The organism is Halanaerobium saccharolyticum, from assembly GCF_004362045.1.
Lineage (GTDB): Bacteria > Bacillota > Halanaerobiia > Halanaerobiales > Halanaerobiaceae > Halanaerobium > Halanaerobium saccharolyticum_C.
Map to the genome: position 1 here is coordinate 115343 of NZ_SNWX01000002.1, position 115343 is coordinate 230685.

Genomic DNA, 115343 nt, shown 5'->3' on the forward strand with positions numbered 1-115343 from the left:
TGAAGGAAATTCTAATTATGGCGTACCATTCACAGCAAATGCCAATACAGTTTTATATAATAAAGATAAATTTAAAGAATTGGGTTTAGATATTCCAAAAACCTGGGATGAATTTATAACAACTGCAAAAACTATCCAGGAAAATGGTGGAACTCCCTTTTATTTAACATTTAAGGATGCCTGGACTATTATGGTTCCCTGGAATTCATTAGCTGCAAATCTGCAGGGCGAAAATTTTATTAAGCAGAGACTGGCCAATGAAACAACTTTTCAGGCTCGTTATCAAAAAGTAGCAGAAAGAATTTATAAGTTACTGGATTATGGACAGGATGATGTTTTTGGTTATGGTTACAGCCAGGGTAATCAGGCTTTTGCCAATGGTGAATCATTTATGTATATTCAGGGTGTCTGGGCAATCAATCCAATTTTAGAAGCAAACCCCGATATTAATTTAGGCGCTTTTGCTCTGCCAGCAGTTAATGACGCAGATGAGAACATGTTAGTTTCAGGAGTAGATACTGTTCTAACAATAAGCAAAAATACTGATCATCCAGAAGCTGCAGAGAAATTTATTAAATTCTTACTTAAAAAAGAAAATGCGCAATTTTACATTGATCAGCAGATGACTTTTTCTGCAGTAGAAAATGTATTTCAAAATGACCCTACTGTTGTTGATTTAAAAGAATATTTTGAGAGTGGAAAAATAGCACCCTTTCCTGATCACTATTATCCATCTGGAATGCAGGTTCCAAATTTAATTCAGGGATTCTTACACCGGGGTAATGTAGAAGAATTTTTAGAAAAACTTGATTCTGAATGGAATAAAGTACAGTCTCGTTAAGAGATATTTATTTGAATAAAGTAGGAGTTCTTCTCATTATTGAGAGGAACTCTTTAATTTCAGATGGGAGGAAATAGTAATGAAAAAAACTTCGTCGGTATTTTACTGGATGACAATTCCGGCTTTTATATTATTTTTCGCTTTTCATACTCTTCCAGCTTTACAGGGTATATTTTATAGTTTTACTAATTATATAGGATTTGGTGATTATAGTTTTGTTGGTTTTAAAAATTATATAAACTTATTAAATGATGGTAGAGCATTTGATGCTTATATTTTTACATTTAAATTTGCTATTGTTACAACAATCATTGTTAATATTTTAAGTTTACTTGTTGCCTTAGGACTCAATTCTAAAATAAGATTTAAAAATACTTTTAGAGCAGTATATTTTGTGCCTTATATGCTGAGTATTTTAGTTGTTGGTTATATATTTAATCATATTTTTACTTTTATTATTCCTCAATTAGGAAGTCAATTAGGAATAGGGATCTTAAGCAAAAATATTTTAGGAAATATGGATTTAGCCTGGATTGGGGTAGTAATACTTGCTGTCTGGAATTCCAGTGGTTTTAATATTCTGCTTTATTTATCCGGTCTGCAGACTGTTCCAGATGAATTATATGAAGTTGCTAAAATAGATGGTGCAGACAAATGGAATCAATTTAAACATATTACTTTTCCCTTAATTGCACCATTTCTTACGATTAATATTGTTATTTCAATGCGCGGTTTTTTGATGGTTTTTGACCACATAATGGCTTTAACTCAGGGTGGACCCGGTCAGGCAACTGAGTCAATTACTCTGCTTATTTATAATGGTGGTTTTATGGGTGGAGAATTTGCATATCAGACTGCTAATGCTGTAGTTTTCTTATTTGTTGTATTAGCTATTTCTTTCTTCCAGTTAAAAATACTGCAAAAACGTGAGGTGGATTATTAATGAAGGAAAAAACAAATTGGTGGGCTACTGGCTTATTACTCCTGGGTTCATTTATTATAATTATCCCTTTATATATGGCACTCATTGTTTCTCTAAAAAATCCTCAGCAGTTAGCTGAATCAATTTTAGCCGTACCAGATTCATTTCAATTTTCTAATTACATTAAAGCAATAAAAATGACTAATTATTTTCAGAGTTTAAAAAACAGTGCTTATGTTACTTTTCCAACAGTAGCGGTGGTACTGGTAGTTAATTCAATGGTCTCCTATGCAATAGCCAGAAATATGAATAAAAAATATTTTAAATTTCTTTATTATTACTTTATTAGTGCGATGTTTATTCCTTTTCCCTTAATTATGCTGCCAATTGTTAAAGAAATGGCAATGTTAAGCCTTGATAATCTTAATGGACTTGTATTATTATATATAGTATATGCCCTCCCGTTAAATGTTTTTATCTATGTAGGGTACATAAAATCTTTACCCCGGAGTATAGAAGAAGCTGCAATAATAGATGGGGCTAATGTCTGGCAGATTTTCTGGAAAATTATTTTCCCGGTTTTAAAACCGATTAATGCAACAGTTGCGATTTTGACAGCTCTAAAAGCCTGGAATGACTTTTTATTACCATTATTATTGATTAGTGATCGTTCCAGTATGACATTACCCTTAGTTCAGCATGTTTTTCAATCACAATTTAGTACCAACTATAGTTTAGCATTTGCTTCCTATATACTTGCTTTACTTCCGATGCTCTTAGTTTATATTATTGCTCAGAAGAAAATTATAAGTGGAGTAATGAGGGGATCAGTGAAAGGATAATTAATAGTTATGGCAAAAGATAAAGTTAATATTTATGATGTGGCAGAAAAAGCTGGTGTTGGGATTGGAACTGTATCCAGGGTTTTAAATAACAGCAGCAAAGTTAAGGATGAAACCAGAGATAAGGTTCTCAAGGTCATGAAAGAATTAAATTACAGGCCCAATAAAGTTGCCCAAAATCTGGCCAGTCAGAAAGCAAATGCAGTTGGGGTTATTGTGCCGACATTTATTGATCACTTTTTTGTGGAAGTCTTAAAAGGTATTCAGGATGCTCTGGAAGAGGAAAGAATAGATCTAATATTATATAAAATAGACAAAGACCAGCAGATGATGGATAAAATACTGGATATTGTTCACAGCAAAAAGGTTGATGGAATTGCAGCAGTGACAATGGATGTTTGTGAACACGACTTCCAGTCTTTATTGAATGAAGAGATTCCGATAGTTTTGGCCGACGAAAATAGTAATGATTTTCATTCTATTCATCTAGATGATGTTAAGGGAGCAGAAATGGCTGTTGATTATTTAATTAAACAGGGTCATCAAGATATTTCTTTTGTTAATGGTATTCAGGATAGTCAGCATGGAATCAAACGTTTAAAAGGTGTAAAGAATGTATTAGCGAAAAATAATCTCAGTTTAAATCCAGATCTGCTTAAATTTGGAGATTTTCATACAGAAGATGGTTATCAATCAATGCAGGAAATATTAGCACTGCCTGAACAGAAATGGCCTTCAGCTGTTTTTGCTGCTTCTGATAATCAGGCAATTGGAGTCCTGCAGGCCATGGAAGAAAAAGGTCTGACTGCTCCCGATGATATAGCGGTAATTGGCTATGATAATATAGAACTTGCTAAATATTTAAAGTTAACAACTATCTGGCAGCCGATGTATCAGCTCGGCCACCTGGCGATTGAAGTTTTATTAAAAGCAATTAATGAGGAATTAAATGGGGTTTACCAGCAAGAACTAGAGTTAAAATTAATTAAAAGAGAGACTGCTTAAGCAAAAGAACTTAATTTGATTTGATATTTTCAAAAAAATTGAAGCAGAAAAAAGGTGTAATTATGAATAAACAAAAAAAGAAATATTTATTGATTGCGTTAATTTATATTGCTTTTATTTCCCTGGGGCTGCCTGATGGACTGCTGGGTGTTGCCTGGCCGGAAATGAGAAGTAGTTTTTCTCTGCCGCTTGATGCCCTGGGAATTATCTTGATTGGCTCAACTTCAGGTTATTTGCTTTCCAGTTTTTTTAATGGCTTTTTTATCAAGAAGATCGGAGTGGCAGTTCTGCTGTCCCTAAGCTGTCTGGCAACCGGACTGGCTCTGATTGGATATACGCTGGCTCCATTCTGGTGGCTTTTGCCTCTGCTGGCTGTTCTCGCTGGTATGGGAGCAGGAGCAATTGATGCCGGCTTAAATACTTATGTTGAAAAACACTTTAACGAAGGTTTAATGCAGTGGCTTCATGCCAGTTTTGGGGTAGGAATTACAATGGGTCCGATTATTATGGCCAATGGTATTAAATATTCCAATAGCTGGCGAACAGGTTATGTAATTGTCGGTATAGCCCAGATTATACTAGCTTTAATCTTTGTTTTGACTCTTTCTTTATGGAAGGATCCGAAAAATAAAAAGACTGCCGGGACTAATAAAAATAAAGAGCAGGAGCAGGAAATGAAGTTGATCCAGACTTTAACCCATTTACCTGCCTTAATGAGTATTCTCCTGTTTTTTATTTATACAGGAATAGAAATGGCAATTGGCCACTGGACCTACACTTTATTTACAGAATCCAGAGGTATCAGTACAGCTCTGGCCGGGTTCTGGGTCAGTACTTACTGGGGCTCCTTTACAGTAGGCAGGATCTTAGCTGGATTTTTAGCCTACAAATTTTTGAGTCGAAAAATTGCTAAATATGCAGCTGCTCTGGGTTTACTGGGAAGTATCTTAGTTGCTGTCAATTTATCACAGTGGCTGTCACTGCTCGGGATTGCGATAACTGGAATTGCCATTGCCCCGATTTTTCCGGCTTTAATTTCCAGTACTTCCTATCGTGTTGGGAAGGAACATACAACAAATACAATTGGAATGCAGATTTCAGCTGCAGGACTGGGTGGGGCATTGCTTCCCGGACTGGCAGGGGTGCTGGCCCGTAATATTTCTCTGGAGATAATTCCAATTTTTATAACGATTTTATTTATTTTATTTTTAACTATAAATAATTTGATTAAAAAAGTAACAGATAATGATGTAAAAAAAGCGGCTTAAATAATTATAAATGGAGGTTTAAAGATGAATAAAAAATGGTGGAAAGAAGCTGTGGTTTATCAGATTTATCCCCGCAGTTTTAAGGACAGCAACAATGATGGAATTGGAGACTTAAGAGGTATTATTGAAAAAATAGATCATTTAGATCAGCTGGGAGTAGATGCAGTCTGGTTAAATCCAGTCTATAAATCTCCCAATGATGACAATGGTTATGACATCAGTGACTATCAGGCCATAATGGATGAGTTTGGAACTATGGAAGATTTAGAAGAGCTGATGGAGCTTCTGCATCAGCGAAATATTAAATTAATTATGGATTTAGTTTTAAATCACAGCTCAGATGAGCATCAGTGGTTTAAAGAGTCTCGTCAGAGTAAGGATAATCCTTATCGAGATTATTATATCTGGAGAGACGGCAAAAATGGGGGTCCACCAAACAACTGGAAGGCATTTTTCGGTGGTTCTGCCTGGAAATATGATCAGAAAACAGACCAATACTATCTCCACTTATTCTCACCAAAACAGCCTGATTTAAATTGGGAAAATTCTAAAGTCAGGCAAGAAATTTATGCAATGATTAACTGGTGGCTGGAAAAAGGGGTGGATGGTTTTAGACTTGATGTAATTAATCTGATTTCTAAAGATCAGCGTTTCCCTGATGGGGAAAAAGAAGGACTTGCCGGGCATGAATATTTTGCAAATGGTCCCAGGGTCCATGAGTTTATCAAAGAAATGGCTGCTAATACTTTTAATAAATATGAGGCAATGACAGTTGGAGAAACTCCTTTTGTTGATAAGGAAGAAGCGATAAAATTTGTGAAAGAAGAAAGAGAAGAATTTTCGATGGTTATTCCCTTTGAACATCTGGAATTTGACCGCAAAGAAGGATGGGATAAAATTACAGACTGGGATCTGACAGAACTTAAAGATTTAATGAGTGAGTGGCAGTATAAACTGCAGGAAAATAACGGCTGGACCAGTCTCTACTTCTGCAATCATGACCAGCCGAGAATTGTTTCTCGTTATGGTGATGATGGTAAATATCGAAAAGAGTCAGCCAAGATGCTGGGAACAATGCTTCATACTTTAAGAGGAACACCCTTTATTTATCAGGGCGAAGAAATTGGGATGACCAATATTAGCTTTGATTCCCTGACTGATTTTGATGATATTGAAACCAGAGGTTATATCAAAGAACTGCAGGAAAAGAATCAGCTGAGTCAAAAGGAAATATTGGAGATCGCCAATTATAGAACCAGAGATAATGCCCGCACTCCTATGCACTGGGATGACAGTAAATATGCTGGTTTTTCTGAATCCGAACCCTGGTTAAAGATGAACAGCAATTATCCGGAGATTAATGTAGAAAAAGATCTAAGTTCAGATGATTCGGTATTTAAATATTATCAAAAAATGATTTCTCTGCGCAAAAAATATCCTGTTTTTGCTTATGGTAAATATGAGATTTTATTAGAAGCTGATCAAAATATTTATGCCTATCTGCGTCAGGGAGAGCAAAATAATCTGCTTGTACTTTTAAATTTCAGCGAAAATGAGGCTGCCTATGATTTAAATGACCAGCTGGAGATTAAGCAGGCAGAATTAATTTTAAATAACTATCAACAAGAAGCAGATTTTGAGCTTGATGGTAGTTTAAGACCCTATGAAGCTAGAGTGTATCTTTATTAAGATTTAGACCAAATAATCTGCTGAAAAAATATAAAAATTAAAGTTTAATCTGCTTGACAAAAATCGTAAATATGGATATCATTAATGTAAGAATTGTCGCACAACTCCGAGTGCTTTTAAGCTAAAACTTTTAAGTAATGCTTACTGCACCGATAGGGTCTAAAGGGAAACGTTTAGGCCTCCCGGAATGGAAAGGAGTGATTAAATGGATTGCATTAGTGTTAATCCGCCCTAAAACTTCCGGTTTGCTGCCGGAAGTTTATTTTTTTGCGCCCACTTTTTATCAGATCTGACTTAAAATTTATTTAATCAAAAAACAGAAAGCAGGTCTAGGTCATATAAACTAGGGGGGTTACTATGTCAATTAAAAAGATTATTTTTACAATATTTATTTTTGCGCTGATTTTCAGTTCAGCTGCAGCCGGCCAGGAAGTTCTAACAATGGCCACCACAACCAGTACTGAGAACTCAGGTTTACTGGAAGAACTGCTGCCGCCTTTTGAAGAAAAATTTGAGGTGAGGGTAGATGTTGTAGCAGTCGGAACCGGGGCGGCTATAGAGCTGGGGCGGAATGGGGATGCAGATATAATTTTTGTTCATGCCAGAGAGGCAGAAAATGAATTTGTAGCCAATGGCTATGGAGTGAACAGAAGAGATGTGATGTATAATGATTTTGTTATTTTAGGACCACCATCTGATCCAGCCGGGATTAAAGAAACAGAGACTGCTGTAGAAGCTTTCCAGAAGATTGAATCAGAGGGAGCAGAGTTTATTTCCCGGGGTGATGATTCAGGTACTAATAAAAAAGAATTATCTCTCTGGGATAATGCCGGAATTACACCTGATGGAAGCTGGTATTTAGAAAGTGGTCAGGGAATGGGGCCCAGTATAAATATGGCAAATGAACGTCAGGCCTATATACTGGCTGATCGGGGAACATATTTAGCCTATAGTGGAGATATTGAACTGGAAATAGTTAATAGTGGAGATCCGGTTCTGTTTAATCCTTATGGGATTATCCCAATTAATCCGGCCTATCACAGGCATGTTAACTATCAGCTGGCCATGGCTTTAACCGGATATCTAACTTCTCAGCAGGGTCAAAACATAATTAATAACTATCAGCGTTATGATGAGCAGCTCTTTTACCCATCTGCAATAGAAGCAGAGAATCTGGAAGAATAAACTTTAATAAATAGATACGCATATTAATAGTTGGCTGCAGGGGCAAGTTCTTTCTGCAGCTGACTGTTTAAATCTTATTTTACAGGAGGAAAAATGTGGACTATTATACTGATGCGATATTTAGGGCTCTGGAGTTAATCATAACTTTAGATTCCGAAGTTATTCAGATTGTAACAACTTCTCTTAAAATTTCTATTTCTTCAACTTTTATTGCTTCAATTATTTCTATTCCTCTGGCAATAGTGATTGCCCGCAATAAATTTAAAACAAAAAAGTTTATTAATATAATTTTAAATACACTCTTAAGCCTGCCCACAGTTGTAGTCGGGATTTTTGTATATTCACTTATTTCCAGGCGGGGAATTATGGGAGAGTTAGATCTGCTTTTTACTCCCACAGGAATTATATTTGGCCAGGTGCTTTTAATCATCCCCTTAATTACCGCTTTGATCAGAAATGTTATTTTTTCAATGGACGAAAAACTGTATAAAACAGCTGTCTCAATGGGTGCCAGCCGCAGACAAAAATTTAAACTTTTAATTTCAGAAGCCAGATATGGGATTATAGGTGCAGTAATTGCAGGTTTTGGCAGAGTCCTGGGTGAGATTGGTGTTTCAATGATGCTGGGTGGTAATATTAAGGGAGTTACCCGGACTATTACCACAGCAATGTCACTGGAAACAAACAAAGGCCGCTTTGCTTTTGCTTTAGCTTTAGGTATCATACTCCTGTCATTATCATTTTTAATAAATTTAATTACTTATTATCTGCAGGAGGGAAAAAATTATGCAAGAAGATAAAATTATTGAATTAAAAAATATAGAAAAAATATGTGGAGATAGGAAAATTTTAAATATTGATAATTTTGCTGTCTTAAAAAATAAATTTAATTTTATTATTGGAGGTAATGGAAGTGGTAAAACCTCTCTCTTAAATATTCTATGTCTGGTTGATCAGGATTATCAGGGTCATCTGTATTATAAAGGTCAAAAGATAAATAAAGAGCAGCAAAATTTGGAATTGAGACGCAAATTTTCTGTGATCTGGCAGGATCCATATCTCTACCGGGGTGATGTCTTTTATAATATTGCTCTACCGTTAAAACTGAGAAATATTAATCAAAATTTGATCAATAAAAAAGTAAAAGAAATAGCTGCCAGACTGGAGATTCAGAATTTATTAGAACAATCTGCCCACACTCTTTCGGGAGGGGAAAGACAGAAAACTTCAATTGCCCGGGCTTTAATTACAGAGCCGGAGATTTTATTTGTAGATGAAGCGACAACAAATCTGGATGAGGAAAGTATTCAATTTTTTAATTCACATTTTGCTGATTTAGTAACAGATGAGATGACTGTTGTTATGGTCAGCCATGATCGAAGGCAGATAAAACAGCTGGCAGATCAGATAACTTTACTTAAAAATGGGGAAATAAAAACAACTAAAAAGCTTAATAATTTCAATTTTGAACTATTTGGTGCAGGAATTGAAAGCCCCATAGTAGAAATAGTTTAATATAGAGGTGAAACAAAATGAAAAAAATACTATTGAAAAATGCAAAATTAGTTGATGATATAGGTGTCAGAAAATCTGATCTGTTAATTGAAGGAGAAAAAATAGCGGCAGAAGAAAAAAGAGGTTTCTTTGCAGAAGAGGAGTCGAAAAATCAATTTAAAGTTATTGATCTGAAAGGAAAATATATATTTCCGGGGATTATTGATGCTCATACTCATTATCTGCTCCATTCTCGCGGTACTGTAACTGCAGATGATTTTTATCAGGGAAGTATTGCAGCTGCAGCCGGTGGAGTGACCACAGTAATTGATTATATTGATTTTCCCGTAGATGGAGATTTTAAGCGCTCTGTTGCTGAGCGTAAAAAAGAGGCCAGTGATTCCATAATTGATTATAATTTTCATCAGGTTGTCCAGGATTTTAATGAAAACATTTCCAAAAACTTAGCTGATTTAAAAGATTTAGGGCTGGCAAGCATCAAACTTTTTACAACTTATAAAGATGTTGGTTATATGATAGAGCGGGATCAGTGGTCTGAGCTATTTAAGCGGCTGAAAGAAATTGAAATCCTGCCGCAGGTTCATGCAGAAGATGACGCTCTGATTCAGGATTTGAAAGAAGTTTACAGCAGACGAAACTTAACAGCTCCAGAGTTCCATCCAGCTATTAGACCGGGAATTACAGAAGCTTTAGCTGTTAAAGAGATGGGAGAAGAAGCCCTGCAGGCAGATATGCCGCTGTATATAGTCCATTTATCATCGGCAGAAGGTTTAGAAGCAGTTAGAGATTTAAGATCTAGAAAGGCACAAATCTATGCCGAAACTGCTCCTCATTATTTACTGCTTGACAGTTCGTATTTAAAAAGAGAAGAGGCCCAGCTTTATTTAATGACTCCACCATTGAGAAGTAAATATGACAATCAAAAATTATGGCAGGGAGTCAGCACAGGTGAGTTTCAGGTAGTGGCAACTGATCACTGTGCTTTTAATAAAGAGCAAAAAATGCAGTCTAACTCCAGTCTGGAAATCCTGCCGGGAATTCCAGGAACCGAAACAATGCTGCCTCTGCTTTATAGTTCAGGAGTTAGAAATAATAGGATAACAATTAGAGAAATGGTAGAGATGCTCTCAGTCAATCCTGCTAAAATATTTGGACTTTATCCAGAAAAAGGCTCCCTGGAAGTGGGAACCGATGCTGATCTGACAGTTTTTGATCCAAATCTAGAAAAAAAATTAACTGCAGAAAATTTACATTCTGCAGCCGGATACAGTCCTTATAATGATTTTACAGTTAAAGGTTATCCTGTCATGACATTTAGACGGGGAGAGTTAATTTTTGCTGATAAGCTGAGAGCAGAAAAAGGAAGTGGCAAATTTATTTTTGCTCACAGTTCAAGTCTTCTGCAGACTCAGAATTATTAATCCGAATTTGATTCATCTTAACTGATAATTTACAGAGACCTTCATTAATTAATTGTTCCTCCAGTAAAACATCATCGGGCACCTGTAAAGGGACTTCTGTAAAATCCCAGATTGCTTTAATTCCGGCCGCTACCAGGCGGTCGGTTATTTTTTGTGCAGCCCCCCCGGGTACTGTTAAAGCTGCTACATTAATCTTGTTATTTTCCATAAATTCTTCCAGATTATTAATACTCCGAATTTCTATATCATTGATTACCAGGCCAATTAATTTGGGATTTTTATCAAAAATTGAAATCAGTTGATATCCTCGTTCTCTATAGCCTTTATTGTAAGCTAATGCCTGGCCTAAATGACCCGCACCAATGATGATGATTTTTTTCTTATAATTAAAGCCCATAATAATACTTAACTGCTGAAAAAGACAGAAAACGTCATAACCATAACTTTTGCGGCCAAAAGTGCCAAAATAGCTTAAATCTTTGCGAATCAAAGAACTGCTGAAACCTGTTAGTTCTGCCAGTTCTTCCGATGATATATACTCTTTAGTTGAATCCTGCAGTCTTTTTAGATATTGATAATATACCGGCAGCCGACTAATTATTATGTCCGGAATAGAATTTATTTCTTTCCCCATTTTTTAACCTCCAGTGATATTGTTAAAAAAATAACATACTCTATTTTCATTTTATATTAATTAGCAAATGTTTTCAACTATTATTATTATTTTTTCCTGTTCTAAATTATTAAGCAGTATAATTGCAGGCAGGAAATATTTACTTTTTGTCGAAAGATATATAGTAAGAGAGAAATCAGAATTTTCTGGGATAATAGAGTTCAAATTCAATAATTGAGAGAAAAAGGAGTGTGTAAAATGGAAGACTATAAAATTAATATTTCTAATTTAGATTACAATTTTGAGGAAAAAGAACTGGATTTTAACACAACAGAAGAACTTTCGGCAATTGATGAAGAAATAATCGGTCAGAATAGAGCCGCTGATTCTCTTGATTTTGGAATGAGAGTAAGCAAAAAAGGATATAATATTTTTATGGCAGGAGAATCAGGAACTGGAAAATCAACTTATGCTGAAAATATGACAGAAGAAAAAGCGGCAGAGATGGAACAGCCGAAAGATATATTATATGTTTTTAATTTTTCTGAGCCGGAAGAACCTCGAGTAATGCGGGTGCCGGCTGGAATGGGTAAAGACTTAAAAGATGATATGAAAAAAATTATAGAGGAACTGCAGGAAGAGATTCCCCGGGCATTTGAAGGGGAAGAATATGAGAAGGAAAGAAAAGAAATTTTAAACCAGTATCAACCTAAATCAAATAAGGTGATGCAGGAATTTGAAGAATCTGCCCGGGAAAGAGGGTTTATGCTTCAAAACACTTCTCAGGGTATGGTACCAGTGCCAATTGATGAAAATGGTGAACCGATCTCACGCGAAGATTTTCAGGATATGGATGAGGAAAAGAAGAAAAAGATTCGCAGTGAGAGCCAGGAAATACAGAATGAAATTTCGCAGGTTATGAGGAAGATCCGTTCTATTAAAGAGGAAGCTCAGGATGAACTGGCAGCTCTGGAAAAAAAGATAGGAATTTCTGTAGTTCAGCCCATAATCTGTCATCTGCAGGATAAATATGAGGACAGCGAGAAAATAGTTGACTATTTAGAAGAGGTTCAGGAAGATATTGTAGATAATATTGATAAATTCCGGAATGATGATCAGAAACCGCAGAATCCTTTAATGGCTATGCAGAAGCAGGATGATGGGGATTTCTTTATCCGTTATCAAATAAATCTTTTCGTAAATAATAGTAAAACTGAAGGTGCACCTGTGATTTATGAAAAAAATCCAACTTATTATAATCTTTTTGGTAAGATAGAAGGTAAGAGCCAGTTTGGGACAATCACTACCAATTTTACAATGATTAAAAGTGGTTCCCTGCATAAAGCAGATGGTGGATTTTTAATAGTCCAGGCCAAAGATGTGCTGACCAATCCATTCTGCTGGGACACTTTAAAAAGGGCTCTGATTAATCAGGAGATTACAGTTGAAAATATAGGTGAGCAGTACAGAAGAGTACCAATAATCACTCTTAAACCAGAAGAAGTTGAACTTGATCTGAAGGTGATTATGATTGGTTCTCCTTATATTTATTATTTACTCTATAATTTTGATGATGAATTTTCAGAGTTATTTAAGATTAAAGCAGATTTTGATACAGAAATGGAAAGAAATAAAGAAAATATAAAGAAGTTTGCTGATTTTATTTCTTCAGTAATTAATCGAGAAGAGTTAAAAGAGTTTAGTGCCGGAGCGGTAGCAGCAATGATTGATTTCAGCTCCCGGCTGACACAGGACCGCGAAAAGCTTTCAACTAAATTTAACGAAATTATAGAAATTTTAATTGAATCAGATGTCTGGTCTGAGAGTTTTGATGAAGATGTGGTCAGTGCCAGTTCAGTTAAAAAAGCAATTGACGAAAAAGAAAGGCGCTCCAATTTACTGGAAGAAAAAATTCAGGAACAGATTGACCGTGATCACCTATTACTTGATGTTAGTGGTGAGGAAGTTGGTCAAATTAATGGTCTTTCTGTTTATCAGGCAGGAAATTATACATTTGGGCGTCCGGCCAGAATCACGGCCCGCAGTTATTTAGGTAAGGAAGGCGTAATCAATATTGAGCGTGAGGCCAAGATGAGCGGCCGGATTCACAGTAAGGGTGTTATGATTTTAACCGGTTATTTAGGTGGTAAATATGCCCACGATGCTCCCTTAAGTTTAACAGCTTCTATTGCCTTTGAGCAGAGTTATGGTGGGGTTGATGGAGATAGTGCTACCTGTGCTGAAGTAGTAGCTTTACTTTCTTCACTGTCTGAGATTCCAGTTCGTCAGGATGTTGCAATCACAGGCTCGATGAATCAAAAAGGTGTTGTCCAGCCAATTGGTGGAGTCAATGAAAAGATAGAAGGATTCTTTAAGGTCTGTCAGGCCAAAGGTCTTACCGGAGAACAGGGTGTGATTATACCCCGCCGCAACTTAGATAATTTAATGCTGGATCAGGAAGTTCTTGATGCAGTAGATGAGGGCAAATTTAATCTTTACAGCATTGATGAAATTGATCAGGCCTTAGAAATTATGTTAAAACAGGATGCAGAAGAAGTTCATTCTGCAGTTAAAGAAAAATTAGAAGAATATGCTGAACTGGAATCCGAAAATTATGCAGAGCTTAATGAGGAAGAAGCGGAATCGGATACAAAAACTGATGAAGATGAAGAATAAATAAGCCAAATATAATTTATCTCAAGCAGGAGAAAATGTAATTAATTTTCTTTAAGTTCAGCCTCAATTAAGATAAATTATAAGCAGAGGTGAAAAAAATGAAGAAATTAATAAAAAATGCAAATATAATTCTTGAAAATAAGGTTATAAATAATGGCTCTTTAGTTTTTAACGAAGAAAGTTCAAAAATAGAAAAGATTGCTTCCTATAAGCTGGAAGCTGAAACAGAAATGGAAGTAATTGATGCTGAAGGTGGTTATCTGGCTCCAGGAATGATTGATACTCACATCCATGGTGGTGGTGGTTTTGATACCATGGATTCTTCACCTGAAGCCCTAAATAAAATTAGTGAGATTTTAGCTGACCATGGAGTGACCTCTTTTCTGCCAACTACAATGACCATGGCTGAAGCTGATATTCAGGCTGCTTTAAAAAATATAAGGCAGGCTAAGAAAAATGGTACCAGTGGCGCCCGGGTTTTAGGAACCCATGTAGAAGGACCTTTTATTAGTCCTGAATACATTGGAGCCCAAAATAGTGAGGAATTAGCCAAACCTGAGCCTGAGCTTTTAAGAGATTATTATGATGTGGTAGAAATTGTAACTCTGGCCCCTGAGGTAGAGGGAGCAGTTGAGCTAATTAAAGAGCTGCATCAGAATAATATTACAGCTTCGGCCGGCCATTCAGCAGCAAGTTATGAAGATTTTCAGCAGGCCTATCAGGCTGGAATGGATCATTTTACCCATTTATATAACGCGATGACTGGCCTGCATCACAGGGAGCCTGGGCTTGTTGGGGCTGCTTTTGATTCTGAAGCTACAGTTGAATTGATAGTCGATTTAATTCATCATCATCAGGCTGTTGATCGTTTTACCATTCAGGCTAAAGGTATTGATAAGGTAATTTTAGTTTCAGATGGAATGGAGGCAACCGGACTTGAGGAAGGCGAATATGAGCTGGGCGGCCAGAAAGTTATAGTTAAAGATGGAGCTGCCAGACTGGAGTCAGGTGTACTTGCAGGTAGTGTTTTAACCCTGGATCAAGCGGTTAGAAATTTAATGGAAGTTACAGAATTATCACTGCCAGAAATATTTAAGCTGGTTACTTTAAATCCAGCCCGTAAGCTGAATTTAGATCATAAATTGGGCAGAATCAAGCCCGGTTATCAGGCAGATCTGGTTCTTTTTGACCGCAGTTTTAAAGTGCAAAAGACATTTGTCCAGGGCAGAGAAATCGCTCGAAAAAATAAGAATTAACGAGCTTTAATGAGCTAATTTAAAATATAAAACATTATAAAGTCAGGGCCTTCATTTTAGGTTTTTGACCTTCTCTGACTTTGGTCTTATAATATAAGTAGAAAGTGATGAAGACTAAAGTTTAAAAAAATTCGGAGGTGGTTTTATGTTTGATTTAGTACCATTTAGAAACCGCAGTCGGAGAGATGTCGCTGAAAGAGATGAGGATCCATTTAATAATCTGGTTTCCGATTTCTTTGGTGATGTGATGGATTTTGCCGGACGCAGTTTCAGAGCTGACATTAAGGAAAGTGATGAGGAATATACCATTGAAGCTGAAATGCCTGGCATGAAGAAGGAAGATATTAATCTTGAGATTAATGATGATTATCTAACAATTTCTGCCGAGCACCAGGAAGAAAAAGAAGAAAAGAACGAAGACTATATACGTCGTGAGAGAAGACAGGGTAGATATGCCCGCAGTTTCTATTTTGAAAATGTAAACCAAGATGATATTAAGGCAGAATATAATGATGGAGTTTTAAAAGTTCATCTTCCCAAAGAAGAAAAAACTCCTGTTAAAAAGCGTACAATCGATATTGATTAAATTTAATAGTTTTTACTTCCCGACCACCAGGTCGGGTTATTTTTTTTGGAGGAAAAGTCAGTTAATTGAAGAATTAATAATAGTAGAGTATAATATAGTTATAGTTTAGAAATAAATTGGAGAAAAATCTTGAGTTAGATTTTTAGATAGCTTAAAATTAGAACTTTTTCAATAATTTGTTGGGTTTAATAAACTGATTAGGAGGATCAAAATTGAATTATCCACAGCTTGATATTTATCTCAACCGAATAAAGGAAAATGCCAGTAAATTAAGGCAGGAGCTTGATGGTAAAAATATTAAATTAACAGCGGTAGTTAAAGGTTTTGCCGGGAATTTAAATGTTTTTAAAGCCTATCAAGAGGCAGCAATAAAAAGTATAGCTGATTCCCGGATTGAAAATATAAAAAAATTTAGAGAAGCCGGATATCAGGACGAGATATTGATGCTTAGAATTCCAATGCCTTCAGAAATTAAAGAGATTGTCCCCTATATCGATGCTTCTTTAGTCACTGAAGCAAAAACTGCAGAGCTGATTTCTAAAGCAGCAGAAGCGGCTGCTAAAATAATTGATTTAATAATTATGGTTGATATTGGTGATCGGCGGGAAGGAATTTTAGCTCAAAATTTGGCGGAGCTGGCAGAAAAAATAGAGGCTCTGCCCGGAGTTAAACTCAAAGGAATAGGGACCAACTTAGGCTGTTTTGCCGGAATAATTCCTGATCAGAAAAATACTTTTCACCTTATAAATTTAAAGAGGGAATTGGAAAATAAGCTGGGGCGTGAACTTGAAATTCTATCTGCCGGTAATACTGCAACTATCAGGCTCTTAAAAGAACAAGAGCTGGCCCGGGAGGTTAGTAATTTAAGAGTTGGTGAGGCAATTTTACTGGGAACTGATATTATCAATCAAAGTCTAATAAATGGGTATCATCATTACAATTTTCGTCTGCAGGCAGAGATTGTTGAGCTCAAAGAAAAGCCTTCAAATCCGGAAGGAGAAATGGCTTTTGGTGGTCAGGGTAGAGGTCAGATTATTGAAGATAAAGGTCTGCGGAGGCGGGCGATTCTGGCAGTTGGAAAACAGGATATAGACTATCACGGACTTTATCCAGAACTTGAGGGAGTGGATGTCCTGGGTGCCAGCAGTGATCATTTGATAACTGATGTTACAGATGCAGCTCAGGATCTGGGAGTTGGAGATATTTTGACTTTTAAAATTAATTATAGTGCTATGCTGAGAGCAATGACTTCTCAATATGTCAGCAAAAATTATATAGAATAGTTCTGGAGGGATACTTTTGGACTTTTATTTAATAATTTTCTTTTTATTTGCAGGAATCTTACTGGGTTTTAAGCTGGATCAAGAAAATAATTTTGTTAAGTTTGCAGATTTAATTACAAAAGTGGGACTGGTGATTTTGCTGCTGGTAATGGGAGCCAACCTGGGCAGCAATAATCAGATTGTGCTTCAGCTGGGAGAAATTGGTTTTCAGGCTTTTGCTTTTGCAGCTGCCAGTATTATTTTTAGTCTGCTGGCTGTAATAATTTTTGTAAAGATCTTCAATTTAAATAATCTGCTTCTGGGTGCTGGCCCGGAAACGGAGGCAGAAATTAAAAATCAAAATCCAGAGAAGACTCAGAAAGCTGATAATAAGATGAGTATTTTAATTTTTGCTTCAGTTGTAAGCGGTATTTTAGTAGGTTATTTTCTGCTTAACGGAAGCGATTTAGTCTGGCTGGATTCTCTAACAAATTATTCTCTGGCTGTACTGCTGTTTGGAGTTGGAATTGATATTGGAGCCAGTCGTGAGATTCTTAAGGACTTAAAACTGCTGGGCTGGAAGCTGGTTCTGATTCCGATACTGATAGCTTCTGGTTCTATCCTGGGAACAGTTTTAACCGGCAGTATTTTTGGTTTTGCAGCCGGCGAATCAGCGGCAGTAGGTGCCGGTTTTGGCTGGTACAGTTTATCCGGGGTTTTAATTTCTAAATTACATAGTGCTGAGCTGGGCTCACTTGCTTTTTTAACTAATGTTTTTCGCGAGCTGCTGACTGTAATGATTCTGCCTTTAGTGGCAAAATATTTTGGCAGTCTGGCAGTGATTGCGCCCGGGGGAGCAACTACCATGGATGTAACCCTGCCCCTGGTTAAAGAGGCCGGGGGAGAGGCGGTTGTGATTCCTGCCTTTGTCAGTGGAGCGGTGCTTTCTAGCCTGGTACCTCTCCTGGTTCCTTTATTTTTAAATATTTAAAAGACAGTAATTATATTCTTAATAGATAGCAAATTAGAAAGGAATGAGTATGATGAGTAAAAAAGAAGAAAAACTTAAAGAAATGAACCGGGCCCTGAAGGCATTGATTGAACCGGAGGGTGACTGGCTGGCCAATATGGCCAATAGCTCAGCTATATTATTTGAGATGATGGATGATCTTAACTGGGCCGGATTTTATATCTGGAAAAAAGATCAGCTGGTTTTAGGTCCTTTTCAGGGTAAAACTGCCTGTGTCAGAATAGATGAGGATAAAGGTGTCTGTGGAACCGCTTATTCGCAGCGCAAGATAATGCTGGTAGAAGATGTGCAGAAATTCCCTGGACATATTGCCTGTGATCCTGACTCCCGTTCCGAAATTGTGCTGCCCATAATTGTAGGAGGAGAAGTAATTGCTGTTCTGGATATAGACAGTCCTCAAAAGGCACGCTTTGATGAGCTGGATCGCAAGTATCTAAAAGAGTTTGTTGATATTTTAGTTGATGAGACTAACTTTTTGCAGTTAATGGAAAAGTTCTAATTAATTGAGATCTCAAAATTAAAAATAAAAAGTAAATAATTCACTAGCATTGCATAAAAATATTTAAGCGTTGTCAAATTTAAGTTATTGATAAAGTATACTATCTACAGAATATTCAGTCACACCCTTATCCTTTTTTAAGAAAAAGAGATAATGGAGTATTAAGAGATAGTCTTTATCCACATTTTACCATAATATATTTGTTCTTTTACAGAATTACTGGATTGAATTCTGTTGAATATAAAAGCTCTGTTTCTCCTGCCATCACCTGCCTTTCGGTTAACTGATAGATTTTTTCGTAATCTATCACTCTCCGACCTTTAGAAGTGCGTGATGGTGGTCGATTTATCTTTCTGATAAAAGCTTTTAGACTCTCAAACTTACAGGCTCTGAAGTATTTAAGCACTTTAAATAAGCTCTTATCTGTATTGGCTTCTCTCTTTAAAAGAGTAAGTAATACAAAGCTGATTAAAGCAGTAAATATCTGTGATTTAACAGCATTTTCACTGTGTCCATAAAAAACCTTAACATGCAGATGCTGTTTGATCCACTTAAAAAAGATCTCTATCTGCCAGCGATCTCTGTAGTATCTGCTGATTAATGCTGCAGAATGTTCAAAGTCATTTGTAATTAATCTAATTGTACTGCCAGGATTTTCTCTGTCAAGTATTTCTAAGATTCTTAAGATGTTATCCATCTGTTTATCCTGTTTTTTGTCACCTAAAAGAACAGTAGAATCTTTAATCTCCTGGCCATCAATAATTACAGCTTCAGATTTTAGAACTTTAATTTTAGCATTACTCTTAAGCCTTGATAAAAAGAGAATACCAGCATTACAGTAATTATCAAAGCCTTGATAGTCAACATAAGCTCTATCAAAGACATGGAGAGTATCTGTATACTGAACAATGAGGTTATCCATTTTAGTTTTATCTGCACCTTTAGCTGGAGTGATCTCAACTTTATCAGGCATAATATCGCCATCATAAATGATGCGGGTATGTATTTTAATTCCTGCTTTTGTTGATCTGAAATCAGCCCAGGGGTAATTGCTTAAAGCCATAGAGACAGTTGAAGCATCAATGATGTTTAGCTGGCCGAGATTGTTTCTGTAGAAATTAGAACCTCTTTTTGCCAGAGCCTCCAGTTTAATCTGATTAAATATTTTTTCAAAGATAACTGGCGGAATATCTCTTAATCTTCTCGAAAGTTGAGAGGCACTAATTGAATCTAAACCAATTTCTTTTTTAAGATCAAATTTATTACTGACATCTATACTTAAACTGTCAAGAGAGCTAACAGATTCAAGCTGACCATAGAGTAAAATTTGAAATAACTTTTTAGTTGTAAGTTTTTTAGTATATTTATCCAGTTCAAATTCAGTAACAATTTTTGAAAATAAATTAAAATTTATTGAAACAAGTAGTTGATTAAATGTGGTTTCTGTGATATCTTTGTCCATAGTGTATGCTCCTTATTTTTTGGGATTTGGACAAAGACTATCCTAATCCCAATTATAAGGAGTTTTTCTATTTTAAGCAAGTATTTTCGCTGAAAATAGAACTTGACTTTTCTTAAATATTTTTATGCAATGCTAGTGTAAATAATTATAAATTTAGAATACCACATAGGAGGGAATGTTTTGTTTAAAGATAAAGAAGTTTTTCTTTTTGATTTAGATGGCACTTTATTAAGTATTGAAGCTGAAGAATTCTTGAAATATTATTTTGGAGCTCTTTCTGCTGATTTTGAAGATTTATGTGCTGATCAGGAGCAGTTTGTTAAACTTTTAATGGCCTCTACCGAAAAAATGATCAGAAATGACGGGAGCTGCAGTAATCAGGAAGCTTTTATGGAAGATTTTATGGATAAAATGGAAATCAAAAATCAGGCTGAAGCAGAAAAAATAAAAGGGCGTTTTGATCAATTTTATCAGAGTAAATTTACTGGCCTGGATCAGTATTTTGATCTTGATCGGGAAACTCCAGCTGAAATTATTGAGTATCTCAAAAAACAGGGAAAAAAACTGGTGCTGGCAACAAATCCACTTTTCCCAAAAGAAGCTGTAGCAGCCAGACTGAGCTGGATTGGAATTGAAGCTGAAGATTTTGAGCTTTTAACTCACTATGAAAACATGAGCTATGCTAAACCAAATCCAAATTATTATCGTGAGATTTTAGAAAAAATAGATGCAGCCCCGGAAAACTGCCTGATGATTGGTAATGATCTAAAAGAAGATGCAGTAGCTTCTGAGCTGGGAATAAAAACTTTAATTATTTCGGATAAACTAATCGAAAGAGAAGACAGCAGTTATCCTGTGGCCTGGCAGGGAAGTTTAAAAGAATTTAAGGAATTGATCAAAGAAGAAGTTTAATTTTAAAAGGCTCCAGCTGGATAATCAATCCTACTGGAGCTTTTATTTATTCTAATAATTTTTCTGAGTCCAATCAAGATTAGCAGACTGTTATTGATTAACAATTATTTTTCAACGACAAGCTCATCTGTCTGGTTTAACTCATATTCCTGATCATAAACTTTAATTGTTAAGTCATTTCCTTCCTCCAGGGACAAGCAAACTTTTTCTGTATTGATCTCAACTTTAATTCTGCGGTCTCTAAAGTTAATCATAAACTCAAATTGATTCCAGGCTGCTGGTAAAAATGGTCTAAATTCTACCTGGCCGTCTTTAACTTTAAAACCGGCAAAACCTTTTACAATTGACATCCAGGTTCCTGCCATACTAGTAATATGCAGACCATCATCAGTATCAGTATTGTAATTATCCAGGTCCAGTCGGGCTGTTCTTAGATATAATTGATATGCTTTTTCTTCCCTTTCTAAGTCAGCTGCCAGGAGTGAATAAATACAGGGAGAAAGTGAAGATTCATGTACTGTCCGCGGTTCGTAAAAATCATAGTGGCGGGAAATGCTTTCCTGATCAAAATCTTCTTTAAAATAATAGATGCCCTGCAGCACATCCGCCTGTTTGATATAGGGTGAGCGTAAAATCCTATCCCAGGACCAATTTTTGTGCAGCGGCAGATCTTCTTCATTTAGATCGGTGACTAATTTCTGTTCTTTATCCAGATAGCCGTCCTGCTGCGCATAGATATCATATTCTTCCAGATAAGGATAGTACATTTTTTCGGTCATCTCCTGCCATAATTCTAGCTCAGAGTCTTCAATTTCCAGTTCAGAAATCCACTCTTGATATTTAACTGGATCATTCTCCTTAATCTTTTCTAAATTTTCCAGGGTATAGTTGAGAGTCCAGACAGCTATTCGGTTAGTATACCAGTTATTATTAACATTGTTTTCATATTCATTGGGCCCGGTTACTCCAAGGATCATATATTTTTCCTGGCGGGGATTAAAGTGAGCCCTATCAGCCCAGAAACGGGAGATTTGAGCCAGCACCGGAATCCCATATTCTTTAATATAATCCTGATCTCCGGTATAATCAACATAATCTTTAATGGCATGGGCAATTGCTCCATTGCGGTGGATTTCCTCAAAGGTGATTTCCCATTCGTTGTGGCATTCCTCACCATTAATTGTTACCATCGGGTAGAGCGCCCCATCAACTCCCAGTTTATCGGCATTTTCCACAGCTTTTTCCAGGTGGCGGTATCTGTATAATAATAGATTTTTAGCAACATCCTGACTGTGGGTAGCCAGATAAAATGGAAGACAGTAAGCTTCTGTATCCCAGTAAGTTAAACCACCATATTTTTCGCCTGTAAATCCCTTGGGTCCAATATTCAGACGGGGATCATGTCCGGTATAGGTCTGATTTAAATGAAAGATATTAAAACGGATTCCCTGCTGTGCTTCCGGATCACCTTCAATTTTAATATCACTTTCCTGCCAGATTTTGGCCCAGGTCTCAGTATGTTCAGTAAATAATTCATCATAACCCCGGAAGGCCGCTTCCGCAGCTTTTGTTTTTGCGTTTTCACTAACCTGATCAGCCTCATAATCACGGCTGGTGCAGACTGCTATATATTTATTTAATTCTATTTTTTTGTCTGGAGCAGCTTCAAATATAATTTTATTGCCTACATAATTTTCATCTCCAGGACCGGTTAATAGCTTAACTTCACGCTCTTTTTTATTTAATTCCCAGTTCATAGCGGTGGAAACAACGAAATCTGACTTTCTGGTTTTCATTGAAAGCATTGCTTTACCCGGTTTGTTTTCCTTTTCCAGTCCCTCCCAGAAAAATTCATCATAATTGGCATCTTCATTCTTAATATCACCATCCAGATAGGTAATTAATTCGATTTTTGCCGGCTGATCAAGCGGCTGCAGGCTGTATTTCAGGGCAGCAACCTCTTTATTTTTCTGACTCAAAAAACGAGTTTCTGTTACTTGAACTCGATTGGCTTCCAGCTGAAGGGTAAAAGATCTCTCTAAATAGGCTTCTTTCATATTTAAAACTCTTTTAAAGTCACTGAAATTAACCTCTGCCAGGTCAATTTCCTGACCATCTATTTTTAAATCAAGACCAATAAAATTTGCAGCATTAGCAATTTTAGCAAAATACTCTGGATACCCGTTTTTCCACCAGCCAACAATAGTTTTATCTGGATAGTAAACACCGGCAATATATGTTCCCTGCAGGCTGTCACCACTGTAGCTTTCAGCAAAATTGCCGCGCAGGCCCATATGACCATTCCCCAGGCTCATAACACTTTCTGTAACTCTGTTATAGTTTTTATCAAAATCATTTTCAATAACTTTCCATTCATCAACTTCGAAATATTTTTTCAAAATATTCACCTGCCTTTCAGCTAAATTATATCAGAAACACCCGATTAATGAAAGAGCTTCCATTTTATAAAAAGATGATTAATTAGAGTATTAATTTATGTTTTTTACTTAAATTTAGGTATAAATAATTTCTATTTATCCTATTACTTTTAATTTTTAACAATTTGTTATATGATAGAATTGATAATTGATAATAATTACTATGAGAGATGTATTAGAGCAGATACTGGTTTTTGAGATCTAGATTTTAATGAAATTTTTTGTTTTAATAAAATATTATTCGAAAGGAGAAAGTAGATGGATCCAGTAGTTTCAGCTTTTTTATTGACTCTTTTTGCAGGTCTGGCAACAGGTATTGGTAGTATTCTGGCCTTTTTCAGTAAAAAAAGAAATGCTTCATTTTTATCTATTTCTTTAGGTTTTTCAGCCGGGGTTATGATCTATGTTTCTTTTGTTGAAATATTTTTTAAAGCAGAAGAATCTTTGATTGCTTATTATGGGGTAGAAAAAGGTCAGTGGATGACAGTACTTTCATTTTTTGTAGGAATTTTAATTATTGGTTTAATCGATAGATTGGTACCTGATTATGAAAACCCACATGAACCTCGTTCTGATCAGGATCTTTCTCATTTAAAAGCAGATGATTTTGAGGATAATGAGAATCTGGAAAGAATGGGTGCTTTTTCCGCTCTGGCAATAGCGATTCACAACTTTCCGGAGGGTCTGGCTACTTTTGCAGCTGCCTTAAGTGATCCAGCTTTAGGTGTTTCTATTGCAATTGCAATAGCGATTCATAATATTCCGGAAGGTATTTCTGTTTCTGTTCCTATTTATTATGCTACAGGAAGTAAAAAGAAAGCCTTAGTCTATTCATTTCTTTCTGGTTTAGCAGAGCCATTTGGTGCCTTAGTAGGTTATTTTATTTTTCGTTCCTTCTTTAATGATATGGTTTTTGGATTCCTGTTTGGTACAGTAGCAGGGATTATGGTTTATATTTCTATTGATGAACTCTTACCAACTTCCAGGAAATATGGTAAAGAGCATCAGGAAATCTATGGATTTGTAGCGGGGATGGGAGTAATGGCAGTTAGTTTATTATTGTTTTAAAGTCTGCTTTAGTTATAAACATAGAAAAGGTCCGGATAAAAAGCCGGACCCTTTATTTTAATCTGATTTTTTATTCTGAATTAAATTAAATCTTCTTCCTGCATTAATTCTTCTAACGCTTTTTTGATCGGAGTTGCAGGGCGTCCCAGCAGTTTCTCGAAATCATTACTTTTAACATTAAGTTCTCCCTCTCGAATTCCGCGCTGGATTGCAAGTATCATTGGCAGCGAAGACTCGGGCATTCCACTTTCCTTCATTATCTGCTTATATTCTTCATCATCTACTCTTTTAATTGTAATTTCTTGATCTATAATGTCCGCAACTGCATTTACAAGTTCTGCCTGAGTCCGGGGTTGAGCCGAGAGTTCATAGATAGTATTTTCATGGCCTGATTCGGATAACACTTTAGCTGCAGCCTCTGCATAATCTTTCTGCAGGGCCCAGCCAACCTTTCCTTCTTCAGCGGCGGTTACCCAGGGTTGACCTGAGATTGCTGCTTTAATACTGGGAAGTTCATTGCGTAAATACCAGTTGTTACGTAAAAAAGAATAAGGAATTCCGGTAGCTTTAATAGCTTTCTCTGTTTTTCTGTGGACAGGAGCCAGAAATAAAGAACTATTTTCGGCATCTGCCAGGCTGGTATAGGCAATAAAATTAACTCCCGCTTCTGCTGCGGCATGAACCGCATTTTGATGTTCTCTAATTCTTGTCTCGTTATCACCAGTTGTAGAGATAATCAGGATCTTATCTACATTTCTAAAAGCTGTGCTTAAAGTTTCGGGCTGCTCAAAATCTCCCTGACGCACCTCAACCCCTCGGTTTTTTAAAGCTTCAGCTTTGGCTGGATCACGAACACTCACCGCCAGCTGTTCAGCCGGAACTTCTTTCATTAAAAAATCCATTACTTTAGAACCAAGTTTTCCAGTTGCACCAGTTACTAAGGTTTTCATAAACGATTCCTCCTTTAGAATTTGAAGTCTTAAATTTAACACCGTCAGGATTAATCATAATGATTCTAAAATGATTCTAAGTTATATTTTTATTATCAAAACTCATCTAAATATTATAATAACAAAAAAGAAGGGAAAACAATGTTGTCATTTTACATTTAATAATTTTTCAAGTTTAAAATATACTTAACTTTAAACTGACGTTAATTTATTGTATGATATAAGATAAGTAATTGATAACAAGTTGTGGAAATAGAATTATGAGTAATTTTTATAAGTATTAACAAATATAAGTATGAAATAGGAGGCTATAAAATGATTATTGATTTTTTGATTGAATTATCACCTATCACCCAGGCCTTATTGGCAACATTATTTACCTGGTTTGTTACAGCTCTGGGGGCTGGAGTTGTTTTCTTTTTTAAAGATGTTGATCGAAGACTTCTTGATAGTATGCTGGGGTTTGCTGCTGGAATAATGATAGCAGCCAGTTTCTGGTCTTTACTCGCTCCTGCAATAGAAATTTCCGAAAATCAGGGAGTAGCAGGTTGGATTCCGGCTGTAATTGGCTTTTTAATGGGAGGAATATTTTTGCGTCTGGTTGACATGGTTTTGCCTCATTTACATCCCGCATTAGCTAATAGTGAACCTGAAGGGATCAAAACCAACTGGCAGAGAAGTGTTTTATTGGTTCTGGCAGTTACCTTACATAATTTTCCCGAAGGTCTGGCAGTTGGAGTAGCCTTTGGGGCAGCTGCAGCAGGTATTCCGTCTGCTACTATTGCTGGGGCTGTTGCACTGGCGGTGGGGATTGGACTGCAGAACTTTCCTGAAGGAGCAGCCGTATCTATTCCTTTAAAAAGAGAGGGCCTTTCTGCAAAAAAAAGTTTTATGTATGGTCAGTTTTCAGGTGCTGTGGAACCAATAGCAGGTGTTTTAGGGGCTGCAGGTGTCTATTATATGAGACCTATACTTCCTTATGCTTTAGCTTTTGCTGCAGGCGCAATGATTTTTGTGGTAGGAGAAGAGCTAATACCAGAGGCTAACTCAGAAGGTAACAGTCATTTAGCAACTACAGGTTTAATGTTGGGATTTGCAGTTATGATGTTTTTAGATGTTTCTCTGGGTTAATTTAAATGCTATTTTAATAATGAGATTAAGTTACCAGTGGTAAAATTAAAACTATTTTCTTGACTTATTTAGAGAATTCAGTTATAATTAAAAAAATTCGAGATTAGAAGAGCCCAGATTAGTAGAGAAGAGTAGAGATGAGATCAGTAGAGCAAATATGTGTAATTAACGGGCCAGATTTATATCTAATTTATATAAATGTGGCTTTTTTTAATTAATTATTTAAATTAGCTATGAATTATCAAAAGTTAATTTTAAAATTTGAGCACCGTGACTTTTTAAATTTATTAGAACAGCTTGATAAAGGCTAAGTTAAATTAATCTTCAGGGCAGGATGCCCTGAACTGACCGGTCAGCAGGACGCTGGCATCGGGAAGATAGATTAATTTAACTTGAAAACTGAAGCTTAGCTGTTCTTAAATTTAAAGTGGAACTAGCTTAAAATTTAAAAATTCAACTTTTGAAATCTCTTACTAATAACTACGGTCAGGCTTTTAACCAAGCTCTGGCCGTTTTCTGGTTTTAGAGCAGAAAACTGAAATAAGTTAAAGGAGGAGAGAGATGAAAAACAAAAATGAATTTTTAGAATTAACAGCAGAATATAATTTGATACCAGTTTACGAAGAATTTATTGCAGATATTGAGACTCCAATTTCTTTATATAAAAAATTAGCTTTAAATGAAGATTATACCTATCTATTAGAGAGTTCGGAAAATGACCGCTATTCTTTTATCGGTTTAAGACCAGCAGCTGTTCTTAAAAATTATGATGATTATTTGGAAGTAATTAGAGGGGAAAAAAAAGAGAAGTTGGAAAATCAGGAGATAGTTCCCTATCTGCAGCAGCAGCTGGCTGAGCTTAAAGTCTATGAAAATGAAAAATTACCTCCTTTTTCTGGAGGTTTTGTTGGCTACTTTAACTATGAGATGATCGAAAAATGGGAGGATATTTATCACCTGGAAGCAGATAAAGAATTGAAGAAGGATAATACGCCGCTCAGTCTGCTGGTGATGAGCAGGATTATTATTGCCTATGATCATCTGCATAATACAGTTAAAATTATCAATAATCTCAAAGTAGAAGCGGAGTTAAGCCGGGAAGAAAAAGCAGAAATTTATCAGCAGGCTAAAGAAGAAATCAAAAAGATTAAAACTGAAATTGAAAATAATAATTCAAAATTAAAGCCGGCTGCAGTCAATTTAGATTCAAAAGAAGGTAAAAAGTTAAAATCAAATACTACAAAAGAAGAATATAAAAAGATGGTGGAAAAAGCGAAGGAACATATCAGGGCAGGAGATATTTTTCAGATTGTACTCTCCCAGAAATTTTCAATAGAAAATGATCTGCCACCTTTTAAAATTTATAGAGCCTTAAGGTCGGTTAATCCGTCTCCTTATTCTTTCTATCTTAATTTTCCCGAGATAAGAATTATTGGTTCATCGCCTGAGGTGCTGGTCAGAGTTAGAGATCAGAGGGTAATGACCAGACCGCTGGCAGGAACCAGACGCAGAGGCAAAGACAGCAAAGAAGATCAGGAACTAAAAATGGATCTCTTAAATGATGAAAAAGAAAAGGCAGAACATACAATGCTTCTGGATCTGGGCCGCAATGATTTAAGCCGAATTGCAGCTCCCGGCAGTGTTGAAGTTACTGAATTAATGGAAGTTGAGTTTTATTCGAGAGTAATGCACATTGTTTCTCAGGTGGAAGCTGATCTGAAAGAGGGGCTGGACAGCCTGGATGTTTTAAAATCAGTTTTTCCGGCCGGTACAGTATCCGGTGCTCCCAAAATTAAGGCAGTTGAATTGATTGATGGACTGGAAAAAGAAGCGCGGGGAGTGTATGCAGGTACAGTAGCATATTTGAGTTTTAATGGTAATTTAGACAGCTGTATTACAATCAGGACCTTTTCTTTAGTTCAGGGAAGACTTAACTTACAGGTTGGAGCCGGAATTGTTGCCGATTCTGATCCTGTCAAAGAATATGAAGAGACACTTAACAAAGGGCGGGCTCTATTTGAGGCTCTAGAAGTGGTAAGGGAGGATGGTATCCGTGATTTTAGTAATTGATAATTATGATTCCTTTACCTATAATTTAGTTCATCTACTGGAGGAATTTGATCAGGTAGAGGTAAGGCGCAATGATAAGCTGACGGTTGATGATATAGCAATTATGGCTCCGGAGAAGATTGTTATTTCTCCAGGCCCCGGTCGCCCGGAGGATGCAGGGATTTCTAAAGAATTAATTTTATACTTTAAAGATAAAATTGATATTCTGGGAGTCTGTCTTGGACATCAATGTATTGGAGAGGTTTTTGGATCCAGGGTAGTTGAGGCAGACAGAGTTGTTCACGGCAAGGTATCTGCAATCAAAAAAGTTAAAGATAGCAGTCTTTTTGCCGGAATTGACGATGGTTTTGCCGCTACCCGCTATCATTCCTTGATAGTTGAGCGAGAAAGTTTGAGTCCAGAACTTGAGGTGCTGGCAGAAAACGATGAAGGTGAAATTATGGCCTTAAAACATAAAAAATATCCAGTCTATGGAGTCCAGTTTCATCCAGAATCAATTCTGACTGAAGCCGGCAGAAAGCTGATCAAGAATTTTCTGGAATTATAATTTAGAATAAAGGCGAAGAAAATAAATTTGAGTTTTGATTTGAATTATTTAAAAAAAGACTAGCTGAGATGAGTAGAAATTTTAGAGGAGGAGAGAGTATGTTTAATAAACATTTAGATAAAGTGGTGAGTGGAAAAGATTTAAGTCTGGCAGAAATGGAAGAGGCAATGTCAATGGTAATGGAAGGCAAGACAACAGACAGTCAGCTGGCTGGATTTCTGGTTGGACTGCGGATGAAGGGTGAAACAATAGATGAAATAACCGGAGCGGCAAGTGTAATGAGGAATAAAGCAGCAGAAGTTAAAACTGAAGCCCGGGATTTGATTGACAGCTGTGGAACCGGGGGAGATGAAAAAGGAACTTTTAATATTTCTACTACTACTGCTCTTGTTATGGCAGCTGGGGGCTTAAATGTTGCCAAACACGGGAACCGTTCCGTCTCTTCTAAAAGCGGGAGTGCTGATCTGCTGGAAGCTCTGGGGGTCAAAATTGATTTAAGTCCGGAGTCAGCAGGCAGATGTCTGGACGAGATTGGGATTTCCTTTCTTTTCGCTCCCCATTTTCATCAGGCAATGAAATATGCAGTTGGCCCTCGGAAAGAGCTTGGTTTAAGAACTATCTTTAATATTTTAGGTCCCCTGACCAATCCGGCAAAGGCTGACTATCAGGTGCTGGGAGTTTATAAAGAAGAACTGGTACTGCCTCTGGCCCATGTACTCAAAAACTTAGGTTTAAAATCAGCAATGGTTGTTCACGGAGCTGGTGGGGTTGATGAACTGTCTCTAGCTGGAGAAAATAAAACTGCATATTTAAAAGATGGAGAAGTTAGAGAATATAATTTTAGTGCTGAAGACGCCGGTCTTGAGGCTGCACCACTGGAGTCGATTTTAGGTGGAGAGCCGGAAGTGAATAAGGAAATAACCCTGGATATTTTAAAAGGTAAAAAGGGGCCCAAAAGAGATGTGATTTTACTCAATTCGGCAGCAGCTTTTTTAGTAGAGGATAAAGTTAAAACACTGCAGGAAGGTGTTAAACTGGCAGCCGAACTGATTGACAGCGGGAAAGCAATGCAGAAACTGGAAGAGCTTATTCAGTGCAGCAACTCATTAGATAATAGTTCTAGTGATAATAATTCCAGGGCGGTGTCTTAATGATTTTAGATAAAATTGTAGAGCATAAAAGAAAAGAAGTTAAAAAACTTAAACAGCAGAGAAGGTCTCTGAAAGAAAAACTGGCAGCAGACAAAATTTCCCTGCTGGCAGAAATCAAAAAAGCTTCGCCGAGTAAAGGCCTTATACAGCCGAACTTTAATCCAGCTGCTCAGCTTAAAGCCTATGAGCAGGTAGGAGCTGCAGGAATTTCGATTTTAACTGATCAGAAATTTTTTCAGGGCAGTAATCAGATATTAAGGGAAATGAGAGAACTGACTGAACTGCCAATTTTACGCAAGGAATTTATTATTGACCCACTTCAGATTTATGAGAGCTTTTTTATCGGAGCTGATGTAATCCTTTTAATAGCTGCAATTTTAGATGACCGGCAGCTGGAAAGTTTTCTGGCTCTGGCCAGAGAGTTAAAGCTGGAGGCAGTAGTTGAGGTGCACAGTCGGGAAGAATTAAAACGGGTTTTAAAAACTGAAGCAGAGATAATCGGAATTAATAACCGTGACCTAAATGATTTCAGTGTTGATCTGAAAACAACAGCCGATTTAAATGCTGAACTGGAGAAGCTGGACCAGCGGGATAATCACTATCTGATTGCTGAAAGTGGTATTAAAACTAAAGCAGATATAGATTTTTTAAGAGAAATTGGAGTAGATGGAGTTTTGATCGGGGAGACTTTAATGAAAGCAGAATCTCCAGCAGCAAAAGTTAAGGAGCTGGGGCTAAACTAAAGACAAAAGAAGGGCACTCAGACAGAAGATGATTTATTTAAATATTCGGAGGTGGATAATTTGTTAGAAAATAGAACTATGATCAAGCTCTGTGGAATGACCCGGAGAGAAGATATTGTATATGCAGTTAATATAGGAGTTGACGCACTGGGCTTTATTCTGGCAAAAAGTCCCCGGCAGATCAGTCTGGAAAAAGTAAGAGAACTTACTCATAATCTACCACCATTTATTAACCGGGTAGCGGTTGTGGTAAATCCTGAAGCAGAAGAAGTGGCAGAAATAGAAAAAAGCGGATTATTTGATTATATTCAGTTTCATGGTAGTGAGGAGCCAAAGCTGCTTGCAAGTTCAGTCTTAAAAAGCATTAAAGCTATCTCAATTGCCGGAAAAAAAGACATGGATGAGGTTAAAAAATATAAAGGAAGTGCAGATTATCTCTTATTTGATACTAAAATTGGCAGTCAGACTGGTGGTACAGGAGAGAGTTTTGACTGGTCCTTAATTAGTGAGCTAAAGCTGCCCTATATCCTGGCCGGGGGTCTGGGACCAGATAATATTGAGGCGGCTCTTAAGAAATTAAATCCCCTGGCGGTTGATCTCAACAGTCAGGTAGAAAGTGAACCAGGACAGAAAAATAGGCGTCTGGTTAAAAAGACAGTGGAGAAAATAAAAAGTTTTAAGCCAAAAAGTGAAACCAAAATCAAATTAAAATTTATTTAAATTTTGATAAATCGAAGTATAGCAGGGCAGAGAATCACTGATTTAAAAATAAAAATTTGGTTCGAAAATAAAAATCGGGATCAATTATTTTCAAAAAATGAAAGGAGTAGAGAAGATGAGCAGAGGCTATTTTGAAGAATTTGGGGGACGTTTTGTTCCAGAAACTCTAATGCCGGCTCTGGATGAGCTGGAAGAAGTATATTTAGAGCTGAAAGATGATCCGAAATTTATTAATAAATTAAAGTCACTGCTTGCTGATTACAGCGGCAGACCGACTTCCTTATATTTTGCTGAACAGCTGACTAAATACTACGGGGGAGCAAAAATTTATCTAAAACGGGAGGATTTAAATCACACCGGAGCTCATAAAATTAATAATACATTGGGGCAGATTCTGCTGGCCAAAAAAATGGGCAAAAAAAGAATTATTGCAGAAACTGGAGCCGGTCAGCACGGTGTAGCCACTGCAACAGTAGCAGCCCGCTTTAACTTAGACTGCGAAATCTATATGGGTGCTGAAGATATAGAGCGGCAGGCACTTAATGTCTATAAGATGGAGATGCTGGGGGCAGAGGTTATTCCGGTAACCAGTGGGACCCAGACTTTAAAAGATGCTACAAACGAAGCAATTCGTGACTGGGTGACAAATGTTGAAGATACCCACTACATTATTGGTTCTGTAGTTGGCCCTCATCCCTATCCGGAGATGGTTCGAGATTTTCAGCGAATTATCGGTGATGAAACCAGAAAGCAGATCCAGGAAAAAGAGGGCAGATTACCGGACTATATTTTAGCCTGTGTTGGAGGCGGCAGTAATGCGATGGGGATTTTTTATCCTTTTGTGGAAGATAAAGAAGTTAAGTTAGTTGGGATTGAGGCTTCTGGTAAGGGAATAGACAGCGGCCAGCATGCAGCGACTTTAACTGCCGGTCGGGTTGGAGTTTTACACGGAAGTAAATCTTATCTGCTGCAGGATGATGATGGACAGATTATCCCAGCATATTCAATTTCTGCCGGGCTTGATTACCCGGGAGTAGGGCCAGAACACAGCTATTTAAAATCAATTGAGCGGGTGGATTACCAGTCTGCAACTGATATGGAAGCTGTAGCAGCATTCAAATTATTGAGTGAAAAAGAAGGGATTATTCCTGCCTTAGAGAGCTCCCATGCTCTTTCTTATTTAGAAAAACTGGCTCCAGAACTTGATCAGAATCAGCTAATAGTCGTCAATCTGTCCGGTCGGGGCGATAAAGATATCAATAATTTTAAAAAGATCAGGGAGGCAGAAGAGAATGAATAAAATAACAGCACAATTTGAGGATAAAAAACCTTTAGTTACCTATATCAGTGGTGGTGATCCCAGTCTGGAGATGACCGAAAAATTAATATATAAACTGCAGGCTGAAGGTGTAGATATTATTGAGTTGGGGATTCCCTTTTCTGATCCCCTGGCTGATGGCCCGGTGATTCAGGAGGCCTCTCAAAGAGCTTTAAAGGCGGGAACAACTTTAAAAAAGCTAATTGCAAAAATTAATGAGATTCAGGATAGAGTTGAGGTGCCGCTGGTTTTAATGGGGTATTATAACTCAGTTTTAAATTACGGCGAAAAAGAATTTGCCCGAGATATATCAGCAGCAGGAATCTCAGGTGTAATTATTCCCGATCTGCCAGTTGATGAAAAAGCAGAGCTTTCAGTCCACCTGGCTGAGTATGGGATTTCTCAGATTATGCTGGTAACTCCCAATACATCCGATCAGCGTCTAAAAGAAATTATCGTTAAAAGTTCAGGTTTTCTTTACTGTGTTGCTCATCTGGGAACTACGGGAGATGATCAGCAGGGAGTCTATCCTGGTTTAGAAAAGTATCTGCAGCGGGTCCGCAAAACTGCTGGAGATTTACCGCTGGGGCTTGGTTTTGGGATTGACGGCCCGGAAAAAGTTAAAAAGATAATTGATTATCCTGATGGAATTATTATTGGAAGTGCCCTGATTAAAGCTATTCAGGCCGGGAATACAGAGGCAGAAATGCTGGCTAATGCCGGAGAATTTGTAAAAAAAATTAAAAATGCCATAATTGAAGAAAATTAAGTTAATGAAATCTATAAAATTTAAATTTATATAAACTTTTTTTCTTGATAAACCCTCCTTAATAAAGGCCAGATTAATCTGGCCTTTTCTGTTCTTCTGAAGAAATTATAACTTTTCGAGTCTGTGCAGCAAAGAAAAATCATTTTACAATATATAATAAATATAATATACTTTATTTAATCAAATAAACAAATGACTAAAAGATTACTTTAAATTTTTAAAAATTTAAATAAAACAATTGAGGAGAGATAATATGGAAGATTATATGGAAAATCTTAAAGAACGAGTAGATAAGAAGATAATAGACATTTTTTCTGCCGGTTATGAAGCTCATTATATGTTGAAAAAGGTTTTGAAAGATGATACCTTATTTGTGGCAAATAAAGATATCATCGATGTTATTTTTATAGAAAGAGAAGAAGTTAGTGGTGGTTCAGCAAATCCATATGAGCCAGCTAAAGTAATAATTGCAACTACTTATGGTATTATTTTTTTAGAAGAGGGTTTTAGAGAAATAAATGATAATTTACTTGGGTACAGGTTAAAAAAGACTTATTATAATAAAATTGATAGTGTGGAATTGGATATTTGTCTTCTAAATGGTAGTTTTAGAGTTTATAGTGGTGGCAATGTGAGTTCGGAAGTTGAATTCTCTACTGCAAAATATTTTAAAGAGTTTGAGGAATTCATGAGCATTATTCACGAAAATATTATGGAAAACTAAATATTATATTAAGACATCAATTTTAACTTCAGGTCTGTCAAATGTATCTATATTTGGCAGGCTTTTTTATTTTGGCTACTAAATAGTGGGCCAGGCAGGGAAAAAAGAAAGTAGAGCTAATTATAGAGATATAGTCTAAAAGTTTTTATTTAATATTCAAATAATTTTGATTAAGAAGAGAGGTTGAGAAAATGAAAATTTTGGTTGTTTACTGGTCTAAAACTGGGTTTGTTAAAAAATATGCTGAGTGGCTGGGTGAAGAGTTGGAAGCAGATATTATTTCTGGTAAAGAGGTAACTAAAGATAAGCTAAAAGAATATGATGCTTATATTTTTGGGGGCAGCCTTTATGCTGTCGGAATTAATGGAACAGATTTTATTAAAGATAATATTAAACAGCTGGAAGCTAAAAAAACTGCTGTTTTTGCAACCGGAGCTTCTCCGGCAAAAAAAGAAATTATTGAAGAAGTAAAAAATAAAAACTTTAGTTCTGAAGAACAGAAATATTTTAAATTTTTCTATCTCCGCGGCGGTTTTGATTATAGTAAATTAGGATTTAAGGATAAAGTATTAATGAGTATTATGAAGTGGAAATTAAATAGTAAAAAGAAAAAAGGTGAAGAAATGACAGAAGAGGAAAAGGGAATGCTGGCTTCTTTTGACAATCCGGTAGATTTTACAGATAAAGAGAATATAAAAAAAATAGTGTCTTATTTTAAAAAAGGAAGTTAATAAATTAAAAGATATTATCTGTAATTACCAAATACTTATTTAGTTAAATACTCCTGATAAAAAAGAGAAAGAAAAATGATTTTAAAAAATTTGAACTTTTTTAGATGTTTAAATATTATAATAGATATAAATAGCTATAACTTAAACTTGAAAAACAAGGAGGAAATAAAAATGAATGAAGACTTATTAAAAGGCAAATGGAATCAGCTTAAAGGTAAGATGAAATCTAAATGGGGTAAGTTAACTGATGATGATCTTAAACAGGCGGAAGGAAATCGCGAAAAAATCATTGGAAAGATTCAAGAAAAATATGGTAAAGATAAAGAAGAAGCAAAAAAAGAATTCAATGAATGGATTGATAATATGTAATTTTTTTCAATTTAATTTGAGGAGAGATAAAAATGTTACAATATGCTATTATATTTTTCGTGATTTCAGTTATTGCAGGTATTTTTGGTTTTAGAGGTGTGGCAGGTACTACTCAATCAATCGCTAAATTTCTTTTTGTTTTATTTCTTATCCTTTTTGTTTTAACACTTTTATTTGGCAGTGCTATAATTTGATATAAGTTAATGTATAGGTACCGGGTACCGAAGAACTTCTTTGGTACCCGATACTTATATTTAAATATTAGCTTATTCTTTTCTTTAAATCCTGAACTTGTTTACTGCATTGGAGAGTTCCTGAGCCATCTCGGCAAGATCCTGAGCTGAATTTACAATTTCTTCTGTGGAAGAACTCTGCTCTTGAGTTGCTGCGGCAACTTCTTCTGCATTACTTGCCGCTGTCTGGCTGACTTCTGCAATCTGTTTTACTGCAGATTCTACTTCATTACTGTTGACTTTCATTTTTTCGCTCTGGCTGCCTATATTTTCTATTATATTAGTCAGCACAGATGCTGCCTTTCTGATATCATTAAATGTCTTACCACTTTCTTCTATTGAGCTCACACTTGTATCTACTGCCTGTTCTGTTTGCTTCATATTTTTAACTGAAACCTCTACATCTTTTTGAATTCCACCAATTAATTCTGATATTTCATCTGTAGCCTCACCTGACTGTTCAGCCAGTTCTCTTATTTCATCTGCAACAACACTGAAGCCTCTCCCAGCTTCTCCTGCTCTTGCTGCCTCAATGGCCGCATTTAAAGCAAGAAGATTTGTCTGAGCAGAGATATCTTTAATTAGCTGTACTATCTCATCAATTCGTTGTGATGATTCTGCAAGAGAACCTATGGCCTCAGATACATTATTGGAATTGTTTTTAAGTTTATTAACTTCTGCCACAGAATTTTCTATAGATCTGTCTCCGACCTCAATATTTTCGGTTACTTCATTTGCTTTATTGTTCATGGCCTCAGAGGAGGAATTTACCATATTGATTTGTTCTGTCAGCTCATCAAGCAGGGCATTAGTTTCCTGTGCCTGTGCGGACTGTTCTTCAGCTCCAGATGCAACATCCTGAATTGCTGTTCCAACATGTTTCGCAGAAGCTGATACTTCTTCCCCAGATGCTGAAAGTTCTTCACTTGAAGCCGAGAGATTGGCCGATATATCTATTACCTGGCCGACAAGTGATTTCAGATTTTTGAGCATATTATTCAGTGCTTCTGAGAGTTCTCCCACTTCATCCTTAGTTTTAACTTTTAACTTTGCCACAGAAAGATTACCGTTTGCTATTTCTTCTGCAAATCCTATTGCATTTTTAAGCGGATTTACTACAGAAGAAGTTACCATAAAGACTATAATTGAAGCTAAAATAATAGCTATCAAGATTGTAATGAATATTTTGTTTCTGTATTCATTCAGGGCTGACTGATATTCAGAAGTTGGCAGGGCCGTGACTATTATATACTGATCATAGGGCATATAATGCTGGAGCAGTTCTTCTCCCTCTAGATTGATAATGTCACTACCTTCCTGTTGATTTAATATCTTTTCACCCCAGCTGTAATCTTTTATACTGCTGCCTATGAGTTGACTGTCCGGATGACTTATTATCTCACCGTTTTTATTTGTGATATATACATATCCATTGCTGCCGTATTTGGTTGTTCCCGCGATTCGGGTGATATCTATTTTTGATAAAATTTCCTGTAGCTCTGCTGGCTGAACACCAATCTGTACAATTCCAGATTCATCTGTTCTTCCGACTCCTATATATTTAAATAATTCACCATCTGTTCCTCTCTCCTGAGGAGCCTGGGATAGCTCAAATTCTTCATTTTCCAGCCCTTCCAGAAAAGGTTGTGTCTGTTCTGATTCACTAAAATCAAAGCCAATAAAATCGCTGACACTGGACCATCTGATAACACCTTCTCCATCAGTTACATGTATTTCTTCAACATTTAACTCTTCCATTAGAACATTTACCTCTTCCTGGATCATAGAATCAGGTACTTCTGTTAAATATTGATCTATTGTTCTGGTGATTGTGATTAGATATTTATCCATTGCCTGTTCAGTAAGTTGAGCATTTTCTCTTCTGTCATCTATTATAGTTGTAATTTCTTCCATTTTAGAAGTTGCTGTTTCTTCAGTCTGCTCCATTATATAATCTTTCTGTGTATCATAACCGATATATCCTATTGCTGCCATCCCTGCAATTAGCACTATAAGTGTTGGTATTAAAAATTTTGCTCGTATCGACTTGAATTTTAATAATTTCATTTTTCTTAATTACTCCCCTTTTTCCTGAAAATTTTATTTGAACATATTTATCTTAAGTCATTTTTAGTCCTGACATTTCTTTATTATCGCACATAATTAATATAGGTAATCTTCTTTTTAAAGTTAAGTATCTTGAATAATGATTAAAGTCTTTCTCCATTAATTAAAATTAATATTCTCAGAAATGGTCCCTGTTTCAACCATAATATTTTTTTGCAGAAGAATTATAAGGTTTAGATTTTGATAATGCAGATTAGAGGATGTATTTTATTATTTAAAAAAGGAGAAATTAAATTTACCAATAAATATATGGTTAAGATAGAACTAAAATTGGAGGTTAAGATAATGAGAAAAATTAAATTAGATAAAAGTATTTTTAATGATTTTTACTGGTTAAATGAACCCGAAAAATATTATTTTGAAAATGAACTGGTAATAAAAACTGAGCCGCAAACAGATTTCTGGCAGCGAACCCACTATGGTTTTAGAAATGATAATGCACCTGCTCTGCTGACTGATCTCGAAGCTGACTTTTCTTTTGCTGCTAAATTTAAATTTGAACCTCAAACTAAATATGATCAGTGTGGTATTATGCTGAGGCTTGACAGTGAAAACTGGATTAAAATCTCTACAGAATATGAGAATGAAGAAATAAGTAGGCTGGGAGCAGTTGTTACCAATCTCGGTTATTCTGACTGGGCAACAGAAGATATAAGCTCGGAAATTAATTCAGTCTGGTACAGAGTTAGCAAAAGAGGGAATGATTTTTTAATTGAAAATTCTTTTGACGGCACTAACTGGTCCCAGATGCGAATTACTCATCTGCATCAGGATTTTGAAGAAATTAAAGTTGGAGTTTATGCCTGCAGCCCAAAAAACAGCAGTTTTAAAGCCAAAATTGTGGAAATGAATATTGATGAGAATCACTGGGAAGCAAAATAAATATTATAGATAATAAGAAAATAAAATGAGGTGAGATAAAATGAGAGTTTATTTATTAGTAGCTATTCTGGTTTTTTCCTTATTAATTTCTACGACGGTGATGGCAGCTTCGGAAGCAGAAGTATTGCAGAAAATTTTCAGAATTGAAACGGAAAACTTAGAATCGCTTTTTGCAGCTTCTTTTTTAGAACAGGTTTCGGTAGAACAGATAGAAGCAATTGTTAATCAGTACGGTAGTGCTCTGGGGGCGGTCCAATCGATAGAAAAAACTGACGATGGATATAGTTTGCAGTTTGAAAAGGGAACTGCTCCGGCTAAGATAAGTTTAAATCAAGAGGATCAGATAATTGGGCTCTGGTTTGGTAACTACACTCTGGCAGAAGATAATCTGGATGCAATCTTAGCTGATCTTAAGGAACTTCCCGGTGAGCTTTCAATTTCGGTAATTAAAAATAATCAGGAAAAAGTGTTTAGCTTTAATGATCAAAAAAAGTTGGCAGTTGGATCGACTTTCAAATTACATGTTTTAAATAAACTATATCAGAAACTTAAAGCAGCTGATAAAAACTGGAGTGATGTTATAAAATTAGAGAAGCAGAATATGTCACTACCTTCTGGAATTTTACAGAACTGGCCTGCCGGTACACCGCTGACTTTGAGGAGTTTAAGTAATTTAATGATTTCTCAAAGTGATAATACAGCTACAGATCATTTAATAGATTATCTAGGTAGAGAAAAAATAGAAAGCGGTCTTAGTGACCTCAATCTTCCTTTTTTAAAGACCAGAGAATTTTTTATTCTAAAATTTTCTAAGGATGATCAGTTGAGGCAAAAATATTTAAATGCAAATTTAAAGAAAAAAAGAGAAATCCTGGCGGAACTTTCCGGGCAGGACCTTAAAAATATTTCAGTTGGAAATGAACCAGTTTTGATTGAAGATCTGGAATGGTATTTTAGTACAGAAGAGTTAGCCAGATTAATCTATGATTTAAAAGAGGCACCCGAAATTAAAATTAATCCTGGTCTGGTTGATAAAGATAATTATTATTTAGCAGGCTATAAAGGAGGCTCAGAACCAGGGGTACTGCAGTTTACCCATCTACTTCAGAAAACAGAGACTGCTGCTATTTATGCTATTTCGCTGACAATTAACAGCAGCGAGCAAGCGGTTGACAGTCAAAAAGCAGCTCAGCTGACATCAAGATTAATTTCTGCTGTGGTTGGTCTATAAAAATATTAATTATCAGCAGCAGTCAGTCTGGCAACTTATTTTATTAATTATGAAAGTTAAACTGGGGGCAGCAGTGATGAAAAGTGAGATAGTTAAACTGAAAAAAGGAACTATGGAATATACATTTAGAGGTAGGGGTCCAGTTGTGCTTAATCTCCACGGTGGCCACTCTAACTGTCAGGAAACATTTGGTATTCAGCCACTGCTGGAAGCTGGCTACAGTATTTTGACTCCTTCTCGACCGGGTTATGGTAAAACAGATATAGAAGCAAAAACTCCTGCAGAGTCTGCTTTTATCTTAATCGAACTTTTAGATCATTTAGATATTGATAAAGTCAATTTAATTGCTGTTTCTGCAGGGGGACCAACTGCTATTTATCTGGCAGCAAATTATTCAGCGAGAGTTAAAAAGTTAGTTCTAGAATCTGCAGCTTCCAGGTCCTGGGTAACTAAAAAGGATTTAGATTATAATGTAGGGAAAATTATTTTCAACCCTAAATCCCAAAAAATAATCTGGTTAATACTGCGTAAAATCGCCAATAATTTTCCGAGTTTTTTTGCAAAAATATTTTTACCGCAATTTTCCACTCTTACCAGGAGTGAAGTGATGGCCAGAATGAATAGTAACGATCTTGAAGCAGTAGTTAAAATGGTAAACCGCTACTCTTCAGATAAAGGGTTTATGTATGACCTGGAGCACCAGACTGAAAAAGAGGTGCTGCAGAAAATAGAGGTCCCGACTTTAATCCTTCACAGTAAATTTGATAAATCAGTTTCTTTTAAACATGCAGAATATGCCTCAGAGAATATAAAAAACTCAGAAATATATGCTGATGATTTTTGGGGCCATTTAATCTGGATCGGAAAATCTAAAAAAAATAGAGATAATAAATTACTGGAGTTTTTAGCTTCAAATCATTGCTAAAGTCAATCATAGTATAGACTTGCTCTCTGTATATAGCTTTAAAATCAGAAGAAAAAGAGAGAAAAAAAGAGAAATAGCAAAATAATTTTAAATAATCCTTGACAGTGACATATCAGAATGCTATACTATGGGAGATGGAGAAAAAACAAGTAAGAGTTCCATCGTTAAAAACTAGGAGGAATTTATTTAATGATTTACACAGGAACAGTTAAGTGGTTTGATGGGAAAAAAGGTTTTGGCTTTATTGAAAGAGAAGACGGAGACGACGTGTTCGCACACTTCTCAGCTATTGAAGAAGAAGGTTTCAAAAACCTTGACGAAGGTCAAGAAGTAGAATTTGAAATCGTAGAAGGCGACCGCGGCCCACAAGCTGCTAACATCGTTAAATTATAAAGCATAGATAGTTTTATGAATTTAAGGCTCTGTTCATTTACTTGGACAGAGCTTTTCTAAACAATCTGCTTTATATTAATCGAAGTTAAAAATCGGATTCAAAATTGTAATTTAGAATACAAAATGTGTTTGAGCGGCTAAACGCCGGTCTATAAAAGAGAAAATTAATGATTTTAAAAAAATAATGGTTGACAGGAGCATTTAATAATGCTAAACTGTAAAAGATGGAAAACAAAAAACAAGTAACACTTCCATCGTTAATAATAGGAGGAATAATTTAATGATTTATACAGGAACAGTTAAGTGGTTTGATGGGAAAAAAGGTTTTGGCTTTATTGAAAGAGAAGACGGAGACGACGTGTTCGCACACTTCTCAGCTATCGAAGAAGAAGGTTTCAAAAACCTTGAAGAAGGTCAGGAAGTAGAATTTGAAATCGTAGAAGGCGATCGCGGCCCACAAGCTGCTAATATCGTTAAGTTATAAAGCAAATAAAAGTTTTATAATAGAATTGAAAGCCCTGATTGCTTTTTTAAGTGGTCAGGGCTTTTTTGATTATAATAGCAAATGTATTTGTTTAAAATAATCGCATATAAATAAAAAGATTTAAATATTTTTGATTGATAGCGAGTAAATTTATAGTATAAAAAATAAGGAAGTTTAATATAACTTTATAAGAGAAAGGGTTTTTAGTGTGGATAAAAGAGAAATAATTAATTTAGCGGTTATTGCCCATGTTGATGCTGGTAAATCAACCCTTGTTGATGCTTTTTTAAATCAGAGTGGAGTTTTTAGAGAAAACGAAGAAGTTGTAGATTGTATAATGGACAGCAATGATCTTGAGCGGGAGCGCGGTATCACAATTTATTCCAAAAACTGTGCCATTGAGCATAATGGAGTTAAAATCAATATTGTTGATACTCCGGGACACGCGGACTTTTCTTCTGAGGTAGAGCGGGTCATCAAAGCAGTAGACTCTGCAATTTTAATTGTGGATGCTTCTGAAGGACCAATGCCGCAGACTAGATTTGTTCTCAAAAAATCTTTAGAAAAAGGAATTAAACCGATTGTCTTTATTAATAAAATAGATAAAAATAATCAGCGGGCAGAGGAAGTACATGATGAGATCATTGATCTTTTTATCGAACTTTCGGCAGATGATGAGCAGCTGGAATTCCCTGTGATCTATGGTATAGCAGTAGAAGGGAAGGCTTTTTTCGAACTGGATCATGAAAGCGAAAACCTGGATCCACTATTTGAAACAATTATTAATAGTGTTGATAGTTATCCAGATTTAGATGATCAGCCGCTGCAGATGCAAATTTATGATCTTGCTTATGACGATTATCTGGGTCGAATGGGCATTGGGCGAGTTTATAAAGGCACACTCAAAGATGGACAGCAGGTAGAAGTCTACAAGCGTGACGGTTCAACTAAAAAGGGTAAAATCACAAAATTATCCGTATATGAAGGTTTAAAACAAAACGCAGTTGAGGAAACTCACAGTGGAGAAATCGTATCGATTGCCGGACTGCCGGATATCTCAATTGGGGAAACCGTTTGTGAGGTAGGTAAAGTTGATCCGCTGCCGATGATAGAAATTGCTGAGCCAACTCTGGCCATGTATTTTCTGGTCAATGATTCTCCATTTGCCGGTCTAGAAGGTGACTATCTAACTACCCGCCATCTTAAAGCAAGATTGGAAAGAGAATTGGAAGTTAATGTAGGACTGCGGGTTGAGAAAGCTGAAAACACCGAAGCTTTTAAAGTTTCGGGTCGTGGTGAACTGCACCTTTCAATTTTGTTAGAAAATATGCGTCGTGAGGGTTATGAAGTTTCTGTTTCCAAGCCTGAGGTTTTAATGAAAGAAATTGACGGCAAAAAACATGAGCCAATTGAAAAAGTAATGGTTGAACTACCGGAAAAATATTCTGGAACTGTAATTAATAAGCTAAATCAACGTAAAGGAATTATGCATTCTATGATGCCCGAAGGTGATTATGTACATCTAGAGTATCTGGTCCCGACCAGAGGTTTGATTGGTTTTAGAAGTGAATTTATCAATGACACCAGTGGTGAAGGTACTCTGATTCGTTCCTTCGAAAAATATGAACCATTTAAAGGAAAAGTTCCAAAACGTAAAAATGGAGTTTTGATTTCTAATCAGCAGGGAACTGCCATGGGATATGCACTTTCTAACCTGGAAGATAGAGGTCAAATGTTCATTGAACCAGGAACCAAAGTTTATGAAGGAATGATCATTGGTTTACACAGTCGTGATAATGACCTGACAGTTAATGCCTGTAAGAACAAAAAATTGACAAATGTTAGAGCTTCCGGGTCTGATGACTCTATTAACCTGGCACCTGCTAAAAAATTCACCTTAGAGCAGGCCTTAGAGTTTATAGAAGATGATGAACTGGTAGAAATTACACCGGATGCTATTCGTCTGCGCAAAAAGATTTTAGATGAAAAAACAAGATTAAGAAATAACAAATAAAAACAGAAAAAAAGAATAAAAATAGAAAAATAATTGTAAAATGAATCCGACTGGAGTTACTTCTGGTCGGATTTTCTTTATTATTTTTTTGATTAGTGATTAAGCACCAATTCAAATTTTGACATTTAATTTTAAATATGATAATTTTATAGTTGGTAATAGTAATCAATCTTACAAAAATTTTAAGGGGATGGAACAGCAAATAACTGAAAGAAGGTGTTAATAATGAAAGCTATTGTTATTGATCAATATGGTGATAAAGACGAACTAAAAGAAAAAGAATTACCAAAACCAGAACCTGGAGCGGATGAGCTATTAATTGAAGTCCATGCAGCAGCCGTTAATCCTATCGACTGGAAGCTAAGATATGGTTATCTAAAAGAAAAATTACCTTTTGATTTCCCTATTGTTCTGGGGTGGGATGCAAGCGGAATAGTTAAAGAAACTGGCAAAGATGTATCTTCTTTTGAGAAAGGAGATCGAGTTTTTGTTAGACCTGAACTCACAAATCGGGGCACCTATGCTGAATATACGACTGCCAGGGAAGATCTGGTAGCCAGAATGCCGGATAACATTGATTTTAAAGAAGCAGCTGCAGTACCCCTTGCCGGGCTAACTGCTTATCAATGTCTGGCAGATGTTGGGAAACTAGTTTCAGGCAGCAAAGTATTGATTCACGCTGGTGCTGGTGGTGTTGGTAGTTTTGCTATTCAAATAGCCAAAAATCTGGGTGCTTATGTTGCAACTACAGGCAGCACCAAAAATGTAGAATTTTTAAAATCCCTGGGAGCTGATGAGGTCATTGATTATACAAAAGATGACTTTTCTGAGGTATTAGAGGATTATGACTTTGTTCTTGATTCTCTTGGAGGAGAAATACAGGAAAAAAGCTTCAATATTCTCAAACAGGGTGGAATGCTGGTTTCAATTGTTGAAGAACCTGATCAGGAAAAAGCCGACAAAATGGGTGTTACCGCTGAGCTGCACTGGCTAATACCTGATGGAGAAGAACTTGCTGCTCTGGCTGGAATGATGAAAAATGAAACTTTAAAACCTGTTGTAGGATCAGTTTTTCCTTTTTCAGAACAGGGGCTTAAAGATGCGCATGAGTTAAGTGAAACTCATCATGCCAGAGGAAAAATCATTATTGAAATTCGGACCTGACTTTAGTTGAAAATTTTCTTTGCCGGCTCTAGCAAGTTGAGAATAATAATTAAAAAAAGATTAAAATTAAGTTAAAATTTAGCTTTTTTAAATTTTAAAGCAGGAAAATTGCTTTTTAAATAGAAAGAATATATATAAGAGAAAGTATTCTGTTTTACTGAAATTTGTCAGTAAATGTTCTTGACAGGGCTTATTTTAGAATGATATACTGTTAATAGTAATAATTATTAATAATTGGAGGTATGCAAAAAATGGTAAAGAATGATCAAACAGCTCAAAATTTACGTTCTGCATATGCTGGAGAAAGTATGGCTTATCAGCGCTACATAGCCTGGGGCAGAAAAGCAAAAGAAGAAGGTTTCGAAAATGTAGCTTTACTTTTTAAAGCGATCGCGAATGCTGAACAGGTTCATGCTGGAAATCACTTTGAAGCACATGGAAATGTTGATGGTGGCTTTTTAGTTGCTGGTGGTGGAGAATTTGGTTATGGAACAACCTCCGAAAATCTTGTTGGAGCTATTGCGGGTGAAGAAGGCGAAATTGAGCAGATGTATCCTTCCTATAGTTTAGTTGCTAAAGATCAGGGAGAGTCTGATGCAGTGCGTTCATTCCATTATTCATTAGAGGCAGAGCAGATCCATGCTAAACTTTTCAGAAATGCTAAAGAACATGTTGATAATGGTGAAGACATTGAATTAGAATATGTTAGTATCTGTCAGGTTTGTGGCCACACAGTTGTTGATGATGTACCGGATAAATGTCCAGTTTGTGGAGAGCCTAAGTCTAAATTTAGAAAGTTTACCAAACAAATAGTTGCTGAGTAATTAATTTGGGTTTCTTAAATCACTTTCAGTTGAGAAAGTTGATTTGTTTAATTAAATAATCATCAAAACTATAAGGAGGAATTTTTAATGGGTTACTATGATCTTAAAAAGTTGGAAAACACTGGTGAAGACAAGACAGCCTTAGAGAAAAAACATGTTCCTTATATTCAATGTCCTGATAAAGTTCAAAAAGGCGAATATTTTGAAGTAACAGTTACTTTTGGTAAGGAAATTACTCATCCAATGGGACCAGATCACTATATTCAGTATTTTGATCTTTATGCTGATTATGCAAGTCTTGCAAGAGTTGACTTTACACCTGAAATGAAGGCGGAAGCTACCTTAACTCTTAAGCTAGAGGAATCCTGTGATTTAAATGTATATGCATTCTGTAATTTACATGATCACTGGGAAGGTTCCAAATCAATTGAAGTTGTAGAGTAAAAGCAAAATAAAATTTAAGTACTTAATCACCGCCCCCAGTGGGCGGTTTTTTCTATTTCTAAAGAAAATTTTAAAAAAAGATTTACAAAGCAGAGCTGATCTGTTATAATTAACCTAAACTAAAATTTAGATAAGTAAATAAATATTTAAAAATGGAGGTGCTGGCAATAGAAAACTTAACTGAAAGGGAAAAGGAAGTTCTGGGGCTAATCAAAAAAGATGCCACAGTCAGCAGAGAAGAGATAGCAGATCAGCTTGCTATTTCCGAATCGGCTGTAGGCACCTATATTCATCATTTGAGCAGTAAAGGCTATCTTCTGGGCCGGGGATATATAACTGCTCCCGAAAAAAAGGTAGTTGTTATTGGGGGGGCCAATCTTGATATCAAAGGTTACAGCCCCAATTATATCAGGGGAAGCTCCAGTCCGGGCTGGATAGAAGAAAGTTCTGGTGGAGTTGGGCGAAATATTGCAGAAGATCTGGCACTCTTGGGACAGGACGTGGTTCTCCTGACCACAATCAGCAGTGATCACTTTGGGCAAAAATTAAAAGACGAAACAAAAGATGTTGGGGTTGATATTTCACACTTCAAAATCACCTCAGCTCAGGATTATAAGACAGGAGTTTATCTTGCTCATCTTGATCAAAATGGAGATTTAATCGGAGCTGTAAATGATATGCGGATTTTAAAGGAAATTGACCGTAATTATCTGCAGGAAAAGAGAAAAATTATTGAAACTTCGGCTATGATAATTTTTGATACAAATTTAGAGCAGAGTACTATTGATTTTTTAGTTGAGCTGTGTTCAGAAAAAAAGATGATAAAAATTGCTGATGCGGTTTCAGTCGAAAAGGCGCTTAAATTAAAAGATAGGTTAGAATCTCTTGATTATCTAAGAGGGAATCTGGATGAAATCGAAGTAGCAATGAATATTGTTAAAATTGAAGAAACTGAGAAAGCTCAAAAACTAAAGCTAACTGATAGAATTGACCGGATTAAGAATTATTACGAAAAGAATGAATATCTACCGGAGCTTGTGATTAGTACTGGTAAAGATGGTGCCTATCATCTCAGCCATCAGGAGGGTAATGTTACATTAAAGCATTTTAAGGCAGTAGAAATTGACAGTGAAGAAATTGTCGAAACAACTGGTGCGGGAGATGCACTTACAGCAGGCCTGGCAGCAGGACTAATGAATAAATTTGCTGTGGCCGAAGCTATAGAACTGGGAATTAAAGCCTCTGCCCTGACGGTGAAATCCGAATTGACCTGTAATCCTGACCTGGCAGAGTTAAAATAAGCTACAGATAATGTCAATTAAAAAAATGGAGGTAATATAATGAAAAGTTTAGAAAACTATTTAGAAATCAAAGGTGAAGTAAGAGAGGCACTTAAAGCAGGTAGACCTGTTGTGGCCCTGGAGTCAACAATTATTGCTCATGGAATGCCTTATCCGCAGAATATAGAAACAGCTTTAGAAATTGAAGAGATTATTAGAGCCAATGGTGCGCTTCCCGCAACAATTGGAATTATAGATGGTAAAATTAAAATTGGTTTAACCAAAGAAGAGGTAGAATTTTTAGGAGAGTCGGACGAAATTGTAAAGGTCAGCCGTCGGGATCTACCGGTAGTATTGGCCGAAAAAAAACATGGTGCAACTACAGTTGCTGGAACAATGATTGCGGCCGAACTGGCTGGAATTAAGATTTTTGTGACCGGTGGGGTCGGAGGTGTACATCGGGGTGCTGAAGAGAGCTTTGATATTTCTGCTGACTTAGAGGAATTGAAAAAAACTTCCGTTGCTGTAATTGCAGCAGGAGCTAAATCAATACTTGATCTTGGTTTAACCCTGGAGAAATTGGAAACCTTTGGAGTGCCAGTTCTTGGCTATCAAACTAAAGAACTGCCGGCATTTTACAGCCGTCACAGCGGATTTGATTGTGATTACAAATTGGATAGCCCGGAACAGGCAGCAGATGTCTTAAAAGCAAAGTGGGAACTCGGATTAGACGGTGGAGTTTTAATTGCTAATCCAGTTCCAGAAGCAGATGAGATTGAATACTCAGTAATCAATGAAAAAATTGAACAGGCTTTAGCAGAAGCTGAAGATCAGGAAATTAGTGGTAAGGAATTGACTCCTTTTTTACTGGATAGAATTAAAGAAATTACAGATGGTCAGAGTTTAGTAACCAATATTGCCCTGGTTAGAAATAATGCGGTAGTTGGTGCAAAAATAGCAAAAGCTTTTTCCAGCTAATCTACATGCCGAGCACCACTTGATTTATGTCAATGATTGTCGAAAACCACCGTTAATCCGGTGGTTTTAATTAATTTAAGGACTTTATTGACAAAAGTCGACATAAATCGGGTGGTACACGGTAGGAGTAAGTAGTGCTAAATTTATAATTTGTAAATTTACTTAATTGATATAAAAAGTCTGTTGTGATAATATAAGTTAAAAGATAAAATGAGATTTATAATCAGGAAGTGAAAAAATGCGAAATTATATAATAAAAAGGTTACTGCTCTTGATTCCAATAATATTTATTGTAGCTGTAATTGCCTTTTTTATAACTAATTTAATGCCTGGTGATCCAGTTAGGGTTATTCTGGGTAATATGGCCACCGAGTCAGAAGTTGCCAGGTTGGAACAGAGTCTTGGTCTGGATCAGCCGCTAATTGTAAGGTTTTTTAAATGGCTGTCTAATATAATGAGAGGAAACTTTGGGGAGTCATTTTATCTGCATGCTCCAGTTTCAGAAGTGCTACTTCAGCGGATTCAGCCGACTTTTTTAATTGCTGTTCTGGCTGAAATTTTAGGAATCACTGGAGGTATGCTCCTGGGAATCCTGGCAGCAGCTAAACACAGAAAATTTTTAGATCAATTTTCAATAACTATTTCACTTTTTGGAATCTCTGTCCCCAGTTTCTGGCTGGCTTTAATTTTGATGTATCTTTTTTCAGTAAGGCTGGGTTGGTTTCCTGTTAGCGGTTATGAATCTTTTGCAGAAGCTGGATTGGGAACCTTTCGCTATATAATTTTACCGGCTGTAACCCTTGCGTTTATGCAGGCTGGTTTGATAGCGAGAATGACCAGAAGTGCAATGCTGGACACACTTAAACAGGATTATATTCGGACTGCAAAAAGTAAAGGGTTATCAACTAAAAGTATAGTTTTTAAACACGCACTTAAAAATTCTATGATGCCGGTGATTACAGTAATTGGTCACAACTTTGCAGTGCTGCTGGGTGGAACCTGGATTGTAGAAACTATTTTTGTAATTCCAGGGACAGGTTTTATGGCAATTAATGCAATTATGCGCCGCGATATACCTATAATTCAGGCTTCAATTATTTTTGTAGCGGTAATTTATGTAATCTTAAATTTATTTGTAGATTTAAGTTATGCCTTTTTAAACCCAAAAATTCGTTATAATTAAGGGGTAATAAAAATTGCTTTTTCTAAAAAAATATAACAAATATAAGCACCCATATATTACCACATCGATAATCATTTTAATTATTTTAATTTTTTTAAGTCTTTTTGCTCCGGTAATTACAGACTATAGTCCTGTCAGAAACCATCCCCGGGACAGACTTCAGCCACCTTCCAGGAAACATCTTCTGGGGACAGATCAATTTGGACGTGATGTTTTCACCAGGATTTTGTATGGTATTCGGGCTTCAATGCAGGTTGGTCTGGCAGTTGTAATATTAACTATGATTACTGGTGGAATTGTTGGGATTGCAGCTGGATTTTATCCCCGAATTGATAAAGTAGTTATGCGATTTCTGGATGCAATGATGGCTTTTCCTGGCATAATTATTGCAATTTCTCTGGCTGCTATTTGGGGGGCTGGTAAATTTAATATCATTCTGGCTTTGTCGTTTGCCTATTTTCCCAGGATGGCAAGAATTGTCCGCAGTTCAGTAATTTCGATTAAGGACCTGGACTATGTAGAATCTGCCCGGGCAGCAGGAGCTAGAGATTCAAGAATCATTTTAAAGCATATTCTAAAAAATTCGGCATCTCCAATCATGGTTCAGGCTACTTTTAATTTTGCTTTAGCTATTTTGGATGAGGCGGCACTCAGCTTTTTGGGGGTCGGTATTATGCCGCCCACTCCAAGTTTAGGAGCCATGGTAACAGATGCCAGATCATATATGGTAGTTGCACCCTGGATGATTTTAGCTCCAGGAATTATGATCATCCTTGCAGTTCTGTCTTTAAATTTATTGGGAGATGGACTGCGTGATCTGTTGGATCCGCATTTAAAAAATACAATCAAAAATTAAAGAGGTGGAAAAATGAGAAAAGAAATAAAAATTACTTCAGTTGTTTTGTTGGTATTAATGTTTTCACTATTATTAAGTGGCAGTGTGCTGGCTCAGGAAGAAGAACGTTATGGTGGGACTCTCAATGCTGCTCTGCAGATGTCGGTAGCTCACCTTGACAGTGACAATTCTACTGATTCAATGATTACAGCTATGATGAATCATGTCTATGAGGGACTTTTTGAATTTGATAAAAATTTAAAGGTGCATCCCTACCTGGCTAAAAGCTATCAGGTAAGTGAGGGTGGCCTGGTTTATGAAGTTAAGTTAAGAGAAAATGTAATGATGCATAATGGACAGACTATGAATGCAGATGATGTCATTGCTTCCTTTAGAAGATGGCTGGAGATTAATAATGGGGGTAAGCTGGTTGCTCCCCACTTTGATCAGGTAGAAAAAATTGATCAATATAATATTAGATTTACATTTAAAGATCCATATGCTCCATTTTTGAATATTCTGGCCTCACCTGTATCCAATCAAAAATTTGTGGTGAGAGCAGAAGAGGTGGTAAAAGAATTTGGGACTGATATTATTGAGCGTCATGTTGGTACTGGACCTTACAAATATGAAGAATGGGTACCAGATCAAAAACTTGTCTTAACCCGCTTTGAAGATTATACACCCAGTTCACGGGAAAGCTCATTTTTTGCGGGTGAGCGAATTCCATATTTAGATAAAATAGTGTTCAACTTTATTCCTGATGCTCAGGTTAGAGTTTCTGGAGTTCGAACAGGACAGTTCCAATTTGCAGAAGAGGTTCCACGAGAACAGTATCAGATCTTTAAGAGAAATGAGAATATAAAAAATGAAATTATTTATCCGGACCGGATGTCAATGTTGATTTTTAATAGTTCAGAAGCACCTTTTGACAATAAATATGCTCGCCGTGCGATTGCCTATGCACTTGATTTTGAGGAATTGGGATATGCAATGATTGGTGATACTCAGTTCTGGCGTCTGGAATCTGCTCTGCACGAAGAAGGAAATCCCTGGCATGTTCCTGATGCAGGCGAAGGTATTTACGGAGTTTACGATCCAGAAAAGGCAAAACAACTGCTTGAGCAGGCAGGTTACAATGGTCAGCCGCTTGTTATTTTAAGTGGTCAGGATAATCAGATGGAAAGACAGGGAGCAATTGCAATTCAGGATCAGTTAGAGAAGATTGGTATTGAGGTTGAGCTGCAGCTGTTTGATCGTCCGACTGTGGTAGAAAAAAGATCGAAGCCTGATGGATGGCATATGCACCTTTCTCCATTCATTAAAGTAGTTCCCGATCCTCAGATTCATCAGGGCTGGACAGGTACTAATAAATGGATTACCAACTGGGACAGTAAAGATTCCCGGCAGATGGATCAGATCTTTGCAGAAATGCTGAGAGAGGTTGATTATGAGCAGAGATACAAAATTGTAGAAAGAATGCAGGCTGAACTCTGGGATTCTGTTCCCTATTTCAACATTTTAGATTACAGCCGTCTTCATATCAGGAGAACAGAACTTAAAAACTTCAAATCAGGCTGGCAGCCATTTTTCTGGAACACCTATCTGGAGTAAAATTTTTGTACCGGGTACTTGTAAATTATTGGGAATAATTAAAATTGCATAAATAATAAAAGCAGCAGTCTTGAGGCTAGTTAAATTCCCCGGACTGCTGCTTTAATATTTTATTTAAAAAAATGGACTCGCAAACGGCAGCTGCACGCTATTCCGCTTTCGGTATTTTATAATCTATTCTGGTGAAGAAATTTCCGAGCAAAATAGAGCTGATAATGACAAGTGGAAGCGAAACCCCGATTCTGATTGCAGTAAACTTAACTCCAAGTATTGAAGCTTCCATAATGCTCATCGGGATCATGACCAGTGAGGCAGCGGTAACATAGGTAAAAATGGAAGAATAATTAGCTCCTTTATGATAGAGTGTATTTGCTACCGGGAAGGCAACAAAGGTTCCCCCCACAGTAGTGGCTGCCAGTAAAATAGCATAAATATATTTTTTGAAGCCAGAAGTATGGCCAAAGTTTTTTTCAATACTTTTTCTGCTGACCCAGACATCAAATAAACCGATCAGTATAAAAGCGGGTGGTAAAATCGAAATCATATCCCGGGCAAAAATCATAAAGTTAGAACCGATTCTAGATCCGAGATCAAAATTCAAAAAATAAGATCCGATTATAAAGGCTACAAAAACTGTAAATATAATATAATTCCACTTATTTGTCTTCTTTTTGTTTTTAGCCATTAGACTAACACCTCTCCGTATAAGACTCCTGTAACAACAGCGATTAAGGCCGAAATGATAAAGCCAGCAATATTACGCCAGATAGTTGCTTTAATTCCGAAATATTCTTTTTCAACTGGATAAGTTGCAACTCCAACAAGCATTAAAGTTGTAATAAAGGCAGCAACAACCATGTAATTAACTCCCCTGGAAACTAAAATTCCGGCCAGTGGATAGGCAATAAAACCGGGCATCATAGTTATGGACCCGATGATAAGCCCCATGATAAGGCCGACAAAGGGAGCCTGTCCTCCAAGATAGTTAATGATAAACTGATCCGAAATTAATAAAATAAATGATAAAATAATCAACAACTTAAGATAAGTTCCCAAAATTTTAGAAAATTTCTTCCAGCCAATCTTTAAGCCTTTAATAGTTTTTTCGCGATCTGCGAAAAATGAAATCAAGACTGCAATACCTGCAATGTAGTAAAGTGTGTACATTATTTCCCTCCTTGATTATACCCTTGTGGGGTATCTTTATATTTATCATATGTTTAAAACAGCAGAAAAAAAGTAAAACAGCTAACAATTTTGTAAATTATATTTAAAAAATACGATATTATTATCGGGATGACCCCTTAAGAGCTTGTTTAAACACCAGAAGTGTATTATAATTGGAGTTAGAATAGCAAATAGGGGGTAACAAAAAATGAAGAAAAAATTAAGTATCTTATTGATCATAACAGTAATGTTTTTTGCCTTTATGCCGGTCTTGACTTTGGCTCAGGATGAAGAAACAGCAGTAGAAGAAGAACAGGAAACAGTGGTTGAAGAGGGAACTGAGCAAATTTCTGAAGAATTAGAAGGAATTTTAGCAGCAGATTATCAAACTGTAGAAGAATTTCTGAGCGCTTTAGAAGAAAATGACCTGCTTTCGACTGTTGAAAAAATAACTTTAGAGAGAAATTTAAGCTCATATGAGGAAAATTTAAGTATGGAGAGCATAACTTCAGTTGTTGATAAAGTATTATCTGAAGAAATTGGTTTAGGGCAGAGCTTTGTGATTTTAAATAACCTGGAAGAAAGTGTAGCAAATGGTTATGATGAAGAAAAGACTTTAGCATTGATAAATAGTTATCAGAATCAGGAAAACTCAGGCCAGTTGGCTTTCCAGACCGCTCTGGAGCTGCGCAAGTTGAGCCGTGAAGATCTATCTGGGGAAAAAACAGATGCTTTTGCTGAGGAGCTTGCTGCTATTATTGAAGAAAACGGAGAAATCGAAACTTCTGAATTAAAACAGCTGGCAGCCGAATATAGAAAAGAAGCCAGAGAAGAAGAAAGAGAGCAGAGAAAAATTGCAAACGCTGGAAAGGGGAATTCGGCTTCCGAAAATGCTTTAGAAAATGGAAAACCCGATAATGCAGCAGATCAAGCTCAAAACAACGGAAATAATGGTAAGGGCAATTCCAATAACTCAAAAACAAAAGATAAGGGTAATGGCAGCTCTTCAGGAAAATCTTCAAATTCTAATGCAAATAATTAGATAAATTCAATCCCCACTTTAATCGGTGGGGAATTTTATTTTTAGAAAGATTTTATAAAAAATGATTGGAAAAAATTGGGTCGGTAAACGGTAGGTGCAGACAAAAAATCTTGCAAAATTGTGCTGAAAAATATATACTTGTGATAGTATTATTAATCTAAGCTGCAATATAAGAATATAAGGAGGAATTACGATGTCTGCAGAGAAAAAAGTTAAGTCAGAAGATGAATTGAGACTAAAACTGGACATTAATAATGTTTTTGCGGAAATGATTGGCCAGGAACATGGAATGACAGTAGAAGAATTAGAGGAAGCAAAGGATAAAGCAATGAAGGCACATCAGAATATTCTTGAGGCAGAAGCTGAAGGAAAGATGGGTTTTATGGAACTTCCATACAAGCAGAAGGAAGTTGTGGAAGAACTGAAGCAGACTGCTGAAGAGTTAAAGGACAAATTTGATAATTTTGTGGTTCTGGGAATTGGAGGTTCTGCACTGGGTAATATTGCAGTTCAGACTGCAATCAATCACCCCCACTATAATTTATTTGAAGAAGAACGGAATGGATATCCACGTCTTTTTGTCAGTGATAATGTTGATCCAGAAGGAGTTAAAGCTCTGCTGGATAAACTAGATCCCGAAAAGACTCTTTTTAATGTAATTTCTAAATCGGGAAGTACACCTGAGACAATGAGTCAGTTTCTGGTGGCCCGTAAATTTGTGGCCGATGCTGTAGGAGAAGAAAATGTCGGTGAGCATTTTATTGCTACCACAAGTAAAGATTCTGGATATTTAATTGAAATTGCTAAGCGTGAAGGAATGAAGAAATTCTTTATTCCGGATAATGTAGGAGGAAGATTCTCTGTTTTAACACCGGTAGGTCTTCTTTCAGCTGCAATGACAGGAGTAGATATTGATCAACTGCTTGAAGGAGCAGCTTATATGGATCAGATCTGCCGCAAAAGTGATTTCTGGGAAAATCCAGCTTTAGTTAATGGATTAATTCAGTATCTGGCCTACGAAAAAGGTAAGGTTATGTCTGTCATGATGCCTTATTCTGACCGCCTGCGTGATGTAGCGGACTGGTACAGACAGTTATGGGCAGAATCTTTAGGTAAGGAAGTTGATCTGCAGGGTAATACGGTAAATGTAGGTCCAACTCCAATTAAAGCTTTAGGTGCCACTGATCAGCATTCACAGGCCCAGCTTTATATGGAAGGACCATTTGATAAAATTATTACCTTCCTTGAAGTAGAAAATTTTGCGGAAGAGCTTGAGATTCCTGCAGCTTATGAGGATTTAAATGGCCTTGGCTATTTAGGAGGACACAGCTTCGCAGAGTTAATTAATACCGAAAAGTGGGCGACAGAACTTGCTCTAAATAAGAGAGAGAGAATGAACCAGACTGTTAAGGTACCGGAAGTTAATGAATTTACTTTAGGACAGTTATTCTACTTCTTTGAATTCCAGACAGCTGTGACCGGTGAATTACTAAATATTAATACCTTTAATCAGCCTGGAGTTGAACTCGGTAAAAATTATACCTATGGAATTTTTGGCCGTGATGGTTATCAGGAGAAAAAGGAAGAATTTGAGAATGCTGTCGATCATAAAGATGATTTGATTCTCTAATTGAAATAGATAATTAGTTGTAAAGAAATTATTTTGAATGGATGGCAGTTTGTTTTCATCTATTTTTAATAATTATTTGTTATAATTATAATAAGTAGAGAAGTTTATCCACCCGGAGTAATTTTGGGTGGATAACTTTGCTTATTCTAATTTAATTAAGGCCGGAGGAATTACTATGAGTAGTCAAAAATCGGAAGAGAAAAAACTGCATAAAGAAAAGTTGTTCAAAGATATTGTACCCCGTTCGCGGGTCCAGCTTGATATTGTAAAAAGAGTAAGAAAAGCAATAGAAAATTTACCAGCAGAACTCCCTGCCAAGATAATTTCTTATCAGGATGTTATTAGAGAAAATGGGGAATATTATCTGCTCTATCGGGGTAGTGAAAATTTACAGCCGCTGGCAGAGTATTTAAATAAAAATTCAGCTAATTCTCAAAAAATCATCAAAGAATTTAAAGAAACATTGGAGCTGCTGAAAGATGTTGAACTGATAAGCAAACTCTTTCCAGTCGGTATCAATGCAGCCAACTTCTGGATCGATGATCAGCAAAATGTTTATTTGATGCCCGAAGAAATGCTGCGCAGCAAGAGAAATTATAAGGAGTTTGAGCTGGAAATTCCGGCAGCAGAATATTTTATGCCGCCTGAGGTAATTGCAGGAGAGGAATGGCAGCTTAAATCATATATTTTTAACACTGCAGCGGTTTTTTATTATTTCCTGAGTGGAGAAACGATTTTTAGTGATCAGGATAATGCAAAAGTTTTAAACAAAATCCAGAACGAAAAAATTCTGAACATTAAAGCTTTAGTTCCGGAGTTAAGTGACAGTTTAAATGGGCTGATCATGAAAATGCTGGCTAAAGAGCAGTCAGAACGTCCGGATTTGAATTTTGCTGTGGGAGAGCTTAAAGAAAACACAGGCGAAAATGATTTTAAGTTGGATTCTTTTTTAGAACGGGAGAGTATTATTGACAGCAAAATAATTAAAAAGAAAAGGCGAAATGAAAATGTTAAGCTGTTTTTTCGACAGAGTTGGAAGGTTATCCTCTTTTTTGCTATTATAGGTGGAGGATTTATCTGGGGTCTGAGTTCGGGTTCACCGACTACTATTACACCTGACCACACAGCGAGGGAAGTTGTCAACTATTTTTATGAAGGAATTGCAACCAAAAATATTAATCTGGCAAATGAAGCTGTAACCTTTGACCTGGGTGAGATGGAAAGGATGATTTCTGAAACTCATGTTATAGAAAAAATGCAGCAGGCCTATGGTGGTGGTCTAGAGCAGGGGGAAGAAATTAACAAGGTCTACAGTCTGGAAAAGCTTAAAATTGAGGAAATTTCTGTCTCAGATGATAAATATAGATTTAGAGCTACCTATGAGTTTAACTATAGATCTCGGGAAAGTCAATACAGTAATCAGATTGTGGATCAACTTGTAGTGGAAAAGGTTGAGGGAGTCTGGAGAATTACAGCAATTGAAGGTGATTTTAAGAAAATGATTAACGGAGAATATCCCTGGAGGGAAGAATAATGGATAAAAATATTATTGCAGAAAATGATTATACTAAAATTAAAGATAATTTAGTTAGCTGGCTGCAGAACAGGGTTCAAGAGGCCGGCTTAAAGGGTGCAGTTGTTGGCTTGAGTGGAGGAATTGACTCTTCTGTTACCGCTCGACTTTTGCAGCTGGCATTTGGCGAGGAGGTACTGGCAGTAATTATGCCCTGTCACTCCAGTGCTCAGGATAGAGAAGATGCACTAAAGGTAGCTAATATATTTGGACTGCAGGTAGTAGAAAATGACTTAAGTGAAATTTATGACCATTTTTTAGCTAATTTAAAAGAAAGCGGAATTGAAGGTGGAAAACTGGCTGCAGCAAATATTAAACCCCGTCTGCGGATGACAGCTCTGTATTATTATGCTCAGGCCAAAAATTACCTGGTTGTTGGAACAGACAACCGAAGTGAATTGAAGATTGGCTATTTTACCAAACACGGTGATGGTGGAATAGATCTTGCACCACTGGGTTCTCTGGTCAAACATGAGGTTAAGGAACTGGCAAAGGTACTTGAAATCCCAGCTGAGATTATTGAGAAAAAACCTTCTGCCGGTCTCTGGGACGGACAGACAGACGAATCAGAGATGGGCTTTAGTTATCAGGAATTGGATCAATATATCCTGACAGGTGAGGCTGAACCTGAGGTTAAAGAAAAAATTGAAACTCTGGCCTCCAGAAACAGCCATAAAGTTGCACCAATTCCAATTCCAGCCAGAGACGAGATAGTCAAGTAGAGGTGGGTAGATATTAATGAAAAGTAAGAAGTTAATATTTTTTTTGCTTGTATTATTTGTTTTTGTGGTTTCAACTCCCTTACTGGCTCAGAATTTTCCGATTAAGTATACTGATGACCTGGGCAGAGAGATTACAATTGAAAAAGAGGTCGAAAGGATTATTTCTCTGGCCCCGGGAATAACCGAAGCAATTTATGCTCTGGGGCTGGAGGATAAACTGCTGGCAGTAAGTTCGGCCTGTGATTATCCAGAAGAGGCACTGGCTAAAGAAGATGTGGGGAGAATCGATGAACCCAATTTAGAAAAGATAGTTGCTCTGGAGCCAGACCTTGTGCTTGCGGCCTCGATAACTAAAGTTGAGAGCCTGGACAGGTTAACCGAATTAGGAATTAAAAATATTGGTTTTAATCCTGCCTCAATTAATGATACAATAGATATGATTGAAGATATTGCATATTTAAGTTCTGCCAGCAGACAGGGAAATGAATTAACTTCACAAATGCAGGCAGAATATAAGCGGCTTAAAAAGTTAGTTGAGCAGAAACTGGAAAATAAGGAGCGAAAAAAAGTTTTTTACGAAATTTGGTCAGATCCTTTATATACAGCAGGTCAAGGGACTTTTATTGATAATTTGATTCAGGCTGCTGGTGGCTACAATATTGCGCGAGAAGCAGAGGGAAGCTGGCCAACTTACAGTCTGGAGAGTCTGATTGCTGCTGATCCGGAAGTATATATCAGCAGTGCACATAGTACTCCAGATGGTTTAACTCTGGCTGAGCTCCGCCAGCGAGAAATTTTTAGAGAAATTTCTGCTTTTAAAAATGACCGTTTATATTTAGTAAATCAGGATTTAGTCAACAGGCCTTCACCCAGAATTATTGAAGGTTATCAGGAATTTATCAAAGCTATTTTTCCAGAACTAAAAGAGGAGATCAATTAGTTTTGTTGAATAGCAGATAGTGGCAGGTAAAGTTTAGGCGTTTTCAAGCCTTTTTTAAAAGGACATAAGTAAGAAAATAAGACTAAGAGGTGATTTGATGAATTTATCAGATTTTACAATTGATGATTTTACAGAAATTGATGGTGGACAGTCAATCGGGAAGGTGGCTGTACTGCTTTCTATGGTTAATGACGAATATGACGGCAAGATTATTGATGCCTATAAAAATGAAGGCTATAAGGCAGTAATTACCAGAGCGGGAGGTAAAGGTTCTAAATTGAAAGATAAAGTTTTACGCAACTGTCTGGGAGCTGCAATCAAAGGTGATGTAATTACCGAATCCGTTCAGGATCAGCGTATTTTAACCCGCTGTGTGGAGAGAGCAATGATTGACTTTGATAAACCTCTTTCCGGAATCTCAGGTGCAGGAATTAAAATTGGGATCGTCAGTAAGGAGCCTCATTTAGCAGTAGCTCTTTATGGAAAACTTGGTATCCCTGGTTTAGATGTTGATCACGAAATCTCAGGAATGGGGATTCACTACTATGGACTCAGCAAAAGATAGTAACCAAATTGAGTTATTAAAAAGAGTATTTAAATATGTTTTACCATATAAAGGCAGGCTGGCAGGGGGAGTAATCTCCATGCTGGTTCATGCCTTTTTAACAGTTTTTTTCGTCAGGGTTTTTCAGGGACTTCTGGAAACAATTATCTCAGATATTAATATGGGCAGAGAAGGGATGGTTCAGCTGTCTCTGGTTGCAGGAATGATGATTGTAGTTTATTTTCTCAAAGGGGTTTCCTATTATGGGAAAACCTATCTCGTTTCTTATGTTTCCCAGAAGTCAATTAGAGATATCAGAGATGACCTTTATTCTCATCTCCACAATCTGTCGCTGAGTTTTTACAGTAAAAATAAAACTGGTGATATTTTATCAAGAGTGACCAATGATGTGCAGCAGTTGGAAAGTTCGATAATTAATACTACTGTAGGAACCATAGATAAAGTATTCACTCTGATTGGAGGAATAATTTATCTAATTTATTTAAACTATCGACTTACAATCTTTTTGATTATAATTTTACCATTCATCACCTATGTAATAACAAAATTTAATTATAAGTTAAAGAAGGTCAGCCGCAGGGTACAAATTAAGATTGCAGATGTTTCAGATGTACTGCAGGAGACACTTTCGGCGGTCAGGGTTGTTAAGTCATTTGGCCGAGAAGAATACGAGTTTGACCGTTTTAGCAATGAAAACCAGGCTAATTTTAGAGCCAAAATGAAAAAAACTCAATATGGAGCGATTTTAACTCCACTGGTCGAGTTTCTGGCCGCTATTTCCTTTACAGCTATTCTCTGGTATGGTGGTTATGAGGTAATGCAGGGCCGGATGACAGCCTCTGAGCTGATTGCCTTTTTCACTCTACTTTTAACTATCAGTGAGCCACTGAGGTCACTTACCAAATTAAGCAAAAGACTGCAGAACTTATTTGCTTCTGCTGAGCGAGTCTTTGAGATTATGGACACCGAAAGTGAGCTGCGGGAAGATGATGAGAACAAAATTGAATTAGAAGAGGTAGAGGGTGAGGTTGTTTATGATAATGTTACTTTTGCCTATAATAGAGATGAAGTAGTCCTGAAAGATATTAACTTAACTGCTAAACCGGGTGAGGTTGTGGCACTTGTTGGTCACAGTGGTGCCGGAAAAACAACAATGGTTGACTTGATCCCCCGCTTTTTTGACCCGATCGAGGGACGGATGCGGCTGGATGGTCATGATCTCAAAGATTTAAAAATAGACAGCCTGCGTGATTTTATTGGTATAGTACCCCAGGAGACAATTTTATTCAGCGGTACTTTAAGAAATAATATAGCTTATGGTGACTTAGATGCTGATGACGAAGCTATCCAGAAGGCAGCTCAGGCAGCCAATGCGCATGAGTTTATTATGAATTTTCCTGACGGCTATGATACAATGGTTGGAGAAAGAGGAGTTGGTCTCTCCGGTGGTCAGAAACAGCGGATTTCTATTGCCAGAGCGATTCTTAAAAATCCAAGGATTTTGATTTTAGATGAGGCTACTTCTTCGCTTGACTCGGAGTCTGAAGCTCTGGTTCAGGAAGCCTTAGAACATTTAATGGAAAATAGGACAACCTTTATTATTGCCCATCGACTTTCTACTATCAAAAATGCAGATAAGATTGTGGTCGTAGAACAGGGTGAGATTATGGAAATGGGAAGTCATCAGGAACTGCTTGCAAAACAGGGGAAATATGCTTCCCTGTATCAGGGTCAGTTTATTGAAGACCCCAATGCTTAATAAATAATGCTCAAACAAATAATAAGTAGTGCTCAAATAAAGAAGGAGGGAGACGATTGTCAGCAGGAAAAAAAGTTTTAAAAGATAAGATGATTCCTCCTTTTGCCTATAACCTGATTAAATTAACAAATCAGAGTTATCGGCTGGAAGTTGCAGGTTGGGAGCCGGTAAAGAAGGCCCTGGAAGCAGGGGATTCTCTGGTTTTTTCCAGCTGGCACGGTAAAAGCTGGGTTCCCGCCTATTTTTTAAGAGACCTGGGAATTTATGCGCTGACCAGTTTAAGCCGGGATGGTAGTTATATGACCGAGATTCTGCATAAACTGGGCTGGAAAACAGTTCGCGGCTCCAGCAGCAGAGGCGCAAGTCGTTCACTGCTGGCTCTCTATCGCAAGTTAAAAACAGGGGCCAGTACTGCCTTAACTCCGGATGGCCCAACCGGACCAATCTATCAGGTTAAACCGGGCATTATTTTTCTTCAGGAGAAGGCCGATTCTCTGCTGGTTCCAATGGGGGTAGATGCCCGCTGGAAAAAGAATTTTAACAGCTGGGATCAGTATCTGCTGCCGCTTCCTTTTAGTAAAACTGCTCTGGTTTTCGGTGAGCCCTTTTCTTTTGAGGCTGACCTGGAAATGGAAGCAAAACAGAAAATATTAAAAGAGAAAATGGAAGCAGTTAATTTAAGAGCAGCCGAAATAGTCAAAAAGTAATGGTGGTATTAATTATATGGATAAACTGCAGAGGTATTTAGAAAAAATAATAAGTGGTTCAAAAAAAGGAAAAGTGGCAGCTGTAATTCGCTTTATTTTATTTCTGCTTTCCCTTGTATATTCCCAGCTGGCCAAAATTAGGTCAGTCCTCTATCAAAATAATATTTTAAAGAAAAAAGAAGCCGGGGTACCGGTAATTAGTATTGGTAATATTACTACCGGGGGAACTGGGAAAACCCCTTTTACAGCTTTTTTGGCTGAAGAATTAAAATCAGAATATAAGATAGCTATTATCAGCCGCGGTTATGGGGCTTCGCGAGATGTAGAAGAACCATTTTTAATTAAGAATGATGATCAACTCTATGCCAATGCCGCAGAGGCCGGAGATGAACTTTTTATGCTGGCCCGCAGCAGTGATCAGCTAATTTTTATCCGATCTGCTAACAGATATCAGGGGACAAAACTTGCTGAAGAATGTGGAGCAGAGCTAATTTTGCTGGATGATGGATTTCAGCATTACCAATTAAAGCGGAATGTAGATATAGTCTTAATTGATGCCGAAGAACCCTTTTCTAATAATCGAGTGCTGCCAGCAGGTTTGTTAAGAGAACCTTTTACTGCTTTAAAAAGAGCCGATCTTTTTCTTTTAAACAGGAGTGAAAATGTTGATTTAAGCCGAATTAAGGAGCTGAAAAAATCTCTAAATACTCTCAACCCTTTCAATAAAGGTATTTTCAGGGCAGAAACCAGATTAGATAACTGTGTTTCTGTTGCTTCACAGGAAAAAGAATCTCTTGACTTTTTAAAGGAGAAAAAGGTTTTTGCTTTTTCCGGAATTGGAAGTCCGGAAGCTTTCAAAAAAAGTATAGAAACTGCCGGAGCAAAACTGGTAAGTTATAGAATCTTTAAAGATCATTATAATTATCAAAAAGAGGATTTATTGACTCTGCTTGATCAGTATTCTGCTTCCCAGGCTGATTTGATTTTGACTACAGAAAAGGATGCGGTTAAATTATTTGATTTTGCAGAGATGATTGGAGAACTGCCCTTTTATTATCTCAAGATTTCTCTGGCGATTGAGAAGAGGGAAGAATTGCTGGAGATTGTTAAAGACAGAATTAAAAATGAAAGAGCGAAATAAAGATTTGAGGTGGATTTTGAATGTCTAAACTTAAAACTGCTGCTGTAATTCCTGCCCGCTATGCTTCCAGCCGTTTTCCGGGTAAAGCTCTGGCAGAAATTATGGGTCAGCCAATGATTGTGCGGGTGCTGAAAGCAGCAGAAAAATGTAAGTTAATTGATGAGGTTTATGTAGCTACAGATGATGTGAGAATCAAAAGTCGGGTGGAAGAAGCTGGAGGCAGCGCAATTATGACTTCAGCCCAGCATCAGAGTGGAACTGATAGAATTGCTGAGGCTGCTGCTGAAATTGAAGCTGATTTAATTGTGAATATTCAGGGGGATGAACCTCTAATTAAAGCAGAGAGTATTGCCCGGGCTTTAAAACCTTTTGCCAAAGAAGCTGAGCTTAAAATGAGTACTTTAAAAAGAAAAATTACAGCTGAGGAAGCAAAAAATCCAGATCTGGTTAAGGTTATCACTGATCAAAATGACTATGCTTTATATTTTTCTCGCTCGCCAGTTCCCTATTATCGAAGTGCTGAACCAGAGGCTCAGAATTATTATCAGCATATTGGACTTTATGTTTACCGTAAAGACTTTCTGCTGCAGTATGCCGGGATGGAGCAGACTCCTTTAGAAAAGGCGGAGTCTTTAGAACAGCTGCGGGCCCTGGAGAATGGTTTTCAGATAAAGGTTCTGGAAACAGAGTCGAAGTTAATCGGGGTTGACCGCAGAGAAGATATTGAGCTGGTTGAAGCAGAGATTAAGGCCAGAAGATTTGATAGTTAATTTTGATTCAGTCAGATATTTGTTCTTTTTACTATTGATTAGCAAAAAACCTGGTTTAAGAGAAATTTAAATTTGAGATGGAGGTAAATAATGCAAAAAAAGGTCAAATTAAATGATGATATTATATTTGGTGATCAGGAAAGACCATTTGTACTTTTAGCAGGTCCCTGTGCAATTGAAGAAGAAGATAGAGTGCTGAGAATTGCAGAAGGAATCAAAAAGATTACAGAAAAGCTGGGAATTCCCTATGTTTTTAAGGCTTCTTTTGATAAGGCCAACCGTTCTTCTATAGAATCCTACCGGGGACCGGGACTGGAAGCGGGTTTAAGAATTTTAGAGAAGGTTAAAAAAGAATTTGACTTAGCTGTGATTTCGGATATTCATTTACCAGAGCAGGCAGCAGCAGCGGCTGAAGTTTTAGATATCATGCAGATTCCTGCCTTTTTGTCCAGACAGACAGATATGCTGACCGCAGCAGGTAAAACAGGCAGTATAATCAATGTTAAAAAGGGCCAGTTTCTGGCACCCTGGGATATTGATCAGGTTATAAATAAAATTGAGAGCACAAATAATGAGCGGATTCTGCTGACCGAAAGAGGAGTTTCTTTTGGTTATAATAATTTAGTGGTAGATATGCGTTCACTGCCCCGGATGCGCAAAACTGGTTATCCGGTTGTTTTTGATGCCACTCACGCTGTCCAGCTTCCCGGAGGCGCTGGAGATAAATCAGGTGGAGAAAAAGAATATGTCCCTTATTTAATGAGGGCTGCACTGGCGGCCGGGATTGATTCTTTATTTATGGAAGTTCACGATAATCCCGCTGTTGCTAAAAGTGATGGTGCCAATATGATTCCCTTAGAACAGCTGGAAGGAATTTTAAAGCAGGGTCTGGCAATTGATTCAGCGATGAAAAACTGTGAGGAAATAAATTATTAAATACGGGTGAATAAAATGACAAAAACCAGTAGAGATGATAAATTAAGAAAAGGAATTGAAGAAGCAAAAAATGCCCTGCAGATAGAGGCAGAGGCAGTCTTAAAATTAAAAGAAGAATTGGACGGCAGCTTTAAACGGGCAATGGAACTGATTATTGATGCAAAAGGGAGAGTCGTTTTCACTGGAGTTGGCAAAACAGGACTGGTGGCCAAAAAGCTGGCTGCAACATTTTCCAGCACGGGTACTTCAGCCTTTTTTGTCCATGCAGGAGAAGGCTTACACGGTGATCTGGGGATGATTCGAGAAGGTGATGTAGTAATTGCTGTTTCCAATAGTGGGGAAACAGATGAGGTGATTTCCTTAATCCCTTCTTTGAGGAGAATTGGGGTAACTCTAATTGCTCTGACAGGTAATGGTGATTCAACCCTGGCTGAACATGCCGATTTAATTTTGAAGGCAGATGTAATTACAGAGGCCTGTCCTCATAACCTGGCACCTACTGCCAGTACAACTGCTGCTATTGCACTGGGAGATGCCCTGGCAATTGCACTCTCAACTTACCATGGTTTTACCCCCGAAGATTTTGCGCTTTATCATCCTGGAGGTTCTCTGGGGAGAAAACTGCTGACCAAAGTTAGAGATGTAATTAAAATCAGAGAGCAGAACCCGGTGGTAAAGATTGAGACTTCAGTCAGGGAAGCCTTATTTAAAATGACCAAAAGCCGGATGGGTTCAACCTCTATTGTTGATCAGGAAGGTAAGCTGAAGGGAATAATCACTGATGGTGATATCCGCCGACTTTTAGAAAAATCATCAGATTTTATTGATCGTCCGGTTAAAGACTACATGACTGTCGATCCAATTTCTATTGCACCGGACAGACTGGCAGCAGAGGCCTTACAGATTATGGAGGCCAAAGAAATTAATGATTTACCTGTTGTAGAAGATCAGAAGCCGGTAGCTATGCTCAATTTCCAGGACTTATTGCGCGCAAAAGTTTTTTAGAAATAAATTTTATTTTGAAATTATGAAAGTTAAAAGAGGTTAAAAATGAAGGATAAACTCAGTATTTTTTTATATAATATTTTCAGATTTGTTTTAAAAAAACTTCCTGATCAGGCCGGTCGTTATTTAGGAAAGTTAATTGCTTTTTTAGCTTATTTTATTACACCGGAGCGGCGGGAACATTCTCGTTTAAATTTAAAGAGAGCTTTAAATACAAATGATCAAGAAGCGAAAAGATTAATAAAAAAAGTTTATAGAAATCTGGGATACGATTTTACTGAATTTTTAATGGAAGATAAATTTACAGAGAACGATATAGATGAAATGGTTAATTTTGAGGGTTTAGAATATCTTGAACAGGCTTTAAAAGAAGAAAGAGGAGTTATTATATACACAGCCCACCTTGGTAACTGGGAGCTGATGGGAGCTGTTTTAGCACTTAAAGGGTATAGAGTTCATTCAATTGCTCAGGAACAAAACAATTCTCTTTTTGATGAGAAGATAAATGCAATCAGAAGTAATGTTGGTGTGGGAATTATTCCAAAAGGTCTTTCAATTAGAAAGGCATTTAAAGTTTTAAAAGCTAATGAAATTTTAGCTATTTTAGGAGATCAGCATGCGAGAAAGGATGGCTGGGAACTTAACTTTTTTGATCGGCCTGCTTTGACATTTCCTGGTGCTGTAAAATTTGCTCAGAGAACCGGTGCTCTAATTGTTCCAGCTTTTTTTCACCGTCAGGATTGGCTAAAACATAAACTTAAATGTTATCCACCCCGGAGAATTGATAAAGATGCTCCGGAAACAGAACTGAAAGCAGAACTGCAGTCTCTGCTTGAACTGACCGAAGAAGAAATCAAAAAAGAGCCTGCTGATTGGATGTGGCTTCACAAACGCTGGAAGACATACAGTTAAATTTTGAGGAATAAATTTTTTAGTATTCTGGAGGGGGAGAAATATGTATTTTGTTTATAATTCATTATTGTCTATTTTGACAGTTTTTTTACTTCCCTATTATTTTTTTAAGAGCAAAAAGAGTGGAGAAAAACTTAATTTAAGAGAGCGTTTTGCTTTTTATGATCAAAATTTAGACCTTTTATTTCCAGCACCACGGGTGATCTGGATTCAGGCTGCTTCTGCAGGAGAAACTCTTGCAGCTCAAAAATTAACGGCTGAGATTAGGGAAAAGCATCCGGAAGCAAGGATCATTTTTTCTACAATGACTGCCAGCGGTAAGAATCTGGCTAAAAAGAAAATTAAGGGTGCTGACTTAATTATTTATCTACCCTTTGATTTAAACTGGGTTGTTAAAAAGTCAGTTAAGATTTTTCAGCCGGATCTATTTATTATGATTGAGACTGAACTCTGGCCCAATTTAATCAGGGCCCTGGATAAACAGGGTGCACAGATTATGCTGGCCAGCGGCCGAATCAGTGATGATTCTTTTGGACAGTATAAATATCTGGGTTCACTTTTGGAAGATATGTTAGAGCGAGTTGATATATTTAGTATGCAGCATCAGGAAGCGGCGGAGAAAATCAAAGAACTTGGAGCAGCAGAAGATCATGTCTGTATCAATGGAAATTTAAAATATGATATTGATTTGAACCTACCAACCAAAGAAGAATATTTTCAAAAACGAAAACTTTTCCAAATCAAGGATCAGACAAAAGTACTGGTTGCCGGAAGTACTCATCAGGGTGAAGAAGAGATGATTATAGACCTTTACCAGCAGCTTAAACCAGATTTTGAGAAGCTGAAGGTTTTACTTGCTCCCCGCTATGTTGAACGCAGGGAAGACCTTTTAGATCTCTGTCGGGAAAAGGGAACTGCAGCGGTGCTCTATTCGGAACTTAAAAGAAATGAGATTCAGCTGGCAGAGGATACAGATGTAATTATTATTGACACTATGGGGGAGCTGGCTCAACTTTATTTTTATGCTGATTTAGTTTTCATTGGCGGTTCTCTAATTGATCGTGGCGGTCATAATGTAATTGAGGCTGCTGCCAGAGCAAAAGTTGTGTTATTTGGTCAGAGTATGTATAATTTTAAAGAGGAAAGAGATTTTCTTTTAGAAAATGAAGTAGCCTTTGAAATAGAAAATGCTGATGATTTTTTTGAAAAATGCTATCAGCTGCTGGCTAACGATCAATATCGAAAGCAGAGAGCAGAAAAAGCTGCGGAATTAATTGATCAAAATCGTGGTTCAGTTAGAAAACAGCTGCAGCTTGTTGATGTGCTGTTAAAGCAGGGAGAAGATTATAATGGTGGATAATGATGTGGAGAAAATATTAATTGTAAGATTGAGTGCTATTGGGGATGTAATTCATTCTTTACCTACTGCTTATGCTTTACGTCAGAAATATCCAGATGCTCAGATTGACTGGCTTGTTGAAGAGCAGTCTTATCCCCTGGTTGATTTGAATCCGTATTTAGATAATGTAATTATTCTACCTCGTGATCGCTGGAAAGAATTAATAAAAAAAGATGTTATCAAAGGTCTTAGGTCATTTTTTTCATTTTTTAAAGATTTGAGAGCTGAAAATTATGATATTGGTTTAGATTTGCAGGGTCTTTTTAAGAGCTCTATAAGTTCCTTTTTGGTTAATCCTGATTTGCGTATGGGACCGGCTGACGGAAGAGAGTTGAGCACTTTATTTTATCAGGCAAAAATAGATGTTCCAGAAAACAAAGTTCATAGAATAAAGAAATATCTTCATTTTGCTGGAGCTCTTGCTGCTGAGATGAATAAAATAAATTATGGACTTAAAATGACTCCGATTATTAAAAGTAGAGTAAGCCGGCTCTTTGAAGAACATAAAATTGTTACTAATAAAAAAAATATTATCATCAACCCCTTTACAAATTGGGAGTCTAAAAATTGGTTTTTGGAACGTTATTTTAGTCTGGCCAATGAACTTATTAAAAACGGTTATTATGTTATATTTACTGGAAGCAGAGATGATAAAGAAGCTATTGATAATTTTATTGCTATTAATGAAGAGAGTTATAGCAATCTAGCTGGAAAAACTGATCTGCAGGAATTAGCAGAGGTCTATAATCGGGCAGATTTATATATTGGTGGGGATACCGGGCCTACTCATCTTGCAGCAGCAGTAGGGACACCTGTAGTAGCTTTAATGGGACCTACTGACCCAGAAACCAATGGTCCCTTTGGTGAGGGGCATACTGTGATTCAGGATAATAGTTTAGAATGTATTCGCTGCTGGGACAGGCACTGCAGCCGGAAGATGCAGTGTATGAAGTCGATAAGTGTTGAACAGGTGCTCAGGATAGCTAAAAAGAAATTAAATGATTAGCCTAAAACATTCAGTTAATATGAAAATCATTTAATTTCTTTTAACATTAATTTAACCTGTTCAATTCTTATCTCAAAGTTGGATGGTCTATTTTATATGGGGAATGGTTATTATGAAAACTATCAAAAGAATAATAGTGGTTGATCTTTTATATCTGGGAGATTTGTTATTTGCGCATCCATTTTTTGCAGGTTTAAGGGAGCTTTTTCCTGAGGCCAGGATTGATCTGGCGGCAAATAGTAATTTCGCAGAAATTATGAGAGCTAATCTCAATTTAGATCATGTTTACAGCTATAATAAAGATTGGACTCCTGCCCGATCTTATAAGTTTGCTAAAAAGCTGAAAATGAATAATTATCAACTGGGAATTAATATTCAGGGAAACTGGAGAACTGCTCTGCTTTTAAAACTAATTTCGGCTGATAAAAGTATAGGTTATGGAGGTAAGGGCAGAGGATTATTTTTAGATGAGGAAGTTGAAAAAGATATATCTTCTCATATGATAGAATTTTACCTTGAATTTTTAAATCAAATGCAGCAGAGTCGACTGCTGAAAAATTATTTTAAAGATAAGAAAAAAGATTTCAGTTTTGAAGAAGATGCTTTTCCAGTTTTAAGTGTTGGTCAAGCTTATCAGCAGAGTGCAGAAAGAAAGCTGAAGAAAATTGGACTAAAAGATGAGTTTGTTGTTTTAAATACAGGTGGCAGCTGGAAAACAAAACGCTGGCCGGAAGAATATTTTGCAGAAGTTGCCAATCAGCTGATGGAGAGAGGATATAAAATTCTTTTTGTCGGCGGCCCCTCTGATACTGAAAGAGTAAGTTATATTTTAAATAAAATTGGGAATAAAAAGATGCTCTATAATCTAAGCGGTAAAACTTCTTTATTAGAGCTAGCTGCTGTTTTAAAAAAAGCCAGGTTAGTAATTAGTGGTGATACAGGACCGGTTCATGTGGCTGCTGCAGTTGGAACTAATACAGCCGCTATATTTGGACCTTCTGATGAAAAAAAGTATGCTCCCAGAGGAAGCGGCAAAAATATTGTGATTAAAAATGCCGGCCTGGAATGTCGTCCCTGTGGTGAGCACGAATGTCCTCTTGAGCATTTTAAGTGCATGCGGGAGCTGAGCCCTGAGATAATGGTCGAAAGAATTGAAAATGGGGGAATGATATGATGAAAAACCTTACAGCTTTAGTATTAACTTATAATGAGGAGGATAATATAGCTGACTGCCTGGACAGCATTAACTGGATCGAAAGGGTTGTTGTAATTGATTCTTATAGTGATGATCGAACAGAGAAAATTTGTCAGCAGTATGATAAAGTAGATTTTTATGAAAATGAATTTAACGATTTTGCCTCTCAAAGAAATTTTGGACTGGATAAAATTGAAACAGAATGGGTCTTTGTTATTGATGCTGATGAAAGAGTAACTGAGGAATTAAGAGATGAAATAAAAGATGTTTTAAATAAGCCTGAGGTAGAAGGTTATGAAATTTCCCGCAAAAATTATTTTTTAGGTAAATGGATTAAATACTGCGGCTGGTATCCTGATTATACTTTAAGATTATTTAGGAGCAAATATAAATACAAGGGTTTAGTACACGAGTCACCTCAAATAAATGGAAGAATTGATAGGTTAAAAAATGACTTTATTCATTATACATATAAAGATTTGGAAAGTTATGTATCTAAAATGAATCAATATACTACTCTTGATGCTGAGAAGAAATATAGTGCTGGCAAAACAGTTGGAATCAGTTATATTTTAAGTAGACCTTTTCTAGAATTTGTTAAAAAGTATATATTAAAAAGAGGATTTTTGCTTGGAAGCCAGGGTTTGATTTTATCTATTTTATCAGCATATTATCAATTTCTTAAAAGTGTTAAACTATGGGAACTAAATAAATTTGGAGATGGGAATTTATGAAAAGTATAGTATTTTTAAATACCTGTCCTGTTTGGGGTGGTGGCGAAAAATGGACTTTTACAACTGCTAAAATTTTAAATGAAGATCCAGAATTTAATGTTTATATTGCTACAGGAAGTGATACTGAATTATTTAAGAGAGCAGAAAAAGCAGGAATTAAAACTAAAGAAGTTAAAGTTAAAAGCGGAATAACAGTTTTAAACTTGTTTAAAGTTTTCAGATTTAAAAATTTTTTGAAAGAAAAAGATATTGATATATTGTTTTTGAATATGTCCCAGGATTTGAAATTTGGTGGGATTACCGGTAAATTAGCTAGTTTGGATAGAATAATTTATAGGCGTGGTAGTGCAATCCCGATTAAAGATAGATTTTATAATAAATATTTGTTAACTAAGTGTGTGACAGATATTATTGCTAATTCTAAAGCTACTAAAGAAACAATATTAAGGAACACATCACATTGGTTAAATGAAGATAAAATTGAGTTAATTTATAATGGGATTGATTTGGCTAAGATTGATAAGGCATTAGAAAACCCGGTTGATATAGGACAGGAATTTGGAATTGCTGATAATAAGATGATTATAGGAAATATTGGGCGCCTCAGTTATCAAAAAGGGCATGAATTTTTAATTGAAGCTGTAGAATTATTAAAGCAAGAAAGAAATGACTTTGTTGTTTTAATAATTGGTGATGGAGAAAGAGAAGAAGAATTAAAGAATTTAGTTAGTGCGAAAGAATTAGATGATTATATAATTTTTACTGGTTTTAGAGATGATGTTTATAATATTTTACCAGGTCTTGATTTTTTAGTACATACTGCAAGATGGGAAGGTTTTGGTTTTGTAATTGCAGAAGCAATGGCAGCAGGGATACCTGTTGTTAGTACTGATGTTAGTAATATCTCGGAGATAGTTGTTGATGGTGAAAGTGGTTATTTAGCTGAAGCTAGGAATGTTGAAGATATAGCTTTTAATGTATTGAAAATGATAGATCATAAAAATAAAGATTATTTTGGAAAAAACGGAAGGAAAATTATAGAAAATAATTACAAAATTAGTATTATGATGGATAAATTTAAAAAAATTATTTAGCATTAAAATTAAGGAGGGAAATTATTGTCAATTAATAAAGATAAAGTGATAGATAAATTAGATTTATTATTGAAAGGACTTTTATATTTACTTATATTTACCCTTCCGATTTCAATAGGAGGATTTAATACGGTTATTGCTTTACTTTTTTTATTATCATTAATTCGAATATTAATAAAAAAAGATTTTAATTTACTAAAAAATAATTTAGATAAAGGAATAATTATTTTTTCATTTGTTATATTAATATCTTTAATACCAGCTTATGATAAATATAGAGTGCTTGATTCTTTTATAAGTCCTTATTTGAAATATGTAATTTTATATTTTTTAATTAACAATATTCTTAAAACAAAAAAAGATATTATTAATTCATTAATCATTTACATTATATCTAATCTAATAAGTGCTGGTTATGTAACATATTTATATTTTTTTGTTGGAATGAATCGGCCGAGTGCTTTTACACATAACCCAAATCGTCTAGGCGGAATGATGGTTATGTTTATAATATTTAGTTATACAGGCCTTTTATTTGCTAAAAATTTAAAAATTAAAGGACTTTCATTTTTTTCAGGTTTATTAGGCTTTTTTGCTCTTTTTTCTACTCAATCAAGAGGGGCTTTATTGTCATTGATAGTGGGTTTGTTTGTTGTCTCAATTTTAAAAAATAAAAAAGCTATAATGTATTTTATTCTTGTTATAATTTTGGTTGTTTTTGCTCTACCAAACAATTTTTTATCTAGATTAAAAGATTTAGCAAATTTTGAAAGTAATAATGTAAAACAACGATGGTTAATGTATACATATGGACTAAAAATATTCGCAGATAATTTTTTATTAGGTATTGGATTTAATAATATTGCTGTAGTTTATGATTTTTATGACTTACCACAATTAATTGACAGATATAGAAATTTTCACAATATATATATCAATATTGCTGTAGAGTTAGGAATTGCAGGGTTATTAGCTTTTTTTAATTTGATTTATTATAATCTCAAGTATATAGCTATTAGATTAAAAAAGAAAAAAGATCTTTATACTGTTTCATTTTCTGGAATATTTGCTGCTACTGCTTTTCATAATATGGTAGATTTAACTTTGCATGGTTCAGAAATAGGTTTAACATTTGTCTTCTTTATTTCTATATTTATTTTTTTATTTAACAATGATATAGTTATTGATTTATAAAGGATGGTGATTAGATGAATAACTTATGTAAAAAGGTAAAGGTTTATATAATACATGTGAAAGGTAATAATGAAAGAAAAAAATATATTGAGAAACAATTAAAAAAAATTGACTTTGAATATGAATATATTTTAGAAGGAAATGTGGAAGACTTAAATAAGGAGCTATTAAACAAATATTTTGTCGGAGAAATGAATAAAATACAACCTAAAACTTCATGTGCGATAAAGCATCTGAAAGCTTATCAAAGAATTATAGAGGATAATATTTCTTATGGTTTAATACTGGAAGATGACATAAAATTATTTGATAATTTTAATAATCTATTTAAAAGCAGCATTAATGAAGTCAAAAATAAAAGATTATCAAATATTCTTATCTCATATGAAGACTCGAATTTGAGATATGTAAAAAGAAGTGAGAAAGAAAAAAATAAGTTATTATATTCAAAAGAAAAAGGTCGTCTGGCAGGGGCATATGCTATTGATAAATTAGCTGCAAAGAATATGATTAATTACATTAAAAAAAACAAATATGACAAACCTATTGATTGGTTTCATATTGATTGTTCTAAAGAAAATATAATTAATATTTACTGGATTGATCCACCAATAGCAAGACAGGGAAGTTTAAGCGGCGATTTTTCAAGTATGCTAACAGAAAAAAGGACTAATAATCTTAGACGCAAAATTGATTTTAATTTACAGAGAATTTACAAAAAAATATTATATTTTTTAAGATAGAATTTTTCCTTAAATTGCAATGTTAAATTGAACTAATTTCAAACTGTAATAATTTTAATTGTATAGAATTTGTTTTAGTTGATCTTCAAAAGCTTCATTTGGAGTTAAATATCCCAATATTTTTCTTGGTAAAGTATTGCACCAATTTTGAACTCTGGCAATAGCTTTAATTGAGAATTCATTTATGCTTCTACCTTTAGGTATAAATCTTCTTATCAAGCATTGTGACGCTCATTTGTGCCTCTTTCCCAGGATGAATATGGATGGGTATAATAAACTCTCGTATCAACTACTTCTTCTATTCTTGCTAGCTCTGAGAACTCAGAACCATTGTCACTTGTAATGCTTTTAAAAACTGTAGAAAATAGGTTTCCAGTTTCTTTGATCAGAGTTGTCATAGCTTCCTGAACAGAATAAGAACTCTTGTCAGCAATCTTACAAATAATTTGTGAGCGAGTAGTACGTTCTGTCATAGTAAGTAATGCTGCCTGCTCTTTAGTCTTTTTGCCAATAACAGTATCAATTTCCCAGTGGCCAAATTCACTGCGGTTATTAATACTTTCAGGACGTTCTTCAATGCTGGTACCTAACTTCTTTTTGTTGTTTCTAATTCGTCTTGATTTTGAAGCACGTTTCAATTTAAGTGGCAGATCAATATTTTTAATCTCAAGTAGACCCGCATCTATATAGTTATAGAGAGTTTTAGTACAAATCATCTCTGAATTCGGAAATTTATTATGCAGTTTAGCTGAACCACAAATAGAATCAATTGAATGATCTGAGTTGTAGAATTCATCTATCACATGTTCTATGAAATTGTAACATTCTAAGAGTTTAAACTTAGGCCCACAATTTTTACGATTATTCTCATAAACTCTTTGACCAGTGTCTGGAAAGTAGATTTCAACAGTTTTATTAGCCTTGATTTGAGAAACAGTACCACGTTTCAATTCGTTTCTGACTGTATTAGAAGCTCTATTTAAGCGTTTAGAAATAGCAGAAGCTGACATTCCTTTTGAATGTAGTAATGCAATTTGACCATGCTCATAAGCATTTAGGTGTTTATTTTTTCGAGAATTTGGTGTATCATTTAAGTAGTCCATAGTGTGCACCCTCCTGTAATGTTTTTGTTTGTGGTAATTCAATTATATTACAGTTTGGGCCACTATGGGCATTTTTTATTAAATTTTTAATTAGTTCAAGTTCATTATACAATTAAGCTAATATTTCTAAAAAGATCATAAATGATTACAGCTCACTGAAGTGGAAAGATCGAGGAGAAAAGATACTTAATTCTATAGAAATAAATGGGGAGTAAAAAAATGAAAAATATATTATTTTTGAACACAGGTATTATCTGGGGAGGAGTTGAGGGTTGGCATTATAAAACTGCAAAAGAATTACTGAAACGAGGATATAATGTTAAAATACTAGCTGTAAAAAATACACCTTTCCATAAGAGATGTCAATCAGCTGGACTTGATGTTGACTTTATAAAAAAGATCACTAGCATTGCATAAAAATATTTAAGCATTGTCAAATTTAAGTTATTGAGAACATATACTATCTACAGAATATTCAGTCACTACCTTATCCTTTTTTAAGAAAAAGAGATAATGGAGTATTAAGAGATAGTCTTTATCCACATTTTACCATAATATATTTGCTCTTTTTACAGAATTACTGGATTGAATTCTGTTGAATATAAAAGCTCTGTTTCTCCTGCCATCACCTGCCTTTCTAGTAGCTGATAGATTTTTTCGTAATCTATCACTCTCCGACCTTTAGACGAGCGTGATGGTGGTCGATTTATCTTTCTGATAAAAGCTTTTAAACTCTCAAACTTACAGGCTCTAAAATATTTAAGCACCTTAAATAAACTCTTATCTGTATTGGCTTCTCTTTTTAAGAGAGTAAGTAATACAAAGCTGATTAAAGCAGTAAATATCTGTGATTTAACAGCATTCTCACTGTGTCCATAAAAGACTTTAACATGCAGATGCTGTTTGATCCACTTAAAGAAAATCTCTATCTGCCAGCGATCTCTGTAGTATCTGCTGATTAATGCTGCAGAATGTTCAAAGTCATTTGTAATTAATCTAATTGTACTGCCAGGGTTTTCTCTGTCAGGTATTTCTAAGATCCTTAAGATATTATCCATCTGTTTGTCCTGTTTTTTATCACCTAAAAGAACAATCGAATCTTTAACTTCCTGGCCATCAATAATTACAGTTTTAGATTTTAGAACTTTAATTTTAGCATTACTCTTAAGCCTTGATAAAAAGAGAATACCAGCATCACAGTAATTATCAAAGCCTTTATAGTCAACATAAGCTCTATCAAAGACATGGAGAGTATTTTTATCCTGAACAATGAGATTATCCATCTTGGTTTTATCTGCACCCTTAGCTGGAGTAATCTCAACTTTATCAGGCATAATTTCTCCATCATAAATAATGCGGGTATGTATTTTAATTCCTGCTTTTGTTGATCTAAAATCAGCCCAGGGATAATTACTTAAAGCCATAGAGACAGTTGATGCATCAATGATGTTTAGCTGGCCAAGATTATTTCTGTAGAAATTAGAACCTCTTTTTGCCAGAGCTTCAAGTTTAATCTGATTAAATATTTCTTCAAAGATCACTGGTGGAATATCTCTTAATTTTCTTGAAAGCTGAGAGGCACTTATAGAGTCCAGGCCAATTTCTTTTTTAAGATCAGACCTATTGCTGACATCAATGCTTAAACTGTCAAGAGAGCTAACAGATTCAAGCTGACCATAGAGTAAAATTAAGAATAATCTTTTTGTTGTAAGTTTTTTAGTATATTTATCCAGTTCAAGTTCAGTAACAATTTTTGAGAATAAATTAAAATTTATTGAAACAAGTAGTTGATTAAATGTGGTTTCTGTGATATCTTTGTCCATAGTATATGCTCCTTATTTTTTGGGATTTGGACAAAGACTATCCTAATCCCAATTATAAGGAGTTTTTCTAATTTAAGCAAGTATTTTCGCTAAAAATCGAACTTGACTTTTCTTAAATATTTTTATGCAATGCTAGTGAAAAAAGATAAATAGTGGTACTTTTTTAAATCCAATAAAAATATTCAAACTAAGTAGATATTTAAAAAAAGAAAAAATAGATGTAATGTTTTTTTGTCAATCTTCACATTTTAAAATTGGATCTGTGGCTGGATATTTGGCTGGAGTTGAAAGAATTATCTATAGAAGAGCTTTAGCCAAACCAATAAATAATCATTTTTATAATAGAATTTTTTTAAACAAGTTTATAACCGATTTTATGGCGATTTCTAGAACAACATTAGAAAAAAGCTTCGAAAAACTTCCAAAAAATGTTATTTCGAACAGTAAAATAAAGTTGATTTATAATGGAGTAAAAAAGTCAGATTTTTTGAAGTCAAAAGCAGATTCAAATTTAAGGAAAGAATTTAATATTAAAGATGATGAACTATTGATAGCTAATATTGGAAGACTTGAAAATCAGAAAGCACAACAAGATTTGCTATATGCAGTTGGTGTTTTAAAGAATGAATTCACCAAATTTAAGGTTTTGATTGTTGGAAAAGGTAATAGGATTAATGAATATAAAGATATTGTGAATAAATTAAATTTGAGTGATAAAGTGATTTTTACGGGTTTTCGTAAGGATATACCATCAATTTTGAAACAAATTGATTTTGTTGTACATACTGCATTATATGAAGGATGTCCTTGGATTGTTTTAGAAACGATGGCTGCTGGTAAACCAATAGTAGCTGTTGATATTCCTAGTATAGATGAATTAGTTATAGATGGAGAGACAGGTTATCTTTCTCCAAGAAATAGAAATGAATTAGCAGACAATATTTTTCGAATGATTAAAAGCAAAAACAAAGAAGAAATGGGAAAAAAAGCAAAAAGCATTTTTGAAAAAAATTATACTTTTGAATTGATGATTAATAAAATAGAAGATTACTTTTTAAGTTGATAATAGATAATAAAATATAGGGGTGTTTATAGGTGAAACATTTAATAACAGGGTCAGCAGGTTTTATAGGATCAAATTTAGCTAAAAAGTTATTGGCAGAGGGCGAAGAAGTCATAGGTGTAGACTGCTTTACAGATTATTATGCCAGAGAATTAAAAGAAAACAACATAAAAGAAATTTTAAATAATCCTAAATTTACTTTTATTGAAAAAGATCTTTTAAAAACAGATCTAGAAGAGTTAATAAAAGATGTAGATTATATTTATCACCAGGCAGCACAGGCAGGTGTCCGTTCCAGCTGGGGAGAGGACTTTAAAATTTATAATCAAAATAACATTCTCTTGACTCAAAAACTTTTAGAAGCTGCAAAAGAAAGCAAAAGATTAAAAAAGTTTGTTTATGCTTCTTCATCTTCGGTTTATGGTGATACTGATCAAATACCTATGACAGAAGAACAGAGGCTGCAGCCGGTTTCACCTTATGGTGTTTCAAAACTTGCTGGAGAAAATCTCTGCTATTTATATTATAAAAATTTTAAGGTACCCACAGTATCATTAAGATATTTTACTGTTTTTGGTGAAGGCCAGAGACCTGATATGGCTTTTCATATATTTATTAAGGCTTTTTTGCAGGGAGAAAGCATTAATGTTTTTGGTGATGGTGAGCAAAGCCGAAATTTTACTTATGTAGGTGATATTGCCCGTGCTAATATTCTTGCAGCTCAAAAAGCTCCGGCTGGAGAAATTATTAATATCGGGGGGACTAATACTGTTAAATTGAATCAGAGCCTTGAATTAATGAAACAAATAATTGGTAGTGCTCCAAAAATCATTTATTCAAACAAAGTTAAGGGTGATGTTAAGCATACTGCTGCAGATATTAGTAAAGCAGATCAACTGCTGGGCTATTCTCCTCAGCTTACCTTTAAAGAAGCTTTAGAAAGGGAAGTTAACTGGCTTCAGAAAATTTATTAATTACTTTTAATTAGAAATTGGAGTTCAAAAAAGGAGGGGTTTGCGTGTCTTTATTTAATAATAAATTAAGGGATACTTATATTTATCTGCTAATACTAATTGTTTTTAGTATTATTTTATTTGTTCCTTCAACTCTGGATCGAGATCTTCACTATCGTGATGAGTTAAGATATACAGAGGTTGCCAGAGAGATGGAGAATAGTGGCGATTATTTTGTTCCACAGCTTGGTGGTAGAAATTATACAGATAAACCTCCCTTTTATTTCTGGTTTTTAATTTTAACTAAAAAAATTTTTGGTGAGTATTCTGCGTCAGCAATGGTTAGCCCCAGTATTATTTCAGCGATAATAATTATATTACTGACTTTTTATTTTGCTAGATCTTTTTTAGAAGAGAAATATGCTTTTTTAGCCGGTATAATTTTAGCCACAACTGTATTATTTTTTAGTTTATCTATATTTGTAAGAATGGATTTATTGATGATGGTTTTTATAACAGCTGCTTTATTTACTTTTTTTAAAGCATATCAAAATCAAAAAGACTATTTATATTTTCTAACTTATTTATTTATTGGTTTTGCAACTGCTATTAAGGGGCCTGCTGGATTTTTGATTCCTTTAATAACCATTCTCGGATTTCTTATCTGGGATAATAAGCTAGAAAAATTAAAAGAAATCAAATTGGTTCAGGGATTAATTATCTTTTTATCAGTAATTTTATTATGGTTAATACCTGCCTTTATTTTTGGTGGTAAAGAATATATTTATGAATTGTTAGTTCTGCAGACTTTTGGGAGAGCGGTTAATTCTTTTGCCCACAGTGAGCCTTTTTATTATTATTTTACTACACTTCCACTAACTCTTTTACCCTGGACATTTTTATTAATTTCAAGTTTTTTTTACATAATTAAATATTACAGAAATATTAATCCAGAACTTAAATTTATATTAAGCTGGTTTTTCTGGCCTCTGCTTTTATTTTCTATTTTTAGTGGTAAATTAGTATTTTATCTGCTGCCAATTTATCCGGCGGCTTCAATTTTGATTGCATATTTATGTCAGCAGATTATAGTTAATCAGGATAATAAAAAATTTATAGTTATTCCAGTTCTGTTAACCATAATAGTAATTATAGCCGGCAGTTTTTTTATTCCCGCAAATATTGAAGGTTATAATCTTAGGAATTTATTAAAGCCAACAATTATAGCATCTGTTTTTATTTTATTGGCAGCTGCGGCTTTATATTTTAAAAACAAATATTTATCTCTAATTTATCTTCTACCAGCTTTGATGCTGATTTTTTCTCTTAATTTAAGTCTTGTAATAGTTCCTACAGCAAGCCAGAGTTATAGTAAACGACCAATTGGTGAAGAATTAAAAGAGCTCAGAGAAAAGGAGAATATTGAAAACATTGCTGCTTTTAGATATGGACAGCCTGAAACTCTGGCTGTTTATACTGACTTTTTTATTAAAGACCTAGGTAATGAAGAAACACTTATTAATTATCTTCAAGAAAAGCAAGAAGCGGTTATTCTAGTCCGGGACAGTGATTTAAAAAGAATCAGAGATATTTTTGTCCAGAAAAAAGTTATATATCATTCAAATGGATATAATCTGGTTTATCATTTAGTTGAATAGAAATAAATATCAATAAAATTATTAAATTTTGAGGGAGGGAAGTTCAATCAAATCAATAAATAAGCACAAGAAAGTTTATCTGTATATTTTAATAATTATAATTTGTGGTGCAGCTATTTATTTGCCAGCTACATTTTATAGAGATTTACACTGGGAAGAAGAAATGAAATATGTTGAAGTTGCTAAAGAAATGTATGATACTGGAAACTGGCTGGTTCCACATTTTGGAGGAAACTTGTATTCTCATAAACCTCCCTTTTATTTTCACTTTTTAAATCTCAGTAGATTTTTGGCCGGGAGTTATTCGGTAACCGCAATGGTTATGATTAGTTTAATTTCGGGAATCTTAATTGCAATAGTTACTTTTTTCTGGGGTAGTTTAAATTTTAATAAGAGATACGGATTTTTATCGGCGCTAATTTTAATGATAACTTTTTACTTTTTTGCTCTCTCAATTACAGTGCGAATGGATCATTTAATGGGATTTTTTATTATTTCTGCTCTATTTTCTTTTTATCTGGGGTATTCTTCAGAAGCAGAAGGGAGAGATAGGTTCTATTATTTGGTTTATTTATTTATGGCCCTGGCAACATGGATCAAAGGCCCAGCTGGATTTTTAATTCCTTTAGTTGTTATTCCTGTTTATTTGTTAATTCAAAAAGATTTGAGTGAATTTAAAAATTTACAGTTAAAAAAGGGTATTTTAATTTTTATAGGTGTAATTTTATTATGGCTGGTTCCTGCTTTAATTAAAGGGGGAAAAGAATATGCATATCAATTATTAGTTATCCAGACTTTTGGTAGAACTGTTAATTCTTTTGCTCACCAGAAAGCATTTTATTATTATTTAACAACTTTTTCTTTTACTTTTTTACCCTGGTCTTTCTTTCTTTATTCAACATTTATTTACTGTTTTAAAAACAGGAGAAAACTGCCTCAATTTATAAAGTTTTTGCTCAGCTGGTTTATTGTCACTTTTATTTTGTTTTCTTTAATAAGTGGTAAGCTTGATATATATCTTTTACCAATTTATCCAGCTGGAGCACTTTTGGTTGCTTATTTATTTAAAGAGATTTCGAATCAGCGGGCATCTAAATATTATATTATAATTCCAGCAGTTATTACTTTTGCATTTTTTGCTGTAGGCAGCTTTTTTATTCCTCAAAACTTAAATGGAATAGCATTAAAAAGTCTTCTGATGCCAACAATTATAGCCTGGATTCTGGGAGGAATAGCAGGGATATTTCTTCTATTTAAAAAGAAGTATAATTATATTTCATATCTGGTTATTATAATGTTTTCAGTTTTTCTGCTCAATTTCTCTTTTTCTATGGCTCAGCCTTTTAATCAAAGTTATACTCTTAAAGAAACTGCTGCAGAATTGAAGCATTTACATGTCCAGAGCGTTAATAAAATTGCTACATATAAGTATGATGGTGATTCTGATGCACTTGGTATTTATCTTGATTTCTGGCCGGAAGTGATTGAGGATCGGGTTGAATTTTCAAATTATCTTAAGCAGGATAAATTTGCAGTTATGATGGAACTTGCAGACTGGCAGCAGATCAGGGGGGATTTAAATAATATAAAAAGTGAATTCGAAGTATTACAATTTGATCAAAGTTATATAATTATTACTAATTATAGTAACTGATTTAAATTTAAAGATGTATTTGAATTAAGGATGGTGGAAAATGCAGAATTATAAATATGATTTTTCAATAGTGGTACCCATTTACAATGAAATTAAAAATTTGTCTCCTCTAACAGATAGTATCATGAATGAATTAAATGAGGATGAATTTAATTATCAAATAATTTATGTTGATGATGGAAGTCAGGACGGAACCAGCCAAAAGATAGATCTGCTGCAGGAAAAAATAGATAAACTTTCAGCAATACATTTTACTAAAAATAATGGCCAGACTGCTGCTTTTTTAGCTGGTTTTAAAGAAGCGGAAGGAAAATATATAATAACTTTAGATGCTGATCTCCAGGTTAGTCCGGCTGACATTCCAAAACTGATTCCCTTTTTAAAAGATTATGATATGGTAATAGGGATGAGGACAAATCGGAATGATGGTCTGATAAAGAAATTATCTTCAGTAGTTGGTAATGGGGTTCGGAATTTTATTACTGGTGAAAAGATTACTGATACCGGCTGTCCTTTAAAAATTTTCAAAAATGAGATTCATAAAGAATTTTATCCTTTTAAAGGCATGCACAGATTTTATCCTACTTTAGCCAGAATTAATGGATATAATGTGAAGCAGGTTCCGGTTGACCATTATCCCCGCAAGTATGGTCAGTCTAAGTATGGGATTAATAATAGGATGTGGAGAGGATTATTTGATACTCTGGTTATGCTGTGGATGAAAAAAAGAATTATTAATTATAATATAAAGAGGGATTAATTTATGATATGGATAATAATTGGTTTTGTTGGTCAGGCAATGTTCACCTTACGTTTTGTTATTCAGTGGATTGCGTCAGAAAGAGCCAAAAAAAGTATAGTCCCAAATGCTTTCTGGTATTTTAGTATTGCAGGAAGTCTTACTTTGTTAGTTTATGCAGTTCATCGGCGGGATCCGGTCTTTATTGTGGGACAGTCAACCGGTTCTTTTATTTATCTGCGTAACTTATATTTGATTAAAAAAAATAGAAAAAGCGCAAATAGTTAATATAATTAGATTAGTTTACTTCAGACGCCTCATATGAGTTAAGTACCCCAATAACAGTAATTAGAGCTCAACCGGAAAAGATTCTGAGAAGAAATAATTTATTTGATTAAATTTATTCAAAAAGGGGATTTCTTTATGAGTACTTATTATAATTATCTAATATCATTAATTCAAAATTTCTCTAGCTTGGGCTATCTAATAATTGCTATTCTGGCTTTTTTTGAATCTTTTGCTTTTATAGGTTTAATAGTACCCGGAAGTATAGCGGTTATTATTGGAGGCTTTTTGTCAGCTCACGGCGGTTTGAATATTGTAATTTTGTATATTTTAGTTTTTTTGGCTGCTGTTTTAGGAGATAATTATAGTTTTTATTTAGGGAAAAATAAAAAAGTCCCATTTAATCAGGGCGGAAAAATATTTAATCAGGAGATTTTTATAAAAGGCAGAAAGTTTTTTGAACATTATGGAGCTAAAAGTGTTTTTCTGGGTCGATTTGTTGGCTGGGTAAGACCCATTATACCATTTATTGCAGGTTTTTTTGAGTTAGATAGTAAAGTTTTTTTACTGTGGAATATTTTAAGCAGCATATTATGGGCAGCATCTCATATTGCTCTTGGTTACTTTTTTGGGAGGACCTGGCAGCTTGTTGCCCTCTGGTCCACAAGATTTACAATTTTCTTTACAGGATTAATTACCTTTATAATCTTAATATATTTACTCAAGCATTTTGCATTGAGCAGGGGGAAGGAACTTTTAACTTTAATTGTTTCAATAAGTAAATCGATAAAAACTGCTGTGGTAGAGAATAAAGAAGTAAAAGAATTTGTTGAGCAGCATAAGACTTTCTTTTCATTTTTAAGAAAAAGATTTGATAGGGGTAATTTTTTTGGCCTTCCAGTTACCCTTTTTGTTTTTTCTTTATTCTACGTAATGGCTCTTTTAGGAGGTATTATTGAAGATTTTCTAACTACTGATCTAATTATTAGTGTAGATCATAGAATAGCAAATCTTTTGACTGTTTTTAGAAATGAAACTCTTACAGATATATTTTTCTGGATTACTTTTCTTGGCAAATGGCAGGTTATATTAGTTTTTACATTTAGCATAATTTTGATTTTATGGCTCTGGAATAAGAAATCATATATATTTCCAATCCTGACTAGTATTACAGGTAGTGTGTTATTTACCTATATCGGTAAATTGCTTTTTCATAGGCCAAGGCCAGCTGTTGCAATTTATCAAGAAAGTTCTTTTTCTTTTCCCAGCGGCCATGCTACAATTTCAGTTGCTTTTTATGGTTTCTTAACTTATTTTTTAGTGAAAGAAATTTCTAACTGGAAAAACAAAATAAATATATTTTTTACGGGCCTGATATTAATTATTGCCATCGGTTTCAGCAGGCTTTACCTGGGTGTACACTTTTTAAGTGATGTCTGGGCTGGATATTTAGTTGGAGCCCTCTGGTTGATTATCGCAATAAGTATTTCAGAATATTTAAGTCTTAATCAAAAAAAAATTTTTCAGAGATTTAACGATATAAAGTTATCTGTGCCAGTAAAAAAGATAATCTCAATTATTATAATATTTTTAGCAGTGGGTTCATATACATTTATTTCTTTAGATTATCAGATTCCTTATCGAACAACTAACCCACAGAAGCCGCTTATTGTTAGTGAAGCCTTCAATATTTTTGAGGATAATCAGCTTAAGTACACAGAGACTCTTTTAGGAAAAAAAGAGGAACCGATAAGTTTCATTATTATAGCTAATAATGAAAAACAATTAATTAGAACTTTTCAAAATGCTGGCTGGAGTCTAGCAGATGAAATTAATATATATACTTTATATAAAGCGGCAAAAGCGGCTTTATTAAAAAAACCATACCAAAATGCTCCGGTTACACCTGATTTCTGGAATTCAAAGGTTCATGATCTTGCTTTTGAAAAACCAGATTCCAGTGATAATATTAGAGTTCGACATCATGCTCGTTTCTGGGAGACTAACTTTATAACAAATGAAGGGAAAATAATATATCTAGGTACGGCAAGTTTTGACAGCGGTATTAAGTGGGGTATAACTCATAAGATTGATCCTAATATTGATAGTGAGCGGGAATATCTTTTTGAGGATCTACAGACTATTTCCATGATCAAATCTGCAGAAAAACATCAACTTGTTGAGCCCAAACTGGGAATTAATTTTGTAGGAGATCCTTTTTTTACTGATGGCAAAGCATATTTTATAGTTATAAAATATTGAATTTAATTCAATTATTGGAGTTGATTCTATGATTAATATAGAGCTAAAGAATGATTCTAAAACTTTATTTTTCTTAATCCATGGTTATACAGGTAGTCCAACTGATTTTAATGGTTTACCGGAATATTTAAGTAATACTCTTGCTGCAGATGTTAAGGTGATGCTTCTTAAAGGTCATGGAAATAAAATTCAGGATTTGGATGATCTAGAATTAAAAGATTTTATTAATCAAATTGAAGCTGAACTAAAAAATGATCTAGAAAAGTATGAGGAAGTCATTCTCGGAGGTGTTTCTTTTGGGGCTCAAATGGCACTTCATTTTGCCAGTGAATTTCCTATAGATGGAGTTTTTAGTGTTTGTCTGCCTTATAAACTTAAATTCCCTTTTAATATTCCTGGTTTATCAACACTTAGTTTTTTCAAAAAATACTGGCCAAAACCATTATCAGAGGAAGAAGAAAAAGTACGCCAAAATACATTTTATTATAATCAAATGCATGCAAATGGATTAAAAATTGTTAAAAAAGCAAATGGATTATTAAAAAATGAACTTTCTAAAATAACATGTCCAGTTTTTACAATTTATTCAAAAAATGATCCAATAGGCAATTATAAAGCAATTGGATATATCAGCCGTAAAATTGAAGCCCCTCATTATATAAAAATTATAGATAATAAAAATCATAATCTATTTTTCTCAGCTAAAAGTTCTGAAATTTACAAAAATATCAAAGATTTTTATCAAAATATTAATAAAGAAAAAAATAAGAAAGAGGATACAATAGCTGCTATCATACCAGCTTATAATGAAGCTCAGAATATAGATCGGGTTTTGGATGTTTTAACTCAGGCTGATTTTTTAAACGAAATTATTGTTATTGATGATGGATCAACAGATAATACTGCAGAGGTGGTAAGCAGATTTGAAGAAGTTAAATTGATAAAAAATGATACCAACAGAGGGAAGGCTCAGTCAATGCAGCAGGGAGTTGAGAATACTGATGCAGATATATTATTTTTCTGTGATGCTGATCTAAAGGATCTGACTGTTGAAATTGTTGGTCGGATTATTCAACCTGTTGCTAAAAGAAAATATGATATGTATATCGGAGTTAGGAATAATTTTATGCAGAAAGCAGTAACTTTATTTGCCCTAAACTCTGGTGAGCGTGCGGTAAGACGTGAACTCTGGAATAAACTACCAGAACATTTTAAATATCGTTATCGGATAGAAGCAGGTCTTAATTTTATTGCTAAAAGACGAGGTAATGGCTATGGATGGAATAAATTTGAATACTATCAAACACTTAAAGAAAAAAAGTACGGAGTTCTAAAAGGTACTCTATTACGCTGGTGGATGAATCTTGATGTTGCTTATGCTTATTTGCTTACTATCTTTCAAAGATTAAAAAGGTAGTTTTATCAAAACTCTACAGGGTATTTGCTGTTGATGTAAGAAGAGGCAAAATAAACTAGTTATTTTGCTTCTGCTTGAGTACTTTTAAAGTATGATCAAGAATTCTTTTAGATGCACCTTTATTATTTAAAATTACTTTTCTGGCCTTTTCACCTTTACTATTTAAGTCATTTATATTATTTAAATAATATAGGAGTTGCTTTTTTAAACTCTGCCAGCTGTTAACCTGTATTCCGGCATCATTTTTAAGTAAAAGATCTCTGCTGTCTTTAAAATTAGACATATCTGGCCCGAAAAAGACTAATTTACCGTGGGCTGCAGGTTCTAAAATGTTATGTCCGCCTTTACCCATCATACTGCCTCCGACAAAAACCAGATCAGCAATACTATATATTTGTGCCAGTTCTCCAATTGTATTTAAAATAAGGGCATCAATTTTGTCAGAGCTTTCACTTTTAAGCTCTGATTTTTTTATGTAATCAATGTTATTTTTTTGAAAAAGATCTGCAATTTCTGCTGCTCTTTCAATATCGCGCGGTGCAACAATAAAATATAACTCTGGGAATTTTGTTTTTAAATCTTTATAAATTTGAATTAGATGTTTTTCTTCATCAGCATGGGTGCTGCCGGCAACAAAGACTAAATTATCTTCATTAATTTTAAATTTGTTTCTATAATCTTCTTTTTTACTTTCAGAGATTGAAGAATAGTTCTGATCAAATTTGGTGTTACCTAAGTTAAGTACTTTTTCTGCATCAGCGCCAAGTTCTATCACTCTTTCCTTATCCTGTGCAGACTGCATGGCCAGACAGTCGATATTATTAAGCATCTCAGGCAAAATTGAACCTAAATATTTATATTTTTTAAAGCTGCTGTCACTAATTCTACCATTTGCATAGATGATTTTATGACCCTTATTTTTCGCTATTTTGATAAAATTTGGCCAGAGCTCGGTTTCGATAATCATTATGAGCTCAGGATTTATTGTTTTTAAAGCCTTTTTAACAGCAAAGGTTAGGTCAAAGGGGAAATAAACAACAGCATCAGCATCCTTAATTATTTTGTGAGCCATATTTTGTCCGGTGTAGGTAGTGGTTGAGAAAATTATTTTATATTCAGGCATTTCTTTTTTTAACTCTTTTACAACTGGACTTGCGGCAACAGTTTCACCAACAGAAACTGCATGGATCCAGATGATTTTATTATTTTCAGCTAATTTTTTTATATCATTAGAATAAAAACCAAACATTTCTTTAATATTTTTTTTATTTGAATTAGTAATTTTTTTGTATATTAAAATTGGTGAGTATACTACTAAGATGATGAAAAGTAGTAAATTATAAATTATGTACATTATTAAAAAACCCCTTTTGTTAACTGCTAACTGAATTATATCAGAACTGAAAAATTAAGACAAATTTCAATAGATAAGTGGATAGGTTCATGGTATTTGTACAATAAAAAAAATACAAATTGATATAATCAAAAACAATTGGTAAAAATTGGGTCGGTAAACGGTACCTGCACACAAAAAAAAGACAGCCGATTGGCTGTCTTAATCTCAAAATGGTACCCTCAAGGGGATTCGAACCCCTGCCGCTAGGATGAAAACCTAGTGTCCTAGACCCCTAGACGATGAGGGCAAATTTTTATACAGTTTTGTTGACTGCAATAAATATAATAGCATAAGAAATAGCTTCCGTCAAGAAATTTTCTGAAGAAATATAATTTAAAATTTTCGCTCTATTATGGCTGTGAGTATAGTAATTCTGGGGGGCCTAAAATTTATATTTTAATCTGAATTTGTTAATTAATAATGAGAACCAATTTTAGGACAAGGAAGTAACCGATAAATCTAGAATAATATATTTAGAGCAGAAATTACTTATAATATTTTCAACTGGAGGAATTTAAAATGAAAATTGCAGTTATTGGTGCTGTAGCAGCAGGTACAAGTGCAGCTGCTAAAGCGAGAAGAACCGACAAAGACGCAGAAATAGTAGTTTTTGAAAAAGATACAGATATTTCCTATGCGGGCTGTGGACTTCCTTATTATATTTCAGGAGTAACTCCAACTCGGGATAAAGTTGTAATGAATACGGCTCAGGATTTCAAGGAAAAATATAATGTAGAAGTACGCCTGCAGCATGAAGTAACTAAAATTAATAAAGATGATAAAAAACTTTCTTATAAAAACCTTAACAGTGGAGAAAATGGGGAATATCAATTTGATAAATTAATTATTAGTACTGGCGCTTCAGCAATTAAGCCGCCATTTGCTGGACTTGATTTAGAAAACATATTTACACTGAGATCAGTAGAAAGTGCTGATCAGATTAAAGTAGCTGTCAGTAGACAGGAAACGAAAAAGGTTGTAATTATTGGTGCCGGTCTGATTGGCCTGGAAATGGCAGAGGCTTTTAGTAAATTAGGGTTGGAGGTTACAGTAGTTGAACTTGAAGACCAGGTTTTACCACCATTTAGTAAAGAAATGGCTGATCTTGTCGCTGAACACTTAAAAGAAAAGGGTGTTAATTTAATTTTAGATGATGGTATAGACCATTTTGAAGGTTCAGGCAGGGTAGAAAAAATTGTAACAGCTTCTGGTAGAGAAGTTGAAGCTGATCTGGCACTGCTTTCAATTGGAGTTAAACCTAACTCGAAACTGGCTCAGGAGGCCGGAATCGAAGTTGGTGAGACAGGGGCAATTAAAGTCAATGAAAAATTAGAGACTAATGTTAAAGATATTTATGCTGCCGGTGACTGTGCTGAATCAACAGATCTTCTGACAAATAAAGATGTCTGGGTTCCGCTGGGCTCAACTGCTAATAAACAGGGAAGGACTGCCGGCGAAAATGCTGCTGGTGGAGAGGCAGAGCATTATGGAATTTTAAAAACTGGAATCACCAAGATTTTTGAGCTCACAGCTGCTAAAACTGGTTTAGGATTAAAAGAAGCTAAAGCAGAAGGTATTGATGCAGCTGCAGTTAAAATTAAGGCCCACAATCATGCCAGCTATTATCCCGGAACAGACTCTATTCATCTCAGAGGTATTTTTGATAAAGAAAATGGTGTTATAGTGGGAGCAGAAGTAATTGGTGGTGATGGGTCTGATAAAAGAATTGATGTTCTGGCAACAGCAGTTTATAATCGTATGACAGCAGATGAACTTTTCCAGGTTGACCTTGCTTATGCACCTCCTTATTCCGGACCCAAAGATGCTGTGGCTATTCTGGGAATGGTTGCTGAAAAGAAATTATGATTTTGTTCTTTTCTCACCAATCTGTTATAATAAATATATCAAAGTATTTTACTTAACTTTAAATAAATGTAACAGGAGTGAGCATTATGGCACGTCCAACCAAGGATCGAATAATAGAGAAATTACCAGAAATCAGGTTTTTCAAACCGGCAGGAGTCCCCGGTCATCAGCTGGAAACAGTAGAGATGACTATGGAAGAAGTAGAGGCTCTGCGCTTAAAGGATGTTGAAGGTTTAAAACAGGCCGAAGCTGCAGAGGTGATGAATGTTTCCAGACCTACTTTTCAGCGGGTACTGACTTCAGCTCGTCAGAAGGCGGCAGAAGCCTTAACCTGTGGTAAAGCGATTAAATTTGCGGGTGGAGATTATAGATTAGTCCGTCCCGGTCACTGTCCCAAATGTGGTAAAAAAATGAAAACGGGTAGAACCCGACGACATGGTGAGGAATCCAGGGAAAAGCCATGTCATGATTGTGATGACAGTCAGGATTCTTAAATTTTTAGCTGGATTTCCGGCTTAGTATTAATAATAATTTATAAAGTTAATTGAAGTAAATTGTCCTGAAGAGATTAGAGCAAATCCAGAGGAGGCACAATTATGAAAATTAATGTAGACTGGCAGGGAGATTTAGAATTTAAAAACCAGCTGGCATCAGGTCATGATTTAACTATCGATGCAGCAGAAAAAAGCGGGGGTCATAATAAGGGTCCAAGGCCAATGGAACTGCTGCTTGCTGGACTGGCTGGCTGTACCGGTATTGATATTGTTTTAATTTTAAAGAAAATGAAAACAGAGCTGGAAGATTTTGAGATGGATGTTGAGGCAGAGCGAGCAGAGGAGGCTCCCAAGCGTTTTACTAAAATCCATATCAAGTATAAACTAAAGGGTAAAAAACTGGATGATCGAAAAGTAGAAAGAGCAATTAATCTTTCTGAAGAAAAGTACTGTTCAGCCAGCAACTCCCTCAATGCGGAAATTACTTCCAGTTATGAAATAGAACACACAGATTAATAGATATTATTCAATACCCGGGTATACGGGTATTTTTTTTATTTTATCTGCGGAATATTGCAGGATTAATTTAAATCTCATTGAATATATAAAGTGTGATTTAATTTTTTAAGCAGACAATTTTTCAAATACTCTTACTATAAAAAGGGAGGAAAATGATGATTAATTTAGATTTAAACGAAAAACAGTTAGAAAAAGCAGTTGAGCGTGCCCGGGAGGAGAACATAATTCTGCCAACTTTTAAGCAGATGAAAAACCCGGAGCTTATTCCAGATAAGATCAAAGAACAGCTGAAAGATATCGGTCTCTGGGATGTAAACAGCTATAATTTATTCCGCATCAGCTGGAAAAATGAGCCTAAAAAAGATGGAGGCCTTTATGATGGTGTAAATTATATAGAATTCCCTTCAGAACTGACAGGTGTTGAGGCTCGAATTTTTGCGATAGTTGGTAAATGGTTTCCTACCGGAGCCCACAAGGTGGGAGCTACCTATGGCTGTCTTGCTCCCCAGCTGGTAACAGGACAATTTGATCCAACTTCCAGCCATGCAGTCTGGCCTTCAACCGGTAATTACTGCCGTGGTGGAGCTTACAACTCTCAGCTTTTAGCCTGTGATTCAATTGCAATTTTACCCGAAGGGATGAGTAAGGAGCGTTTTGACTGGCTCCAGAAAGTTGCAGGTGAGGTGATTTCTACTCCCGGAACAGAAAGTAATGTTAAGGAAATTTTCGATAAGGTTTGGGAACTGAGAGAAACCAGGGATAATATTACAGTTTTCAATCAGTTTGAAGAATTCGGCAACCACCTCTGGCATTATGAGGTTACAGGTGCTGCAATGGAAGAAGTTATCAGATCTGAAATGGGTGAAAAAGATAATTACTTTGGTTTTTTTGCTACCTCAGGTTCTGCTGGTACTTTAGGAGCTGGTGATCATCTTAAAGATCAGTTCCCTCAGAGTAAAATCGCTGTTGGGGAAGCACTGCAGTGTCCAACAATTTTAAGCAATGGTTTTGGTGCCCACAGAATTGAAGGTATTGGTGATAAACATATTCCCTGGATTCATAATGTTAAAAATACTGATATGGCAGTCGCTATTGATGATGAGAGAGCAGTTTCTCTGCTGAGATTATTTAACGAAGAAGCTGGAAGAGAGTATCTAATCGAGCAGGGTGTTCCCAGTGAATTTGTCGAAAAACTTGAACTGATGGGAATTTCTGGGATAGCAAATCTGGTTGGAGCAATTAAAATGGCCAAGTACTATGAGCTTGATCAAAACCAGATGCTGATGACCGTTTTAACTGATTCGCTGGAATTATATTCCTCCCGCCTGGAAGAAATGAGAGAAGACAGAGGAGAATACACAAGGGAAGATGCGATTAAGGATTATCAGCGTTATTTAAAAGGTATAAATACAGAAAATATTTTAGAGATGGGACTTGAAGAAAGACATAGGGTTCATAATCTTAAATATTATACCTGGATTGAACAGCAGGGTAGAGATTCGGAAGAATTAAATGCTCAGTGGTATGATTATGAAAATTACTGGGGCGGAATTCATTCTCAGGCAGCAGAAATTGATAAATTAATAGAAGAGTTTAACCGGAGAACAGGTTTATTAGAAGAACTGTAGAATTGTATAAGCAATATATATATGTTGTAGAAATATATAAATAGTAATTGAGGTGAAGCAGATGAAATATGTAACAGGGCTGCACTGTATTAAGTGTGGTAAGGAATATGAAGCAGATCCTGAACGTTATCTCTGTGATGACTGTGAGGATGGAATTTTGGATGTTGATTATGATTATCAAAAAATTAAGGCTGAGTGGTCAAAGGCGGATCTTAAGGCAAATTCCGACCGGCGAATCTGGCGTTTTGAACCACTGCTGCCAATCAATCCAGAAACAGAAAAACCAAAACTTGCTGTTGGCAATACTCCAATTTATAATTCACAGGTCCTTGCAGATGAGTTTGGGATTAAAGAATTGATCATAAAAGATGATGGTTTAAATCCGACTGCATCTTTAAAAGACCGGGCTTCAGCGATGGCTGTGGTTAAGGCTCAGGAAGCAGGTGCAACAACTGTTGCCTGTTCATCGACAGGTAATGCCGCTTCTTCTCTGGCCGGCAATATCGCCTCGATGGGAGGCCGAATGAATGCTGTGATTTTTGTGCCCGATCGGGCTCCAGCCGGTAAGCTGGCCCAGCTTTTAATTTACGGGGCTGATGTAGTTTCTGTTAAAGGATCATATGAAGAAGCATTTTATCTTTCAGCAGCTGCTATTGATAAATGGGGTTGGTATAACCGCAATGCTGCTATTAACTCCTATCTGGTTGAAGGGAAAAAAACAGTTTCTCTGGAGCTGGCAGAACAGCTGCAGTGGGAAATGCCGGATTGGGTTGTATTTTCTGTTGGTGATGGCTGTACTCTTGCCGGAGCCTATAAAGGTTTATTTGATCTCAAAGAAATTGGCTTTATTGATAGAATACCAAAACTTCTGGGAGTTCAGGCTGCAGGCTGTGCCCCAATTACCGAGGCTTTTAGAAGCGGAAAAGATCTGGAAGTAACAGCTGAAAACACTATTGCCGACAGTATTGCTGTGGGGAAACCACGCAACTGGCTGAAGGCAGTAAGAGCAGTCAGAGATTCTGAGGGTGAGATGATTAATGTCAGTGATGAGCAGATTCTGGCGATGATGAGAACTCTGGGCAAAAAGACCGGCATTTTTGGTGAGCCGGCAGGTGTTGCCGGACTGGCTGGACTTAAAAAAGCAGCAGCCGCAGGAATTGTAAAGACAGATCAGACTGCAGCAGTTGTAATTACCGGGAATGGACTTAAAGATGTCAAAAATGCTCGCCGGGCTGCCGGAGATCCAATTGAAGTTGAGCCGGATCTTGAAAAACTAACCAGGGTTTTTGCCGAAAAGGGTGTGACTTAAGATGAGTGATAATACAAAATTAGGTCAGCGGATCAGACAAAAACGCAAGGCCAAAGGGATGAGCTTAAATGATGTGGCAGAGAAAATTCAAAAAACATCAAGTTATTTAAGTCAGGTGGAACGGGGACTGGCCGAACCTTCAATTACTGCACTGCGGGAGATCGCCAGAGCTTTAGAGGTTCCAATTTTCTACTTTTTAATTGAGGAAGAAAACCACAATGCAGTTGTCCGCAAAGATGAGCGCCGAATTTTAAATTTTCCCGGTTCACATCTAACTTTTGAGCTGCTTTCTCCAGATTTAAATAGGGAGATGGAAGTGATTGCAGCTACTTTAGAACCCGGGGCTGCTACCTCGGATGATCCACTCAATCATCTAGGAGAAGAATGTACCATTGTGGTGGAGGGTAAAATGTATATTAAGATTGGAGATCAGGAATATGAATTAGAACCAGGGGACAGCATTTATTATAAAGCAAGTCTACCTCATAAGATTAAGAGTATTGGTGAGGAAGACCTGCATTTTATTTCTGCCATTACTCCACCTAATTTTTAAAATTGTACTTATTTAAAAAAGAAAGTGTTTACTAAGCATTTGGGTAATAAAATTTTAAAGAATTATCGATTAATTTTTAGTGAGCAAATTTATTTATGGAGGTGCCAGTTAAGTGATAGAATTTGACAAAATTGTTGAACAGGCTGAAAACTATAAATCTGAGATCAGTTCATTTTTGAGAGATATGATTCGAATTCCCAGTGAGAGCTGTGAGGAAGAGAAAGTTGTTTTAAGAATTAAAGAAGAGATGGAAAAGGTTGGTTTTGACAAAATCGAGATTGATGAGATGGGTAATATTTTAGGATATATCGGCCACGGCAGTCATGTGATTGCTATGGATGCTCATATTGATACTGTTGGAGTTGGTGATCAATCTCTCTGGGATTATGATCCTTTTGAGGGTTATGAAGATGATGAGATAATTGTTGGTCGTGGAGCCAGCGATCAGGAAGGCGGCATGGCCTCAATGGTTTATGCCGGCAAAATTATTAAGGATTTAGGCTTAGAAGATGACTATACTCTGATTATTACCGGTACAGTTCAGGAAGAAGATTGTGATGGACTCTGCTGGCATTATATGATTGAAGAAAATGATATTCGACCGGAATTTGTAGTAATTACTGAACCATCTTCCTGTAATATTTACCGCGGTCACCGGGGTAGAATGGAAATCAAGGTTAGTACTCATGGAGTCAGCTGTCATGGTTCTGCTCCCGAAAGAGGAGAAAATGCAATTTACAAGATGGCCCCGATTATCAATGAGCTCAAGGCTCTGCATCCCAATTTAACTCCACATGAGTTTCTGGGTAAGGGCAGCCTGACGGTTTCTGAGGTTTTCTTCAGTTCACCTTCCCGCTGTGCAGTAGCTGATGGCTGCAGTATTTCTATTGACCGCCGCCTGACTGCAGGAGAAAGCTGGCAGTTTGCAGTCCAGCAGGTTAAAAATTTACCTGCAGTTAATGATGCAGAAGCAGAAGTTGAGATGTACCAGTATGAGAGACCATCTTATACCGATTTTCAATATCCAATCGAAGCCTATTTTCCAACCTGGTTGATCGAAGAGGAGCATCCGGTCTGCCAGACAACAGTGGAAGCCTATCAGGAATTATTTAAAGAAGAGCCGCTGGTTGATAAGTGGACCTTTTCGACCAATGGAGTTTCAATTATGGGACGCCACGGGATTCCCTGTATTGGTTTTGGACCGGGCCATGAAGATCAGGCTCATGCCCCAAATGAAAAAACATGGAAATCAGAACTTGTTAAAGCAGCTGCAATTTATGCTGCAATTCCAAAATTATTTGTAGAAAAGTATGCTGATCAAATGCCCGAGAAAACAGAAAATTTATTAGCTTAAATTAAATGGTACCGGGTACTTGGAAATTATTTCCATATTAAAACAGGTGATAATAAAAGGAAATAATCTCCAAGTACCCGGTGCCAATCAACTAACCAAAATTCAAAGGAGGAATTTTTAAATGGAAACTCAATTAAAAGGAAGAGATTTTATAACACTACAGGAATGGACAAAAGATGAGATTGATACATTGCTGGATGTTTCATTTGATCTAAAAAGAAAATTTGCGATGGGAGAGCCAACTCCATATTTGAGAGATAAAACAGCATTTTTAATGTTTTTTGAGCAGTCAACCAGAACCAGAAATTCAATGGAGGCTGGACTGGCTCAGTTAGGTGGTCATGCCAACTTTTTAGATACCAGCACCATGCAGGTTTCTCACGGTGAGGTAGCAAAAGATACAGGTGTTATTTTAGGAAGTTATGGACATGCAATTGCCTGCCGTAACTGTGTCTGGGAAATTGGAAATAAGTATCTGCGTTCACTGGCCAATCATGCAAAAGTTCCGGTAATGAACTTACAGTGTGATCTTTACCATCCAATGCAGGGTATTGCAGATTTAATGACAATAAAAGAAAAGAAAAAGAGAACTGATAATCTTAAAGTATCAATTATCTGGGCTTATGCAACAAGTCACAAAAAGCCAATTTCTGTCCCCTTAACTCAGGCACTACTTTTCCCCCGTTATGGTATGGATGTAACTCTGGCTTACCCAGAAGGATATGAGATGCCGGAATGGGTAATTGAACAGGCCCGGGAAAACGCTGAGAAAAATAATGGAACTTTCAAAATTACTCATGATCAGGATGAAGCCTATCGTGAAGCTGATATCGTTATACCTAAAAACTGGGGCAGCTGGGTTACCAATCAGGATGATGCAGTAATTGATGATCTTTTAGAATCAAATAAACACTGGAAGTGCACAGAAGAGAGAATGGCCATGGCCGATGCTGATGTAATGTACATGCATGCTCTGCCTGCTGACCGCGGGAATGAGGTAGAGGATTCTGTAATAGATGGAGAACACTCAATAGTCTTTACAGAAGCAGAAAATAGATTACACACAGCTAAAGCTGTAATGACTTTAACAATGGGTGGTAAGTAAAATTGGATTGGATACCGGGCACCTGGAAAAAATTTCTAAGTACCCGGTACTCTTTAAAAGGGGGTGCTGTTAAAAATTAAAGTAATAGTTTCTGGACTCCAGGATTAGTAATCTGATGGGAATGGCTGGCAGTAATCGAGTAGATAGTAGTAAAAGTTGTTTTTGATGAGTCTGTTTGCTTTCAAGTAAAAACTAAGGAGGAAATTTGAAATGAGAAAAATATTAATAATTACTTTAATTTTAGCACTGGTGAGTACAGCATCTCTGACAGTGATGGCCCAGGATTCGAAGGTTTTAAAACTCAGTCATTTAAATCCACAGCAGCCAAAAGAAGTTGCAACAGCAGCAATGGCCGAGGTATTTAAGTCGATGGTCGAAAGTGGAACCAACGGCCGAATTACTGTCGAAATTTATCCAAATGGAGTTCTGGGTAATGAAAGAGAAAGTATGGAACAGGTGCAGAGTGGAGTAACCCACAGTTATATAGCATCTGGTGGTGGGATGGCTACCTTTTATCCAATGTTTTCCATAGTTAACATTCCATTTTCAATTACCAATTATTCGGTTGCTTATGAGGTATATGATGGTGCATTTGGCCAGCAGATGGCAGCGGATATTGAAGAAAAAACAGGATTTAAAGTGCTCGGTTTTGGCGAATCAGGAGGATTTTTTCAGCTCACCAATAGTGTGCGGCCAATTAGAACTCCAGAAGATATGGAAGGTTTAAAATTTAGAACAATGACCATTCCTATTCATATGGAATTTATGCGTTCTCTTGGTGCCTCACCTACTCCAATTGCCTGGGCTGAATTATACACAGCTCTGCAGACAGGTGTAGTAGACGGACAGCATAATCCAATTCCAATTATTAAAATCGGTAAACTAGAAGAAGTTCAGGATTATTTAACTTTGACCAACCATATGTATACTCCTTATGTCTGGGTCTTAAATTCTGATTTTTATTCTGCACTAACTACTGAAGAAAAGATAGTAATTGAAGAGGCAGCAAGAGTTGCAAATCTGGCAGGCCGTGGTGTTAATAGGTTAATAGAGGCTTCTGATGATGGACTTCCCTATTTAGCAAAAGAAATGGAAGTTTATAAGCCAACTGCAGAAGAAATTCAGATGTTTAAAGATGCAGCAATACCAGCCTCAATGGACTTTATTGAAGCAGAATATGGAGCAGAAGGGGCTAAACTGGCTCAGGATTATCTTGATGCAATAGAAGCTGCTCAGGAAAAATTTGGTATGTAACTAAAAATTAAAAGGGGTAGTTTTATTCTACCCCTTTTATTCAGTTGAGAGGTGGGCAAATTGGATAATACTAGTATCTTTGACAGACTGGAAGCCTTTGGAGACTGGCTGGGCAAAATAACTTTATTTGTAGTAATCATTTTAACTGGAATTCTGGTAATAACAGTATTAACCGGAGTCTTTTTTCGTTATATAATTCGGGATTCCTTAAGCTGGACTGAGGAGCTGGCCCGCTATTTGATGATCTGGGCTGCCCTGCTGGCAGTTAGTGTGGGAATTAAGGATAAGGAACATGTCGGGATTCAGCTTTTAATCAAACAGTTTCCACCAGTTATAACTAAATTAATCACTTTTGTGGTTTATCTAATTACAATTATTTTTCTGGGAGTTTTAACGGTTAAAGGTTATCAGGTGGCAGATAAAGCACAAAATCAACTTTCTCTTGCCTTAAATATTTCAATGTACTGGCCCTTAATGAGCATCCCGGTTTCTGGCTCTCTGGCAATTATCCAGCAGTTGATCCAGACAATCTTAATTTTCAAACCAGGAATAGAAGTTTCAGAAATATTAGGAGAAACAGAAGTAGATGAAGCTTTAAGAGAAGTTAAAGAAATTCAGATAGAAACAGAAAAGGGTCAGGGGTGATTTTAGATGATGGTAACAATTGTAATTACATTTTTAATTTTATTATTTGCCGGAATGCCGATTGGTTTTACCATTGGTAGTGTGGCATTATTCGCAATCTATCAGATGGATATGCCGGTAATGTTTAATATGGTGCCCCAGAGATTTTTTGCTGGATTAAATATGTTTACCCTGATGGCAATGCCCTTTTTTATTCTTGCCGGCCAGATTATGAACAAATCGGGTATAACTCACCGACTTGTTAATTTCGCCAATGTTTTAGTTGGTCATCTGCGCGGAGGCCTGGCTCATGCTAATATTATTGCCAGTATTTTCTTTGCGGGAATGACCGGAGCTGCGGTTTCTGATACAGCAGCGATTGGTACAATGCTGATTCCTGCAATGGTTGAAGATGGTTATGATAAAGATTTCAGTGCAGCTGTCACAGCAGCCTCTTCTATTATTGGACCAACAATTCCTCCCAGCAACATGATGGTTATCTATGGGTCGCTGATGGGAGTTTCAATTGCCGGTTTATTTGCAGCCGGATTTATTCCCGGACTGCTGCTCGGTGGAATGCTGATGATTTTAGCCGGATATATTTCTAAAAAAAGAGGTTATCCAAAAAAAGAAAAACGCTCTTCAATCAAAGAAATGTTTGTGGCTTTTTGGAATGCAATTCTGGCGCTTTTAATGCCGGTTATTATTCTTGGTGGAATTTTATCAGGAGTTTTCACACCGACAGAGGCGGCCTCAATTGCAGTTGCTTATGCATTTATTGTTGGCAAATTTGTTTTTAAATCTTTAAAGTTAAAGGATATTCCAGAACTTTTAGAACAGACAGCCAGAACTACCGGAGTAGTGTTTTTAATCATTGCTTCTGCTTCTATTTTAGGCTGGATTCTGGCCTCTGAGCGGGTACCGGAACAGATAGCAAATATGTTTATGCAGCTCAGCAATAATAAATATGTAATTTTACTGATGATCAATCTCTTGATGCTGGTTGTAGGTATGTTTATGGATATTGCAGCAGCTTTAGTAATTCTGGGTCCCATCCTGCATCCACTTGCTGTCAGTATTGGTGTCCCTCCAATTCAATTTGGGATTATCATGGTCTTATCTTTAAATGTGGCTTTAATGACACCACCGGTTGGAGCCTGTCTCTTTGTAGTCAGTGGAATTACAAAACTCTCGCTGGAACAGATATCAAAAGCGATCTGGCCCTTTATTGTGATTGAGGTAATTACTCTCTTTGCTATTACCTTTATTGAACCAATTTCGATGTTTTTACCCCGTTTATTAGGGTTTTAAAATTTGGGTACCGGGTACCTGGGAATAATCTCCAATTTTAGGACCTGTAGGAGGGGATTATTTCAGCTGCCCGGTACTTTTTAAGAGTTATTTTTCGGAAAATTTAGAATAATGAGGAGTTGTATACAGATATAATAATTCTAAATCCAGGTATCCAGCCTGATTGAAGCAGGGAAATCCGTTTATTAGTATAATATATAAGTTAAGAACAAAACAAAAAGGAGTGTTTCTATGCAAGCAAGTAGGGAGAAGAAAGAATTTGTTGTGGAAGAAGAACCTTTTTATGGATTAGAAGAAAAGCCACCGTTAGTTGAGACTTTGTTACTAGGATTACAGCATATGCTGGCTATGTTTGTCGGAATTATAACCCCACCTTTAATTATAGCGGGAGTTGCCGGTTTAAATGCTGCAGAAACTGGATTTTTTGTCAGTATGGCTTTGATGGTTTCCGGAATCACCACCTATATTCAGGTCACAAAAATTGGGCCGGTCGGTTCAGGACTGCTGGCAGTTCATGGTACATCTTTTACCTTTGTGCCAATGGCTATTGCAGCAGCAAGCGAGGGCGGTCTGCCTCTAGTTTTAGGAATGGGTTTGATCACATCACCGGTTGAGATGATCCTGAGCAGATTTATCAGGCAGACCAGAAAAATCTTTCCACCAGTGGTTACCGGAACTGTTGTGATGTTAATTGGACTTGGTCTGATGGAAGTAGGAATAACTGACTTTGGTGGAGGAGCCGGTGCAGAAAATTATGGAGCACCTCAGAATCTGGTTCTGGGATTATTTGTTTTAACGATCATTATTATCGCCAACCGTTTTGGTAAGGGATTGGTTAAAGTAGGAGCAGTGGCACTTGGTTTAATTGTCGGTTATCTTGTTTCTATTCCACTTGGTCTTGTTGATATGACAGAGGTTGCAAATGCAGGCTGGTTGACAATTCCCCGCCCCTTTAAGTATGGACTTTCATTTCAGTGGAGCCATTTATTACCCTGGGTGATGGCCTATATTATTACTACAGTCGAGTCAATCGGTGATCTGACAGCTGTGGCAGAGGTTTCCGGAGAAGATGTAGCCAATGAACAGCATATAGAAAGATTGAGCGGTGGCATCATGGCCGATGGAGTGGGTAGTGCCCTGGCCGCAGTTTTCAATTCATTACCTAATTCAACTTTTAGCCAGAATATTGGAGTTATTCAGATTACAAAAGTAGGAAGTAGAGTAGTAGGAATAGCAGTGGCTGCAATCTTATTTTTACTTGGTCTTGTCCCTAAAATTGGTGCTTTGGTCAGTGTAATGCCCAATCCTGTTTTAGGTGGAGCAACAATTGCTTTATTTGGAATGGTTGCTACCTCAGGTATGAAAATTGTAACTAAAGGTGGATTGACTGATAGAAAAATCTTTATTTTGTCAATCGCCCTCAGTTTTGGTCTTGGTGTAACCTTTAGACCGGATGTTGTAGCTCAGCTGCCGTCAGTAATCTCTACAGTTTTATCCTCGGGAATTACAGTGGGAGCAATAATTGCAATCGGATTAAACTTACTGCTGCCACATAAGGGTGAGCAAAAAATCTGTTAGCAAATAGAAAAAATCATGTTAAAAATCTGTTAATTTAAAATATTTTGTTATATAATAAAGATAAAGAATTGAATATAGTAAAGTTTAATGCATGGACTTTTTCCATTTTAACATTTCTCTCAACTAAAATTGAGAAAAATGCCCTGAGAACTCTTAATTTGTAGCGTCAGAACTGGTTTATTCCAGCCTGACTGACTACCAGCCAATTAAGAGCTGATCCTGGCAAAAATGGAGAAAGTCCATCTATTTAATGGGGAGAATTTTTTGAAATTAAGTTTATTTTATTTTTTGTAAGAAGGCAGTTGGGCAGGATAATTTTTTGATTTTAATTATGGAGGTGCAGTAATGGCTTTTAAACATGTTAACAAAGGTGTCAGGAGAGTAGATGCCTATGAGAAAGTTACCGGTAAGGCCAAATTTGGAGCAGATCTGGAATTTGCAAATATGCTTCATGCTAAAGTACTGAGGACAGAATATCCTCATGCTGAAATTGAAAAAATTGAGACAGCTGCGGCAGAAGGGATGCCGGGTGTAAGAGGTGTATTTACAGCTAAGGATATTCCAAATAATCTCTTTGGAGTTATTGTTCAGGATCAGCAGGTACTGGCAGATAAGAAAGTGCTGCTGGCTGGAGATGGAGTGGCCATGGCTGTGGCAGAAACTGAAGCTCAGGCAGCGGCAGCTCTGGAAAAGATTAAGGTTGAATACAGAGAGCTGGAAGGAGTTTTTGATCCACTGGAATCTCGAAAAGAAGGTGCCCTGAAATTGCATCCGGAAAAAGATGATAACCAGGTGATCCACCATCCGCTGCGTAAAGGGGATGTGAAAAAAGGTTTTGCAGAAGCAGATGTAATTTTAGAAAGAGAATATACAACTCAGTTTATTGAACATAGTTATCTAGAGCCGGAAGCAGTTGTAGTGGTTCCCAATGAGGAAAACCATCTGGTTTCAGTTTATGGTTCAATTCAGAATCCCTATGCAACGAGAAATGCTGTTTCGGCGGTGCTGGAAGTTGAACTGGCTGAAGTAAGGGTTATTCAAAATCATATTGGTGGCTCTTTTGGCGGTAAAGATGAGGTTGTTTCGGCAATGGCTGCCCGGGCAGCAGTGATGGCGCTGAAAACCGGGAGACCGGTTAAGATGGTCAACAGCAGAGAGGAGTCGTTTACCGAAAGTTATAAGCGGCATCCCTATCATTTAACATATAAGATAGGAGCCACAAAAGAAGGTAAGCTGACGGCAATGGAAATTGCGGCAGTTGCAGATAGTGGTGGCTATGCCTGTCAGACTCCTTTTGTAACCTGGCGCAGTGTGGTTCAGGCCACAGGTCCCTATGAAGTAGAAAATGTTAAAACTGATACCTATGGTTATTATACCAATAATCCCTATACCGGGGCGATGCGCGGTTATGGTTCACCTCAGGTGATTTTTGCCCAGGAATCCTTAATGGATGAACTGGCAGCTGAGCTTGGTTTAGAACCAGTTGAACTGCGAAAAAGAAATATGTATTCGCAGGGTTCGGTTACAGCCAGCGGTCAGAAGCTGGAGCGGCACACTGTTTCCTTAAATGAAGTTATGTCTAAGGCGATGGAGGCCATAGATTATAAGAAGAAATATGAAGAATATTCCAGGGAACAGCCAGGAGATAAAAAGAAGGGAATTGGACTTTCCATTTCTTTTAGAGGCTGCAGCCTGGGAGCAGAGGCAATAGATGCAGCAGCTTCTGTAATTCAGATTAATAAAGATGGCAGTGTGGCAGTTTACAGTGGCCTGGCTGAAAATGGTCAGGGATTAAAAACAATCTTTTCCCAGATAGCAGCTGAAGTTTTAGGTGTCCCGATGAGCGAAGTTGAGTTTAAGGAACTGGACACCAGCTTTACCCCTGACAGCGGCTCAACAGTTGCCTCCCGGGCTACCTTAATCGGTGGTAATGCGATTAAGGATGCAGCGGAGAAATTGAAGGGTAGAATTATGGATTTTGCCGCAGGTAAATATGATTTTAAGATAGATCAGCTGGAACTAAAAGATGGCTTTTTATATGACGGTCAGGGTAACAGACTGGCAACCTTTGCTGATCTAACAGGAGAAATGGGCAATACCGGTATTTTAATGTCAGCTTACGGCTGGTATAAATCACCTCCAATCTCCTGGGATGAAGAAAAAGGATCCGGCAACCCTTATTTTACCTATGTCTACGGCTGTCAGATAGCTGAAGTTGAAGTTGATACAGGAACCGGTGAGCTGAGCGTGCTCAATATGGCGGCTGCTCATGATGTCGGTCGGGCAATTAACCCGGAAAATGTTAAAGGTCAGATTTATGGTGGAGTCATGATGGGCTTAGGTTATGGAATTATGGAAGAACTTGAAGTTAGAGATGGAGTAATTCAGGGAACTAACTTCCATGATTATATGATTCCCACCATTAAAGATATGCCGGATATTAAACCGGTAATTGTAGAAAATCCTGATCCGGATGGCCCTTTTGGTGCTAAATCAATTGGGGAGCCAACTCTGGAATTAGGTAGTGCAGCAATAGCAAATGCAGTAGCTCATGCTTCAGGCAGGAGAATTCGTTCTCTACCCCTTAACTTAGAGCGGGTTTTAATTGGTCGTGCTCTGCATAAGGGAGGTAAATAATAATGGTCGAATATCAATTATTGAGAGCTCATAGTTTAGAAGAAGTATTGGAAATTCTGGCTGAAAAAAAGAAGGTGCAGATTCTGGCAGGAGGAACTGATCTACTGGTTGACCTCCACCAGCAGGATCCAAAATTTGAAAATATAGATTATCTTTTAGATATTACCGATGTAGCTGAACTTAAGGGAATCAAACTGGGCCCAGAAGAGGGCGAGATTGGTGCTCTGACAACTCATGCAGAATTGTTAAGCAGCCCGGAAATAAAAGAAAAGCTGCCCTTTATTGGAGCAGCAGCCAGCAGTATTGGCTCAACTCAAATTAGAAATCGGGCCACTATTGGTGGTAATCTGGTCAATGCAGCAGCCTGTGCTGATTCATTTTCACCTCTGATTGCTCTGGGAGCAGAACTTGTTCTGCGCAATAAAGGTGGAGCCCGCAGGGTTCTGCTGGAAGATTTTGTGGAATGGCCAAATCAGACGGTACTTAAAGATAATGAAGTTCTGGAAAAAATAGTTTTTAAAATGCCTCAGGGAGAATATTACAGCAGTTATCAGAAGATTGGGCGCCGCAATGCGGTAAGTATTTCCAGACTTTCTTTAACCCTGCTGGCTGAAGTAGAAAATGAAGCGATAAAAAATGTTCAGGTTGTTTCTGGAGCTGCAACTCCTGCGCCTGTACCTTTTAGAGAGGTAAATAAGTATTTAACGGCTAAAACTTTTGCTGAGATAGATCCGGCAGAGGCCGGGGAGATAGCAGCAGATGAGATGGTAGGAATTACAGGGGAAAGATGGTCAACCCCCTATAAACGGCCTGCTCTGAGTAAACTGGTAGAAAGAGCAGTAAAAGATTTATTGGAGGAGGCAGGATATAATGGCTAAGTTAGAGGTAGAAATCACAGTTAATGGAGAACAGCATAAATTAAAAGTGGGCAGTCAGGAAAGACTTTTAGATACCCTCAGAGATGAGCTGAAGCTGACCGGAACCAAAGAAGGCTGCAGTGTTGGTGAATGTGGGGCCTGCACGGTAATTGTCGATGATCAGGCAGTTAATTCCTGTCTGGTGCTCACAGCTCAGGTAGATGGCAGTGAGATTATCACAGTTGAGGGTCTGGAAAGCAAAAGCGGTCTGCATCCACTGCAGAAAGCTTTTATCGAAAAACAGGCTGTCCAGTGTGGTTTCTGTACTCCAGGAATGCTGATGTCAGCTCTGGCACTTTTAAATACCAATCCGACTCCGACTAAGGAAGAGATCAAAACAGCTCTGGAAGGAAATTTATGCCGCTGCACAGGTTATCAGCAGATAATTGATGCAGTTGAGATGGCAGCCGAAGAATGGGGTGTCTGAGGTGGCTAAAATTTTAATTAAAAATGTAAAAGAGATTATTACGATGAATAAAAATCGAGATCGGCTCAAAAATGCTGACCTTTTGATTGAAGATGGAAAAATTTCACGAATGGGTAGAGATATCGAGGTTGAAGGAGAAGTGGATCGAACTATTAATGGTCGTGATTACTTTCTTTTTCCGGGTCTGGTTAATCTGCACCATCACTTTTATCAGGCTTTAACCCGCAACTTACCTGAGGCCCAGGAATCAGAACTTTTTGACTGGTTAAAATATCTTTATCCAATCTGGTCCCGGGTTAATCCGGATGCAGTCTACTATTCGACTCTGCTGGCAGCAGGGGAACTTTTAAAAACAGGCTGTACAACGACCAGTGATCACTTTTATGTTTTTCCTAAATCACAGCCTTCAAACCTAATTGATAATCAGTTTGAAGCTGCAAAAGAAATCGGGATCCGCTTCCACGGTACCCGGGGCAGTATGTCCTTAAGTGAAAAAGATGGAGGTCTGCCGCCAGATTCAGTGGTGCAGACTGATCAGGAGATACTCAAAGATTCCCGCCGGGTAATTGAAAAATATCATGATAGCTCTCCTTTTGCCATGCAGCGGGTAGCTCTAGCTCCCTGTTCACCCTTTTCGGTGACTGAAGAGCTGATGATAGAGTCAGTTGAGCTGGCCCGGGACTATGGAGTCCAGGCCCACACTCATCTGGCAGAGACTAAAGATGAGGAACAGTTTGTTTTAGAGAAAACAGGTCTCAGACCTTTAGCCTATATGGAAAAGCTGGGCTGGGTTGGCAGTGATATCTGGTATGCCCATGGAGTCCATCTGACCAGTGATGAACTGAGTCGGATGGCCGAAACAGGAACTGGAGTTTCCCACTGTCCGGTTTCTAACATGAAGCTTTCCTCGGGAGCAGCAAAAGTGCCGGAAATGATCAAAAAAGGAGTTCCGGTTGGCCTGGGAGTTGACGGCAGTGCCAGCAATGATTCCTCCAATATGATTTTAGAAATGAAGGCGGCCTTTTTGATGCACCGTCTGGTCCACGGCATGAAGTCAATTACAGCCGAAGATGTGCTGGCCCTGGCCACAAATGGGGGTCGGGATGTTTTGTCTCAGCCAGAAATTGGAAGCCTGGAAGTTGGTAAAGCGGCAGATATGTTTCTGGTTAATTCTAAAAGGCTTGGCTTTGCCGGTGGCTTATATGATCCGGTTTCAGCGATAATTAATACTGGTGATACTCAGATTGTTGATTACACAATTGTTAATGGTGAGATTGTGGTTGAAGAGGGAGAGCTGACAAGGGTTGATGAAGCTGAGATTATAGCAAAGGCTAATTCTATTTCTGCTGAGATGGTAGAAGGCTAAGAAAAGTTTTCTCAATTTCAAATTTAACTGTTTAATTTATTCAAATAATATCAGCTTGAGAGTTTAATTTCATTCCAGTTTTTTATTCAAGAACAACTAAGACTCATATTGTTGTTAAATTTATCTACCTTCCCGATTGCTGCCTCCTGCAGCACGGTCAGTTCAGGGCGTCCTGCCCTTCAGATAAATTTAACTTAATATTCATCAAGTTGTTCTAAAAATAAAAATAGTCATTTCAATTAAAATCTCAAGCTGATACTTAAAATAATTACAAAATTTAAAAATTTGAGATTGAGCAACTTTATTAAGTAACTTTTCTTAGCCTCAACAGGCAAGCGCAGAAATTGAATTATCCTTGCCTGGGGTAGATTTGTAATGTTAATTAAAATCTTGATCTGACGAGAGAAGATACACGCAGGTAGGAGGAAAATTATGATACATGGAGGCAAGACTGCGCAGGAGTTTTTAGACAAGCTGGAAAACGATTGGAGAAAGGAAAAATTGTTAGAAGTACGACAATTGATTCTTAAGCATCCCCAACTCCAGGAAGGAATGAATTACGGAATGCTGGCGTATGGAGACGGAACAGAAGCAGAGCCCTTGTTTCATCTGAATGCCCAGAAGAATTATGTAAGCCTGTATGTCGGTGACATTCAAAAAATTGATCCGGATAGCAGTTTGTTGAAAGGACTGAACCTTGGTAAAGGATGCATCCGAATTTCAAAATCAAAGAAGATCCCAGAAACTGGCTTGACGGAATTTATCCAGAAAGCTGTTGATTTATGGCTTGCCGGGGAAGATACTTCTTGTTAAATTAATAGTCATAGTCTAGTCAATGCTGGTTATAGGCGGACAGATGGTCTTATTTATTTTATTAAATTTTATTCAAATTTTCGATCTGAAAAATCAGAAAGAAAGGAGTGGTTTCTTGCTCTTATTAACCAACGGAACAGTAATTACTCATGACGAAGATAATCGAGTTATTAAAAATGGAGCAGTTTTAATTGAGGGAGAAGAAATTAAGGCTTTAGGAGAATCTGAGCTTTTAAAATCAAAGTATCCGGAAGCAGAAGTTAAAGATGTTCAGGGCAAAATTATTATGCCGGGAATGATCAATACTCACATGCATATCTACAGCACCTTTGCCCGGGGCATGGATTTAAAAACTGAGCAGCCGCCCCGACATTTTTTAGAAATTCTGGAGAAAATGTGGTGGCGGGTAGACAGCACATTAAAAGCAGATGATATTTATTACAGTGCTCTTTATGCCTTTCTGACAGGACTAAAACAGGGTGTGACCTCTGTTTTTGACCACCATGCAAGCTACGGACAGGTAAGTTATTCGCTTGATCTGGTAGCTAAAGCAGTGGAGGAACTGGGTATTAGAGCTGATCTCTGTTATGAGATTTCTGACCGCAATGGTCAGGAGCAGTCTCAGGCAGCGGTTAAAGAAACTGAGAAATTTTTAAAGAAGATTAGGGAGAAAAATTCAAATCATTTAAATGGTAGAATTGGATTACATGCTTCATTTACCTTAGAAGATGAGACTTTAGAGCAAGTTTCAGCCCTGGCCGATGAATTAGACAGCAGTTTCCATATTCATGTAGCTGAAGGACGAACTGATTTAGAAGACAGCCGGCTCCGCGGTTACAATGGAGCGGTTAAGCGTCTTGATCAGTACAATATCTGGCGGCCGGGAACTATTGCTGTTCACGGGGTCCATCTGCAGGAAGGTGAGCTGGAGATTTTAAGAGACAATGATTGTTATCTGATTAATAATCCGGAATCCAATATGGGAAATGCGGTAGGAGCAGCACCCTTAAAGCAAGCTCTGGACAAAGGTCTCAAAGTTGGACTGGGTACAGATGGTTATACAACTGATATGTTTGAGAGCATCAAGGTTGCTAATTTAATGCTCAAACATCAGAATCGAGATCCCCGTCTGGGCTGGACTGAAATTCCCCAGATGGTTTTTAAGACAAATGCAAAGCTGGCCAGTGAGAGCTTTGGCACTCAGCTTGGTGTTTTAAAAGAGGGGGCAGCTGCAGACATTATTGTAGTTGATTACAGCCCGCCAACGGAAATAAATAGTGATAATACTTATGCCCACATCTTATTTGGAATCAATGGCGGCATGGTTGAGACAACAATTGTTAATGGTAAAATATTAATGGAAAATCGGGAGGTGCAGGTAGTTGATGATCAGAAAATCACCCATGAAACAAGAGAACAGGCAGACGATTTCTGGAGCAGATTTTGAGGAATATTTTCAGCCTCAGAATTTAGAGAAGGCTCTGGAAATTAAAGCAGAATATTCGGACCAGATTGAGGTGGCAGCAGGTACTACAGATTTGCTGGTAGCAAATTATGAGCAGCTGCATCAAATTAAAAATTGGCTGGATCTGGATAAAATAGATGAACTGCGCAAAATTGAAATTTTGGAGAATGAGCTGCATATAGGAGCAATGGTAACTCATCTGCAGCTGATGAAATCAGATTTGATTAAAGAAAAATTGGCGGTTCTGGCTGCAGCAGCTGAAGATGTTGGTTCACCACAAATTAGAAGCAGGGGTACAATTGGCGGCAATATCTGTACTTCTTCACCAGCAGGAGATCTCCTGGCTCCTCTTTTAAGCTATGAGGCCAGCTTTAAACTTCAGAAAGCAGGAGCAGAAAGAATTGTGAGAGCTGAAGACTTTTTTACCGGGCCAAAAAGAAATTTAATGGAAGCTGATGAACTTTTAACAGAAATCATTATTCCGCTGACGGAAAACGAACGCGAAGGTGCCTGGGTTAAAGTTGGACGCCGCAAGGCTCTCGTTATTTCTACCCTGACTCTTTCGGTAGTGCTGGAATTTGAAGCTGATAAGATAATCGAAGCTGGAATAGCTCTGGGTTCTGTTGCCCCAACACCGATCAGGTTGTGGGAAGTTGGAGAGCTGATGCTCGGAAGCAGCTTAACAGAACTGGATTACAAACAGCTGGGCCAGGAAGTCAAAGCCCGGATTAATCCCATTGATGATTTAAGAGGTACCAGAGAATACAGAGAAGATGTAGCAGCTGATGTAATGGTCAGAGCTTTAAATGAGATTGAAAGGAAAAGGGGGTGAGCAGCTGATGCAGATTACATTTACAGTTAATGGAGAAGAAAGAGAATTGGAAGTTACTCCCTATACCAGGCTGCTCGATTTATTGAGAGAAGATCTCGGCTTAACAGGAGTTAAAGAAGGCTGTGGTAAAGGTGAGTGCGGAGCCTGTACAGTAATTATGAATGGAGAACTAACAGCTTCCTGTCTGGTTCCAGCTCCCCAGGCAGACCAGGCAGAGATTCTAACGGTAGAAGGATTGGGAACAAGGGATGATCTACATCCAATTCAGGAATCATTTGTGGAAGCAGGAGCAGTTCAATGCGGCTACTGTATTCCCGGTATGATATTAGCAGGAAAAAGATTGCTGGATGAGAATCCTCAGCCAACAGAAAAAGAAGTACGCTATGGATTATCCGGTAATATCTGCCGCTGTACCGGTTATGCGAAGATTATCGATGCTGTAATGATGGCAGCAGATAAACTTGCAGTCGAAGGAAGTGATAGTAATGACTGATCAGAATAAAAGAATTAAGGATTATTTCTGTAAACATACAACCCGCTGTACAATTGAAGGAGTTAAAAAAAGCAAGCGTTTTGTGGGCCATGATGTATTGAAGGCAGATGCCTGGGACAAGGTGACTGGAGAAGCAGTTTATCCTGATGATATATTTTTCGATGATCTGCTTTACGTTAAAATTAAAAGAGCAGTCCATCCCCATGCTATTTTAAAAGATATAGATATTTCGCAGGCTAAAAAAGTAGAGGGTGTAGTTGATATTGTTATTGCCGAAGATATTCCGGATGTCAGACAGTTTGGTCTGATTATCAGAGATCAACCCGTTTTAATTGCGCCCGGAGAAAAGATGCGCTATATGGGAGATCCGCTGGCGATAGTTGTTGCTGAGACAAAGGAAGCAGCTAAAAAAGCAAGGGATCTAATTAAAGTAAAGGTGGAAGAATTAGAAGTTATCACCGACCCCTTCCGGGCGATGGAGGATGATGCTCCGGATATTCATCCAGATGGAAATATTGTAATCACCCATCATTTAAATCGGGGTGATGTTGATGAGGCTTTTAAAAATTCAGCAATAGTTGAAGAAAATCGCTATCAAACTCAATTTATCGATCAGCTGCCGATGCAGAATGAAGCCGGAGTTGCTCTCTACGATGAGCGTCGGGGAGTAATTAATATCTGGGCTGCAACTCAGTGGCTGCATGATACTCAGGCCGATGTTGCTCAGTCTTTAAGATTATCAAAAGATCAAATTAGAATTATTCAGCCTACAATTGGTGGCGCCTTTGGGAAAAAAGAGGATGTTTCGGTTCATATTCATCTGGCTATTGCAGCAATGAGGACCGGGAGACCGGTTAAGCTCTGTTTTACCAGAGAAGAATCGATGATTACTCAATCCAAACGGCATCCAATTACAATTATCAATAAAACTGGTGTGGACCGTGATGGCTATTTAACCGCCTGGGAAACCAAATTTATTGGAGACACCGGAGCCTATGCTTCCAGTGGACCGGCAGTTGTGCACAAGGGAATGTACCATGCAACAGGACCCTATAACTGTCCCAATTTACGTGGTGTCTCCCATGCAGTTTATACCAATAATACCTATGCTGGTGCGATGCGCGGTTTTGGTACTGCTCAGGGAGCTTTTGCCTATGAACAGCAGATGGATATTCTGGCAGAAAAGTTAAGTATAGATCCGGCAGAATTTAGACTCAAAAACATCTATCAAAAAGATTCGATTACTCCTAACGGTCAGCAGCTTACTCACAGTGTAAATGCAGAAGAAACAATCAAAAGAGTGATGGAGCTCAGTGACTGGAAAGGGGGCAGAAAATAATGAAAAAATTTGGACGCGGACTGGCAACAATTATGTTTGGATTTGGTTATGGTGAGGGTTTTCCTGACCATTCTATTGCCTCAATTGAAATTAAAGAAGATGAGCGGATAGTTATCAGAACAGCTGCAGCCGATGTTGGGCAGGGAGTTATTACAACTGTGATTCAGATTGCAGCAGAGATTTTAAGAATAAATCCAAACTATTTTGAAGTGGTTCAGGGTGATACCCATAAAACTAAAAACTCAGGTTCAACCTCTGCTACCCGGCAGACCTATTTTACCGGTAATGCAGTTAAAAAAGCAGCCGAAGATCTGCTGGCTAATCTATACCACTACGGCAGTTTAGAATTTCGCAGCAACCATCCTGAAATTGCAATTGAGGATGGAAAAATCTATATGTATGATGACCCGGACGATTATATTAGCTACTGGGAAATGGCAGAAAGAGTTAGAGAAAGAGGTAAAAAATTAGAAGCAGAAGGAAGTTTCTTTCCTGTAACCTACAGTCCTGATCAAAATGGTCAGGCAGACAAAGTCTATGTAGCCTATACTTTCCTCTCTCAGGTGATTGATATTGAAATTGATACAGATACCGGAACAATTGATCTCCTGGATGTTTATACAGCTGTTGACCTTGGTAAAGCAATTAATCCCAAAAATGTTGAAGGCCAGATTGAAGGTGGAACTGTTCAGGGACTGGGAATGGGAATGATGGAAGACCAGGTGATTCGCAATGGTAAAACACTCAATGCAGGCATGACAGATTATCTGGTGCCGACAAGTGTTGATATTCCCAAATTCAAGCACTATCTGGTTGAAGAAGAGGATTCTGAAGGACCGTTTGGAGCCAAAGGAGTTGGGGAACCGACTTTAATTGCTGCTGCCCCGGCACTGGCCAATGCTGTTTATGATGCAATCGGAGTTAGATTTTTTGATTTACCGATTAGTCCCTCAAAGATCAAAAAGGCTTTAAAAGAGAAAGAAAAGGAAGAAAATAGTTAAAGCCAGAGATTTACCTGAGATCATCCCCGCTCATTGACATAAGCGAAACTTTCTCGGCTAAATTCGGTAAGTTAACTGAAAGCAGATAAACCAGTCGAAATTAGAGCAATTAAATATAAATAGGAGAGTGAAGAAAATGGCTGATTTAAGTGTTAAATTGTTTGACTTTACACTAAAAAATCCGGTAATGCCGGCTGCTGGACCACCAATTAAAGATGCAAAAATGGCAGCGAAAGCAAAAGCTGGCGGCACAGGAGCAATTGTAACCAAGACTATTTCTACTAAAGCAGCAGAGGTTCCCCGGCCCAATATGGCCCAGACCAGAGGTGGTTTTATGAACACAGAGCTCTGGTCAGAAATGGGACCTGATCACTGGTTAGAAAACGAATATCCAAAAATTAAAGATTTGGGGCTGCCGGTAATCGTTGGTCTGGGCTACAGTGCTGAGCAGATTAGTGAACTGGTCAAAAAAACTGAAGCCTATGCTGATGCTTTTGAGCTGTCAACCCATTATTTAGGCAGTGATACTTCTCCGGTCGTAGAAAGTATCAAAGCTGCAAAAAAAGCCACTGATAAACCGGTAATGGTTAAGCTCAGTCCGCAGATTGATATTCCCAAATTTGCCAGGGCTGCGGCAGAGGCTGGAGCAGATGGACTTGTTTTGATTAATTCATTTGGGCCAACCCTTGATTTTGATATAGACAGCGGCAGACCGCTGATGGGAAGTGCAGATGGTTATGGCTGGCTTTCCGGAGAAGCAATTTTTCCGCTGGCCTTAAGGGCAGTTTTCCAGGCTGTTCAGACTGTGGATATTCCTGTTTTAGCTGTTGGCGGAATTTCTACCGGAGCTGATGCAGTTAAGATGATCATGGCTGGAGCCCAGGCAGTACAGACCTGTACAGCCGCTATCCTGAAAGGTCCTCAGGTTTATGGTAAAATTGCAGAAGAAATTGATCAATATTTAGAAAAGCATGGTTATCAGAATCTGGATCAGATCAGAGGTCTGGCTCAGAAGGCAGCTCCGGAAGCAGCAAATTACGAAACAAGGGTGCCTAAAATCAAAAGAGATAACTGTACTGGCTGTAGACTCTGTATTATCAGCTGTGTTTATGATGCCAACTATTTAGATCAGGAAAATAGAATTGTGATCGATGCTGAAAAATGTGCCGGCTGCGGCCTCTGTGTTACCCGCTGTAACTTTGAAGCTCTGGCACTGGCATAATAGGATAGAGAAAGGGGGAGCTTATGCTGAGAAAAGAATTACTAAAACAGGCCCGAGGACTGGAAAAAGCTGATAAAGTATTTAAAAATGCGGTAATTGTTGATGTGTTTAATGAACGATTAATCGAAAATGATATTGCAGTTGCAGATGGGATTATCATTGGAATTGGTGATTATGAAGGAAAAGAAGAAATCGATCTGGGAGGGAGAATAGTTACTCCTGGCTTAATTGATGCTCATCTGCATCTGGAATCTTCAATGACCAATGTAGATGAGTTTGCCCGGGTGATTATTCCCCGGGGGACAACTACCATTGTAGCTGATCC

The 115343-nt window shown here is 36.6% G+C and carries 106 protein-coding genes, 1 tRNA gene, 1 pseudogene and 1 riboswitch (2 of these 109 running past the window's edge); of the genes and pseudogenes, 97 read left to right on the plus strand and 11 right to left on the minus strand.

Annotated features, from left to right (window positions below):
• From DFR79_RS01950 to hydA, 10 genes are all read left to right on the plus strand, one after another.
• Positions 1–841, plus strand: the 3' portion of a protein-coding gene (locus tag DFR79_RS01950; RefSeq protein WP_133513821.1) for an ABC transporter substrate-binding protein. Its footprint begins 377 nt before the window's first position; only the last 841 of its 1218 coding nucleotides appear in the window; its start codon lies off the left edge, out of view; its stop codon occupies positions 839–841.
• A gap of 79 nt (positions 842–920) precedes the next feature.
• Positions 921–1784 (plus strand): carbohydrate ABC transporter permease, encoded by an 864-nt coding sequence (locus DFR79_RS01955; protein WP_133513822.1) that lies wholly within the window; start codon positions 921–923, stop codon positions 1782–1784.
• Positions 1784–2605, plus strand: a complete 822-nt coding sequence (locus tag DFR79_RS01960) for a carbohydrate ABC transporter permease (protein ID WP_133513823.1) — start codon at positions 1784–1786, stop codon at positions 2603–2605. The genes DFR79_RS01955 and DFR79_RS01960 overlap by 1 nt, the downstream gene beginning before the upstream one ends.
• A 9-nt stretch (positions 2606–2614) precedes the next feature.
• Positions 2615–3610: a LacI family DNA-binding transcriptional regulator gene (locus DFR79_RS01965; protein WP_133513824.1), complete on the plus strand. Its 996-nt coding sequence runs from the start codon at positions 2615–2617 to the stop codon at positions 3608–3610.
• A gap of 62 nt (positions 3611–3672) precedes the next feature.
• Entirely contained in the window at positions 3673–4878 is a 1206-nt protein-coding gene (locus DFR79_RS01970; RefSeq protein ID WP_133513825.1) for an MFS transporter, read from the plus strand.
• 24 nt (positions 4879–4902) lie between these two features.
• Complete coding sequence (locus DFR79_RS01975) at positions 4903–6567, plus strand: glycoside hydrolase family 13 protein (RefSeq protein ID WP_133513826.1); 1665 nt, start codon at positions 4903–4905, stop codon at positions 6565–6567.
• Positions 6568–6659: 92 nt separating this feature from the next.
• Positions 6660–6781: riboswitch (molybdenum cofactor riboswitch) on the plus strand.
• Positions 6782–6924: 143 nt separating this feature from the next.
• The gene (locus DFR79_RS01980; protein ID WP_133513827.1) at positions 6925–7752 is read left to right on the plus strand and encodes a substrate-binding domain-containing protein; all 828 of its coding nucleotides are present in this window, start codon (positions 6925–6927) and stop codon (positions 7750–7752) included.
• A gap of 95 nt (positions 7753–7847) precedes the next feature.
• Positions 7848–8552, plus strand: coding sequence for an ABC transporter permease (locus tag DFR79_RS01985; protein ID WP_133513828.1), 705 nt, complete (start codon positions 7848–7850; stop codon positions 8550–8552).
• The gene (locus DFR79_RS01990) at positions 8539–9267 is read left to right on the plus strand and encodes an ABC transporter ATP-binding protein (RefSeq protein ID WP_133513829.1); all 729 of its coding nucleotides are present in this window, start codon (positions 8539–8541) and stop codon (positions 9265–9267) included. The genes DFR79_RS01985 and DFR79_RS01990 overlap by 14 nt, the downstream gene beginning before the upstream one ends.
• 17 nt (positions 9268–9284) lie before the next feature.
• On the plus strand, positions 9285–10688 hold the full coding sequence (gene hydA / locus DFR79_RS01995) for a dihydropyrimidinase (RefSeq protein WP_133513830.1): 1404 nt from the start codon (positions 9285–9287) through the stop codon (positions 10686–10688).
• Here hydA and DFR79_RS02000 read toward each other — a convergent pair.
• A complete protein-coding gene (locus DFR79_RS02000; protein WP_133513831.1) occupies positions 10642–11322 on the minus strand; it encodes a redox-sensing transcriptional repressor Rex in 681 nt (226 codons plus the stop codon). The two genes, hydA and DFR79_RS02000, sit on opposite strands and share 47 nt — an antisense overlap.
• A 237-nt stretch (positions 11323–11559) precedes the next feature.
• Here DFR79_RS02000 and DFR79_RS02005 point away from each other — a divergent pair, with 237 nt between their 5' ends.
• The 6 genes from DFR79_RS02005 to DFR79_RS02030 all read left to right on the plus strand — a co-directional run bounded on the left by DFR79_RS02005 (position 11560) and on the right by DFR79_RS02030 (position 18610).
• Positions 11560–13977, plus strand: a complete 2418-nt coding sequence (locus DFR79_RS02005) for a Lon protease family protein (RefSeq protein ID WP_133513832.1) — start codon at positions 11560–11562, stop codon at positions 13975–13977.
• Positions 13978–14075: 98 nt separating this feature from the next.
• Positions 14076–15233, plus strand: a complete 1158-nt coding sequence (gene nagA / locus DFR79_RS02010; protein WP_133513833.1) for an N-acetylglucosamine-6-phosphate deacetylase — start codon at positions 14076–14078, stop codon at positions 15231–15233.
• A 145-nt stretch (positions 15234–15378) separates the two neighbouring features.
• Positions 15379–15819: an Hsp20/alpha crystallin family protein gene (locus DFR79_RS02015; RefSeq protein WP_133513834.1), complete on the plus strand. Its 441-nt coding sequence runs from the start codon at positions 15379–15381 to the stop codon at positions 15817–15819.
• A 212-nt stretch (positions 15820–16031) separates the two neighbouring features.
• Positions 16032–17102, plus strand: a complete 1071-nt coding sequence (locus DFR79_RS02020; RefSeq protein ID WP_133513835.1) for an alanine/ornithine racemase family PLP-dependent enzyme — start codon at positions 16032–16034, stop codon at positions 17100–17102.
• Between the two features lie 16 nt (positions 17103–17118).
• Positions 17119–18072: a lysine exporter LysO family protein gene (locus DFR79_RS02025; RefSeq protein ID WP_133513836.1), complete on the plus strand. Its 954-nt coding sequence runs from the start codon at positions 17119–17121 to the stop codon at positions 18070–18072.
• A 52-nt stretch (positions 18073–18124) separates the two neighbouring features.
• Positions 18125–18610 carry a GAF domain-containing protein gene (locus DFR79_RS02030; RefSeq protein WP_133513837.1) on the plus strand — a complete coding sequence of 162 codons (486 nt, stop codon included), beginning with the start codon at positions 18125–18127 and terminating at the stop codon, positions 18608–18610.
• Positions 18611–18818: 208 nt separating this feature from the next.
• On the opposite strand, the gene DFR79_RS02035 is transcribed toward DFR79_RS02030, so the two are convergent.
• Entirely contained in the window at positions 18819–20072 is a 1254-nt protein-coding gene (locus DFR79_RS02035) for an IS4 family transposase (protein ID WP_133513838.1), read from the minus strand.
• A 180-nt stretch (positions 20073–20252) separates the two neighbouring features.
• Here DFR79_RS02035 and DFR79_RS02040 point away from each other — a divergent pair, with 180 nt between their 5' ends.
• Positions 20253–20984, plus strand: coding sequence for an HAD family hydrolase (locus DFR79_RS02040; protein WP_133513839.1), 732 nt, complete (start codon positions 20253–20255; stop codon positions 20982–20984).
• Positions 20985–21088: 104 nt separating this feature from the next.
• Here DFR79_RS02040 and DFR79_RS02045 read toward each other — a convergent pair whose 3' ends face one another.
• Positions 21089–23383, minus strand: a complete 2295-nt coding sequence (locus DFR79_RS02045; RefSeq protein WP_133513840.1) for a family 65 glycosyl hydrolase domain-containing protein — start codon at positions 23381–23383, stop codon at positions 21089–21091.
• 297 nt (positions 23384–23680) lie between these two features.
• Here DFR79_RS02045 and zupT point away from each other — a divergent pair, with 297 nt between their 5' ends.
• Complete coding sequence (gene zupT, locus DFR79_RS02050) at positions 23681–24490, plus strand: zinc transporter ZupT (RefSeq protein WP_133513841.1); 810 nt, start codon at positions 23681–23683, stop codon at positions 24488–24490.
• Positions 24491–24570: 80 nt separating this feature from the next.
• Here the strand turns inward: zupT and DFR79_RS02055 are convergent, their stop codons facing one another.
• Positions 24571–25440, minus strand: coding sequence for an SDR family oxidoreductase (locus tag DFR79_RS02055; RefSeq protein ID WP_133513842.1), 870 nt, complete (start codon positions 25438–25440; stop codon positions 24571–24573).
• 315 nt (positions 25441–25755) lie between these two features.
• Here DFR79_RS02055 and DFR79_RS02060 point away from each other — a divergent pair, with 315 nt between their 5' ends.
• The 12 genes from DFR79_RS02060 to DFR79_RS02115 all read left to right on the plus strand — a co-directional run bounded on the left by DFR79_RS02060 (position 25756) and on the right by DFR79_RS02115 (position 35907).
• Complete coding sequence (locus tag DFR79_RS02060) at positions 25756–26571, plus strand: ZIP family metal transporter (protein ID WP_133513843.1); 816 nt, start codon at positions 25756–25758, stop codon at positions 26569–26571.
• A 561-nt stretch (positions 26572–27132) separates the two neighbouring features.
• Complete coding sequence (gene trpE, locus DFR79_RS02065; RefSeq protein ID WP_133513844.1) at positions 27133–28641, plus strand: anthranilate synthase component I; 1509 nt, start codon at positions 27133–27135, stop codon at positions 28639–28641.
• A complete protein-coding gene (locus tag DFR79_RS02070) occupies positions 28625–29188 on the plus strand; it encodes an anthranilate synthase component II (RefSeq protein ID WP_133513845.1) in 564 nt (187 codons plus the stop codon). The genes trpE and DFR79_RS02070 overlap by 17 nt, the downstream gene beginning before the upstream one ends.
• Positions 29189–29286: 98 nt before the next feature.
• Entirely contained in the window at positions 29287–30339 is a 1053-nt protein-coding gene (gene trpD / locus DFR79_RS02075) for an anthranilate phosphoribosyltransferase (RefSeq protein WP_133513846.1), read from the plus strand.
• Positions 30339–31082 (plus strand): indole-3-glycerol phosphate synthase TrpC, encoded by a 744-nt coding sequence (gene trpC / locus DFR79_RS02080; protein ID WP_133513847.1) that lies wholly within the window; start codon positions 30339–30341, stop codon positions 31080–31082. Before trpD ends, trpC begins: the two co-directional genes overlap by 1 nt.
• A gap of 60 nt (positions 31083–31142) precedes the next feature.
• Positions 31143–31802: a phosphoribosylanthranilate isomerase gene (locus tag DFR79_RS02085; RefSeq protein ID WP_133513848.1), complete on the plus strand. Its 660-nt coding sequence runs from the start codon at positions 31143–31145 to the stop codon at positions 31800–31802.
• Between the two features lie 115 nt (positions 31803–31917).
• Complete coding sequence (trpB, locus tag DFR79_RS02090) at positions 31918–33102, plus strand: tryptophan synthase subunit beta (protein ID WP_133513849.1); 1185 nt, start codon at positions 31918–31920, stop codon at positions 33100–33102.
• Complete coding sequence (gene trpA, locus DFR79_RS02095) at positions 33095–33889, plus strand: tryptophan synthase subunit alpha (protein ID WP_133513850.1); 795 nt, start codon at positions 33095–33097, stop codon at positions 33887–33889. The genes trpB and trpA overlap by 8 nt, the downstream gene beginning before the upstream one ends.
• Positions 33890–34142: 253 nt before the next feature.
• On the plus strand, positions 34143–34613 hold the full coding sequence (locus tag DFR79_RS02100; RefSeq protein WP_133513851.1) for a hypothetical protein: 471 nt from the start codon (positions 34143–34145) through the stop codon (positions 34611–34613).
• Between the two features lie 191 nt (positions 34614–34804).
• Positions 34805–35344 carry a flavodoxin domain-containing protein gene (locus DFR79_RS02105; protein WP_133513852.1) on the plus strand — a complete coding sequence of 180 codons (540 nt, stop codon included), beginning with the start codon at positions 34805–34807 and terminating at the stop codon, positions 35342–35344.
• A 171-nt stretch (positions 35345–35515) separates the two neighbouring features.
• Positions 35516–35713, plus strand: coding sequence for a CsbD family protein (locus DFR79_RS02110; RefSeq protein WP_133513853.1), 198 nt, complete (start codon positions 35516–35518; stop codon positions 35711–35713).
• A gap of 32 nt (positions 35714–35745) precedes the next feature.
• Positions 35746–35907 (plus strand): DUF1328 domain-containing protein, encoded by a 162-nt coding sequence (locus DFR79_RS02115; RefSeq protein ID WP_133513854.1) that lies wholly within the window; start codon positions 35746–35748, stop codon positions 35905–35907.
• 84 nt (positions 35908–35991) lie between these two features.
• Here DFR79_RS02115 and DFR79_RS02120 read toward each other — a convergent pair whose 3' ends face one another.
• Positions 35992–38013, minus strand: coding sequence for a methyl-accepting chemotaxis protein (locus DFR79_RS02120; RefSeq protein WP_133513855.1), 2022 nt, complete (start codon positions 38011–38013; stop codon positions 35992–35994).
• Between the two features lie 345 nt (positions 38014–38358).
• Between DFR79_RS02120 and DFR79_RS02125 the strand changes: the two genes are divergently transcribed.
• The 14 genes from DFR79_RS02125 (at position 38359) to DFR79_RS02190 (ending at position 52324) form a co-directional block, all read left to right on the plus strand.
• Entirely contained in the window at positions 38359–38955 is a 597-nt protein-coding gene (locus DFR79_RS02125; protein WP_133513856.1) for a DUF1349 domain-containing protein, read from the plus strand.
• 40 nt (positions 38956–38995) lie between these two features.
• Positions 38996–40186 (plus strand): serine hydrolase, encoded by a 1191-nt coding sequence (locus DFR79_RS02130; protein WP_133513857.1) that lies wholly within the window; start codon positions 38996–38998, stop codon positions 40184–40186.
• 76 nt (positions 40187–40262) lie between these two features.
• Complete coding sequence (locus tag DFR79_RS02135) at positions 40263–41111, plus strand: alpha/beta fold hydrolase (RefSeq protein ID WP_166637940.1); 849 nt, start codon at positions 40263–40265, stop codon at positions 41109–41111.
• Positions 41112–41300: 189 nt separating this feature from the next.
• Positions 41301–41504, plus strand: a complete 204-nt coding sequence (locus tag DFR79_RS02140) for a cold shock domain-containing protein (RefSeq protein ID WP_013406635.1) — start codon at positions 41301–41303, stop codon at positions 41502–41504.
• A 283-nt stretch (positions 41505–41787) separates the two neighbouring features.
• The gene (locus tag DFR79_RS02145; RefSeq protein WP_208107116.1) at positions 41788–41988 is read left to right on the plus strand and encodes a cold-shock protein; all 201 of its coding nucleotides are present in this window, start codon (positions 41788–41790) and stop codon (positions 41986–41988) included.
• Between the two features lie 208 nt (positions 41989–42196).
• Positions 42197–44002, plus strand: coding sequence for a translational GTPase TypA (gene typA / locus DFR79_RS02150; protein WP_133513859.1), 1806 nt, complete (start codon positions 42197–42199; stop codon positions 44000–44002).
• Between the two features lie 225 nt (positions 44003–44227).
• Complete coding sequence (locus DFR79_RS02155; protein WP_133513860.1) at positions 44228–45166, plus strand: NADP-dependent oxidoreductase; 939 nt, start codon at positions 44228–44230, stop codon at positions 45164–45166.
• Positions 45167–45417: 251 nt separating this feature from the next.
• Positions 45418–45990, plus strand: coding sequence for a rubrerythrin family protein (locus DFR79_RS02160; RefSeq protein ID WP_133513861.1), 573 nt, complete (start codon positions 45418–45420; stop codon positions 45988–45990).
• Between the two features lie 87 nt (positions 45991–46077).
• A complete protein-coding gene (locus DFR79_RS02165) occupies positions 46078–46434 on the plus strand; it encodes a desulfoferrodoxin family protein (RefSeq protein WP_133513862.1) in 357 nt (118 codons plus the stop codon).
• Positions 46435–46586: 152 nt separating this feature from the next.
• Complete coding sequence (locus DFR79_RS02170) at positions 46587–47735, plus strand: PfkB family carbohydrate kinase (protein WP_133513863.1); 1149 nt, start codon at positions 46587–46589, stop codon at positions 47733–47735.
• 39 nt (positions 47736–47774) lie between these two features.
• Positions 47775–48692 (plus strand): pseudouridine-5'-phosphate glycosidase, encoded by a 918-nt coding sequence (locus DFR79_RS02175; protein WP_133513864.1) that lies wholly within the window; start codon positions 47775–47777, stop codon positions 48690–48692.
• Positions 48693–48930: 238 nt separating this feature from the next.
• Entirely contained in the window at positions 48931–49875 is a 945-nt protein-coding gene (locus tag DFR79_RS02180; RefSeq protein WP_133513865.1) for an ABC transporter permease, read from the plus strand.
• Between the two features lie 13 nt (positions 49876–49888).
• Positions 49889–50731, plus strand: coding sequence for an ABC transporter permease (locus tag DFR79_RS02185; RefSeq protein ID WP_133513866.1), 843 nt, complete (start codon positions 49889–49891; stop codon positions 50729–50731).
• Between the two features lie 12 nt (positions 50732–50743).
• Positions 50744–52324, plus strand: a complete 1581-nt coding sequence (locus tag DFR79_RS02190) for an ABC transporter substrate-binding protein (RefSeq protein WP_133513867.1) — start codon at positions 50744–50746, stop codon at positions 52322–52324.
• A gap of 148 nt (positions 52325–52472) precedes the next feature.
• Here the strand turns inward: DFR79_RS02190 and DFR79_RS02195 are convergent, their stop codons facing one another.
• Both DFR79_RS02195 and DFR79_RS02200 read right to left on the minus strand, forming a co-directional pair.
• On the minus strand, positions 52473–53009 hold the full coding sequence (locus tag DFR79_RS02195) for a permease (protein ID WP_133513868.1): 537 nt from the start codon (positions 53007–53009) through the stop codon (positions 52473–52475).
• The gene (locus DFR79_RS02200; protein WP_133513869.1) at positions 53009–53491 is read right to left on the minus strand and encodes a hypothetical protein; all 483 of its coding nucleotides are present in this window, start codon (positions 53489–53491) and stop codon (positions 53009–53011) included. The genes DFR79_RS02195 and DFR79_RS02200 overlap by 1 nt, the downstream gene beginning before the upstream one ends.
• 208 nt (positions 53492–53699) lie before the next feature.
• Here DFR79_RS02200 and DFR79_RS02205 point away from each other — a divergent pair, with 208 nt between their 5' ends.
• From DFR79_RS02205 to DFR79_RS02300, 20 genes are all read left to right on the plus strand, one after another.
• Entirely contained in the window at positions 53700–54533 is an 834-nt protein-coding gene (locus tag DFR79_RS02205) for a hypothetical protein (protein WP_133513870.1), read from the plus strand.
• 193 nt (positions 54534–54726) lie between these two features.
• Entirely contained in the window at positions 54727–56163 is a 1437-nt protein-coding gene (locus DFR79_RS02210) for a glucose-6-phosphate isomerase (protein ID WP_133513871.1), read from the plus strand.
• 175 nt (positions 56164–56338) lie between these two features.
• On the plus strand, positions 56339–57697 hold the full coding sequence (locus DFR79_RS02215; RefSeq protein ID WP_133513872.1) for a protein kinase domain-containing protein: 1359 nt from the start codon (positions 56339–56341) through the stop codon (positions 57695–57697).
• The gene (nadE, locus tag DFR79_RS02220) at positions 57697–58458 is read left to right on the plus strand and encodes an NAD(+) synthase (protein WP_133513873.1); all 762 of its coding nucleotides are present in this window, start codon (positions 57697–57699) and stop codon (positions 58456–58458) included. The genes DFR79_RS02215 and nadE overlap by 1 nt, the downstream gene beginning before the upstream one ends.
• 16 nt (positions 58459–58474) lie before the next feature.
• Positions 58475–59398 carry an ABC transporter substrate-binding protein gene (locus DFR79_RS02225; RefSeq protein WP_133513874.1) on the plus strand — a complete coding sequence of 308 codons (924 nt, stop codon included), beginning with the start codon at positions 58475–58477 and terminating at the stop codon, positions 59396–59398.
• Between the two features lie 97 nt (positions 59399–59495).
• Entirely contained in the window at positions 59496–59963 is a 468-nt protein-coding gene (locus DFR79_RS02230) for a HutP family protein (RefSeq protein ID WP_111571150.1), read from the plus strand.
• Positions 59944–61722, plus strand: a complete 1779-nt coding sequence (locus tag DFR79_RS02235; protein ID WP_133513875.1) for an ABC transporter ATP-binding protein — start codon at positions 59944–59946, stop codon at positions 61720–61722. Before DFR79_RS02230 ends, DFR79_RS02235 begins: the two co-directional genes overlap by 20 nt.
• Positions 61723–61778: 56 nt before the next feature.
• Complete coding sequence (locus DFR79_RS02240) at positions 61779–62429, plus strand: lysophospholipid acyltransferase family protein (protein ID WP_133513876.1); 651 nt, start codon at positions 61779–61781, stop codon at positions 62427–62429.
• Positions 62430–62445: 16 nt separating this feature from the next.
• On the plus strand, positions 62446–63570 hold the full coding sequence (gene lpxK, locus DFR79_RS02245; protein WP_133513877.1) for a tetraacyldisaccharide 4'-kinase: 1125 nt from the start codon (positions 62446–62448) through the stop codon (positions 63568–63570).
• Between the two features lie 20 nt (positions 63571–63590).
• A complete protein-coding gene (gene kdsB / locus DFR79_RS02250; protein ID WP_133513878.1) occupies positions 63591–64340 on the plus strand; it encodes a 3-deoxy-manno-octulosonate cytidylyltransferase in 750 nt (249 codons plus the stop codon).
• A gap of 90 nt (positions 64341–64430) precedes the next feature.
• The gene (gene kdsA / locus DFR79_RS02255; protein ID WP_133513879.1) at positions 64431–65276 is read left to right on the plus strand and encodes a 3-deoxy-8-phosphooctulonate synthase; all 846 of its coding nucleotides are present in this window, start codon (positions 64431–64433) and stop codon (positions 65274–65276) included.
• Between the two features lie 15 nt (positions 65277–65291).
• A complete protein-coding gene (locus tag DFR79_RS02260) occupies positions 65292–66281 on the plus strand; it encodes a KpsF/GutQ family sugar-phosphate isomerase (RefSeq protein WP_133513961.1) in 990 nt (329 codons plus the stop codon).
• Positions 66282–66326: 45 nt separating this feature from the next.
• Positions 66327–67193, plus strand: a complete 867-nt coding sequence (locus DFR79_RS02265; protein WP_133513880.1) for a lysophospholipid acyltransferase family protein — start codon at positions 66327–66329, stop codon at positions 67191–67193.
• 43 nt (positions 67194–67236) lie between these two features.
• Positions 67237–68553: a 3-deoxy-D-manno-octulosonic acid transferase gene (locus DFR79_RS02270; protein ID WP_133513881.1), complete on the plus strand. Its 1317-nt coding sequence runs from the start codon at positions 67237–67239 to the stop codon at positions 68551–68553.
• Positions 68543–69598, plus strand: coding sequence for a lipopolysaccharide heptosyltransferase II (gene waaF, locus DFR79_RS02275; RefSeq protein ID WP_133513882.1), 1056 nt, complete (start codon positions 68543–68545; stop codon positions 69596–69598). The genes DFR79_RS02270 and waaF (DFR79_RS02275) overlap by 11 nt, the downstream gene beginning before the upstream one ends.
• 112 nt (positions 69599–69710) lie before the next feature.
• Positions 69711–70772 carry a lipopolysaccharide heptosyltransferase II gene (gene waaF, locus DFR79_RS02280; protein ID WP_133513962.1) on the plus strand — a complete coding sequence of 354 codons (1062 nt, stop codon included), beginning with the start codon at positions 69711–69713 and terminating at the stop codon, positions 70770–70772.
• Positions 70772–71527, plus strand: coding sequence for a glycosyltransferase family 2 protein (locus DFR79_RS02285; RefSeq protein ID WP_432207091.1), 756 nt, complete (start codon positions 70772–70774; stop codon positions 71525–71527). Before waaF (DFR79_RS02280) ends, DFR79_RS02285 begins: the two co-directional genes overlap by 1 nt.
• Complete coding sequence (locus DFR79_RS02290) at positions 71524–72621, plus strand: glycosyltransferase (RefSeq protein ID WP_133513884.1); 1098 nt, start codon at positions 71524–71526, stop codon at positions 72619–72621. The genes DFR79_RS02285 and DFR79_RS02290 overlap by 4 nt, the downstream gene beginning before the upstream one ends.
• A 24-nt stretch (positions 72622–72645) precedes the next feature.
• Entirely contained in the window at positions 72646–73815 is a 1170-nt protein-coding gene (locus tag DFR79_RS02295) for an O-antigen ligase family protein (protein WP_133513885.1), read from the plus strand.
• Between the two features lie 14 nt (positions 73816–73829).
• Positions 73830–74558 carry a glycosyltransferase family 25 protein gene (locus tag DFR79_RS02300; protein WP_133513886.1) on the plus strand — a complete coding sequence of 243 codons (729 nt, stop codon included), beginning with the start codon at positions 73830–73832 and terminating at the stop codon, positions 74556–74558.
• Positions 74559–74612: 54 nt separating this feature from the next.
• Here the strand turns inward: DFR79_RS02300 and DFR79_RS02305 are convergent.
• A pseudogene (locus DFR79_RS02305) lies at positions 74613–75661 on the minus strand (IS30 family transposase).
• A gap of 219 nt (positions 75662–75880) precedes the next feature.
• Here DFR79_RS02305 and DFR79_RS02310 point away from each other — a divergent pair.
• Positions 75881–76078, plus strand: a complete 198-nt coding sequence (locus tag DFR79_RS02310) for a hypothetical protein (protein ID WP_133513887.1) — start codon at positions 75881–75883, stop codon at positions 76076–76078.
• Between the two features lie 152 nt (positions 76079–76230).
• On the opposite strand, the gene DFR79_RS02315 is transcribed toward DFR79_RS02310, so the two are convergent.
• Positions 76231–77484: an IS4 family transposase gene (locus DFR79_RS02315; RefSeq protein WP_108143050.1), complete on the minus strand. Its 1254-nt coding sequence runs from the start codon at positions 77482–77484 to the stop codon at positions 76231–76233.
• Positions 77485–77758: 274 nt separating this feature from the next.
• Here DFR79_RS02315 and DFR79_RS02320 point away from each other — a divergent pair, with 274 nt between their 5' ends.
• The 8 genes from DFR79_RS02320 (at position 77759) to DFR79_RS02355 (ending at position 87515) form a co-directional block, all read left to right on the plus strand.
• The gene (locus DFR79_RS02320) at positions 77759–78547 is read left to right on the plus strand and encodes a glycosyltransferase family 4 protein (RefSeq protein ID WP_166637941.1); all 789 of its coding nucleotides are present in this window, start codon (positions 77759–77761) and stop codon (positions 78545–78547) included.
• Between the two features lie 32 nt (positions 78548–78579).
• Positions 78580–79521, plus strand: coding sequence for an NAD-dependent epimerase/dehydratase family protein (locus DFR79_RS02325; protein ID WP_133513889.1), 942 nt, complete (start codon positions 78580–78582; stop codon positions 79519–79521).
• A 44-nt stretch (positions 79522–79565) separates the two neighbouring features.
• Positions 79566–81158, plus strand: coding sequence for an ArnT family glycosyltransferase (locus DFR79_RS02330; protein WP_166637942.1), 1593 nt, complete (start codon positions 79566–79568; stop codon positions 81156–81158).
• Positions 81159–81186: 28 nt separating this feature from the next.
• Complete coding sequence (locus DFR79_RS02335) at positions 81187–82812, plus strand: ArnT family glycosyltransferase (protein WP_166637943.1); 1626 nt, start codon at positions 81187–81189, stop codon at positions 82810–82812.
• A gap of 40 nt (positions 82813–82852) precedes the next feature.
• Entirely contained in the window at positions 82853–83572 is a 720-nt protein-coding gene (locus DFR79_RS02340; RefSeq protein ID WP_133513892.1) for a glycosyltransferase family 2 protein, read from the plus strand.
• A gap of 3 nt (positions 83573–83575) precedes the next feature.
• The gene (locus DFR79_RS02345) at positions 83576–83839 is read left to right on the plus strand and encodes a lipid-A-disaccharide synthase N-terminal domain-containing protein (protein ID WP_133513893.1); all 264 of its coding nucleotides are present in this window, start codon (positions 83576–83578) and stop codon (positions 83837–83839) included.
• Positions 83840–83974: 135 nt separating this feature from the next.
• Positions 83975–86098: an LssY C-terminal domain-containing protein gene (locus DFR79_RS02350; RefSeq protein WP_133513894.1), complete on the plus strand. Its 2124-nt coding sequence runs from the start codon at positions 83975–83977 to the stop codon at positions 86096–86098.
• 28 nt (positions 86099–86126) lie between these two features.
• Positions 86127–87515 carry an alpha/beta fold hydrolase gene (locus DFR79_RS02355; protein WP_133513895.1) on the plus strand — a complete coding sequence of 463 codons (1389 nt, stop codon included), beginning with the start codon at positions 86127–86129 and terminating at the stop codon, positions 87513–87515.
• 55 nt (positions 87516–87570) lie between these two features.
• On the opposite strand, the gene DFR79_RS02360 is transcribed toward DFR79_RS02355, so the two are convergent.
• On the minus strand, positions 87571–88869 hold the full coding sequence (locus tag DFR79_RS02360; protein WP_133513896.1) for a 3-deoxy-D-manno-octulosonic acid transferase: 1299 nt from the start codon (positions 88867–88869) through the stop codon (positions 87571–87573).
• Positions 88870–89082: 213 nt separating this feature from the next.
• Positions 89083–89158, minus strand: a tRNA-Glu gene (locus tag DFR79_RS02365).
• Positions 89159–89430: 272 nt separating this feature from the next.
• On the opposite strand from DFR79_RS02365, the gene DFR79_RS02370 reads away from it, so the two are divergent.
• The 24 genes from DFR79_RS02370 to ade form a co-directional block, all read left to right on the plus strand.
• Positions 89431–90777: an FAD-dependent oxidoreductase gene (locus DFR79_RS02370; protein WP_133513897.1), complete on the plus strand. Its 1347-nt coding sequence runs from the start codon at positions 89431–89433 to the stop codon at positions 90775–90777.
• A gap of 86 nt (positions 90778–90863) precedes the next feature.
• Positions 90864–91271: a DUF134 domain-containing protein gene (locus DFR79_RS02375; RefSeq protein WP_133513898.1), complete on the plus strand. Its 408-nt coding sequence runs from the start codon at positions 90864–90866 to the stop codon at positions 91269–91271.
• A 102-nt stretch (positions 91272–91373) separates the two neighbouring features.
• Positions 91374–91787, plus strand: coding sequence for an OsmC family protein (locus tag DFR79_RS02380; protein ID WP_133513899.1), 414 nt, complete (start codon positions 91374–91376; stop codon positions 91785–91787).
• A 158-nt stretch (positions 91788–91945) separates the two neighbouring features.
• Entirely contained in the window at positions 91946–93418 is a 1473-nt protein-coding gene (locus tag DFR79_RS02385; protein ID WP_133513900.1) for a pyridoxal-phosphate dependent enzyme, read from the plus strand.
• 61 nt (positions 93419–93479) lie between these two features.
• Positions 93480–94727, plus strand: a complete 1248-nt coding sequence (thrC, locus tag DFR79_RS02390) for a threonine synthase (protein ID WP_133513901.1) — start codon at positions 93480–93482, stop codon at positions 94725–94727.
• 1 nt (position 94728) lies between these two features.
• On the plus strand, positions 94729–95280 hold the full coding sequence (locus DFR79_RS02395; protein ID WP_133513902.1) for a helix-turn-helix domain-containing protein: 552 nt from the start codon (positions 94729–94731) through the stop codon (positions 95278–95280).
• 115 nt (positions 95281–95395) lie between these two features.
• Positions 95396–96634 (plus strand): YgeY family selenium metabolism-linked hydrolase, encoded by a 1239-nt coding sequence (locus DFR79_RS02400; RefSeq protein WP_166637949.1) that lies wholly within the window; start codon positions 95396–95398, stop codon positions 96632–96634.
• 121 nt (positions 96635–96755) lie between these two features.
• The gene (locus DFR79_RS02405; RefSeq protein ID WP_133513904.1) at positions 96756–97739 is read left to right on the plus strand and encodes an ornithine carbamoyltransferase; all 984 of its coding nucleotides are present in this window, start codon (positions 96756–96758) and stop codon (positions 97737–97739) included.
• A 210-nt stretch (positions 97740–97949) separates the two neighbouring features.
• Positions 97950–98993: a DctP family TRAP transporter solute-binding subunit gene (locus DFR79_RS02410; RefSeq protein ID WP_133513905.1), complete on the plus strand. Its 1044-nt coding sequence runs from the start codon at positions 97950–97952 to the stop codon at positions 98991–98993.
• Positions 98994–99053: 60 nt separating this feature from the next.
• Positions 99054–99638, plus strand: coding sequence for a TRAP transporter small permease (locus tag DFR79_RS02415; RefSeq protein ID WP_166637944.1), 585 nt, complete (start codon positions 99054–99056; stop codon positions 99636–99638).
• Positions 99639–99644: 6 nt separating this feature from the next.
• On the plus strand, positions 99645–100928 hold the full coding sequence (locus tag DFR79_RS02420) for a TRAP transporter large permease (protein ID WP_208107476.1): 1284 nt from the start codon (positions 99645–99647) through the stop codon (positions 100926–100928).
• 231 nt (positions 100929–101159) lie between these two features.
• Positions 101160–102506: a uracil-xanthine permease family protein gene (locus DFR79_RS02425; protein ID WP_133513907.1), complete on the plus strand. Its 1347-nt coding sequence runs from the start codon at positions 101160–101162 to the stop codon at positions 102504–102506.
• A 345-nt stretch (positions 102507–102851) separates the two neighbouring features.
• Positions 102852–105143: a xanthine dehydrogenase family protein molybdopterin-binding subunit gene (locus DFR79_RS02430; protein ID WP_133513908.1), complete on the plus strand. Its 2292-nt coding sequence runs from the start codon at positions 102852–102854 to the stop codon at positions 105141–105143.
• A 2-nt stretch (positions 105144–105145) separates the two neighbouring features.
• Positions 105146–106021: an FAD binding domain-containing protein gene (locus tag DFR79_RS02435; RefSeq protein ID WP_133513909.1), complete on the plus strand. Its 876-nt coding sequence runs from the start codon at positions 105146–105148 to the stop codon at positions 106019–106021.
• Entirely contained in the window at positions 106014–106487 is a 474-nt protein-coding gene (locus tag DFR79_RS02440) for a (2Fe-2S)-binding protein (protein ID WP_133513910.1), read from the plus strand. Before DFR79_RS02435 ends, DFR79_RS02440 begins: the two co-directional genes overlap by 8 nt.
• Before the next feature lies 1 nt (position 106488).
• Positions 106489–107853 (plus strand): 8-oxoguanine deaminase, encoded by a 1365-nt coding sequence (locus DFR79_RS02445; protein WP_133513911.1) that lies wholly within the window; start codon positions 106489–106491, stop codon positions 107851–107853.
• Positions 107854–108285: 432 nt separating this feature from the next.
• The gene (locus tag DFR79_RS02450; protein ID WP_133513912.1) at positions 108286–108666 is read left to right on the plus strand and encodes a DUF1801 domain-containing protein; all 381 of its coding nucleotides are present in this window, start codon (positions 108286–108288) and stop codon (positions 108664–108666) included.
• Positions 108667–108781: 115 nt separating this feature from the next.
• Positions 108782–110113 (plus strand): putative aminohydrolase SsnA, encoded by a 1332-nt coding sequence (gene ssnA / locus DFR79_RS02455; RefSeq protein WP_133513964.1) that lies wholly within the window; start codon positions 108782–108784, stop codon positions 110111–110113.
• On the plus strand, positions 110052–110963 hold the full coding sequence (locus DFR79_RS02460) for an FAD binding domain-containing protein (RefSeq protein ID WP_243727690.1): 912 nt from the start codon (positions 110052–110054) through the stop codon (positions 110961–110963). Before ssnA ends, DFR79_RS02460 begins: the two co-directional genes overlap by 62 nt.
• A 7-nt stretch (positions 110964–110970) precedes the next feature.
• Positions 110971–111456 (plus strand): (2Fe-2S)-binding protein, encoded by a 486-nt coding sequence (locus DFR79_RS02465; RefSeq protein ID WP_133513914.1) that lies wholly within the window; start codon positions 110971–110973, stop codon positions 111454–111456.
• A complete protein-coding gene (locus tag DFR79_RS16370; RefSeq protein ID WP_133513915.1) occupies positions 111449–112795 on the plus strand; it encodes a xanthine dehydrogenase family protein molybdopterin-binding subunit in 1347 nt (448 codons plus the stop codon). The genes DFR79_RS02465 and DFR79_RS16370 overlap by 8 nt, the downstream gene beginning before the upstream one ends.
• Positions 112795–113796 (plus strand): xanthine dehydrogenase family protein molybdopterin-binding subunit, encoded by a 1002-nt coding sequence (locus tag DFR79_RS16375; RefSeq protein ID WP_111570899.1) that lies wholly within the window; start codon positions 112795–112797, stop codon positions 113794–113796. Before DFR79_RS16370 ends, DFR79_RS16375 begins: the two co-directional genes overlap by 1 nt.
• Before the next feature lie 136 nt (positions 113797–113932).
• Positions 113933–115018, plus strand: a complete 1086-nt coding sequence (locus DFR79_RS02480; RefSeq protein WP_133513916.1) for an alpha-hydroxy-acid oxidizing protein — start codon at positions 113933–113935, stop codon at positions 115016–115018.
• A gap of 23 nt (positions 115019–115041) precedes the next feature.
• On the plus strand, positions 115042–115343 hold the 5' portion of the coding sequence (ade, locus tag DFR79_RS02485) for an adenine deaminase (protein WP_133513917.1). Its footprint extends 1450 nt past the window's final position; 302 of the gene's 1752 nt are visible here — the first part of the coding sequence; it begins with the start codon at positions 115042–115044; the stop codon falls past the right edge of the window.

What these genes read in the sequence shown, in the direction of transcription:
- DFR79_RS02350 (WP_133513894.1), top strand. Translation starts at nt 83,975, where the DNA reads ATGAGTACTTATTATAATTATCTAATATCATTAATTCAAAATTTCTCT.
- waaF (WP_133513962.1), top strand. Translation starts at nt 69,711, where the DNA reads ATGAAAACTATCAAAAGAATAATAGTGGTTGATCTTTTATATCTGGGA.
- DFR79_RS02315 (WP_108143050.1), bottom strand. Translation starts at nt 77,484, where the DNA reads ATGGACAAAGATATCACAGAAACCACATTTAATCAACTACTTGTTTCA.
- trpE (WP_133513844.1), top strand. Translation starts at nt 27,133, where the DNA reads ATGAAAAACAAAAATGAATTTTTAGAATTAACAGCAGAATATAATTTG.
- zupT (WP_133513841.1), top strand. Translation starts at nt 23,681, where the DNA reads ATGGATCCAGTAGTTTCAGCTTTTTTATTGACTCTTTTTGCAGGTCTG.
- DFR79_RS02430 (WP_133513908.1), top strand. Translation starts at nt 102,852, where the DNA reads ATGGCTTTTAAACATGTTAACAAAGGTGTCAGGAGAGTAGATGCCTAT.
- nagA (WP_133513833.1), top strand. Translation starts at nt 14,076, where the DNA reads ATGAAGAAATTAATAAAAAATGCAAATATAATTCTTGAAAATAAGGTT.
- DFR79_RS02195 (WP_133513868.1), bottom strand. Translation starts at nt 53,009, where the DNA reads ATGGCTAAAAACAAAAAGAAGACAAATAAGTGGAATTATATTATATTT.
- hydA (WP_133513830.1), top strand. Translation starts at nt 9,285, where the DNA reads ATGAAAAAAATACTATTGAAAAATGCAAAATTAGTTGATGATATAGGT.
- DFR79_RS02175 (WP_133513864.1), top strand. Translation starts at nt 47,775, where the DNA reads ATGAAAAGTTTAGAAAACTATTTAGAAATCAAAGGTGAAGTAAGAGAG.
- kdsA (WP_133513879.1), top strand. Translation starts at nt 64,431, where the DNA reads ATGCAAAAAAAGGTCAAATTAAATGATGATATTATATTTGGTGATCAG.
- waaF (WP_133513882.1), top strand. Translation starts at nt 68,543, where the DNA reads ATGGTGGATAATGATGTGGAGAAAATATTAATTGTAAGATTGAGTGCT.
- DFR79_RS02160 (WP_133513861.1), top strand. Translation starts at nt 45,418, where the DNA reads ATGGTAAAGAATGATCAAACAGCTCAAAATTTACGTTCTGCATATGCT.
- DFR79_RS02260 (WP_133513961.1), top strand. Translation starts at nt 65,292, where the DNA reads ATGACAAAAACCAGTAGAGATGATAAATTAAGAAAAGGAATTGAAGAA.
- DFR79_RS02440 (WP_133513910.1), top strand. Translation starts at nt 106,014, where the DNA reads ATGGCTAAGTTAGAGGTAGAAATCACAGTTAATGGAGAACAGCATAAA.
- DFR79_RS02270 (WP_133513881.1), top strand. Translation starts at nt 67,237, where the DNA reads ATGTATTTTGTTTATAATTCATTATTGTCTATTTTGACAGTTTTTTTA.
- DFR79_RS16370 (WP_133513915.1), top strand. Translation starts at nt 111,449, where the DNA reads ATGACTGATCAGAATAAAAGAATTAAGGATTATTTCTGTAAACATACA.
- DFR79_RS01980 (WP_133513827.1), top strand. Translation starts at nt 6,925, where the DNA reads ATGTCAATTAAAAAGATTATTTTTACAATATTTATTTTTGCGCTGATT.
- nadE (WP_133513873.1), top strand. Translation starts at nt 57,697, where the DNA reads ATGGATAAAAATATTATTGCAGAAAATGATTATACTAAAATTAAAGAT.
- DFR79_RS02340 (WP_133513892.1), top strand. Translation starts at nt 82,853, where the DNA reads ATGCAGAATTATAAATATGATTTTTCAATAGTGGTACCCATTTACAAT.
- DFR79_RS01965 (WP_133513824.1), top strand. Translation starts at nt 2,615, where the DNA reads ATGGCAAAAGATAAAGTTAATATTTATGATGTGGCAGAAAAAGCTGGT.
- DFR79_RS02310 (WP_133513887.1), top strand. Translation starts at nt 75,881, where the DNA reads ATGAAAAATATATTATTTTTGAACACAGGTATTATCTGGGGAGGAGTT.
- DFR79_RS01975 (WP_133513826.1), top strand. Translation starts at nt 4,903, where the DNA reads ATGAATAAAAAATGGTGGAAAGAAGCTGTGGTTTATCAGATTTATCCC.
- DFR79_RS02380 (WP_133513899.1), top strand. Translation starts at nt 91,374, where the DNA reads ATGAAAATTAATGTAGACTGGCAGGGAGATTTAGAATTTAAAAACCAG.
- DFR79_RS02165 (WP_133513862.1), top strand. Translation starts at nt 46,078, where the DNA reads ATGGGTTACTATGATCTTAAAAAGTTGGAAAACACTGGTGAAGACAAG.
- DFR79_RS02060 (WP_133513843.1), top strand. Translation starts at nt 25,756, where the DNA reads ATGATTATTGATTTTTTGATTGAATTATCACCTATCACCCAGGCCTTA.
- DFR79_RS02130 (WP_133513857.1), top strand. Translation starts at nt 38,996, where the DNA reads ATGAGAGTTTATTTATTAGTAGCTATTCTGGTTTTTTCCTTATTAATT.
- DFR79_RS02265 (WP_133513880.1), top strand. Translation starts at nt 66,327, where the DNA reads ATGAAGGATAAACTCAGTATTTTTTTATATAATATTTTCAGATTTGTT.
- DFR79_RS02345 (WP_133513893.1), top strand. Translation starts at nt 83,576, where the DNA reads ATGATATGGATAATAATTGGTTTTGTTGGTCAGGCAATGTTCACCTTA.
- DFR79_RS02420 (WP_208107476.1), top strand. Translation starts at nt 99,645, where the DNA reads ATGATGGTAACAATTGTAATTACATTTTTAATTTTATTATTTGCCGGA.
- kdsB (WP_133513878.1), top strand. Translation starts at nt 63,591, where the DNA reads ATGTCTAAACTTAAAACTGCTGCTGTAATTCCTGCCCGCTATGCTTCC.
- DFR79_RS02125 (WP_133513856.1), top strand. Translation starts at nt 38,359, where the DNA reads ATGAGAAAAATTAAATTAGATAAAAGTATTTTTAATGATTTTTACTGG.
- trpB (WP_133513849.1), top strand. Translation starts at nt 31,918, where the DNA reads ATGAGCAGAGGCTATTTTGAAGAATTTGGGGGACGTTTTGTTCCAGAA.
- DFR79_RS02300 (WP_133513886.1), top strand. Translation starts at nt 73,830, where the DNA reads ATGAATAACTTATGTAAAAAGGTAAAGGTTTATATAATACATGTGAAA.
- DFR79_RS01990 (WP_133513829.1), top strand. Translation starts at nt 8,539, where the DNA reads ATGCAAGAAGATAAAATTATTGAATTAAAAAATATAGAAAAAATATGT.
- DFR79_RS02015 (WP_133513834.1), top strand. Translation starts at nt 15,379, where the DNA reads ATGTTTGATTTAGTACCATTTAGAAACCGCAGTCGGAGAGATGTCGCT.
- DFR79_RS02290 (WP_133513884.1), top strand. Translation starts at nt 71,524, where the DNA reads ATGAAAAGTATAGTATTTTTAAATACCTGTCCTGTTTGGGGTGGTGGC.
- DFR79_RS02285 (WP_432207091.1), top strand. Translation starts at nt 70,772, where the DNA reads ATGAAAAACCTTACAGCTTTAGTATTAACTTATAATGAGGAGGATAAT.
- DFR79_RS02155 (WP_133513860.1), top strand. Translation starts at nt 44,228, where the DNA reads ATGAAAGCTATTGTTATTGATCAATATGGTGATAAAGACGAACTAAAA.
- DFR79_RS02205 (WP_133513870.1), top strand. Translation starts at nt 53,700, where the DNA reads ATGAAGAAAAAATTAAGTATCTTATTGATCATAACAGTAATGTTTTTT.
- thrC (WP_133513901.1), top strand. Translation starts at nt 93,480, where the DNA reads ATGAAATATGTAACAGGGCTGCACTGTATTAAGTGTGGTAAGGAATAT.
- DFR79_RS02120 (WP_133513855.1), bottom strand. Translation starts at nt 38,013, where the DNA reads ATGAAATTATTAAAATTCAAGTCGATACGAGCAAAATTTTTAATACCA.
- DFR79_RS02030 (WP_133513837.1), top strand. Translation starts at nt 18,125, where the DNA reads ATGAGTAAAAAAGAAGAAAAACTTAAAGAAATGAACCGGGCCCTGAAG.
- DFR79_RS02135 (WP_166637940.1), top strand. Translation starts at nt 40,263, where the DNA reads ATGAAAAGTGAGATAGTTAAACTGAAAAAAGGAACTATGGAATATACA.
- DFR79_RS02405 (WP_133513904.1), top strand. Translation starts at nt 96,756, where the DNA reads ATGGAAACTCAATTAAAAGGAAGAGATTTTATAACACTACAGGAATGG.
- trpC (WP_133513847.1), top strand. Translation starts at nt 30,339, where the DNA reads ATGATTTTAGATAAAATTGTAGAGCATAAAAGAAAAGAAGTTAAAAAA.
- DFR79_RS02370 (WP_133513897.1), top strand. Translation starts at nt 89,431, where the DNA reads ATGAAAATTGCAGTTATTGGTGCTGTAGCAGCAGGTACAAGTGCAGCT.
- trpA (WP_133513850.1), top strand. Translation starts at nt 33,095, where the DNA reads ATGAATAAAATAACAGCACAATTTGAGGATAAAAAACCTTTAGTTACC.
- DFR79_RS02215 (WP_133513872.1), top strand. Translation starts at nt 56,339, where the DNA reads ATGAGTAGTCAAAAATCGGAAGAGAAAAAACTGCATAAAGAAAAGTTG.
- DFR79_RS02140 (WP_013406635.1), top strand. Translation starts at nt 41,301, where the DNA reads ATGATTTACACAGGAACAGTTAAGTGGTTTGATGGGAAAAAAGGTTTT.
- DFR79_RS01970 (WP_133513825.1), top strand. Translation starts at nt 3,673, where the DNA reads ATGAATAAACAAAAAAAGAAATATTTATTGATTGCGTTAATTTATATT.
- DFR79_RS02435 (WP_133513909.1), top strand. Translation starts at nt 105,146, where the DNA reads ATGGTCGAATATCAATTATTGAGAGCTCATAGTTTAGAAGAAGTATTG.
- DFR79_RS02170 (WP_133513863.1), top strand. Translation starts at nt 46,587, where the DNA reads ATGGAGGTGCTGGCAATAGAAAACTTAACTGAAAGGGAAAAGGAAGTT.
- DFR79_RS02375 (WP_133513898.1), top strand. Translation starts at nt 90,864, where the DNA reads ATGGCACGTCCAACCAAGGATCGAATAATAGAGAAATTACCAGAAATC.
- DFR79_RS02385 (WP_133513900.1), top strand. Translation starts at nt 91,946, where the DNA reads ATGATTAATTTAGATTTAAACGAAAAACAGTTAGAAAAAGCAGTTGAG.
- DFR79_RS02465 (WP_133513914.1), top strand. Translation starts at nt 110,971, where the DNA reads ATGCAGATTACATTTACAGTTAATGGAGAAGAAAGAGAATTGGAAGTT.
- DFR79_RS02235 (WP_133513875.1), top strand. Translation starts at nt 59,944, where the DNA reads ATGGACTCAGCAAAAGATAGTAACCAAATTGAGTTATTAAAAAGAGTA.
- DFR79_RS01960 (WP_133513823.1), top strand. Translation starts at nt 1,784, where the DNA reads ATGAAGGAAAAAACAAATTGGTGGGCTACTGGCTTATTACTCCTGGGT.
- DFR79_RS02360 (WP_133513896.1), bottom strand. Translation starts at nt 88,869, where the DNA reads ATGTACATAATTTATAATTTACTACTTTTCATCATCTTAGTAGTATAC.
- DFR79_RS02000 (WP_133513831.1), bottom strand. Translation starts at nt 11,322, where the DNA reads ATGGGGAAAGAAATAAATTCTATTCCGGACATAATAATTAGTCGGCTG.
- DFR79_RS01955 (WP_133513822.1), top strand. Translation starts at nt 921, where the DNA reads ATGAAAAAAACTTCGTCGGTATTTTACTGGATGACAATTCCGGCTTTT.
- DFR79_RS02180 (WP_133513865.1), top strand. Translation starts at nt 48,931, where the DNA reads ATGCGAAATTATATAATAAAAAGGTTACTGCTCTTGATTCCAATAATA.
- DFR79_RS02230 (WP_111571150.1), top strand. Translation starts at nt 59,496, where the DNA reads ATGAATTTATCAGATTTTACAATTGATGATTTTACAGAAATTGATGGT.
- DFR79_RS02395 (WP_133513902.1), top strand. Translation starts at nt 94,729, where the DNA reads ATGAGTGATAATACAAAATTAGGTCAGCGGATCAGACAAAAACGCAAG.
- DFR79_RS02425 (WP_133513907.1), top strand. Translation starts at nt 101,160, where the DNA reads ATGCAAGCAAGTAGGGAGAAGAAAGAATTTGTTGTGGAAGAAGAACCT.
- DFR79_RS02460 (WP_243727690.1), top strand. Translation starts at nt 110,052, where the DNA reads ATGATCAGAAAATCACCCATGAAACAAGAGAACAGGCAGACGATTTCT.
- DFR79_RS02355 (WP_133513895.1), top strand. Translation starts at nt 86,127, where the DNA reads ATGATTAATATAGAGCTAAAGAATGATTCTAAAACTTTATTTTTCTTA.
- DFR79_RS02110 (WP_133513853.1), top strand. Translation starts at nt 35,516, where the DNA reads ATGAATGAAGACTTATTAAAAGGCAAATGGAATCAGCTTAAAGGTAAG.
- DFR79_RS02410 (WP_133513905.1), top strand. Translation starts at nt 97,950, where the DNA reads ATGAGAAAAATATTAATAATTACTTTAATTTTAGCACTGGTGAGTACA.
- DFR79_RS02480 (WP_133513916.1), top strand. Translation starts at nt 113,933, where the DNA reads ATGGCTGATTTAAGTGTTAAATTGTTTGACTTTACACTAAAAAATCCG.
- DFR79_RS16375 (WP_111570899.1), top strand. Translation starts at nt 112,795, where the DNA reads ATGAAAAAATTTGGACGCGGACTGGCAACAATTATGTTTGGATTTGGT.
- DFR79_RS02210 (WP_133513871.1), top strand. Translation starts at nt 54,727, where the DNA reads ATGTCTGCAGAGAAAAAAGTTAAGTCAGAAGATGAATTGAGACTAAAA.
- DFR79_RS02450 (WP_133513912.1), top strand. Translation starts at nt 108,286, where the DNA reads ATGATACATGGAGGCAAGACTGCGCAGGAGTTTTTAGACAAGCTGGAA.
- DFR79_RS02115 (WP_133513854.1), top strand. Translation starts at nt 35,746, where the DNA reads ATGTTACAATATGCTATTATATTTTTCGTGATTTCAGTTATTGCAGGT.
- trpD (WP_133513846.1), top strand. Translation starts at nt 29,287, where the DNA reads ATGTTTAATAAACATTTAGATAAAGTGGTGAGTGGAAAAGATTTAAGT.
- DFR79_RS02005 (WP_133513832.1), top strand. Translation starts at nt 11,560, where the DNA reads ATGGAAGACTATAAAATTAATATTTCTAATTTAGATTACAATTTTGAG.
- DFR79_RS02225 (WP_133513874.1), top strand. Translation starts at nt 58,475, where the DNA reads ATGAAAAGTAAGAAGTTAATATTTTTTTTGCTTGTATTATTTGTTTTT.
- DFR79_RS02105 (WP_133513852.1), top strand. Translation starts at nt 34,805, where the DNA reads ATGAAAATTTTGGTTGTTTACTGGTCTAAAACTGGGTTTGTTAAAAAA.
- lpxK (WP_133513877.1), top strand. Translation starts at nt 62,446, where the DNA reads ATGGATAAACTGCAGAGGTATTTAGAAAAAATAATAAGTGGTTCAAAA.
- DFR79_RS02035 (WP_133513838.1), bottom strand. Translation starts at nt 20,072, where the DNA reads ATGGACAAAGATATCACAGAAACCACATTTAATCAACTACTTGTTTCA.
- DFR79_RS02100 (WP_133513851.1), top strand. Translation starts at nt 34,143, where the DNA reads ATGGAAGATTATATGGAAAATCTTAAAGAACGAGTAGATAAGAAGATA.
- DFR79_RS02200 (WP_133513869.1), bottom strand. Translation starts at nt 53,491, where the DNA reads ATGTACACACTTTACTACATTGCAGGTATTGCAGTCTTGATTTCATTT.
- DFR79_RS02055 (WP_133513842.1), bottom strand. Translation starts at nt 25,440, where the DNA reads ATGAAAACCTTAGTAACTGGTGCAACTGGAAAACTTGGTTCTAAAGTA.
- DFR79_RS02190 (WP_133513867.1), top strand. Translation starts at nt 50,744, where the DNA reads ATGAGAAAAGAAATAAAAATTACTTCAGTTGTTTTGTTGGTATTAATG.